106 protein-coding genes (2 of these 106 running past the window's edge) are annotated in these 115,343 nt (G+C 51.3%); 88 read left to right on the plus strand and 18 right to left on the minus strand.

The features are described from left to right. The 4 genes from I2H39_RS21605 to I2H39_RS28940 all read left to right on the plus strand — a co-directional run. Window positions 1-136, plus strand: partial view of an alpha-galactosidase gene (locus tag I2H39_RS21605; RefSeq protein ID WP_195627501.1) — the final stretch only. 2,087 nt of this gene lie to the left of the window's left edge; the window shows 136 of its 2,223 coding nt (coding positions 2,088-2,223); the start codon falls outside the window, past its left edge; it ends in the stop codon at window positions 134-136. A gap of 252 nt (window positions 137-388) precedes the next feature. After that, window positions 389-1,837, plus strand: coding sequence for an extracellular solute-binding protein (locus I2H39_RS21610; RefSeq protein WP_195627502.1), 1,449 nt, complete (start codon window positions 389-391; stop codon window positions 1,835-1,837). An 8-nt stretch (window positions 1,838-1,845) separates the two neighbouring features. Further along, a complete protein-coding gene (locus tag I2H39_RS21615) occupies window positions 1,846-4,035 on the plus strand; it encodes a diguanylate cyclase (protein ID WP_195627503.1) in 2,190 nt (729 codons plus the stop codon). Window positions 4,036-4,226: 191 nt separating this feature from the next. Then, the gene (locus I2H39_RS28940) at window positions 4,227-4,427 is read left to right on the plus strand and encodes a hypothetical protein (protein WP_207746921.1); all 201 of its coding nucleotides are present in this window, start codon (window positions 4,227-4,229) and stop codon (window positions 4,425-4,427) included. Here the strand turns inward: I2H39_RS28940 and I2H39_RS21625 are convergent. Next, window positions 4,396-5,271, minus strand: a complete 876-nt coding sequence (locus I2H39_RS21625) for a LysR family transcriptional regulator (protein ID WP_195627505.1) — start codon at window positions 5,269-5,271, stop codon at window positions 4,396-4,398. The genes I2H39_RS28940 and I2H39_RS21625 overlap by 32 nt on opposite strands. A 233-nt stretch (window positions 5,272-5,504) precedes the next feature. On the opposite strand from I2H39_RS21625, the gene I2H39_RS21630 reads away from it, so the two are divergent. The 12 genes from I2H39_RS21630 to I2H39_RS21685 all read left to right on the plus strand — a co-directional run bounded on the left by I2H39_RS21630 (window position 5,505) and on the right by I2H39_RS21685 (window position 18,161). Continuing rightward, on the plus strand, window positions 5,505-5,954 hold the full coding sequence (locus tag I2H39_RS21630) for a MarR family transcriptional regulator (protein ID WP_195627506.1): 450 nt from the start codon (window positions 5,505-5,507) through the stop codon (window positions 5,952-5,954). A 58-nt stretch (window positions 5,955-6,012) separates the two neighbouring features. Continuing rightward, window positions 6,013-7,851: an ABC transporter ATP-binding protein gene (locus I2H39_RS21635; RefSeq protein WP_195627507.1), complete on the plus strand. Its 1,839-nt coding sequence runs from the start codon at window positions 6,013-6,015 to the stop codon at window positions 7,849-7,851. A gap of 137 nt (window positions 7,852-7,988) precedes the next feature. Then, entirely contained in the window at window positions 7,989-9,827 is a 1,839-nt protein-coding gene (locus I2H39_RS21640) for an ABC transporter ATP-binding protein (RefSeq protein ID WP_347708602.1), read from the plus strand. A gap of 50 nt (window positions 9,828-9,877) precedes the next feature. Then, window positions 9,878-10,069 carry a hypothetical protein gene (locus I2H39_RS21645; RefSeq protein ID WP_195627543.1) on the plus strand — a complete coding sequence of 64 codons (192 nt, stop codon included), beginning with the start codon at window positions 9,878-9,880 and terminating at the stop codon, window positions 10,067-10,069. Window positions 10,070-10,184: 115 nt separating this feature from the next. Continuing rightward, window positions 10,185-11,525, plus strand: a complete 1,341-nt coding sequence (locus tag I2H39_RS21650; RefSeq protein ID WP_195627509.1) for a serpin family protein — start codon at window positions 10,185-10,187, stop codon at window positions 11,523-11,525. A gap of 92 nt (window positions 11,526-11,617) precedes the next feature. Next, complete coding sequence (locus I2H39_RS21655; RefSeq protein WP_138309178.1) at window positions 11,618-11,950, plus strand: cupin domain-containing protein; 333 nt, start codon at window positions 11,618-11,620, stop codon at window positions 11,948-11,950. A 51-nt stretch (window positions 11,951-12,001) separates the two neighbouring features. Further along, a complete protein-coding gene (locus I2H39_RS21660; RefSeq protein WP_138309179.1) occupies window positions 12,002-12,334 on the plus strand; it encodes a cupin domain-containing protein in 333 nt (110 codons plus the stop codon). A gap of 157 nt (window positions 12,335-12,491) precedes the next feature. Beyond that, window positions 12,492-13,598 (plus strand): VCBS repeat-containing protein, encoded by a 1,107-nt coding sequence (locus I2H39_RS21665; protein WP_195627510.1) that lies wholly within the window; start codon window positions 12,492-12,494, stop codon window positions 13,596-13,598. Then, complete coding sequence (locus tag I2H39_RS21670; RefSeq protein ID WP_195627511.1) at window positions 13,595-14,254, plus strand: response regulator transcription factor; 660 nt, start codon at window positions 13,595-13,597, stop codon at window positions 14,252-14,254. Before I2H39_RS21665 ends, I2H39_RS21670 begins: the two co-directional genes overlap by 4 nt. Further along, window positions 14,251-15,663 carry a HAMP domain-containing sensor histidine kinase gene (locus tag I2H39_RS21675; RefSeq protein ID WP_138309182.1) on the plus strand — a complete coding sequence of 471 codons (1,413 nt, stop codon included), beginning with the start codon at window positions 14,251-14,253 and terminating at the stop codon, window positions 15,661-15,663. Before I2H39_RS21670 ends, I2H39_RS21675 begins: the two co-directional genes overlap by 4 nt. Continuing rightward, entirely contained in the window at window positions 15,660-16,487 is an 828-nt protein-coding gene (locus I2H39_RS21680; RefSeq protein ID WP_138309183.1) for a hypothetical protein, read from the plus strand. Before I2H39_RS21675 ends, I2H39_RS21680 begins: the two co-directional genes overlap by 4 nt. Before the next feature lie 96 nt (window positions 16,488-16,583). Continuing rightward, a complete protein-coding gene (locus I2H39_RS21685) occupies window positions 16,584-18,161 on the plus strand; it encodes an N-acetylmuramoyl-L-alanine amidase (RefSeq protein WP_195627512.1) in 1,578 nt (525 codons plus the stop codon). A gap of 21 nt (window positions 18,162-18,182) precedes the next feature. On the opposite strand, the gene I2H39_RS21690 is transcribed toward I2H39_RS21685, so the two are convergent. Next, window positions 18,183-18,743, minus strand: a complete 561-nt coding sequence (locus tag I2H39_RS21690) for a sugar O-acetyltransferase (protein WP_138309185.1) — start codon at window positions 18,741-18,743, stop codon at window positions 18,183-18,185. A gap of 167 nt (window positions 18,744-18,910) precedes the next feature. Between I2H39_RS21690 and I2H39_RS21695 the strand changes: the two genes are divergently transcribed. The 18 genes from I2H39_RS21695 (at window position 18,911) to I2H39_RS21780 (ending at window position 36,170) form a co-directional block, all read left to right on the plus strand. After that, the gene (locus I2H39_RS21695; RefSeq protein WP_138309186.1) at window positions 18,911-19,909 is read left to right on the plus strand and encodes a LacI family DNA-binding transcriptional regulator; all 999 of its coding nucleotides are present in this window, start codon (window positions 18,911-18,913) and stop codon (window positions 19,907-19,909) included. A gap of 89 nt (window positions 19,910-19,998) precedes the next feature. After that, entirely contained in the window at window positions 19,999-21,000 is a 1,002-nt protein-coding gene (locus tag I2H39_RS21700) for a sugar ABC transporter substrate-binding protein (protein WP_138309187.1), read from the plus strand. 39 nt (window positions 21,001-21,039) lie between these two features. Next, window positions 21,040-22,554 (plus strand): sugar ABC transporter ATP-binding protein, encoded by a 1,515-nt coding sequence (locus I2H39_RS21705; protein WP_195627513.1) that lies wholly within the window; start codon window positions 21,040-21,042, stop codon window positions 22,552-22,554. A 13-nt stretch (window positions 22,555-22,567) separates the two neighbouring features. Further along, window positions 22,568-23,524, plus strand: a complete 957-nt coding sequence (locus I2H39_RS21710) for an ABC transporter permease (RefSeq protein ID WP_138309189.1) — start codon at window positions 22,568-22,570, stop codon at window positions 23,522-23,524. Window positions 23,525-23,588: 64 nt separating this feature from the next. Further along, window positions 23,589-24,971: a hypothetical protein gene (locus I2H39_RS21715; protein ID WP_195627514.1), complete on the plus strand. Its 1,383-nt coding sequence runs from the start codon at window positions 23,589-23,591 to the stop codon at window positions 24,969-24,971. Window positions 24,972-25,024: 53 nt separating this feature from the next. Next, window positions 25,025-25,918 carry a hypothetical protein gene (locus I2H39_RS21720; RefSeq protein ID WP_195627515.1) on the plus strand — a complete coding sequence of 298 codons (894 nt, stop codon included), beginning with the start codon at window positions 25,025-25,027 and terminating at the stop codon, window positions 25,916-25,918. Next, window positions 25,915-26,952: a PfkB family carbohydrate kinase gene (locus tag I2H39_RS21725; protein ID WP_138309192.1), complete on the plus strand. Its 1,038-nt coding sequence runs from the start codon at window positions 25,915-25,917 to the stop codon at window positions 26,950-26,952. Before I2H39_RS21720 ends, I2H39_RS21725 begins: the two co-directional genes overlap by 4 nt. 132 nt (window positions 26,953-27,084) lie before the next feature. After that, entirely contained in the window at window positions 27,085-27,495 is a 411-nt protein-coding gene (locus I2H39_RS21730; RefSeq protein WP_138309193.1) for a hypothetical protein, read from the plus strand. 70 nt (window positions 27,496-27,565) lie between these two features. After that, the gene (locus I2H39_RS21735) at window positions 27,566-27,835 is read left to right on the plus strand and encodes a phosphoglycerate mutase (protein WP_243281832.1); all 270 of its coding nucleotides are present in this window, start codon (window positions 27,566-27,568) and stop codon (window positions 27,833-27,835) included. Further along, the gene (locus tag I2H39_RS21740) at window positions 27,819-28,664 is read left to right on the plus strand and encodes a protein-glutamate O-methyltransferase CheR (protein WP_195627516.1); all 846 of its coding nucleotides are present in this window, start codon (window positions 27,819-27,821) and stop codon (window positions 28,662-28,664) included. The genes I2H39_RS21735 and I2H39_RS21740 overlap by 17 nt, the downstream gene beginning before the upstream one ends. Continuing rightward, a complete protein-coding gene (locus tag I2H39_RS21745) occupies window positions 28,657-29,022 on the plus strand; it encodes a response regulator (RefSeq protein ID WP_195627517.1) in 366 nt (121 codons plus the stop codon). Before I2H39_RS21740 ends, I2H39_RS21745 begins: the two co-directional genes overlap by 8 nt. A gap of 20 nt (window positions 29,023-29,042) precedes the next feature. After that, window positions 29,043-30,719 (plus strand): methyl-accepting chemotaxis protein, encoded by a 1,677-nt coding sequence (locus tag I2H39_RS21750; protein ID WP_195627518.1) that lies wholly within the window; start codon window positions 29,043-29,045, stop codon window positions 30,717-30,719. Between the two features lie 18 nt (window positions 30,720-30,737). Then, on the plus strand, window positions 30,738-31,349 hold the full coding sequence (locus I2H39_RS21755; RefSeq protein WP_138309197.1) for a chemotaxis protein CheC: 612 nt from the start codon (window positions 30,738-30,740) through the stop codon (window positions 31,347-31,349). A gap of 4 nt (window positions 31,350-31,353) precedes the next feature. Then, a complete protein-coding gene (locus I2H39_RS21760; protein ID WP_138309198.1) occupies window positions 31,354-31,830 on the plus strand; it encodes a chemotaxis protein CheD in 477 nt (158 codons plus the stop codon). 23 nt (window positions 31,831-31,853) lie between these two features. Then, window positions 31,854-32,786: a diguanylate cyclase gene (locus I2H39_RS21765; protein ID WP_330641021.1), complete on the plus strand. Its 933-nt coding sequence runs from the start codon at window positions 31,854-31,856 to the stop codon at window positions 32,784-32,786. Between the two features lie 15 nt (window positions 32,787-32,801). Continuing rightward, window positions 32,802-34,829: a chemotaxis protein CheA gene (locus tag I2H39_RS21770; protein WP_195627519.1), complete on the plus strand. Its 2,028-nt coding sequence runs from the start codon at window positions 32,802-32,804 to the stop codon at window positions 34,827-34,829. Then, window positions 34,819-35,259 (plus strand): chemotaxis protein CheW, encoded by a 441-nt coding sequence (locus I2H39_RS21775; protein WP_138309200.1) that lies wholly within the window; start codon window positions 34,819-34,821, stop codon window positions 35,257-35,259. Before I2H39_RS21770 ends, I2H39_RS21775 begins: the two co-directional genes overlap by 11 nt. 23 nt (window positions 35,260-35,282) lie before the next feature. Further along, window positions 35,283-36,170: a VIT1/CCC1 transporter family protein gene (locus I2H39_RS21780; protein WP_138309201.1), complete on the plus strand. Its 888-nt coding sequence runs from the start codon at window positions 35,283-35,285 to the stop codon at window positions 36,168-36,170. 53 nt (window positions 36,171-36,223) lie between these two features. Here I2H39_RS21780 and I2H39_RS21785 read toward each other — a convergent pair whose 3' ends face one another. Further along, window positions 36,224-36,562, minus strand: a complete 339-nt coding sequence (locus I2H39_RS21785) for a hypothetical protein (RefSeq protein ID WP_138309202.1) — start codon at window positions 36,560-36,562, stop codon at window positions 36,224-36,226. 20 nt (window positions 36,563-36,582) lie between these two features. Beyond that, window positions 36,583-37,356 (minus strand): SDR family oxidoreductase, encoded by a 774-nt coding sequence (locus I2H39_RS21790; RefSeq protein ID WP_138309203.1) that lies wholly within the window; start codon window positions 37,354-37,356, stop codon window positions 36,583-36,585. Between the two features lie 273 nt (window positions 37,357-37,629). On the opposite strand from I2H39_RS21790, the gene I2H39_RS21795 reads away from it, so the two are divergent. Beyond that, a complete protein-coding gene (locus I2H39_RS21795; RefSeq protein ID WP_138309204.1) occupies window positions 37,630-38,340 on the plus strand; it encodes a response regulator transcription factor in 711 nt (236 codons plus the stop codon). Next, entirely contained in the window at window positions 38,312-40,807 is a 2,496-nt protein-coding gene (locus I2H39_RS21800) for a HAMP domain-containing sensor histidine kinase (protein WP_195627520.1), read from the plus strand. The genes I2H39_RS21795 and I2H39_RS21800 overlap by 29 nt, the downstream gene beginning before the upstream one ends. Window positions 40,808-40,931: 124 nt before the next feature. Here the strand turns inward: I2H39_RS21800 and I2H39_RS21805 are convergent, their stop codons facing one another. Continuing rightward, entirely contained in the window at window positions 40,932-42,527 is a 1,596-nt protein-coding gene (locus I2H39_RS21805; RefSeq protein WP_195627521.1) for an SPFH domain-containing protein, read from the minus strand. 658 nt (window positions 42,528-43,185) lie between these two features. Here I2H39_RS21805 and nuoE point away from each other — a divergent pair. The 4 genes from nuoE to I2H39_RS21825 all read left to right on the plus strand — a co-directional run bounded on the left by nuoE (window position 43,186) and on the right by I2H39_RS21825 (window position 49,567). After that, window positions 43,186-43,701, plus strand: a complete 516-nt coding sequence (gene nuoE, locus I2H39_RS21810) for an NADH-quinone oxidoreductase subunit NuoE (protein ID WP_138309207.1) — start codon at window positions 43,186-43,188, stop codon at window positions 43,699-43,701. Then, window positions 43,701-46,802, plus strand: a complete 3,102-nt coding sequence (locus I2H39_RS21815; RefSeq protein WP_138309208.1) for an NADH-ubiquinone oxidoreductase-F iron-sulfur binding region domain-containing protein — start codon at window positions 43,701-43,703, stop codon at window positions 46,800-46,802. The genes nuoE and I2H39_RS21815 overlap by 1 nt, the downstream gene beginning before the upstream one ends. A 10-nt stretch (window positions 46,803-46,812) precedes the next feature. After that, window positions 46,813-48,606 carry an NADH-dependent [FeFe] hydrogenase, group A6 gene (locus I2H39_RS21820; RefSeq protein WP_195627522.1) on the plus strand — a complete coding sequence of 598 codons (1,794 nt, stop codon included), beginning with the start codon at window positions 46,813-46,815 and terminating at the stop codon, window positions 48,604-48,606. Window positions 48,607-49,195: 589 nt separating this feature from the next. Beyond that, window positions 49,196-49,567, plus strand: a complete 372-nt coding sequence (locus I2H39_RS21825; RefSeq protein WP_195627523.1) for a hypothetical protein — start codon at window positions 49,196-49,198, stop codon at window positions 49,565-49,567. Between the two features lie 259 nt (window positions 49,568-49,826). Here I2H39_RS21825 and argH read toward each other — a convergent pair whose 3' ends face one another. Beyond that, a complete protein-coding gene (argH, locus tag I2H39_RS21830; protein ID WP_138309211.1) occupies window positions 49,827-51,572 on the minus strand; it encodes an argininosuccinate lyase in 1,746 nt (581 codons plus the stop codon). A 343-nt stretch (window positions 51,573-51,915) separates the two neighbouring features. Here argH and I2H39_RS21835 point away from each other — a divergent pair, with 343 nt between their 5' ends. From I2H39_RS21835 to I2H39_RS21890, 12 genes are all read left to right on the plus strand, one after another. Further along, a complete protein-coding gene (locus I2H39_RS21835; protein WP_138309212.1) occupies window positions 51,916-52,440 on the plus strand; it encodes a TRAP transporter small permease subunit in 525 nt (174 codons plus the stop codon). Further along, on the plus strand, window positions 52,437-53,747 hold the full coding sequence (locus tag I2H39_RS21840; RefSeq protein ID WP_195627524.1) for a TRAP transporter large permease: 1,311 nt from the start codon (window positions 52,437-52,439) through the stop codon (window positions 53,745-53,747). The genes I2H39_RS21835 and I2H39_RS21840 overlap by 4 nt, the downstream gene beginning before the upstream one ends. 36 nt (window positions 53,748-53,783) lie before the next feature. Beyond that, the gene (gene dctP, locus I2H39_RS21845; protein WP_138309214.1) at window positions 53,784-54,830 is read left to right on the plus strand and encodes a TRAP transporter substrate-binding protein DctP; all 1,047 of its coding nucleotides are present in this window, start codon (window positions 53,784-53,786) and stop codon (window positions 54,828-54,830) included. A gap of 26 nt (window positions 54,831-54,856) precedes the next feature. Continuing rightward, window positions 54,857-55,252, plus strand: coding sequence for a GrdX family protein (locus I2H39_RS21850; protein WP_138309215.1), 396 nt, complete (start codon window positions 54,857-54,859; stop codon window positions 55,250-55,252). A gap of 21 nt (window positions 55,253-55,273) precedes the next feature. Beyond that, a complete protein-coding gene (locus tag I2H39_RS21855) occupies window positions 55,274-56,560 on the plus strand; it encodes a glycine/sarcosine/betaine reductase component B subunit (protein WP_195627525.1) in 1,287 nt (428 codons plus the stop codon). Window positions 56,561-56,572: 12 nt separating this feature from the next. Next, complete coding sequence (grdB, locus tag I2H39_RS21860; protein WP_138309217.1) at window positions 56,573-57,874, plus strand: glycine reductase complex selenoprotein B; 1,302 nt, start codon at window positions 56,573-56,575, stop codon at window positions 57,872-57,874. Then, a complete protein-coding gene (locus tag I2H39_RS21865) occupies window positions 57,871-58,113 on the plus strand; it encodes a hypothetical protein (RefSeq protein WP_227147044.1) in 243 nt (80 codons plus the stop codon). Before grdB ends, I2H39_RS21865 begins: the two co-directional genes overlap by 4 nt. 164 nt (window positions 58,114-58,277) lie before the next feature. Next, entirely contained in the window at window positions 58,278-59,666 is a 1,389-nt protein-coding gene (locus I2H39_RS21870; RefSeq protein WP_195627526.1) for a glycoside hydrolase family 1 protein, read from the plus strand. Between the two features lie 29 nt (window positions 59,667-59,695). Beyond that, window positions 59,696-60,979, plus strand: a complete 1,284-nt coding sequence (locus I2H39_RS21875) for a PTS transporter subunit EIIC (RefSeq protein ID WP_243129980.1) — start codon at window positions 59,696-59,698, stop codon at window positions 60,977-60,979. Between the two features lie 90 nt (window positions 60,980-61,069). After that, complete coding sequence (locus I2H39_RS21880) at window positions 61,070-61,372, plus strand: PTS sugar transporter subunit IIB (protein ID WP_138309220.1); 303 nt, start codon at window positions 61,070-61,072, stop codon at window positions 61,370-61,372. Then, complete coding sequence (locus tag I2H39_RS21885) at window positions 61,372-61,680, plus strand: PTS lactose/cellobiose transporter subunit IIA (protein WP_138309221.1); 309 nt, start codon at window positions 61,372-61,374, stop codon at window positions 61,678-61,680. Before I2H39_RS21880 ends, I2H39_RS21885 begins: the two co-directional genes overlap by 1 nt. A 50-nt stretch (window positions 61,681-61,730) precedes the next feature. Next, complete coding sequence (locus tag I2H39_RS21890; RefSeq protein ID WP_227147041.1) at window positions 61,731-62,567, plus strand: histidine phosphatase family protein; 837 nt, start codon at window positions 61,731-61,733, stop codon at window positions 62,565-62,567. Window positions 62,568-62,668: 101 nt separating this feature from the next. Here I2H39_RS21890 and I2H39_RS21895 read toward each other — a convergent pair whose 3' ends face one another. From I2H39_RS21895 to I2H39_RS21920, 6 genes are all read right to left on the minus strand, one after another. Next, entirely contained in the window at window positions 62,669-64,531 is a 1,863-nt protein-coding gene (locus I2H39_RS21895) for a PTS sugar transporter subunit IIA (RefSeq protein ID WP_138309222.1), read from the minus strand. Window positions 64,532-64,667: 136 nt separating this feature from the next. Next, window positions 64,668-66,413: an NADH-dependent [FeFe] hydrogenase, group A6 gene (locus I2H39_RS21900; RefSeq protein ID WP_138309223.1), complete on the minus strand. Its 1,746-nt coding sequence runs from the start codon at window positions 66,411-66,413 to the stop codon at window positions 64,668-64,670. An 18-nt stretch (window positions 66,414-66,431) separates the two neighbouring features. Beyond that, window positions 66,432-68,222: an NADH-quinone oxidoreductase subunit NuoF gene (gene nuoF / locus I2H39_RS21905; protein WP_138309224.1), complete on the minus strand. Its 1,791-nt coding sequence runs from the start codon at window positions 68,220-68,222 to the stop codon at window positions 66,432-66,434. Between the two features lie 14 nt (window positions 68,223-68,236). Further along, entirely contained in the window at window positions 68,237-68,614 is a 378-nt protein-coding gene (locus I2H39_RS21910) for a (2Fe-2S) ferredoxin domain-containing protein (protein ID WP_002568573.1), read from the minus strand. 181 nt (window positions 68,615-68,795) lie between these two features. Beyond that, complete coding sequence (locus I2H39_RS21915; RefSeq protein WP_002575933.1) at window positions 68,796-69,353, minus strand: ATP-binding protein; 558 nt, start codon at window positions 69,351-69,353, stop codon at window positions 68,796-68,798. Between the two features lie 4 nt (window positions 69,354-69,357). Beyond that, complete coding sequence (locus tag I2H39_RS21920; protein ID WP_138309225.1) at window positions 69,358-69,852, minus strand: NAD(P)H-dependent oxidoreductase subunit E; 495 nt, start codon at window positions 69,850-69,852, stop codon at window positions 69,358-69,360. A gap of 214 nt (window positions 69,853-70,066) precedes the next feature. Here I2H39_RS21920 and I2H39_RS21925 point away from each other — a divergent pair, with 214 nt between their 5' ends. The 11 genes from I2H39_RS21925 (at window position 70,067) to I2H39_RS21975 (ending at window position 78,588) form a co-directional block, all read left to right on the plus strand. Continuing rightward, window positions 70,067-70,414, plus strand: a complete 348-nt coding sequence (locus I2H39_RS21925; protein ID WP_138309226.1) for a DRTGG domain-containing protein — start codon at window positions 70,067-70,069, stop codon at window positions 70,412-70,414. 81 nt (window positions 70,415-70,495) lie between these two features. After that, a complete protein-coding gene (locus I2H39_RS21930) occupies window positions 70,496-70,918 on the plus strand; it encodes an ATP-binding protein (protein ID WP_138309227.1) in 423 nt (140 codons plus the stop codon). A 35-nt stretch (window positions 70,919-70,953) separates the two neighbouring features. Further along, window positions 70,954-72,348: a [Fe-Fe] hydrogenase large subunit C-terminal domain-containing protein gene (locus I2H39_RS21935; protein WP_138309228.1), complete on the plus strand. Its 1,395-nt coding sequence runs from the start codon at window positions 70,954-70,956 to the stop codon at window positions 72,346-72,348. Window positions 72,349-72,438: 90 nt separating this feature from the next. Next, window positions 72,439-72,771 (plus strand): hypothetical protein, encoded by a 333-nt coding sequence (locus tag I2H39_RS21940; protein ID WP_138309229.1) that lies wholly within the window; start codon window positions 72,439-72,441, stop codon window positions 72,769-72,771. Next, entirely contained in the window at window positions 72,768-73,478 is a 711-nt protein-coding gene (locus I2H39_RS21945; RefSeq protein WP_138309230.1) for a PHP domain-containing protein, read from the plus strand. Before I2H39_RS21940 ends, I2H39_RS21945 begins: the two co-directional genes overlap by 4 nt. 175 nt (window positions 73,479-73,653) lie before the next feature. Beyond that, window positions 73,654-74,673 carry a phosphate ABC transporter substrate-binding protein gene (locus I2H39_RS21950; protein ID WP_195627527.1) on the plus strand — a complete coding sequence of 340 codons (1,020 nt, stop codon included), beginning with the start codon at window positions 73,654-73,656 and terminating at the stop codon, window positions 74,671-74,673. Between the two features lie 53 nt (window positions 74,674-74,726). Further along, complete coding sequence (gene pstC, locus I2H39_RS21955; RefSeq protein WP_138309232.1) at window positions 74,727-75,596, plus strand: phosphate ABC transporter permease subunit PstC; 870 nt, start codon at window positions 74,727-74,729, stop codon at window positions 75,594-75,596. A gap of 13 nt (window positions 75,597-75,609) precedes the next feature. Continuing rightward, the gene (gene pstA / locus I2H39_RS21960; protein ID WP_138309233.1) at window positions 75,610-76,452 is read left to right on the plus strand and encodes a phosphate ABC transporter permease PstA; all 843 of its coding nucleotides are present in this window, start codon (window positions 75,610-75,612) and stop codon (window positions 76,450-76,452) included. Continuing rightward, the gene (locus I2H39_RS21965; protein ID WP_138309234.1) at window positions 76,437-77,186 is read left to right on the plus strand and encodes a phosphate ABC transporter ATP-binding protein; all 750 of its coding nucleotides are present in this window, start codon (window positions 76,437-76,439) and stop codon (window positions 77,184-77,186) included. The genes pstA and I2H39_RS21965 overlap by 16 nt, the downstream gene beginning before the upstream one ends. 31 nt (window positions 77,187-77,217) lie before the next feature. Next, window positions 77,218-77,685 carry an HAD family hydrolase gene (locus I2H39_RS21970; RefSeq protein ID WP_138309235.1) on the plus strand — a complete coding sequence of 156 codons (468 nt, stop codon included), beginning with the start codon at window positions 77,218-77,220 and terminating at the stop codon, window positions 77,683-77,685. A 309-nt stretch (window positions 77,686-77,994) separates the two neighbouring features. Continuing rightward, the gene (locus I2H39_RS21975) at window positions 77,995-78,588 is read left to right on the plus strand and encodes a hypothetical protein (RefSeq protein WP_195627528.1); all 594 of its coding nucleotides are present in this window, start codon (window positions 77,995-77,997) and stop codon (window positions 78,586-78,588) included. 130 nt (window positions 78,589-78,718) lie between these two features. On the opposite strand, the gene I2H39_RS21980 is transcribed toward I2H39_RS21975, so the two are convergent. Continuing rightward, window positions 78,719-78,952 carry a hypothetical protein gene (locus I2H39_RS21980; RefSeq protein ID WP_138309237.1) on the minus strand — a complete coding sequence of 78 codons (234 nt, stop codon included), beginning with the start codon at window positions 78,950-78,952 and terminating at the stop codon, window positions 78,719-78,721. 287 nt (window positions 78,953-79,239) lie between these two features. Here I2H39_RS21980 and I2H39_RS21985 point away from each other — a divergent pair, with 287 nt between their 5' ends. The 10 genes from I2H39_RS21985 (at window position 79,240) to I2H39_RS22030 (ending at window position 88,945) form a co-directional block, all read left to right on the plus strand. Then, window positions 79,240-80,382 (plus strand): exonuclease SbcCD subunit D C-terminal domain-containing protein, encoded by a 1,143-nt coding sequence (locus I2H39_RS21985; RefSeq protein ID WP_138309238.1) that lies wholly within the window; start codon window positions 79,240-79,242, stop codon window positions 80,380-80,382. Next, window positions 80,379-83,315, plus strand: a complete 2,937-nt coding sequence (locus tag I2H39_RS21990; RefSeq protein ID WP_195627529.1) for an SMC family ATPase — start codon at window positions 80,379-80,381, stop codon at window positions 83,313-83,315. The genes I2H39_RS21985 and I2H39_RS21990 overlap by 4 nt, the downstream gene beginning before the upstream one ends. A gap of 93 nt (window positions 83,316-83,408) precedes the next feature. Continuing rightward, on the plus strand, window positions 83,409-83,873 hold the full coding sequence (locus tag I2H39_RS21995) for a pyridoxamine 5'-phosphate oxidase family protein (RefSeq protein ID WP_138309240.1): 465 nt from the start codon (window positions 83,409-83,411) through the stop codon (window positions 83,871-83,873). Between the two features lie 25 nt (window positions 83,874-83,898). After that, window positions 83,899-84,153: a DUF3795 domain-containing protein gene (locus I2H39_RS22000; RefSeq protein ID WP_195627530.1), complete on the plus strand. Its 255-nt coding sequence runs from the start codon at window positions 83,899-83,901 to the stop codon at window positions 84,151-84,153. 18 nt (window positions 84,154-84,171) lie between these two features. Beyond that, the gene (locus I2H39_RS22005; protein ID WP_138309242.1) at window positions 84,172-84,774 is read left to right on the plus strand and encodes a pentapeptide repeat-containing protein; all 603 of its coding nucleotides are present in this window, start codon (window positions 84,172-84,174) and stop codon (window positions 84,772-84,774) included. A gap of 60 nt (window positions 84,775-84,834) precedes the next feature. Continuing rightward, on the plus strand, window positions 84,835-85,461 hold the full coding sequence (locus tag I2H39_RS22010; protein ID WP_138309243.1) for a cyclodeaminase/cyclohydrolase family protein: 627 nt from the start codon (window positions 84,835-84,837) through the stop codon (window positions 85,459-85,461). A 29-nt stretch (window positions 85,462-85,490) separates the two neighbouring features. After that, entirely contained in the window at window positions 85,491-86,336 is an 846-nt protein-coding gene (locus tag I2H39_RS22015; protein WP_138309244.1) for a bifunctional 5,10-methylenetetrahydrofolate dehydrogenase/5,10-methenyltetrahydrofolate cyclohydrolase, read from the plus strand. 137 nt (window positions 86,337-86,473) lie between these two features. Then, the gene (locus I2H39_RS22020) at window positions 86,474-87,343 is read left to right on the plus strand and encodes a basic amino acid ABC transporter substrate-binding protein (RefSeq protein ID WP_138309245.1); all 870 of its coding nucleotides are present in this window, start codon (window positions 86,474-86,476) and stop codon (window positions 87,341-87,343) included. Window positions 87,344-87,504: 161 nt separating this feature from the next. Then, window positions 87,505-88,197: an amino acid ABC transporter permease gene (locus I2H39_RS22025; protein WP_138309246.1), complete on the plus strand. Its 693-nt coding sequence runs from the start codon at window positions 87,505-87,507 to the stop codon at window positions 88,195-88,197. Further along, a complete protein-coding gene (locus I2H39_RS22030) occupies window positions 88,187-88,945 on the plus strand; it encodes an amino acid ABC transporter ATP-binding protein (RefSeq protein WP_138309247.1) in 759 nt (252 codons plus the stop codon). Before I2H39_RS22025 ends, I2H39_RS22030 begins: the two co-directional genes overlap by 11 nt. A gap of 98 nt (window positions 88,946-89,043) precedes the next feature. Here I2H39_RS22030 and I2H39_RS22035 read toward each other — a convergent pair whose 3' ends face one another. Continuing rightward, window positions 89,044-89,550: a MarR family transcriptional regulator gene (locus I2H39_RS22035; RefSeq protein ID WP_195627531.1), complete on the minus strand. Its 507-nt coding sequence runs from the start codon at window positions 89,548-89,550 to the stop codon at window positions 89,044-89,046. A gap of 215 nt (window positions 89,551-89,765) precedes the next feature. Here I2H39_RS22035 and ftsH point away from each other — a divergent pair, with 215 nt between their 5' ends. The 6 genes from ftsH to I2H39_RS22065 all read left to right on the plus strand — a co-directional run bounded on the left by ftsH (window position 89,766) and on the right by I2H39_RS22065 (window position 97,448). Next, a complete protein-coding gene (gene ftsH / locus I2H39_RS22040) occupies window positions 89,766-91,646 on the plus strand; it encodes an ATP-dependent zinc metalloprotease FtsH (RefSeq protein ID WP_195627532.1) in 1,881 nt (626 codons plus the stop codon). Between the two features lie 201 nt (window positions 91,647-91,847). Then, window positions 91,848-92,132, plus strand: a complete 285-nt coding sequence (locus I2H39_RS22045) for a DUF6809 family protein (protein ID WP_138309250.1) — start codon at window positions 91,848-91,850, stop codon at window positions 92,130-92,132. Between the two features lie 251 nt (window positions 92,133-92,383). Then, a complete protein-coding gene (locus tag I2H39_RS22050) occupies window positions 92,384-93,667 on the plus strand; it encodes a BMP family ABC transporter substrate-binding protein (protein ID WP_195627533.1) in 1,284 nt (427 codons plus the stop codon). A 135-nt stretch (window positions 93,668-93,802) separates the two neighbouring features. Continuing rightward, complete coding sequence (locus I2H39_RS22055; RefSeq protein WP_195627534.1) at window positions 93,803-95,335, plus strand: ABC transporter ATP-binding protein; 1,533 nt, start codon at window positions 93,803-93,805, stop codon at window positions 95,333-95,335. After that, complete coding sequence (locus tag I2H39_RS22060; protein WP_138309253.1) at window positions 95,328-96,455, plus strand: ABC transporter permease; 1,128 nt, start codon at window positions 95,328-95,330, stop codon at window positions 96,453-96,455. The genes I2H39_RS22055 and I2H39_RS22060 overlap by 8 nt, the downstream gene beginning before the upstream one ends. 12 nt (window positions 96,456-96,467) lie before the next feature. Further along, a complete protein-coding gene (locus I2H39_RS22065) occupies window positions 96,468-97,448 on the plus strand; it encodes an ABC transporter permease (RefSeq protein WP_195627535.1) in 981 nt (326 codons plus the stop codon). A 105-nt stretch (window positions 97,449-97,553) separates the two neighbouring features. On the opposite strand, the gene I2H39_RS22070 is transcribed toward I2H39_RS22065, so the two are convergent. From I2H39_RS22070 to I2H39_RS22080, 3 genes are all read right to left on the minus strand, one after another. Continuing rightward, on the minus strand, window positions 97,554-99,029 hold the full coding sequence (locus I2H39_RS22070) for a glycoside hydrolase family 1 protein (RefSeq protein ID WP_195627536.1): 1,476 nt from the start codon (window positions 99,027-99,029) through the stop codon (window positions 97,554-97,556). Window positions 99,030-99,151: 122 nt separating this feature from the next. Further along, the gene (locus tag I2H39_RS22075; protein ID WP_138309256.1) at window positions 99,152-101,059 is read right to left on the minus strand and encodes a beta-glucoside-specific PTS transporter subunit IIABC; all 1,908 of its coding nucleotides are present in this window, start codon (window positions 101,057-101,059) and stop codon (window positions 99,152-99,154) included. A gap of 136 nt (window positions 101,060-101,195) precedes the next feature. Further along, the gene (locus I2H39_RS22080) at window positions 101,196-102,041 is read right to left on the minus strand and encodes a PRD domain-containing protein (protein ID WP_240305573.1); all 846 of its coding nucleotides are present in this window, start codon (window positions 102,039-102,041) and stop codon (window positions 101,196-101,198) included. A gap of 521 nt (window positions 102,042-102,562) precedes the next feature. Here I2H39_RS22080 and uvrA point away from each other — a divergent pair. Together uvrA and I2H39_RS22090 are read left to right on the plus strand one after the other, a co-directional pair. Next, a complete protein-coding gene (gene uvrA, locus I2H39_RS22085) occupies window positions 102,563-105,388 on the plus strand; it encodes an excinuclease ABC subunit UvrA (protein WP_138309258.1) in 2,826 nt (941 codons plus the stop codon). A gap of 132 nt (window positions 105,389-105,520) precedes the next feature. After that, entirely contained in the window at window positions 105,521-106,258 is a 738-nt protein-coding gene (locus I2H39_RS22090; RefSeq protein ID WP_138309259.1) for a GntR family transcriptional regulator, read from the plus strand. Window positions 106,259-106,358: 100 nt separating this feature from the next. Here I2H39_RS22090 and I2H39_RS22095 read toward each other — a convergent pair whose 3' ends face one another. Next, window positions 106,359-107,432: a DegT/DnrJ/EryC1/StrS aminotransferase gene (locus I2H39_RS22095; RefSeq protein ID WP_195627537.1), complete on the minus strand. Its 1,074-nt coding sequence runs from the start codon at window positions 107,430-107,432 to the stop codon at window positions 106,359-106,361. 355 nt (window positions 107,433-107,787) lie between these two features. Between I2H39_RS22095 and I2H39_RS22100 the strand changes: the two genes are divergently transcribed. The 7 genes from I2H39_RS22100 to I2H39_RS22130 all read left to right on the plus strand — a co-directional run. Further along, window positions 107,788-108,735, plus strand: a complete 948-nt coding sequence (locus I2H39_RS22100) for an ABC transporter permease (protein ID WP_002568537.1) — start codon at window positions 107,788-107,790, stop codon at window positions 108,733-108,735. Between the two features lie 9 nt (window positions 108,736-108,744). Further along, complete coding sequence (locus I2H39_RS22105; RefSeq protein ID WP_138309261.1) at window positions 108,745-109,653, plus strand: ABC transporter permease; 909 nt, start codon at window positions 108,745-108,747, stop codon at window positions 109,651-109,653. 48 nt (window positions 109,654-109,701) lie between these two features. After that, window positions 109,702-110,670 carry an ABC transporter ATP-binding protein gene (locus I2H39_RS22110; protein ID WP_138309262.1) on the plus strand — a complete coding sequence of 323 codons (969 nt, stop codon included), beginning with the start codon at window positions 109,702-109,704 and terminating at the stop codon, window positions 110,668-110,670. Window positions 110,671-110,687: 17 nt separating this feature from the next. Continuing rightward, window positions 110,688-111,662 carry an oligopeptide/dipeptide ABC transporter ATP-binding protein gene (locus tag I2H39_RS22115; protein ID WP_138309263.1) on the plus strand — a complete coding sequence of 325 codons (975 nt, stop codon included), beginning with the start codon at window positions 110,688-110,690 and terminating at the stop codon, window positions 111,660-111,662. Window positions 111,663-111,741: 79 nt separating this feature from the next. Then, window positions 111,742-113,346 (plus strand): ABC transporter substrate-binding protein, encoded by a 1,605-nt coding sequence (locus I2H39_RS22120; protein ID WP_138309264.1) that lies wholly within the window; start codon window positions 111,742-111,744, stop codon window positions 113,344-113,346. Between the two features lie 24 nt (window positions 113,347-113,370). Then, entirely contained in the window at window positions 113,371-114,132 is a 762-nt protein-coding gene (locus tag I2H39_RS22125) for a creatininase family protein (protein WP_138309265.1), read from the plus strand. Between the two features lie 350 nt (window positions 114,133-114,482). Then, window positions 114,483-115,343, plus strand: the 5' portion of a protein-coding gene (locus tag I2H39_RS22130; protein WP_195627538.1) for a M20/M25/M40 family metallo-hydrolase. 231 nt of this gene lie beyond the right edge of the window; the window shows 861 of its 1,092 coding nt (coding positions 1-861); its start codon is at window positions 114,483-114,485; its stop codon lies beyond the right edge, outside the window.

A 115,343-nucleotide genomic window follows, 5' to 3' on the forward strand; every position in this document is an offset into this window, starting at 1 on the left:
GGAGGAGGCGGGTACGCCCGGCATCAGGGATGTCTGCCTGCTCCGCGGCAGCTCCCTTATGAACATCGGTCTGGGTCTTAACAGGCCCAGCGGTGATTTTCAGGCCCAGCAGTGGGTGATGTACAGGGAAGGCTGAGGGACAGGCCGTGTTCTGGGTTATTGTAAGAATTATAAATCCTTTTGGTTGAGGCGGAAGCTGGAGCGTCAATCAGAAGGATTTTTGTGTTTTGAACACCACATTGCCTCCCAAAATAACTGCAGTTATATTTCTTTGCATTTGAACCGGTATGCTGTATAATGGAAAAAAACAGCAGATGTGCAGGATAAATACAATCTCAGCACACAGGGAACCGTAAATGCCCTGCATGCCTGAAACGGGAGGTTTCATATGAAAAAAAGGAAGAGAGTCATGCTTGCATGGGCGGCAGCGGCGGTCCTGATGCTGGTTATGACGGGCGGCTGTTCCCGCAGCGAGGATGCCAGGTACCAGCTGGACCCCAGGCAGCCTGTGATGATAACGGTGTGGAATTATTATAACGGGCAGACAAAGCAGGCCTTTGACAGCCTGGTGTCCAGGTTCAATGAAACAGTGGGCATGGAAAAGGGAATCATTGTGGACAGTGTCAGCCACGGGGATGTGAACCAGCTGGCAGAGGAGACATATAATTCAGCCAGCGGAAGGCTGGGAGCTGACTCCATGCCCAATCTGTTTGCCGCGTATCCGGAAAATGCCTACCGCATTGATGTATTGGGCAAGCTTGTGGATTTGAACCAATATTTTACAGAGGATGAGCTGAAGGTATACCGGGAGGATTTTCTCCAGGATTGCAGCTTTGGCGGAAATCAGGGACTTAAGATTCTTCCTGTTGTGCGGTCCACGGAAAATCTGTACTTAAATAAGACGGACTGGGATAAGTTTGCAGGGGAGACAGGAGCGGATTTGGAGGGACTGTCCACCTGGGAGGGCGTGGCTGAGACAGCCGGTACCTATTATGAGTGGTCAGGAGGCAAGGCATTTCTGGGAATCGACAGCCTGGCAAACTATATCATTGTTGCGTCCGTGCAGACGGGAAATGATATTTATGAGTTTCACGACGGCCGGGTAACCTTTTCATTTGACCAGGACCTGGCCAGGCTTTTATGGGATGAATTGTATGTGCCCTATGTAAAAGGTTATTATGCAAATCTGGGTAAATTCCGTTCTGATGACGAAAAGACAGGGGATATACTGGCTTATATAGGCTCCAGCGCAGGCGCGGTCTATTTTCCGAAGGAAGTGACCCTGAATCAAAATGAAATATACCGGATTGAGAGCAGTGTTCTTCCATATCCCTGTTTCAGGGGCGGGGAATTATGCGCCATGGTCCAGGGGGCGGGATTTTCCGTTGCACAGAGCGACAGCACCCACGAATATGCGTCGGCCGTCTTTTTGAAATGGCTTGCCCAGGAGGAACAGAATCTGGATTTTGCCGTAAACAGCGGCTATCTGCCGGTGGAGAACAGCTCCCTGAATCAGGGGTATGCCAAGGCCATGGAAGCTTATTCCGGTTCGCCGGAGTATAATTCCACGGTAAGCCAGTCCGCTGAAGCCACAATGCAAATGCTGTCAGAGTACCGCTTTTATTCCAACCCTCCGTTTGAGGGGAGCTATGAGATGAGGCAGTTTTACGGTGAATATATGGAGACAACCGTGAACAATGCCCGTCTGGAAGCTGAGGATAAGATGAAGGAAGGTCTGACAAAGGAAGAGGCCCTGGACCAGGTCACGAATGAGGCCCATTTCCAGACATGGTATAAGGGCTGGCAGGAACATGCCGCCAAACTATTAGGGAGCTGATGAGGAATATGAATAAAAAGCAGTCCATTGCATTCAAATGCTCTGCCTTTACTGCGGGGCTGGTGATTCTCCAGTCCCTGCTGGTACTGGGGATGCTCATAGCAGGCGGTATATTGAAGCAGGCCAGGGACACGGCATACCAGTCCTTTGCTTCTACCGTGACACTCAGAGCCAGTTCCATCCAGGACCAGATTGACAACCGGTGGACCAACATTCATCCCTATGTCCAGGAATTGTCCGACCAGCTGTCCGATGCCGGTTATGGGGAGGGGAGAACGGATGCAGAAGCATTTTTAACCGGTTCCGCAGATACCTTAATATCCATGCTGCATGTCAGCGGTACCACGGGCACGTTTCTGATTCTGAATGGACCGGGACAGGGCAAAAGCCTGCCGGCGCTCTATTTCAGGGACTATGACCCGGAAACATACAGCGCGGACAACAGTGATTTGTTCCAGGTCATGGGACCGGCGGAGGTTTCCAGGAAGTACCGGATTCCTCTGGACAGCGTGTGGCATTACGGGCTGTCGCTGAATGACGGGAACAGGAAGTTTTTTGAGATGCCGTATCAGGCAGCCGGCCAGTCCCAGGATTATAAGAAGCTGGGATATTGGAGCCAGCCTTTCTGCATGACGCCGGAGGATGTGCCTGTCATAACTTACACCGTGCCTCTTTTTGACCGCAGCGGCCAGGTCCACGGCGTGGTGGGAGTGGAGATATCCCTGGAATATATCAGGAAACTGCTGCCTGCCAATGAGCTGTCTGCCCAGGATTCTCCGGGGTACATGATTGCCGCGAAACAGGAAAACCCGCAGGAGCTGCTGCCGCTGGTTAAGAAGGGAGAATACCAGAACCGGCTTTTTGGGAATGAGCCGTTGCTCAGGATAAAAGCAGAGGATGACAAGTATTCCGTCTGTCAGGTGTCAAATCTTACAGGGGAAAAGATATATGGCTGCATTAAGAGCCTGGACCTGTACGGAACAAAGAATGTTCCCTATGACAGCGGAAACTGGGTGGTTCTGGGGTTGATGAGAGGGGACGCCCTGTTTGGTTTCCTCCACAGAATCATAAAGATATTTGCAGTTACCCTGATGGCATCCCTGCTGCTGGGAGCAGGGGCCGCCGGATTCATCAGCCGTAAAATCACGGACCCTGTTGCAAAGCTGGCAGCCAAGGTAAGGGATTTTGACTATACCAGAAAGATAAGACTGGAGAGGACCGGGATTGAGGAGTTGGACCTGCTGTCCAGTGCCGTGGAGATATCCAATCAGAACCTGCTGGATAACACTCTTAAGATGTCTGAAATCATGGACCTTCTGGGCCTTCCCATAGGAGCCTTTGAGTACAGTCCGGGCGGATATGGGGTCCAGGTCACTAAACAGATATTTTCCCTTATGGAGCTTCCCCATGAGGACGAGGACCATCTGTATGTGGATGAGGAGGTATTTCTCTCCAGGCTGAGGGATATGCAGAAACGTCCGGTGCCCGAGGAAAACGGAATCTACAGAATCAGCGGGAAAACAGAGCGCTGGGTGCGGATTACCCTGTCCCTGCGCCACGGCCATTCTCTGGGAATCATTGAGGATGTGACCGGGGATATGATGAAAAAACAGCGGATGCAATATGAGAGGGACCATGACAGCCTGACCCGGATTTACAGCCGGGCAGCTTTCCAGCGGGAGGCAGAAGCCATGCTGGCCCAGGCCGGGGCCATGTCCGGCCGTGCCGGGGAGATGTCCGGCCGTACCGGGGAGAGGACAGACCATGCTGGCCCCGGGAGACTGGGGACTGCAGCCATGGTCATGCTGGATTTAGACGGCCTTAAGTCAGTCAACGACACACACGGCCATGAGAGCGGCGATATCTATATCAGGGAGACCGCGGTGTGTATGAAACAGATACCGGAGGAACATGCCATTGTAGGCAGGCGTTCCGGGGATGAGTTTTTCATGCTTTTGTTCGGTTATGAGAACAGGGATGCGGTCAGAAAACAATTAAAGGATTTCTACGATATCCTGGATAACCATCCGGCCGTGCTGCCTGACGGAGTACAGCTGGAGATTCATATCTCGTCAGGCATTGCCTGGTATGGGGAGGAACTTTGTACGTTTGAGGAACTGGTAAGGTGCGCGGACATTGCCCTGTATGAGGCCAAGGAGAACAGGAAAGGACGGACCGTGGAGTATGGGACGGTGTGAAACCGCTCCGGTTCGTATCCGTCTTACCATTCCAGACCATATTTCTTTATTTTCCGCCATAAGGTAGAACGGCTCATGTTTAAGAGCTGTGCTGCCTTTGTTTTATTTCTGCGGCGTTGATTAAGGAGTCCTGCAATCTGTTCCGCCTCTGTGCAGGAGGAAGCATCCATACATATCCGGGAAAGGACTGGATGCAGATGTATAAGAACTGGATGTATGACAACTGCACCAATCAGGAAATCAAGGATTTGGGCAGGGAGTCCTTTGACGTGTTCCAGGATTTGTGCCAGTCCTTCCTGCTGTTTTACGTCCAGGCGTATCTGACCGGCACCCAGGACCGGGAAGACATTACGGATACATTTAAACAAAAGCTTCATCCAGTAGCCGGATGAATTCTTTCAGTATTACATTTCCATGTATTCCCTTGTGATACAGCCCGAACACAAGGGGAGGTATGTCTGTTACCGGGATATAGCAGAGTCCCTTTTTATCGCTGCCCGGATAGAAGGGAAGAAGGGTGTATCCAAGGCCTGCCCTTACCATAGCCAGTATGCTTTCATAGGTATCCACGAAGAAAAGCTCTGAAGGATGGCAGGAGGATGATGACACGCGGATTTGGGACTGGAGCACGGACTGAGGCAGCCTGTGGGGCTCCCCCAGGACCATGGGGCCTTTGAGCTCCTTCACGTTCAGGGAGGCGCGTCCGGCGTAAGGATGTGCGGTACTGCACACACAGGCCATCGGTGTCCGGGCCAGTTCATGGAATATGCCGATGGATTTCTTCTGGTCGTCCTGCCGGAAACCGAACATGACATGGATGCGTTCTTCCTCCAGAAGGTTGGCCATGGACTTAAAAGGAATCAGCTTCACAGAAGGATGAAGAGTGGGAAACTGTCCCGCCAGCCTGTGTATGACAGGAGGCAGAAGGTCCAGCTCTGACTGGTTATGGCATCCCACGGTCAGGGACAGAAAATCACCGATTCCCATGCCCAGCCGTTTCTTGGCGCCGGAAGCAATCTTAAGAATGCTGGATGCGTCCTCCATGAACATGAGCCCGGCTTCGGTCAGGCTTACATTTTTGCTGGTACGGACAAAGAGCCTGATGCCCAGCTCTTCCTCCAGGGATGTAATCTGATGGCTCACAGCAGGCTGTGTAATTTTTAAAAAATCAGCTGCCCTGGAAAAATTCAGATATTCCGCTACGGCCAGAAAACATTCTAACTGCACTGTATTCATAAGAATCTCCTTCCGAATGTCCTTATAATTTCTTGTGAATCCCCTTAAACCTGGTGTTGGCCTGTTTGCGTTAAAAAGAATACTAATAGTAAACAATAAAAGAATTTTATAGATTATAACATATTTGAATTTCACATTCAACAAAAAATGATGTATAAATATAGGAAGCTAATTATTAGCTAGTTAACTATTCTTGTGTACGGCCGTACCGGCAGACAGAATGGGGTGATATCATGTGGGAACCGGATGAACAACTGCTCTGGGTTTTGAAAAAGCTGAATATGGATGCGGAACTCCTGATGAACCGCGTGTATGAGGATATGGGGCTCACTGCCGCCCAGGGAGCCGTCCTTTTGTTTATCCTGGAGTACCCTGACGGCACACTCTGTTCCACCAATATCCACAGGATACTGGGAGTGGCAAGACCCACGGTTTCCGGTCTTTTAAAAAGGCTCAGGGAAAAGGGATACATTGAATTCAGGCCGGGACCAAAGGATGACAGGCAGAAAATCATCCTTGTCACCCCCAGGGCAAGACTTCTGAAGGAGGCTCTGGATTTGAGAATGCTGGAAATGGAGCACAGGGTGCTTAATGGAATCACGCCCCGGGATGAACAGACCCTTAGGTCCTGTTTCAGGCAGATGGACAGAAATCTGAGAGCATGCAGGAACATTTCCGGCTGATGGCACAGATAGTTGCAGAACCTGAAAAATAAGGAAACAGAATACAAGGAGACAGAATATGAGGACTATTTTAGCGCAGCTTAAACAGTATAAAAAGGATTCCATTCTGACCCCTCTCTTTACCGCGCTGGAGGTAATCATGGAGGTTATGCTTCCCTTTATCACCGCGCTGATTATTGATGAGGGAATCCAGGAAGGAAACATGAAAAAAGTATATACCTATGGAGGAATTATGATTGTCATGGCCTTTATCAGCCTGATATCCGGGGCAATGGCGGGAAAGTACGCGGCCAGCGCATCTTCCGGTCTGGCCTGTAATCTGAGAAAGGGAATTTATGACAAGGTACAGACATTTTCCTTTGCAAACATTGATAAGTTCAGCACGGCAGGTCTGGTGACCCGTATGACCACGGATGTAACCAATATCCAGAATGCGTACCAGATGGTTATCCGGGTGGCTGTCAGGGCGCCCCTTATGCTGGTATGCAGCATGGCAATGTCTTTCATGATCAGCCCCCGGTTAAGCATGACTTTCCTGGGAGCCATCCTGTTTCTGGCCTGTATCCTGGGAGTCATCATGATGGCGGCCAGAAAGATATTTGACGTTGTTTTCACTAAATATGACGACCTGAATGCAGGGGTACAGGAAAATGTATCTGGCATCCGCGTGGTAAAGGCTTATGTGCGGGAGGATTACGAGAACCGGAAATTCACCGGGGCAGCAGAGCACCTCTGCTCTTTGTTTGTAAAGGCAGAGGGTACCTTGGCATTTAACAATCCTGCCATGATGCTGGTGGTTTACGCCTGTATCCTGGCCGTATCCTGGTTTGGGGCCCAGTTCATCGTGAGCGGAACCATGAGCAGCGGCGAACTGACCTCCCTGTTCAGCTATATCATGTCAATCATGATGTCCCTCATGATGCTGTCCATGATATTTGTCATGATTACCATGAGCGCTGCCAGCATAAGGAGGATTGAGGAAGTATTTAAGGAGGAGCCCGGCATCCGAAACCCGGAGCGTCCTGTCATGGATGTGACGGGCGGAAGCGTTGATTTTAACAATGTATGCTTTTCTTACGGGAAGGGCAGTACGGAAGTTGAATGCACGGATAAGGACGGCAGTGGGAAAGACAGAGATACATGGGGTGATAAAGGCAGTGGCAGGCAGGCTCTGTCAAATATTGACCTCCATATCCGGTCCGGCGAGACAGTGGGCGTCATAGGAGGCACAGGAAGCGGCAAGTCCAGCCTGGTGAATCTGATTAGCCGCCTCTATGACGTGGACAGTGGCAGTGTGTGTGTGGGAGGCAGGGATGTGCGGGAATATGATTTGGATGCGCTCAGGGACTCCGTGGCAGTGGTGCTGCAGAAAAATGTCCTGTTTTCCGGTACGATTTTGGAGAACCTGCGGTGGGGAAATCCGGATGCCACGGAGGAAGAATGCCGTGCAGCCTGCCGTGCGGCCTGTGCTGACGAATTCATAGAATGTATTCCCGACGGGTACGGCACCTTTCTTGAACGGGGCGGTACCAATGTGTCAGGAGGCCAGAAGCAGAGACTGTGTATTGCCAGGGCGCTGTTAAAGAAACCAAGGATACTTATTCTGGACGATTCCACCAGCGCAGTGGATACGGCTACAGATGCCAGAATCAGGGATGCCTTTGCAGCGGCAATACCGGGAACCACAAAAATCATCATTGCCCAGCGCATATCCAGCGTGCAGCATGCGGACCACATACTGGTGATGGAAGATGGGCGTATAAACGGATACGGAACCCACGACCAGCTGGTCAGGTCCAATGAGATATACCGCGAGATTTACGAGTCACAGAGCAGGGGCGGCGGAGACTTTGACCAGGCCCGGACAGAAAAGGCAGGAAGGGAGAGTGTTGCATGATGGGAAAAAGACAGAGCAGCAGGCATGAGCAGCCCGGCAGGCAGGTACAGAGCGGCAGGCAAAAGCAGCCCGGGAAACAGGAGCAAGACAGGGAAACCAGGGAATCCATCCGGGTTCTGGGCCGTGTCATCCGGTACATGGCTGCCAACTATAAATTTGCAGTAACTGGGGTGCTGGCATGCATCATACTGTCCGCGGCAGCCACCCTGAAGGGTATGGTGTTCATACAATCCCTGGTGGATGATTATATCCAGCCCCTGCTGGGGCAGGTGTCAATGGGAAATCCGTCACCTGATTTTTCATCTCTGGCAGGGGCGCTGTGCAAGCTGGCAGCCCTATATCTCATAGGTATCCTGGCAGCCTATGCATATAACAGAATTATGGTTACGGTAAGCCAGGGTACTATGAAGCGGCTGAGAGTGGAATTGTTTACCAGGATGGAATCCCTGCCCATCAGATATTTTGACACCCATGCCCACGGCGACATCATGTCGGTGTATACCAATGATGTGGATACCCTGCGGCAGCTTATGAGCCAGAGTGTTCCCCAGGTGGCCAATTCAGCGGTCACCCTGGTGGCCACCGCTGTCTCCATGCTGGTTTTAAATGTACCCCTGTCCATACTTACCTTTGCCATGGCCTGTGTCATGCTGTTTGCCACCAAATGTCTGTCAGGCAGGTCTGCCTCCCATTTCGGGAAACAGCAGAGCGCCCTGGGAGAGGTGGACGGATATATAGAGGAAATGATGGACGGACAGAAGGTGGTGAAGGTATTCTGTCATGAGGAACAGGCAAAACAGGATTTTGAAGTGCTGAATGAACGGCTCCGGGACAATGCGGATAAAGCCAACCGGTATGCCAATCTTCTTATGCCGGTCAATGCCAATATCGGCAACCTGAGCTATGTACTGTGCGCGGTAGCAGGCGGAATCCTGGCATTAAACGGTATAGGCGGAATTACCATTGGCACCATTATTGCATTTGTGGGACTCAATAAGAATTTCACCCAGCCCATTACCCAAATCAGCCAGCAGATGAATTCCGTGGTCATGGCTGCGGCAGGCGCCGCAAGAGTGTTTGAGCTTCTGGACGAGAAGCCGGAGGAGGACCAGGGCTATGTGGAATTCGTGAATGTCCGGGAACAGGAGGACGGCACCCTGGAAGAGACAAAAGAGCGCACCGGTGTCTGGGCCTGGAAGCATCCCCATAAGGCGGAGGGGACCGTCACCTATAAGAAAATGGAAGGCGGCATTGTCTTTGACGGCGTGGATTTTGGCTATGACCAATCCAAGATGGTGCTCCACGACATTAAGATGTTTGCCGAACCCGGCCAGAAGATTGCTTTTGTAGGTTCCACCGGAGCGGGCAAGACCACCATCACCAACCTGATTAACCGTTTTTATGATATACAGGACGGCAAAATCCGCTATGACGGAATCAATATCAATAAAATAAAGAAACCAGCCCTCCGGCGTTCCCTTGGTATCGTGCTCCAGGACACACATCTGTTCACAGGGACTGTCATGGACAATATCCGCTACGGAAAACTGGATGCCACAGATGAGGAATGCATCAATGCGGCCAAACTGGCCAATGCAGACAGCTTCATAAACCGTCTGCCGGATGGCTATGAAACTGTCCTTACAGGGGATGGAGGCAGTCTGAGCCAGGGACAGAGACAGCTTCTGGCCATAGCCAGGGCAGCTGTGGCAGACCCGCCTGTACTGATTCTCGACGAGGCCACCTCATCCATAGATACCAGGACGGAATCCCTGGTGCAGGCCGGTATGGATGCCCTGATGAAAGGACGGACCACCTTCGTCATTGCCCACAGGCTGTCTACTATACGCAATTCAGACTGTATCATGGTCATGGAACAGGGAAGAATCATTGAGCGGGGGTCCCATGATGAGCTCATTGGAAGGAGGGGGAAATATTATCAGCTGTATACAGGGAATTTTGAGGAAGCAGGTTAAGGATTAGGAAGAAACTTTAAGATTTGTTCCGGGACAGGAGGCGGAATCAGATGAAAATAAGACACAGATTAGCTGCTTTTGCAGCCATGGCATCTATACTGGGCTGTACATTTCCGGCCTGGGCAGGGAAGTGGATTCAGGAGGAAAACGGACAGTGGGTCTATGAAGAAAATGAGGAGCTCTTAAAAGGCTGGAACCGGATTGACGGAACCTGGGGCCATAAGGAGTTTTCACTGTGGTAGCGGAGAACGACCATATAAAGTAAGAAAATAGAAACATCTTCCTGGCAATAATCTGGTACAATAAAATCAGATGCAAATGGTTCTGGTTTTCCAGTCATTACAGGGGGAATGAATTATGAAACGGACTATAATATCCATTGCCGCCGCAGGCGTCCTGGCCACTGCCGTATCCGTATTGGCAGCAGGAAGTCCTGTGGCCTTTGCTGCGCCTTTTAACGGTGTATCCGGGGAAGGCTGCCAGTGTGAATCCGGTTCCAGGGACCCGGACCCCATAGCTTACAACGATTTAGGCAGTATGCGCGCCGTGGCGCAGAATAACACGGTGAATCCGGACTTTACAGATGGTATATCCGGGTTTTCTTATAAGGTGTTCCTGCCGCTGCTGCGGGACAGCCGGGAAAACATGAATTTTTCACCGGTAAGCCTGTACTATGCTCTGGCGCAGGCATCGGAAGGAGCCGGGGGAAACACCAGGTCGCAGATGCTGGCGCTTATGGGCAGCGGCAGCCGGACGCCGGACACAGCCCTCCCTCCGGCAGACCTGGCAGCTTCCTGCGGACGCCTGTACCGCCAGATGTTCCGGAACAATGAAAAGACAAAACTGAAGCTGGTGAACTCCATGTGGCTGAAGGAGGGGGCGCCGCTGAACGGCTCTTTTAAGAGAACATCGGAAAGCCAGTATTATGCATCTGTTTTCCGGGTGGACTTTGGAAACCAGGACCTGCCTGCCATTGTGAGGCAGTGGATTGGATGGCAGACAGACCAGGCCATATCCATGGACATGTCATCTGCGTCCGGCGAAACCATGAAGCTTGTGAACGCAGTGAACTACCATGCCCAGTGGACAGGCGGGTTCAGGGCTGAGGACAATATAACGGATGTGTTCCATCTTGCCGGCGGACAGGATATGTCCTGCCGGTATATGACAGGACGGTGGAACGGCACATATTACCGGGGACAGGGTTTTCTTCGCGCCTCCCTCTCCCTTACGGATAACGCCTCCATGATATTTGTCCTGCCGGACCAGGGAGTGACAATCCAGGAGCTGCTGTCTGAGGAAACGTCTGCCAGGGAAATGTTTGGCCGTATAGATGAGCTTGAATCCTATGGCGGTATTGAGTGGAAGCTGCCTGTATTCCAGACATCCACCACAGCGGACCTGGGACCTGTACTGGCCGGTCTGGGGCTGACCGATGCATTTGATGCAGGCCGGGCGGATTTTACAGGTCTTACAGGTGACCCATTTTTCCTTTCCGGTGTGCTCCAATCCACCAGGTTCAGCGTCAATGAAAAAGGCGTGGGTCTGTTTTCAGAGAACGGAGAAGCCGGATTCGCCGGATTGTATTCAGGAGAGACAGCGGTACAGATGAACCTGGACAGGCCTTTTTTATATGCGGTGACAGTGTACCAGGGAGCGCCGCTGTATATTGGAGTGTGTAATCAGCCTGGGGGATGAAAGGATTAAAAAATAAAAATGTTGGCACAACAACTGCAAGATTCATAAAAAAGGTTTATACTGACGCTATCACCGGAAGAAAGGAGTCTTATATGGAATTTTTAAGACATTTACCCACGGAAAGCCCGGAAAACCTGGCAGAGCTGATTCAGTGCCGTCCGGGCCAGGTGGTCAGCATGAGCCTGTACCAGAGCGGGGATGTGCAGATGACCCTGCTGGCATTTGACGGCGGGGAAGGCGTCAGCGAGGAACATTATCCAGGAGACACCATGTATCTGCTGGCAGAGGGGAAGATGACCCTGAAGATAGGTTCTGCAAAACACCGGATGGAACAGGGACAGGTCTTTATGGTTCCCGCAGGGGCGCTCCATTCCCTGAGAGGGGAGATTCCCTTCAAGCTCCTGCAAATCACGGCAAAGCAGTAACGTATCAGGAGGCTGATTACGAAGTATATCATTAAACCTGGAGGAACCAAGATGGAAAAACGGATTAAGAATCTGGAACATGCAGTACCCTTTGAAGTGGCGCGGAAGGTGGAATATGACCCCGGAAAGGTAGTAAGCCTGACCCTGGCACAGGAGTCCGGCGTGGGTATCACCCTGTTTGCCTTTGACGCGGGAGAAGGAATCAGCACCCATGCAGCGCCAGGAGATGCAATGGCCTTTGTACTGGAAGGGGAAGCACTGATTACCATAGACGGAAAGCCCCATCATGTGATGGGAGGACAGGCTGTTGTGATGCCGGCAGGAGTCCCTCATGCGGTTAAGGCGGTAACACGTTTTAAGATGATGCTGACCGTGGTTAAATAGTGAGGATGATAAGAACAGCGGTAAGAGAGGACATGGTACCGAAAGATATTGCCGGACCGAAAATATTTTATCAGGCAGGCCCTGAATATATTTGAATTCCCCCCTTTATTTGGTATAATCGGAATAGTACATTAAGAAAAGCTGGTGCATGCCATTGATGAATCAAATGTATCCTGCCCTGTCTTTCCGGGCTTTCCTGTTCCTGACCATCACAGTTTCCTTATGCCTGGGTTTTCCCGGGGCGTCCTGGGGCGCCCGGGATTCCCAGGCTGTTTCCCGTTCATACAGCGAGTACAGGCAGCGGCTGGACCGGGTTGGCCGGACAGGGGATATTGCATCAGAAGGGTTTGAGGTGGCGGACGGCCAGGTATTCCCTATGACCATGAGAGGCGAGGGGGAGGTGTCCTTCATACCCGCCTTTGACCGGGAGTCCAACCGGCTGGCGCTTTTCTTTGCCAGGGCGGACGGGAGCGTGGCGTATAAGACAGACCAGCTGGAGACCAACAACCAGATAAGGGGGCAGCTCAGACAGCCTGACAGCCGGGTGGCAGCCGTGTCCTTTCAGGATATGGACGGGGACGGATGGGCGGATATTGTGCTTATAACCGCCTGCGTCAATGAGAGCGCCGGTGCACAGGCAAAGCCCTACAAGGTGGGGGATGTGCTGTTTCAGAAAGACGGCGGTTTTTACAGGGATTACAGACTCTCTGAAAAGATGAACCGTTTCGGCATGAACAAGAGCATCCATTTCATTACATCCTTTATCCGGGACGGATATTCCACGGAGTTTCTTTATACAGCCACGACCAATGAGGAGCTTCTGTCCCATGGGATGACGGTTATTGCGGAGCAGAGCCGTTCCATCCGGTTTGAAAAGTTTGGCCGTCTCTCTGTTACCCCGGGCACCTACCGGATGGCGGAGTACACGGTATTCATGCTGTACCTGGTAAATGAACAGGGCTATATCGTGTGGAGCTTCCAGCCCATGGGAGAATATGAACATCTCTATGCCTTAAAGGGCATTACCTGTCAGGACATAGACGGGGACGGACTGAAGGACATTGTCATACTGGCTGATTACAGCTACGAGGGAAGCAGCGGTGAGCCGGTGGTGGAGGGAAACTATTCCATTTACTATCAGCGGACCGGCGGATTTTTTGAAGATACGGACATTAAGCAGGCACTTAAGCTGGAGGAAGGCGGTACCCTGGAGGATTTGACAGCCAGGGCCCGCGCATATTGGGGGTGGAGGTCAAAACCATGATAAAGGTACTGATTGTAGATGATGAAAAACCGATTTGTGATTTGATTGATTTAAACCTGTCGGCCAGCGGTTACCAGTGCACGGCTGTCCAGGACGGGGTGGAGGCCCTCCAGCTCATAGAGACTCAGTTCTTTGACCTGATTCTGCTGGACATCATGCTGCCGGGGGTGGATGGGTACGATATCATGGGCTACATCCGTCCCATGGATATACCGGTGATTTTTATCACTGCCAGGCATGAGGTGAAGGACCGGGTAAAGGGACTGCGTCTGGGCGCGGACGACTATCTGGTAAAGCCCTTTGACGTGGTGGAGCTGGTGGCCAGGGTGGAGGCGGTGCTCCGCAGGTACAATAAGACGGAACGTCTGCTTACGGCCGGCGATGTGACCGTGGACGTGGAGGCACGCAGGGTCACCAGGGCAGGCCGGAACGTGGAACTGACCAACAAGGAGTTCGGTCTTCTGGTGCTTTTTATACAGAATAAAAATGTAGCCCTTTTCAGGGAAACCCTGTATGAAAAGGTCTGGGAAGGGGAGTATTCCGGGGACAGCCGCACCCTGGACCTGCATGTACAGCGCCTGAGAAGGAAGCTGGGATGGGAAAATAATCTGGTGGCAGTATACAAGGTGGGATACCGCCTAGAGGTAGCTCAATGAAATTTTCGTTCAAACTCCTGCTGTGGACCATGATTGTCATGGCCCTGGGATTTGGGTTCAGCGGATTTTATTTTGTCAATTACGTGTTTCAGACCTCCATGGACCGGGAAGTAAGCCAGGCCCTGGATGAGAGCAGCATACTGCGCTTTGCGTTTGAGACAGCTGCCCTCAATGTGCCTGCCAAATACGATGTGCTTCAGGATACCACGGTGAGCCAGATAGCCTCCAACCTGGAGTCAGGAGGCAAAAGCTCCAGCCGGCTGCTGCGGCTTTGCGATGAGCAGAAGCAGGTGCTCTATGCCAGCCCCGGGTTTGACGGGGGGGATGGGCTGCTGGACCAGACTGGCCAGCAAACCAGGACATACAGGGTCATAGAACAGGAGGGAGCATATTACATACAGACAGGCACGGCTGTCAATGCCCTGGACCGTGTGCTGTATCTGGAGACGATGAAGGACGTGTCCGAGGTGTTTCGGGACAGGTCCCTGGGTTTTTCTGTTTACCGAAGGGTGACGGTTGCCATGCTGCTGTGCGGTACGGCTGTCATGTATCTCATTGCCTCCTTTCTGACCAGGCCAATCCGCCTTCTGACCAGGGCTACCAAACGTATGGCATCCGGGGATTACCACCACAGGGCAAGAAAAGTCAGCAGCGATGAGCTGGGACAGCTCACAACGGATTTTAACCGGATGGCCAATGCCCTGGAGGACAATATCAACCAGCTGGAGGATGAGATTCAGGCCAGAGAGGATTTTGTGGCGGCATTTGCCCATGAACTTAAGACGCCGCTGACTTCCATTATCGGTTATGCGGATGCCCTGCGCTCCCGCAGGCTGGATGAAGAAAAACAGTTCATGTCGGCCAATTATATTTACACGGAAGGCAAACGCCTGGAAGCCATGTCCTTCCGCCTGCTGGACATCATGGTTACCAGGAGGGGAGAAGTGGAATTTACCATGGTATCCGCTGAATCCCTGTTCCTGTACCTGTATGACATGTATGTGATTAACAAGAGCATGAAGATATACTTCAACTATGACGACGGCATAATGAAGGCAGAAGCCAATCTGATTAAATCCGTTCTTATGAACCTTCTGGACAATGCATGCAAGGCTTCCGATGAGGACGGCCTTATTGAGGTCTACGGCCATCTGCTGAAGGACGGGTACTGTTTTGAAGTAAAGGACCACGGAGTGGGCATACCGGAAGCGGAACAGCACAAGATTACCAAAGCATTTTACATGGTTGACAAGTCCAGGTCCAGAAGCCGCAACGGGGCAGGACTGGGGCTGGCGTTGTGCGCGGAGATACTGGAGCTTCATGGGAGCCGTCTGAATGTCAGGAGCGCGCTGGGGAAGGGAACCACCATGAGTTTTACCCTGCCCCTCTGGAAGGAGGACCAATCATGAGAAGAATGGCAGCCAACCTGTTATTCCTGTTGTTTGCAGGCTTGATTATGGCCCTGTCCATCTGCGGTCCTGAGATGCTGACCAGATACAAGGACCGGACCATGCTTGGGCAGATACATGCCATGACAGCAGATACGGAAGGGGAGGGATACCGCTATACATTAAGCGCAGCTGAAAAGCTCCATATATTGTCGGAGGGCCTGGGCAGCCAGACCATTCCTGAAACAGGACAGGCTGTAAGGCCCGGAAAAAGCGGTGAGGCGGAGTATGAGGATTTGGAGGGAGCCTATGCATTTGTGATGAATCACAGAGGGCCTTCCGGCCAGGAAATCACGGATTCACAGATTTATGCGACCTGCAATCAGGGGCTGGAGGAACTGAAGGCATTGGGAATTCTGCCTGAATCCGTAAGGCCTGTGGCCGAAGAGGAGTATGACGCTGTCCTGTATTCAGCCATCGACGTGCTGGAGCCCAGGAATAATGTGGCGGTCTGGAAACTGAGCCTTCTGAACAGCCAGAAGAATACAGACAAGGAAAACCGCCTTATGGATGCCTATATTGATGGGGATAACGGTAAGATATATGAATTTTATGCCAGAACGCACAGGCTGTGGGAGGACATGGACCCTGAGCAGATAGTGGATGCATGGAGCTCTTATATGGGCCTGGAAAAACCGGTGCCCTACCAGGACCAGAACCCATTGATGGAGGCAACCCCCTGTTTCAAAAAGTACGTATTCAGCGAAGGGAAGGAGGAAGAAACCATTGTGACGGTTGGCTTTTATGAGGGAATCAATGAATTGTTTCTGAAAATTTCCAGATGATGCAACTTTGATGCAAAAATGATGATAATTTGATGCCGCTCTTGTGTAAGCTTATTGCAGTACACAAGAGCTTTTTACGTGAAAAGGACAGGCATCATGGACAGAAGAGGGATAAGACCGCTGGATTACGGCGGGCAGATGGAGGCTGAAGAACGGGCAGTGTCTGGAAGACGGAGCGTGTCCGTGAGGCAGACGGAGCGCAGAAAACAGGCCAGGAGAAGGGCCAGGAGAAGGGCGTTTTTCCTGGCGGCAGCAGAGTTGGCGGCAGGTGTATGCATGACCATGGCAGTGATGGCCATGGTCATACCGGAAAATCGGGAGTCAGGGAATGGACAGTTTCTGCCAGGCGTCCATACTGAGAAAACTGCCTTTTACCGCATATTGGACGAGACAGCCAGGCTGCAGACGTCAATCAAAGGAGAGGGGGAAGCACTGTGTTCTATTTTGTATCGTGGGAATACAGAATATGCAGGTCCGCCTGTCATTGCCGTGGATGCAGGACACGGCGGAGAGGATGAAGGGGCCAGCCAGGAAGGCGTAATGGAAAAGGATATCAACCTGGCAATTGCAAAACGGCTGAAGACAAAGCTGGAGGATATGGGATATACGGTGATGATGGTGAGGGAGGATGATACGTATCATTCAAAAGAACAGCGGGTGGAGGCGGCCCATAAAGTCCGGGCCGGCGCTTATGTAAGCATTCATCAGAATACCTGGGAGGACACGGATATCAGGGGAATTGAAACCTGGTATTCAGAGGCGGGCGGTGCCGGGGACGAAACCCAAGGCAGTGTAAGTTCCGGAGACGGAGCCCGGGCCAGTGCCGGAGACAGCAGGCGTTTAGCCGCACTAATCCATAAGGAAGCAGTGGGCAGTACAGGGGCCGAGGCGCGGGAACTGAGAGGGGATGCGGAATTTACAGTTACCAGCCAGACATCCATTCCCTCCTGCCTCATTGAGACGGGTTTCCTGTCCAATGCCCGGGAGAGGCAGTGCCTGACAGACCCGGAGTACCAGGAAAAACTGGCCGGGGGAATTGCCAAAGGCATTGATTTGTATTTTAAACCCAGGATTATGTACCTCACCTTTGACGACGGCCCTTCCGCTGAAAATACCAGTGCGGTGCTGGATGTGCTGAAAGCCAGGAACATAAAGGCAACCTTTTTTGTGGTGGGACAAAATGTCAGGAAACATCCGGATGTGGCAAGGAGAATCGTGGCAGAAGGACATACCATTGGAATCCACTGCAACCGCCATGATTACAAGGCGCTTTATGAGAGCAGGGACAGCTATCTGGCGGATTTTGAGGAAGCTTACAGGGCTGTCCTGGAAGTGACCGGAGTAAGGCCGGTCCTTTACCGGTTCCCGGGAGGCAGCATCAACGGCTATAACCGGAAGGTATACAAAGAAATCATAGCAGAGATGGATGCACGGGGATTTATCTATTTTGACTGGAACGCCAGTCTGGATGACGCCCTTAAAAAATCACAGCCCCAGGAACTGGTTGACAATGCCAAAAAGACCATTCTGGGGAGGCGGCAGGTGGTATTGCTGGCCCACGATATGGTCCACAGCACATCCCTTTGCCTGGACGGTCTGATTGACCAGCTCCCGGAATACCGGATGGAACCGCTGACTCCGGATGTGGTGCCGGTGCAGTTTAAGGAACAGTAGGGCATCACGGTCCCTTGTCTTTTATTCAAGGGACCGGATGACTCTGGCGGGATTTCCTACTGCCAGGGAATTGGATGGTATATCCTTTGTCACAATGCTGCCAGAACCTATGATTACATTATCTCCGATGGAAACACCGGGATTGATGATGGCGCCGCATCCAATCCACACATCATTGCCGATGCTTACGGGTTTGGCATATTCCAAAGACCTGGAACGCAGCTTCCGATCCTGGGGATGGTTCACGGTAATGATGCTGACATTAGGGCCAATCAGGCAATGATGTCCAATGGTAACCGTATTGCAGTCCAGTATGGTCAGATTATAATTGGAATAAAAATGGCTGCCAATGCGGATGTTATAGCCAAAGTCACAGTGAAATGGCTGTTCTATGCAGGCATCCTTTGGCGGATGGTCCAGGATTTGTTTCAGGAGTTTCCTGCGTTTTTTGCGTTTGTCCGGAGACAGATGATTATATTGATGAAGGAGCATCTGGACATTCAGATGCTCTTCCAATAATAAAGGGTCCTGGTTATAATAGAGCTGTCCGTCTAAACGTTTCGATTTTTCTGCATTTATCATGGCTTGTTCCCCCTTCTGTAATATATAATTATTGATTTTAACATGATTGGACCAATATAACAAGGAAAAATTTTGTGTAAAATGTACAATATTATCCGTTGACAAGTAAAAAGATTGTGATATAATTGAATTATCGAAACGTTTTTATGCAACTAGGAGGAAAATGAATGGAAAAAAGAGCTACAATCAAAGATGTAGCCAGACTAGCAGGTGTTTCCATATCAACAGCATCCCTGGCCATTAATGGGAAAGAGGGGGTTACAGACAAGACCAGGAAGATGGTATTGGATGCAGTGGAGGAGCTGTCATACCAGCCCAACAATGCTGCGCGAAATCTGAGAACATCCGGGACAAAGGTGATTGGCCTGCTTATACCGGATGTTAGGAACTGCTTTTACAGTGAGATTACAGAATACATCCGGAGAGAAGTGGAAGGTTACGGCTTTTTCCTGATATTGGGAATTACCGGAAACAGCAGCAACAATGAGAAAAAGTATATTTCTGAATTTATTTCAAGAAAGGTTGACGGAGTTATATGGGTTCCGCAGCTGACCTATGTCAATGATGTTGAACATATGAAGAAGCTGGACGAATATGGAATACCGTATCTGTTCCTGGCAGCCTACTATGAACAAAGCAGTGCGCCCTTTGTTATGTGCAATCTGAAAAAGGGGTCCTATCTGATGACGCAGTACCTGATTGAGCGGGATATCCATAATATCATGATGCTGGTTGGCGACAGACGGGTTGACGAGACATATATCAGCGGTTATAAGATGGCATTGGAAGAGGCCGGTCTGGTGTATACCGAGTCCAATGTTTATGAAAGTACATATCATTTTGATGATGTGCAGAAGCTGGCCATGGAGATATTAAAGGAAAGACCGGAAGCAATCATGACGAACAGTGATTTTACGGCCTGCGCAGTCCTGCAGGCGGCCAGAATCAAAGGATTATCAATTCCAAGGGATTTGTCCGTATGCGGTTATGATGATGTCATATACGCTACAATCAACCAGATTCCATTGACAACCGTGCGTCAGCCTATTGAGCGTATGTGCAAGCTGGCAGTCAATAATCTGATGAATCTTTTGCAGTATGGCATTGTTCCGGACTCAGTCATTCTGGAGCCATCACTGATTATCAGAGATACTGTCAAACGATAAAGAGTTAAGGTGTTTATAAAACACCTTAATGTTTACCTGAAAATCGAAACGTTTCGAATCATTTTCCTGCCGAAGAAGGAGGTATATTCATGAAAAAAACAATGGTAGCAACGTTATTGGTTCTTTCACTTATGGGGACACTGGCTGGGTGCTCTGCTTCCGGAACAGATGCAGGCGGAAAGACAGACCAGAAAAGTACGGATACAGCCGCTGCATCCGGCGGGGATGAGAAGGCGGACTCCGGCATGGAATTTGTATACGTGACGCAGGACAGTGCCAATCCATATTTTATTCAGGTTTATGACGGATTCCAGTCAAAATGCGCAGAGCTGGGAATCAAGACACAGATACTGGATTCCAAGTATGATGTGGCCACACAGGTTTCCTATGTAGAGGATGCGGTGCAGCGTGACGTGGACGGGATTATGATATCGCCTTTGGATGAGAATGCCCTGAAGACAGTGGTGGACCAGGCCAAGGAAAAGGGAATCGTGGTATCCGCAGAGGCGCAGCCTGTCAGCAATGCGCAGATTGACGGTTCCCTGGATGAATATAATATTGGATATGCAATTGGCAATGCAGCGGCTGAGTGGATTAAAGCGGAACAGGACGGAAAAGGAAAAGCGCTGATACTTGCCCAGGATGACGTGGAGGCAGTTATACGTCGTGGAGACGGCATAAATGACGGTATTCTGGAAAATGCCCCGGAGGCAGAGGTGGTGGCCAGGCAGAACGCCAGTAATACGGACCTGGGAATGAAGGTAACGGAGTCTGTCCTTCTGGCAAAGCCGGAGGTAAATGTAATTTGTGCCTGCGATGACTTTACGGCAATCGGCGCATATGAGGCAGTTTCAGCCATGCAGAACATACCGGAACATTTTTATATTGGCGGCTGCGATGCCACGGATGAGGGAAAAGAAAAAATGAAGTCTGAGAACAGCGTTTACAGGTCATCCTGCAACCTGTTTCCGTATGAGGCGGGAGAGGACCTGGCTGAGGCGATGTATAAATATTTAACGGAAAAACAGGAGGATGCAGTGGTCCAGAGAAGGTACGAGCCTGTCTGGCAAAAAGATGTGGTTGGAAATTAGCCCTGATGAAGTGCGTGGAATGATGGAGGAAGTGGATGAATGAACAATCGGTTAGGGGATAAGCCTCAAATTGATGATACGGATATAATTCTGGAAGTCCATAAGATTTCCAAGCGGTTCGGGGGAATCAAGGCTCTTAATAACATTGAATTTTCTGTCAGGAGGGGAGAGGTGCATGCGCTGGTGGGAGAAAACGGGGCAGGTAAGAGTACTTTTATCAAGATTCTTACCGGCGCCCATGCTCCCAGCGAAGGTATTATCCTGTTTGACGGAAAAGAATACAGCGCCCTGACTCCTGCCCTGGCACTGGACGCGGGTATAACGGCTATCTATCAGGAATTCAATCTGATACCGTTCCTGTCTGTAAGTGAGAATATTTATTTTGGCTGCGAGCTCATGAAACAGGGGCTTCTGGATTATGAACAGATGAATAAAAATACAAAGAAGATGTTTGAAGAGATTGGTATGGCCATTAATCCTAAAATTCGTGTACAGAGACTGGGAATTGCACAGCAGCAGCTGGTGGAAATCGTGAAGGCTATCTCGAAAAATGCTAAATTGATTATCATGGACGAGCCGTCGGCACCGCTGACAGAACAGGAGACAGAGACACTCCATACAATTGTAAGGCAGTTAAAGGAAAAAGGAATTACCATCATCTATATTTCCCACAGAATGGAGGAAATCTTTGAAATATGCGACCGGGTATCTGTTTTTCGGGATGGGGAATATATATCCACACATCCGGTTTCTGAGACCAGCCGCGAGTCGCTGATTGCCGATATGGTAGGCAGGGAGATGGGAGAGACATTTCCTGATTTGGGCGACATCGGCGGTGAGAAGATTCTGGAGGTGAGCCATGTCAGCAGCAGAAGGCTGAAGGACGTGTCGCTGGTTTTGAGAAAGGGGGAGATACTTGGAATCGGAGGCTTAGTAGGCGCCGGAAGGACGGAACTGCTCAGGGCAATTTATGGGGCGGATGAAATTTCGGAAGGCGAAATCCTGCTGAAGGGAAAGCGGATTCATATTACCTCGCCTGCAGTGGCCCTGAAAAACAGCATTGCACTTTTGCCGGAGGACAGAAAACAGCAGGGAGTAATCATGGGAATGAGCATAGAGCACAACATATCCTTTGCCATTCTGGACCGGTTATCCCACTTTGCTGTAATTAAGAAGAAGCAGGAAAAGGATGTCTGCAATAAACTGGTTGCCGGCCTTTCCATAAAAATCAGCTCGCTTATGCAGCCTGTAAAGAATCTGTCAGGCGGAAATCAGCAGAAGGTTGTGCTTGCCAAATGCCTTGCAACGGAATGCGATGTATTATTCATTGATGAACCCACAAGAGGGATTGATGTAGGGGCCAAGCAGGAAATTTATAAAATCATGCGCCAGCTGGCTGACAACGGTACCAGCATCATAATGGTATCATCGGAGATGTCAGAACTGATTGGAATGTCAGACCGGATTATCGTGATGAGGGAGGGGCAGGTTGTAAAGGAATTGATGCCGGAAGAATATTCCCAGGAATTAATTCTGAATTATGCAGCTTTATAGAAGGGGTATTCATATGAAGAATAAAATGAATATTAATACGTTTATTGCGGAATATGCCATTATCATTATTTTTATTGTACTTTTTGTGGCTATGAGCATATTTGCGCCTAATTTTTTAACGGGCAGCAACATTGCCAATGTATTAAGGCAGGTATCCATCAATGGAATCTGCGCCATTGGCATGACCTTTGTCATCCTCACCGGAGGCATAGACCTGTCAGTGGGAGCAATCATAGGGGTAAGCGGCGTACTGACAGCAATGATGATGATAAACAATGTTAATCCAATCATTGCGTCCCTGATATCCCTGGCTTTATGTACCTTTATAGGGTTTGCAACCGGTCTTGTTATCAGCCACATAGGAATACCGCCCATGGTCGCAACCATGGGAACCATGACGTCCCTGCGCGGTGTGGCGTACCTGATTACCGGGGGGACTCCGGTATTCGGATTTGATTCGCGGTACGCTGTTATTGGACAGGGTTATGTGGGAGCAGTTCCCATACCAGTTATCATACTTGTTCTGTCGTTTGCGGCAGGTATATTCTTCCTGTCAAAGACAAGACACAGCAGATACATATATGGCGTGGGGGGAAATGAGGAGGTGGCCAGGCTGTCGGGAATCAGCGTCCACAGAATCAAGGCGTTTGTGTACGCGGTAAGCGGATTCTGCAGCGCGCTGGCCGGGTTGGTTATGCTGGGAAGGCTTAACAGCGGGCAGCCCAGGGCAGGCGAGAGCTATGAGATGGATGTTATCACAGCGGTCGTACTGGGCGGCGTCAGCCTTACAGGCGGTGTGGGAAAAATCAGCCATGTGGTGTTTGGCGTCCTGATAATAGGTGTCCTTACCAACGGTATGACAATGATGGCAGTGGACGATTACTGGCAGAGGGTGGTAAAAGGACTTGTGCTGCTTTTGGCAGTAGGATTTGACCGCTTTATACAGAAACGGCAGCAGAAATCCGAGTAGATATTATCATAGAAGTTTTAAAAATCAGAAGACATTAATTTGAAAAGTCAGGAGGGACTGAATTATGATGATAAGGCCAAAAATGGGATTCATCGTGTTTGGGGTACATAAGGACGGATTGAAGGACCCCTTAGGCGTACCGTTCATTAACCAGAAAATCATAGATGAATCCAAGGCTGCCATTGAGGCCAAAGGAGTGGAACTGGTAGAAAATGAAATCGTGGTGGCTTATAAGCAGGAAGCCAGGGAGGCCCTTGCAAAATTAAAACATGACGACAGCGTGGACGGAGTGATACTGTTTTCAGGAACCTGGGTATGGGCTTCGGAAATCGTGGCAGCGGTAAGGGATTTTGAACGCGCAGGCAAGGGCGTCATTATCTGGACTGTACCGGGCTCCCAGGGATGGAGGCTGGTGGGAACCCTGGCATTGGGGGCGTCCTTTAAGGAAATCGGTATGAAGTACCGCTCTGTGTATGGAAATGACAATGATACAGTGGAAAAGGTGGCATGCTTTTCAAGGGCCTGCGCACTGCGGAATAAGCTGAATATGACTACTATCGGCTCTTTCGGCGGCAGGGGAATGGGACTGACCTGCGGATGCGCAGACCCATCCCAGTTTATGAGGGAATTCGGCGTGGATATTGATTCCAGGGATTCCATGGATATACTTAAGGCTGCCCGGGAAGTGACCCCGGAAGAAATACAGGATGTAAAGGAGAATCTCATTAAGCCGTATTTTCAGGAGCTTCCCCCGGATGACGATTGCACGGAACGTTCCATCCGGCTGTATCTGGCGGTTAAGAAGGTGATTGAAAAAGAAAAGTTTGATATGTATGTCATTCAGTCCTTCCCGGGTCTGGCAGAGGAATATGCTGCCAGCTGCTTTACACAGAGTATGATGCTCCAGCAGGGAATTCCCACAGCGACCCTGTGTGATTATAATAATGTGCTTACCGTGTTCCTGCTGAGCAATCTGACGCCGGACCCGGTCTATTACGGCGATTTCCAATGCATTGATAAGGACAGGAAAGTGGTCAAGGTAATCGGGGACGGTGCCTGTGCGCCATCTCTGGCCGGGCCGGAAAAGGCGAAGTTTGCACACCACGGTTTGCCGACAGAGGGTTCGGCCGGAGGCCTGTCCGTAGAGGCGGTGCTAAAACCGGGAAAGGTAGTAATGGGACGCATAGGACGGGATAACGGAGTGTTTGAGATGATTCTTCACCGGGGCCAGGTTTATACGCCGGCGCCTGACGATTTGAAGGCCCAGCGGACAGAGTCGGGCATGTGGTTCTGGCCCCATGCATTTATCAAAATGGATGTGGACTATGATTATGGCGTCCAGGTATGGGACAGCGAATATATAACCCTGGCCTATGGGGACGAAGAAATCTACGGAACACTGAAAGAATTCTGTTACTTAACGAATATAAAACTGATTGAGATGTAAAAAGGCCCGGTCCGTGCCGGAAGGCATGGACCGGAAAGTCAGGAGTCTAAGCCATGGTAAGAAAAGAAGATTTATATAAATGGTGCAGTGTACCTGCAAAAGATTTGGAAAACCATCCTGATTTGGTCATAAGGTTCAGAATGGTGAAGGATTCCTGTGAAATGGGGCGTATGATGGCAAAAGAGCTTGCCGACGAAATCGCCCTGGCGGGCAGGGAAGGACGGGAGTTCCGTGCAATTATCCCCTGCGGGCCAAAATGCTGGTATGAACCCTTTGCAGAGTATGTAAACAGGAACCGTATAGACATGAAGCATGTTACTGTATTCCATATGGATGAATGCCTGGACTGGCAGGGTAATTTATTGGCAGAGGACGACCCTTACAATTTCAGGACATTTATGCTCAGGGAATTTTATGGTCCCATTCATCCTGATTTAAACATACCGGCAGCCAACAGGAACTTCTTAAATCCTCAAAATATGTATGAGATAAAAGAAAAGATTGCAGAGGCGCCTGTGGACTACACCCTTGGGGGATGGGGACAGGATGGGCATATAGCCTATAACCAGAGCAGAAGGCATCCGTTTTCCCAAATTACCATAGAGGAATTGAGGGAATCCGGAATCCGTATACAGGAGAATAACCTGGACACCATCATCACCCTGGGACACAGGTCCTATGGGGCGGCATATCAGTTTGTCCCTCCCATGTCCATTACGCTTGGAATCAGGGAATGCCTGTCGGCAAAAAAGGTCAGGATTTACAGCGATACAGGTTCCTGGAAGCAGACAGCCTTACGGGTTGCCCTGTTTTCAGGAGAGGATTCGGAATATCCAATGACGCTTCTGCAGGGACATAAGGATGCGCTTATTACCGCCACCTATGAGACAGCCGACCATCCCATATCCAGACATCCCGAATGGAAATTTGCAGGAGTAAATATATGAGAAAACTGAAATACGATTACGTAGTGGGAACCGGAGGAATAGGCACAGGAATCCTGTTCCGTTTTTCAGATAACATTACTTTGGGAAGAAATGAATCCAGACTGGCGGAGCTTATGGAAGTACGGGACTTTTGCAAGCTCCATATTATCCTTCATTATATCACGGCCTATCTGGATAAAAGCATACCGGTCTATGCAATCGGCAGGGTCGGGGACGACGCCAGCGGCAGGGAGGTCCTGGGACTGATGGAACAGTATGGGATAAACTGCAGGTATGTAAAGGTGGATTCCCGTGAAAAGACCATGTATTCAGTCTGCTTTGTATATCCGGACAGCGACGGGGGAAATATCACAGCCAGCAATAGTGCCAGCGGCAATATGAATGAAGGAGATATAGCTGCCTTCTTTGAACAGGAAGACTTAAGGGGAAGGGGGCTTGTGCTGGCGGCGCCGGAGGTTCCTCTGGGTGTGCGGCTGTATCTGTTAAAAAGGGGGAGGGAGCATTCCTGCTTTAATGTTGCCTCCTTTACTTCCGACGAGATGGAGGAATGCATAAGAACCGGCGCTTTCAGATATGTGGACCTGCTGGCCATCAATAAGCATGAGATGGAAACCCTTGTGACTGCAAGCGGTGTGGAAGCTGAAAACGGTGCGCCGGAATGCTATGGATTTCTGCGGAGCCAGAATCCCGGAATCCAGTTGATTGTAACGCAGGGAGGAGAGGGAGCCCGGTTTTTCTCCAACGGATACAGCGAACGGATACCGGCCATATGGAAACCGGTCAACAGTACGGCGGGCGCAGGAGACTGTTTTCTTGCCACAGTCATCAGCGGATTGATATGCGGGGTTCCGTTTTATGAGCATGATTCCTGTGTGGGACTGGGCGGATTGGCAGCTTTGGCATCCTCGTTAAAGGTTACCTGCAAGGATACCATTGATTTTACATTAGGCAGGGAGCGCCTGAAAGAAGAGTCTGGTAAGCTGGGAATTGAATTTTCAGATAAAATAAACAGGCTGTTTTTCAACATGGATTAAAAGAGGCTCCGGGAAACCATCCCGGGCCTCTTTTTTCGAATTTTCCAATAGTAAATAACTCCCATATATGATAGAATATAAATAAAATATTTAGAGATTTAAAATAACTCAAATCATGGGGAGGAGAAAGGGATGGATGCCGGTGAGAATTCATACCTGCTCTTTTTTTCGGCGGGTTATCATTTCCTTCTTCCGCTCTCCTGTGTAAAACGGGTGACGGACATGAAGGAGCGGGACCCGGATATGCCCCTGGCAGATTGTTTGGAACTGCAGGAGGCAGGGGAACTGTCCGGCCAGGCATACCTGATTATCGCGGACTGCGCGGGCAGGGAGCTGGGGATAGGTGCGGAGGATGTGACAGGTCTTGTACAGGTGAAGGAAGAACAGATATATGCCCTTCCTGAGGCGGTGAGAAGCAGCCGGAACCGGTATGTGGATTGTATGGCAGCAGTGGGTACGGATGAGGGAGAAGGGGAACAGGCGCATATGAAGCTGGCATTTATCATTACCCCGGGTCTGCTCATGCCGGGACCGGTGCAGTGAAGGAGACAGGATGATGGAACTGGTAACCGTAAGGGACGGTAGCCGAACCGTGTACTTGGAGAAAAATCGAATGAAAGAAGTGGTGATACATCCGCAGATACAGCAGGTGCCCGGTGCGCCTGCACATATCTGCGGAATCATGCTGTATGAGAGGACTCCGGTTGTGTTCTGCCGGGTGGGAGACAGCGGCAGATGCACCTGCGGATTTATTCTGGGATTTGAGGACGGTACCATGATGGGCGTCACCGGGGAACTGGGCGGCGAAGCTGCGGGTGAACCTCAGGAGATGACCGGGCTAATGCCGGGAATATGGGAGAAAAAATGTGATACGACTGAATGACAGGGAATTCTGCGGGATAGTGGCATATATTCGGGATAATTACGGCATTAACCTGGAGAAAAAACAGGTGCTGATAGAGTGCAGGATGGCCAGGGAGCTGGAAAAAAGAGGGCTGACCTCCTTCGCCCAGTATATGGAACAGATGAGAAGTGACAGGACCGGTGAGATGGCCGGCGAGATGGTGAACCGACTGACTACCAACTATACATATTTTATGAGGGAACCGGCTCATTTTTCTATACTGAACGACAAGATACTGCCGGAACTGTTTGAGAGCCGGAACATGGGAATCTGCAATATATGGAGCGCCGGCTGCGCAACAGGGGAAGAAGTTTACTCCATGGCCATGCTGATTCAGGAGTACAGGGAGAAATGTGAACGCATGCCGGGAATCCGTATACTTGCCACAGACATTTCCGGGGAGGTATTGCGTAAGGCGGAAAGGGGGGTATATCCGCTGAAGGAAATGGATGACCTTCCGGAACTTTGGAAGAGAAAGTACTGTACCATGAAAGGCAGCCACACCTTTCAGGTGGATGAGAAGCTGAAATACAATATTCGTTTCAAGAGGCATAATCTGATGGAGGCGCCTCCGGGGCCGGAGAAATTTGATTTGATATTATGCCGGAATGTGATGATTTACTTTGACCGGATGTCCAGGGAGAAGCTCATAAGGCAGCTGGAGTACTGCCTGAATCCAGGCGGTTACCTGCTGGTAGGCCATGCAGAGCTGCTTTCCAGGGAAGAGACCAGGCTGGAAACCGTTTTTCCGGCTGTATATAAAAAGCCTGCCAAACAGGATGGGGATAGAGGGGGACTATATGGATAAGAAGATTTTGATAGTAGACGATGCCATGTTCATGAGGAACATCATCCGCAAGATACTTAAGGAGGATGGGTATACGCAGGTATGGGAGGCCCAGGATGGAGAACATGCCATGGAGCTGTTTCGGGAAATCAGCCCGGACCTGGTGCTTCTGGATATCACTATGCCGGGACGTTCCGGTCTGGAGGTCCTGGAGGAGATTTTGGGACTGGATCCGGAGGCAAAGGTCATCATGTGCTCAGCCGTGGGACAGGAGATGATGATTCAGAAAGCCCTGACCGCAGGTGCTCTGGACTTTATTGTGAAGCCCTTTAAGCCGGATGAGTTTTGCAGGATAGTCAACCGCTACCTGGAACAGTAGAAAAAGTGGGGAAACAAAGGATGAGAGAACGGTTCAGGAACTATAAGACAGGCAGGAAGATGGTCATGGCTTTTTTGTCCATCATCGTTTTGTATGTGGTGACGGTGACAGCGGCTATTATCAATGTAGAGACCATTTCGTCACGCATGGAGGACATCTATGCCGGGCAGTTCGCCAACGTACAGTCCTCCCTGAGGATGATAGCCAGCCTGCGGGCAGTTGGAAGAAACATCGCTATTCTGGCGGCCACGGAAGGGCTGGTGGATGAGGATGAGTACCTTCAGAATACCAGGGAACTGATTCTGGATGAGGAAAAAGCACTGTCCGAGCTGTCCACAGGCTATATTACTGCGCCTGAAAAGGTGCAGGAGCTGAATGAAAAGTTCCAGGCCCTGGCATCGGCAAGGACGAAGATAACGACACTTTTGGAGGCAGGCCAGGACGAAAAGGTGCTGGCTGTGTTTGCTGATGAATACCTGCCCCGTTCAAATGAAGTAAGGGTAGTGCTCACGGAAGTGGTGGACCGGGCATCAGAGGAAACCGAGGCAAGCATAGCCGCGGAGCACCGGAGTAACCATCGGATTATAACCATGCTGGTTCTATTGTCCGTGGTATGTATATCTGCTACAATTTTCATATGCATCATAATAACCAGAAATATTGTCCGCCCTATCAATGAGGTAAAGGAGGCGGCAAATACCATATCCAACGGGAAACTGAATATTTCCCTCAGGTACAGGTCCAGGGATGAACTGGGCCAGCTGGCGGATGATATCCGGCATACGGCGCAGGTCCTTTACAGCTATGTGTCTGAGATACAGAGCGGATTGACTGCTCTTGGGAATGGGCGGCTTAATTACCAATCTGACGTGGAATTCAAGGGTGATTTCGTGGCAGTAAGCAATGGGCTTAAGGAAATAAGCCGCCTGCTGCGCAGTTCACTGCAACAGATAAATAACAGTGCGGAACAGGTGTCTTTAGGAGCGGAGCAGGTGTCAAACAGTTCACAGGTTCTGGCTCAGGGGGCTTCTGAGCAGGCTGGCTCCATCGAGGAGCTGGCGGTCAGCATCAATGAGATTGCTGAGAGCGTAAAAAATAACGCTGACAGCGCAGTGGATTCCAGCCGGCAGGCAGCCCTGGTGGGACAGAAGCTGGAAGAATGCGATGGTCAGATGGAATCCCTGATGAAGACCATACATGAGGTCAAGAACAATTCAGGACAGATAACAGGCATAGTCAGACAGATTGAGGATATTGCCTTCCAGACTAATATACTGGCGCTCAATGCCGCCGTGGAAGCGGCCAGGGCAGGGGAGGCAGGAAGGGGATTTTCGGTTGTGGCAGAGGAGGTAAGACGGCTTGCCACCAAGACCACAGGTGCATCCAAGCTGACGGCTGAACTGGTTGAGAAGAATTCCGATGCTGTAAGCGACGGCATGGAGGCAGTGAACCTAACAGCCCAGACCCTGAAGGATTCCGTGGAAGGAGCCAGGCAGGTGAGCCGCAACATGGATAAGATTTCAGAGACATCCGTACAGCAGGCGGATGCTATTACACAGATAAGAAGGAGTGTGGAGCTGATTTCCGAGATTGTCCAGGGAAATTCAGCCACCTCGGAGGAGAGCGCGGCAGCCAGCGAGGAACTGTCTGCCCAGGCCCAGATATTGAAGGAACTGGTGGAAAAGTTTGAATTTTAATGGCAGGAGATACAGGGGATGGACGGTTATGCACAGATGGATGAAATATCCAGGGATATACTGAAGGAAATAGGGAATGTAGGGACGGGCAATGCGGTGACTTCGCTGTCGCAGATGATGGAACAGCCTATTGAGCTGGATATGCCCTCTCTTAAGGTGGTAAAGTACCATAAGGTACACGAACTTCTGGACAGGCCGGAGGAACTGCAGACGGGCATCCTCATTGAAGTCACGGGCCAGCTAAAGGGCATATTCCTTTTTATGCTGAGCGAGACTTTCACCAAAACTGTGCTGAATACCATATTGGGAGAGGCGGAGAGGAACCTGACATCCCTGGACGATATGGAGCGTTCCCTGATTAGTGAACTTGGCAATATTATGTGCGGTTCATATATACGCGCCCTGTCCCAGCTCATGGACATGGATATGGATGTGTCGGTTCCGGAGCTGTGTATTGATATGGGCGGGGCGATTCTCAGCTACCCCATGACCAGGTGGGTAATTGTAAGCGATGACATACTTCTCATAGAAAATATATTCCATATGTCTGGAGAAGCCTTTAAGGGACGAATCCTCTTCCTTCCGGAGCAGGAAGATTTGGGAACCATGCTCCACAGACTCAGGGAGTAGCGCCATGGATAAAATCATTGTTGGAATTGCGGAAGGAAAGATTGCCAGGGGGAATCAGGTCCTTGTATCCTATGCCCTTGGGTCCTGCGTGGGGGTTTGTCTGTACGACCGCCAGGAACATGTAGCAGGAATGGCTCATATCATACTTCCCGGGAGGGAATATTCGGCCCACTGGGATAATGCTTATAAATTTGCCGATGAGGGCATACATGAACTGATGAATCAGATGAAGAGCCAGGGGGCCCGGCCCGCCGGTCTGATTGCCAAGATTGCCGGAGGCGCCAGAATGTTCGGCGCTTCGGCCGGAAAGATGGATATAGGGCAGCAGAATGTGGCGGCTGTAAGGAAAAGCCTTGCCCGGGAAGGAATCCGTCTGGTAGCCCAGGATACGGGTCATGATTACGGCAGAACCATACTATTTTATGCAGAAAACGGAAGGCTGGAAGTGAATACGGTCAGGCATACAGCCGTCGTATTGTAAGGCCAGGAGGGGAAATGATGTCCATGGATGGAAAACAGACAATACTAATTGTGGATGACAGTCTTTTGATTTGTGAGCAAATCAAGGCAGCACTGAAAGAGGAGAATATCACGATTTGTGAGGCTCACAGCGGCCTGGAGGCCCAGGAACAGCTGAGGCAGTGCCAGCCGGATTTAATACTTTTAGATGTAGTCCTGCCGGATGCAGACGGTTATGAGCTGTATAACACATTACAGGATATGGACCGGAAAAATGCCGTCATTATTTTTCTCACGTCCAAGTCCAGCGATGAGGATGTGGTAAAGGGATTCTCCATGGGGGCATGCGATTACATCAAAAAACCCTTTGTGAAAAAGGAGCTTCAGTCCAGAATCCATGCGCATCTGATACAGAAACAGCAGAGGGATGAGCTGGACCGCCAGAACAGGGAGCTTCGCAACAATATGGAGAAGCTTAACTATATGGCATATCGGGACGGGCTTACAGGCCTGTATAACCGCCGGTATGTGGTGGGGGATTTGATGGAGGACATGCGCTCCTGCGGTCAGGAGGAGGTCAATACGGTATTCATCATGTCGGATATCGATGATTTCAAGCGGGTAAACGATACATACGGGCATGACGCAGGGGATATGGCGCTGGTATGCATTGCCAATATCCTGGAGGCTAACTGCCGCAGACACAGGGTGGTCCGGTGGGGCGGCGAGGAATTTCTGCTGATTTTGTTTAATGTTACCATGGACGAGGCATATGAACTCAGCGAAAAGGTGCGCCGGCAGGTGGAGCAGTTTGTGATACCTTATGGCGACAAGGGCTTTTCCTGTACCATGACACTGGGCCTTCATATCTTCCAGGACCAGGAAGGTCTGGAGGAAGGTATAAGCTGTGCTGACAAGGCATTGTATTACGGCAAACGGCATGGCAAGAACCAGAGTGTGTGGTATGAGGATTTATAATGGACGGAGCGGATTATGGGATATTTTGAGTCGGATGCCCTGGAGATGCTTGAGGTGTACCTGCTGGAGACCAGGCAGCTGAACGGTCAGCTGGCAGATATACTTTTAGAGGCGGAGAAAGAGGGCAGGTTTAGCGAAAGTGATATTCACAGTATTTTCAGGGTCATGCACACCATCAAGAGTTCCTCTGCCATGATGGGCATTAACGGCCTGTCCTCCCTGGCCCACAAGCTGGAGGATTTGTTTTCTTACTACAGGGAGCATACGGACAGGCTGGAAAAGCCGGAACCGGAACTGTTCGACCTTTTATTTGCTGCCTCTGATTTTATTACCCAGGAGCTGGAGCAGATGGACCGGGAAGAATATGCGCCCGGAGATACGTCTGAACTTGAACGGATGACAGATGATTATCTGGGGCATGTCAGCGGGCAGGGGGAGAAGAGTGATGGGAATACGGGTGGAGAGAAGACGGGAGGAGAGGACAAGGGCGGCAGGGAAACGCTGCCTGTCATTCCCGATATATTTGTCTCCAAAAGCGGAACCGTGGTCAATGTGACCTTGGAAGAAGGCTGCCGTATGGAGAACATCCGGGCCTTCATGCTGGTGCGTTCCATTACCGGTCTCTGCACCCTGGTGGAGACGTTTCCGGAAAATCTGGAGAAGCAGGGAGAAAGCGCGCAGTACATCGAACGTCACGGCGTGTTCATCCGTTTTGAGAGCAGTGATAAGGAAAAGGTACTGGAGACCCTGGGAAAGGGTCTTTTTGTGGCACAGTGCAGGATACTGGCCGATAACCAGCCTCAGGAGGCTGCTGCGAAAGCGTTGCCTGAGCGGGATAGTGCAGACTCCAGAGAAGGGGAGTTCATGGAAGTGCGGACAGAGCGTCTGGACCATCTGCAGAATCTGGCCTCAGAGCTTCTGCTTCAGATGCAGGTACTGGAAAGTGAGCTGAAACGGAAGGGAATGGAGGATATCGAAAGCGGCCTGGGACATCAAATCAGCCTGTTGGTGGGACAGATTGAGCGGTCTGTAATGGAGATGCGGCTTGTGCCTGTAAGCAGAATCGTGCCGAAGCTTAAGAGGGCGCTGAGAGATATCTGCCGGGACCAGAAAAAGGAGGCTGACCTCATAATCAGATGTTCGGATGTGGAGGCAGATAAGAGCGTGGTGGACTATGTGTCAGAAGCGCTTCTGCACATTCTGCGCAACGCAGTGGACCATGGAATTGAATCACCGGAGGAACGGCTGGACGCAGGGAAGGACAGAAGAGGGAAGATTATCTTTACAGCTGAGAATGTGGCAGGAGAGCTTCGGATGACCATCAGTGATGACGGAAGGGGAATCGATGAGGAAAAAGTCAGGGAGCGGGCCAGGGTAAAGGGACTTTTTGCCAGGGCTGAGGAGGAGTATGATTCCCAGAAAATCAGGGAGCTCATTCTTTACCCTGGTTTTTCCACCAACGAAACTGTTACCGAGTACTCCGGCAGGGGCGTTGGCCTGGATGTGGTAAAGAATATCATGGAGGATGTGGGAGGAAACCTATCTATCCACAGTACGGTTGGCCAGGGAAGCTCTTTTTCCGTTTCAGTGCCGTTAAACCTGGCGTCCATCGAATGTGTGCGTTTCCGGGTGGGGAGGTACCGTTTCTCCATACCGGCCCGGCATGTATATCATTTTCTGGAGTATGGGTCCTGCCGGGAACAGGTTCGGGAAATCAACGGACGGGATTATATCCTGTATGAGGACAGGATGGTGCCCCTTATCAATCTGCGCAGGTTTTATTGCCTGGAAGGCGAGATACCGGAGCGGGCCATTCTGGTGTATGTGAAAGGAGCGGAAAAGGAGGGCTGCTTTCTCATTGATTCCATCTATGAACAGAAGCGCATCGTGGTGAAGAATCTTCCTTCCCTGCTGGGAGCCGGGTTCCGTTCCAGGACCGGTATCTGCGGCTGCAGCATCATGGGCAGCGGCCGTATCTGCGCGGCCCTGGACACGGAAATCATTATAAGCAAATATGAGAAGGAGGGACGGTATGGGGGATGATGAGATAAGGTCAGTGCTCTGCGTTCCGGGGGAGCGCAGGAATTATGCAGTGGGTTTTTCCTGTGTGGAGGAAATCTGCAAGGATATGATGATTTCCCTGGTGCCCTGTCTTCCGGACTATTTTGCAGGGGTCTGCAATTATAAGGGAGCCATCGTACCTGTGGTTTGCCTGGATGACTCCGTGCCCGGCAGGGAAAAGGCGGGAGCCAGGCAGATGATACTGGTGCTCCGCCATCAGAAATATTATCTGGGCATTCTTCTGGAACAGGAGCCCTATCTGGCTGAAATTGGCGGGGATGAACAAATCAGGGGACCGCAGCAGCAGGACACCGGCCTATGGGCTGAAAAATCATATTTTATGTGGAATGACCGTCTGTTTTCCCTGATAGATGTGGAAAAAACGTTGGAGAAACTGGTTATTTTTGAATAGCGGGGAGACTGGGGGGACAGGCAATGAAGGAAATGGCATTGAGTCAGGAGACATACGATACAGTTAAAAAGGCGCAGATTGATGAGGAAACAGGGGCTGCCATATACGGGTATCTGGCCGGAAAGCAGAAGGATATGAAGAACCGCAGTGTATTCAGCCAGATGTCCTCGGATGAGGCCACCCATGCCGGCGTGTGGAAGAATATCACTGGCGAGGACCTTAAACCCAACCGCGGGAAGGTACTGCTGCTTAAGATACTCACGGTTATCATGGGCTTTACTTTTGTGGTAAAGCTGATGGAGAAGGATGAGACAGTGGGCCAGAAGCGGTATGAGAGGCTGCAGGCGGAGCTGCCGCAGGCAGCCAAGATGATGGAGGATGAACACGTCCATGAAAAGGAGCTGTGCGACATGCTGGATGAGGAGCGCCTTCACTATGTGGGCGCCATGGTGCTGGGATTAAACGACGCTCTGGTGGAGCTGACCGGAGCCATTGCAGGCGTGACCTTTGCCCTGGCCAATACCCGTCTGGTGGCCATGACAGGTATCATAACAGGCATATCAGCCACCCTTTCCATGGCTGCCTCCAACTATCTGGCGGAGCGGGCAGAGGGAAATTCCATGGCCCTTAAGTCCAGCGCCTACACAGGGGCTGCCTATCTGGTGACAGTGGCGCTGCTGGTGCTTCCCTACCTGCTGTTCCCAAGCAATATGTATGTGGCTGCATTTGCAGTGATGATTGTCACGGTGCTTCTGATTATCCTGTTTTTCAACTACTATATATCCGTTGCAAAGGAGGAGCCCTTTCTCCGGCGGTTTCTGGAGATGGCAGGCATCTCCCTGTCAGTGGCAGTGATATCTTTTGTGATTGGAATTGTGGCTAAGAATGTGCTGGGCATTGATACCCTGTAAAAACAGACCGGAGCCAGGAAGGCAGTGTTTTCTTCCGGCTCCGGTTGGTTTGTTTACAGCGGATAAATATTCAGCCGCAGAATCCTGCCGTCTTCGTCCGCCTGGGACAGAAAGGCGGTTACGGGAACCACATGCTCGTTGTAGGTAATGAAATACCATACCGTATTGCTGTCCACATATTTCACGCTGTGGATGGGAAAGGGTCCTCCGTTAAAGCCGAACTTGTGGTGGAACATCATTTCCACCGCCATTCTGCCCTCCAGGTGAAGGGTGTCCATCCCTGCTTTAATCAGGGATGAGTCATGGAGCACTCCGTATTCGTTGAACAAATCCGCCAGGGCGGCCTCGTCCCCTCTCTGCATACAGTCAATATAGTTTTCCAGAATTGTCATATCCATTTCCTCCATTCAGTCTAAAAACGTTCGGACCGCAGCAGCGCGTCAATGCCGCCGTCCACAAACAGTATGACTCCGTTGATGCCGCTGGCCATGGGCGATGCCAGAAACGTGATTCCGTTGGCAATTTCCTCCGCATCAAGGAATTCCTTGCGTCCGTATCGGGTGGGAATGGGAATCAGGAGCGCGGATTCCATCTGGGCATCGGTCATGTTCTGGGTCATGGGCGTCGTGGTATTGCCCGGCGCCACGGAATTAATGCGCAGTCCGTCCACTGCCCAGGAAGGAGAAACACGGCGCACCCACCGCGCCAGAGCGTGCTTGGAGGAGCTGTAACAGGATGCGGCCTGGGTGCGGGGAATGTCCTTTACAAATTCCAGAATACGTTCTTCATCCATGACATTGGACAGCATATCCACCCAGTCCATGCGCACGGTCATGTTGGTAATGGAGTTGGAGGAGGTAACCACACAGTTGCCTTTCTTTTTCTTTAACAGGGGACGCAGCGCCTCTGCAATCTTGACACTGGCAAAGAAATTCAGTGCAAATATCATCTGGGGCGGAGCTGTGGGCCCCACGCCGGCATTGCATATCAGTACGTCAATGCCGTCTGGATAGCGGCGGAATACTTCGTCAATGGCGCCACGCCGCCCCTGGGGAGTGGACAGGTCCGCCAGATAGTCGCCTCCCTTAAAATCAATGTTAAACACTTCATGGCCCTGGTCCAGGAGCAGCTTGCGGGTAGCGGCTCCGATGCCTGTGGTGCCGCCTGTAATCACGTATGTACTCAATGTAATTCCTCCCTTTTGATTGAAAATAATTTGTCAAATATTAATAATTACAAGTAAAAATTTACTACAACCATATCATGGGTAAATTGCTTTGTCAATTTAAATAAATAAATAACAATATCGCACAATTTTGGGGAGTATATGACGAGGCAATCACCCGTTGAACAATGTGTTTAGGAATGCTACAATAAGACTTTAGATATTCTTTTGTTTTTTATGAAGGTTAATTTTTGTTTTAATTGTTAGGATAAATAGCGTAAGGAGGAAATGAACATGAGCGGGGACCGGATTTTACTGGTAGAGGATGACAAAGAGATAAGGGAAGGCGTGGAAATATTTTTAAAGAGCCAGGGATACGTCGTATTCCAGGCGTCAGACGGAGCGGAGGGCCTTAGGGTGCTGGAGGAAAGAGAAGTTGACCTAGCCATCGTGGATGTGATGATGCCGCGTATGGACGGTATTACCATGACGGCAAAACTCCGTGAAAAATATGACTTTCCTGTTATTTTCCTGTCAGCCAAGTCGGAAGAAGTGGATAAGATACTGGGCCTGAATATGGGGGCAGACGATTATATCACAAAGCCCTTTACCCCAATGGAGCTTCTGGCCAGGGTTAATTCACAGCTGCGGCGTTACCACCGGTTCCTGGACCGTCTGAACGCAAAGCAGGCCGAGAATCCAAAGGTCCACAGGCTGGGCGGACTGGAGGTCAACGAAGAGACGGTGGAGGTGACTGTGGATGACAAACCGGTCAAGGTAACTCCCATTGAGTTCAAAATCCTTCTTTTGTTGATACAGAACCCGGGGCGTGTATTTCCGGCTGAGGAAATTTACGAACGGGTATGGAATGAGAGGGCGGTGAATACGGATACGGTCATGGTGCATATCCGTAACCTGAGGGAAAAGATTGAAATGAATCCCAGGGAGCCCAAATATGTAAAGGTGGTGTGGGGAGTTGGATACAAAATTGAAAAACAGCCATAGGCTGGGAGTATTAATTATTATATTGGCTCTGCTTTTGGCATCAGCCAGTACCATAGGGTTATACCCCTATATGAAGACAAGGGCGGAAAGCTACCACAACAGGAGTTCCGTCAAGCAGGTTGAGGAGAGCAGTAATTTCGGCAACCTGGCGACCCAGGTCATGAATTTCAGCTATGAAATCTGGCATCAGAAAATGCAGGAGGACACAGGGCGGCGCCTGACCTATGCCCAGACATTCCTGCCCGGGCTGGAGGAGAAACTCCGCCAGAAGGAATCCGAGGGCCAGATGACAGTACAGCAGGAGGATGGGGAGGACGCGGAACACGTCATAGTGTACGACAATGGGAATCCCTATGACGTTTACTATTACCAGTCCATGCAGCAGGTGATTGACAATGCGGGAAGCGAGTGGGAAAGCCTTTACAGGCAGTTTTATTCCAGTCTGTCCTACGGTGTCCTGGAACAGGACGGAACCTACGGACGCAGCAATGTGACGGACCCAAAGGCTTTTTTTGCAGAGCCGGTAAAGGATGATGTGATTCAGTTCACCGTAAACTTTAATTCCAGCGGCATACTGAAAATTCAGGATATAGAGGGAAAACACGACAAGGATATCACGCGTCTCAAGGAGTCGCTGACCCGGTTTGAATTCTATGACCCGCTGGAGGTAAGGCTGGATGAGAATTACCGCTACAGCGGCGTGGAATTTGAGGGACCAAGGGACATGACAGTGGTGTTCCGGTGCAGTCCGTCCCAGATGTTCGGTTATACGGATGCCAGGGATGAAAGCGCAGCGCAGCAGCTTACCCTCAGGGATTACCGCTACAGCGACGGTTATTTTGCCATAGGGGCGTCTGTAATGGGATTTCTCACCGTGCTGGCCCTGGCCCTGCCGGCTGTGAAGCGGTTTGAAATAGGCAGGAGCCCGCTGTGCAGACTTTCATTTGAACCGCTGAGCTGTATCGGAGTGGCATGGCTGAGCATCATGGGCGAGGGAAGCATACCCATGACGCTGATTGCCTCCACCATGGACGGCAGTTTAAAGAGTGAACTTTTAAGAGCTGAATTCCTGCCCTGGTCAGCCGACGTGATGGTAGTTGTCATCAACCTGGCTTTCTGGATGGCTGCTTATGGAATGTTTTACTGGGGAATCACCTGTTACAGGGCAATCTTTTCCCTGGGTCCCTGGCGGTATTTTAAAGAGCGCACATGGCTGGGACGCTTCCTGCGCTTCATCAAGCGCTGGGTGCTGAATGCCCTCAATGTCTTTAACGAGACTGACTGGGAGCGCCGTTCCACCAGGATTATAGGCAAGGCAATCCTTGCAAATTTTGTCATACTGACCATCATTTCCTGTCTGTGGTTCTGGGGAATCGGAGCCCTGGTGATTTACTCTCTGGTGCTGTTCTTCCTGCTGCAGAAGTACTGGGGACAGATGCAGGAAAAATATAACAGGCTCCTGGGAGGCATCAATGAGATGGCAGAGGGAAACCTGGATGTGGAGATTCAGGAGGACCTGGGAATCTTTAATCCCTTCAAGGAACAGCTGAGCCGGATTCAGGAAGGCTTTAAGAAGGCAGTGGCACAGGAGGTGAAAAGTGAGAGGACCAAATCAGAGCTGATTACCAATGTGTCCCACGACTTAAAGACGCCCCTGACAGCAATTATCACATATGTGAACCTGCTGAAGCAGGAGCATGTGACGGAGGAGGAGAGAAGGACCTATATCCAGGTACTGGACCAGAAATCCATGCGCCTGAAGGTGCTTATAGAGGATTTGTTTGAGGTCAGCAAGGCCAGCAGCGGTACGGTGAGCCTTCATCTGGAGGATGTGGATATTGTAAGCCTCTTAAAGCAGGTGCGGCTGGAGCTGGCGGATAAGATAGAGGCAAGCGGGATTGAATTCCGCTACAATCTGCCGGAGGAGAGGATTCTCATTCATCTGGACAGCCAGAAGACCTACCGGATATTTGAAAACCTGCTGGTGAATATAACAAAGTACGGAATGCCGGGCACCCGGGCTTATATCCAGGTCCTTAAGGAAGAGGACGGCCATGTGCTGATAACCATGCGCAATATCTCGGCCAGGGAACTGGAGGTATCCCCGGAGGAGCTGACGGAGCGGTTTGTACGCGGGGATGTTTCCCGCAATACAGAGGGTTCAGGACTGGGTCTTGCCATTGCCAGAAGCTTTGTGGAGGTCCAGGGCGGCGCCATGAAGCTGGAAGTGGAGGATGATTTGTTCCGCGTATCCATCCGGTGGAAGACGGAGGAACCGGACAGGGCCGGACAGGAGCCTGCGTCAGCACACCAGGCAGAGGAAACAGATGAGCCGGACAATGGCCTCAACATACCCGCAGCTGCATTTGACGCGGAAGGCGTCGTATGGGGCGGTAAGGAGGCAAAAGACAGCGGGGATGGCAGTAAGGAGGACGGTGAGGAAGAAAGTAAGGAAAGTAGCATGTAATATTTAATAATCAGGAAAAGAGAAACACCTCACAGGTTCCCGCGGATATTGCGGGCCGGCCTCTGAGGTGTTTCTGTTATGCTGTTATGTTATTGTAAAACAACTGTTATCCGGTTCTTTAAATTTATGGCTGGATATTATCCGTATCTGGATTAGGCTTAGCGGTATTCTGTCCGCTTCCAAGTATGATATCCGGTGCGCCGGTCAGATTCACATTCCGGTTGACCTTGGCATCGTATGTATCTGCCTTCATGATTTCGGCCAGGTCCACGCCTGTGGTTTCCTTCATGGATTCAAAAAGTTTTGCCATGACAACCGGAACATTTCCGGCAATGGCTCCCACCCCGTTATCCGAATCATGGCCGCTGCCGCCGATGATGGTAATCTTGTCAATCTGTGACAGAGGTTCCGCAATCTTTCCGGCAATGTCAGGAAGTACCTGAATCATCATTTCAGCCATGGCCGCCTTATTATACTTCTGGTAAGCCTCGGCCTTTTTCTCCATACCTTCCGCCTCGGCCAGGGCCTTGGCGCGGATGGCTGCAGCCTCGGCTTCGCCCTTGGCCCGGATACCTTCCGCCTCCTGGACCATGGAATACTTCTGGGCTTCGGCAATGGCTTTCTGCGCCTCGGCGTCCTTTTCACGCTCATACTGCTCTGCATCTGCCTGGGCCTTCTTAGCCAGTGCTTCCTGCTCCTGCTCATACTTCTTGGCTTCTGCCTCGCGCTGGCGCCTGGTCAGGCCGGCGGCCGCTGCCTGCTCAATGGCATATCGGTCTGCATCTGCCTTTTTGTTGACTTCGGCTTCCAGGGCCTGCTGCTGCACCAGTACTTCCTGTTTGCGCAGCTCAGCTTCACGTTCAGCCCTGGCAATCTGTGCATTGACCGTGGCGGTCTGGATGGTTTTCTGCTGCTCCTGTTTCTGGATTTCGTAGGCAGCGTCAGCCTCGGCTTTCTTGGTGTCGGACGCCTTTTGAAGTTCAGCCTTCTTGATGGCCAGCTCGTTGTTTTTCTGGGCAATCTCTGTTTCCGCAGCCACCCTTGCGTCGTTGGCCGCATTGTCAGCCGCTGCCTGGGCAATGGCGATGTCACGTTCCGCCTCCGCCTTTGCGATGGATGCATCCTTGCGGATTTTGGAGGTGTTATCCATACCAAGGTCCTGGATGAGTCCGTGTTCATCCGTCACATTCTGGATGTTGCAGGAAAGGATGTCGATACCCAGCTTCTCCATATCCTTGGAGGCCTTAATCATGACCTGGTCAGAGAAGGAATCGCGGTCCGTGTTAATGGCCCTGAGTGTAAGGGTGCCGATAATCTCACGCATGTTGCCCTGGAGGGAATCCTGCAGGTCTGCGGCAATGTTTGCCGGCTCCTTGTTCAGGAAGTTCCTCATGGCCAGCTTCATCCGTTCGTCATCATCAGCAACCCTTATCTTGGCAACAGCATCCACCATGACATTGATGAAATCGTTGGTGGGGATGTATTCATCGGTCTTGATATCCACTGTTATCTGCCCCAGATACAGTTTATCCAGCTGCTCAAAAAAGGGAATCTTGATGCCGGCCCGGCCTATGAGAACCCTTGGCTGCTTGCGCAGGCCGGAGATGATGTAGGCGTGGTCCGGCGGCGCCTTTACATAGCCCTGGGTGATGATGATGAGAACCAGGATGACCGGGAGAATGAATCCCAGAGAGGTGAGAATAAAGTCTAAATCAAACATAAGGACTCCTTTCTGCATGTAAAAATATTTTATTTTGCTAGGTATTATTGTATCATATGCTGGAAAATTAAGGAATAGTGATTCCGAAAATCGACAGAATTCGTAGGATATTATTAATAAATTTTCTGATACATAAAGATGGTATTAACAAGTGTTAGGCGGTTTTCGAGTTTGTTAAAAATTAAATTGTATATTGACAAGTACAATCCCCTTGTGATATTATGGAAAAAATACAAAAAAAGTTAGAATATACAAAAAAATTTAGGCATATTAATTTTTAGGTGTATACAGGCAGGGGGTGCAGTATGAGAATTGGAGATGGACGCGGTCATTTGCGATACCGCAAGCGAGATGATTTAAAAAAGTCAGTAAAAGTTATACAGGGTCTTTTTGGCGGGAGTAACCGGTAAGGTTGCTCCCGCCTTAACTTTGTATAATTTTTCACAATACAATCCTCCGAAGACAAAGGAGGAAACCTGCGGTGAGGGAGCCGACAGACAGACTGCAGCTGTCTGCCCGGCCAGCAGCGCAACGCTTTTTAGAGGTGAGCCACTGCGCAAAGCGGTCAAGGGACGGCCGTTTTCGTGCCAGTGGCATGTATTGCACACAAGCGCCGGATAACGGGCGGTAAGTGCTCATAACAAGGAGGAATGAAGTGATGGGTGAAAACACACATGCATGCTGCTGTGACCACAGTGAAGAAGCGCTGTTAAAGCGGATTGGCGAGTTGGCGGCGGAATACAGGGGGAAAGAGGGAAGTCTGATACAGGTCCTTCATATGGCGCAGGGAATATACGGTTATCTGCCTCTGGAGGTACAGAAGGTCATAGCGGATGCGCTGGAAATCAGTCTGGCAGAGGTATCGGGGGTGGTAACATTTTATTCATTTTTCTCTACCCAGCCCAGGGGAGAACACACCATACGTGTCTGTCTGGGGACAGCCTGCTATGTAAGGGGCGGCAAGAAAATCGTGGAGCGGTTAAAGGAACTGCTGGAGGTGGAGATTGGCGGGACAACGGCTGACAGGAAATTCACGTTTGAGGTGGCCAGATGCATCGGGGCCTGCGGCCTGGCTCCGGCCATGTCAATCGATGACCAGGTTTACAAGCAGGTGAATCCTGACAAACTGGAACAGATTCTGGAACGCTACTATGAAGAGGAGGGGCAGGAGTAATGGATGCAGTGAAAAACCGTGAAGATTTATTAAACATAAAAGAAGAATATCTGAGACGGCAGAAGTCCTACCGGCGTCAGGTGCTGGTGTGCGGCGGAGCAGGATGCATATCCTCCAACTGCGGGGAAGTAAGGGATGCGCTCATAAAATCAGTGAGTACATATAAGCTGGATGATGAAGTTAAGGTTATGGTTACCGGGTGTATGGGTACATGTGCCATGGGACCTGTTATCCTGATTGAGCCGGAGGGGATTTTTTACACAAAAATGAATCCGGAAAAAGCAGAGGATGTGGTGGCCAGACACCTTCTGAAGGATGAGGTGTGCGAGGAATACACTTATTTTGACGAGGAGGAGGGAGTCCATGTACCAAGGATGGAGGATATTCCCTTCTTCAAGGGCCAGGTCAGGGTGGCGCTCAGAAACTGCGGCCATATGGAGTACGCTTCCCTGGAAGCTTACATATCCAGGGACGGATACGGCGCCCTGGCAAGGGCCCTGTCGGAAATGACGCCGGCCCAGGTGGTGGAGGAAATAAAGGCATCGGGCCTGAGAGGGCGCGGAGGCGCCGGATTCCCCACCGGAGTGAAATGGGAAGCAGGATTAAAGGCTGTGTCTGAGGACGGACGCAAATTCATGGTCTGTAATGCGGACGAAGGGGACCCGGGCGCATTTATGGACAGAAGCATCCTGGAGGGCGACCCCCACAGCATTATCGAGGGAATGATGCTGGGAGGCTACGCCATAGGAGCATCCAGGGGGTATGTGTATGTAAGGGCAGAGTATCCCATCGCTGTAGAGCGTCTGGGCAATGCCATTGACCAGGCCAGGAAAGCGGGAATCCTGGGAGAAGACATCATGGGAAGCGGCTTTTCCTTTGACCTGGAAATCCGCATCGGTGCAGGTGCTTTTGTCTGCGGCGAGGAGACATCCCTTCTGGCTTCCATTGAGGGAAAGAGGGGCGAGCCAAGGCAGAAGCCCCCGTTCCCATTTGAAAAGGGGTTATTTGAAAGCCCCACCATCATCAATAATGTGGAAACCCTGGCAAATGCAGCTCCTATTATCCTGAACGGGTCCGGGTGGTACCGGGGATTCGGCACTAAGAAGAGCGCCGGCACAAAGGTATTTGCCCTGGCAGGAGATATTGTCAATGCAGGCATTATCGAAGTTCCCATGGGAACGGTTCTGGGGGATATCATATACAAGATTGGCGGCGGAATCATTGGCGGCAAGAAATTTAAGGCCATCCAGTCAGGCGGCCCCTCCGGCGGATGTCTGACCAAGGCCCATCTGAACACGCCTGTGGATTATGAATCCCTGTCAAGTCTGGGAGCCATCATGGGTTCCGGCGGACTTATTGTCATGAATGAGGACACCTGTATGGTGGATACGGCGCGGTATTTCATGGATTTCATCTGTGATGAATCCTGCGGTAAATGCCTGCCCTGCCGCAACGGTACCAGAAGAATGCTGGAAATACTGGAGCGCATCACCGAGGGCAAGGGACAGCCTGAGGACCTGGAGCTTCTGGAGGAACTGGCCAGAACCATCCAGCAGACAGCCATGTGCGGCCTGGGGCAGACCGCGCCCAATCCGGTCCTGTCTACCCTCAAATATTTCCGCAGCGAGTATGAGGCGCATATCTATGAGAAGCACTGCAGCGCAGGCGTCTGTGCCGAGCTTCAGACCGCCCCCTGCCGCAATGCATGTCCTGCCAATGTGTTCATACCCGGATATATGTCCCTGCTGGCGGCAGGCAGAACCGAGGATGCGTACCGCCTGATTCGCCAGGATAATCCGTTCCCGGCAGTGTGCGGACGCGTCTGTACCCATCCCTGCGAGGACCATTGCCGGCGCGCCCAGGTGGATGAGCCTTTGGCTATCTGCTCCGTGAAGCGCTTCATCGGCGACTATGCGCTGCGGGATGAGTACAATGTGCCTCTGGTTGAACCCAGACCCGCTACCGGCAAACACATATCCGTTATCGGGGCAGGTCCGTCGGGCCTTACCTGCGCTTACTATCTGGCTAATATGGGCCATGAGGTTCATGTGTATGAGGCGGAGTCCGTGGCCGGCGGCGTTCTGTACTGGGGCATTCCGGAATACCGCCTGCCCAAGGCTGTGTTGCAGAAGGAGATTCACGCCATAGAGAGGAGCGGCGTGCAGATTCATCTGAATACCAGGATAGGTTCCGACATTACCTTTGAGGATATGAAGAAGCAATCGGATGCAGTGTACATTGCCTCCGGAACCCAGGTTTCAAGGCTGCTTGATGTACCGGGTGAGGACCTTAAGGGCGTGGAAAGCGGACTTGGGTTCTTAAAGCGCATCGGCCTTAAGAAGGATATGTCCGTACCCAATAAGCTGGTTGTAATCGGCGGCGGCAGCACGGCCATGGATGTGGCCAGAACCGCTGTACGTCTGGGAACCTCCGAAGTGACTGTGATTTACCGCAGGTCTGAGAGGGAGATGCCTGCGGGAAAGGATGAAATAATTGAGGCCAGGGAAGAGGGCGTGAAGCTCATAGCCATGGCATCGCCGGTGGAATTCCTGGGCGCGGAAGGAAAGGTGACAGGAATTCACCTGGTACGCAGGAAGGAGACCGACTACGGAAGCGACGGGCGCAGGCGCACGGCCCATATTCCGGATTCCGACTTCTTCCTGGAGTGCGACGGCATTGTTACAGCCATCAACCAGGATGTGGACCATCAGGTTTACCGCACAACCCATGTGGAGGCTGCCAAGAACGGCAAGCTGGATATTGGCAGGTTTACCTCTGAGACAGGAGAGTCAGGCGTATTTGCAGGCGGCGATGTAAGCCCATGGGGCGCCAACGTTGTAATTCATGCCATTGCAGACGGCAAGAGGGCTGCTGTGAAGATAGACCAGTACCTTGGAGGCAGGGGCGAACTGAATATGGGCGAGTGGTTTGACATACCTGAGATAGCAGATATCGAGGTCAATGAACCTCATAAGCGCTTCCCGACCAGGTGTCTGTCCGTGGATGAGCGCAGGGACAATTTCAGGGAAGTAAACTGCGGATTCCACAAGCTGGATGCCATGGGCGAGGCTCTCAGATGCCTGCATTGTGACAGGAGATAGGAGGTAGATTATGATACATATAACGATAAACGGAAAACCGGTGGAGGTTTCAGAGGGCTCCACCATCATGGAAGCGGCTGAGACAGTGGGAATCAGGATTCCCAGTCTGTGCCATATGAAGAATGTGCATCAGTACGGCTCCTGCCGTATCTGCGTTGTGGAGGTGGAGGGCATGAAGAATCTTCAGGCCTCCTGTATGGCTAAGGTAAGGGAGGGAATAGTCATAAGGACACACTCCCCCAAGGTGCTGGCAGCCAGGAAGGTGCTCTATGAACTGCTGCTGTCCAACCATCCCAAGGATTGTCTGAACTGCAGCAGGAACACCAACTGCGAGCTTCAGGAGCTGGGCTATGAGCTGGGCGTGGGCGAGAGCCGGTTTGAGGGAGCCATGACCAAGCCGCTGGTGGATATTTCACCGTCCATCACAAGGGATACCAGCAAATGTATTCTCTGCCGCAGGTGCGTCACTGTGTGCAGCCAGATTCAGAAGGTGGGAGCGATTCAGGCCCAGAACCGCGGATTTGATACCGTGGTAAGTCCGGCTATGGGGCTGCCTCTTAACTCTACGGCCTGCGCCATGTGCGGCCAGTGTACCGTGGTCTGTCCAACCGGGGCCCTGAAGGAGACAGACGGCCTTGCGCCGGTGTGGCGCGCATTGGCTGACCCTGAGAAGCGGGTGGTGGTCCAGGTGGCCCCGGCAGTGAGGGCTGCCCTGGGCGAGGAATTCGGCCTGCCGGTAGGAACCCCTGTCACCGGGAAAATGGCCACGGCCCTTCACGAAATTGGCTTTGACGATGTGTTCGATACCCTGTTTTCCGCCGACCTTACCATATTGGAGGAGGGGACGGAGCTTCTGGGACGGCTCAATGCAGCCCTGAAAGGGGATGAATCACAGAAGGAGAAAGCCGTGCTCCCTATGATTACCAGCTGTTCCCCTGGCTGGATTAAGCATATCGAGCATCAGTTCCCGGAGGAGTTAGACCACCTGTCCACCTGTAAGAGCCCCCATACCATGCTGGGTGCCGTGGTGAAATCCTTCTATGCAGAGCGCACAGGCACTGCTCCGGAAAACATGTTTGTTGTATCGGTTATGCCCTGTACGGCCAAAAAGTATGAGATACAGCGTCCGGAAATGGAAGTGGACGGCCATCGGGATGTGGACGCAGTGCTGACCACCAGGGAGCTGGCCCGGATGATTAAGACAGCTGGCATTGATTTTGTAAACCTTCCGGAAGGTGAGTTTGACGCACCTCTGGGACTGGGAACAGGCGCAGCTGATATCTTTGGCGTAACAGGAGGCGTTATGGAGGCAGCCCTGCGCACGGTGTACGAGGTGGTGACCGGGAAGGAGCTTCCCTTTGACAAGCTGCATGTGACGCCTATCGTGGGCCTGGAGCAGGTAAAAACAGCTTCCATCACAATTGAGGATACCCTTCCTGCATATGAACATTTGAAGGGAGTGACTGTGAATGTAGCGGTCACCAGCGGACTGGAAGGCGCTTCCATGCTCATGGACGAGGTGGCGGCAGGCACTTCGCCCTATCATTTCATAGAGGTAATGGGATGCCCGGGCGGCTGTATCAACGGCGGCGGACAGCCCAGATGCACAGAGGAAAATTACCGCGAAAAACGTTCGAAAGCACTCTACAGCGAGGATGAGCGCAAGGTACTGCGCAAATCCCATGAAAACCCGGATTTAATGAAGCTTTACAGCGAGTATCTGGGAGAGCCGAATGGATATTTATCCCATCATCTGCTGCATACCCATTATGTGAAGAGAGGGAAATATAACCAGCTGGTTTAGCGGGATAAAGGGCAGGAAGGCTGATTGGGATTTCAGGTGTTTTTTTGGGGTTTTTAATCCTGGATGTTCAGTATGGGTAAAAATCAGCAGATAATAAATCAGGATGTCAGATAAAGGAGGATTTGCGGCCGGGAAGCCAGACAGGATTCGGTTCCCGGCCCCTGTCTTTTCGGATGTATCTTGCAATGAAGTTCCCGGTGTGTTATATTAAAAAAACCAGGCGTCATGGCGCAATATATATGAGGGATTGCGCCATAATCCAATGTGATTAAATAAATGAACGTTCTGAGATAACAGAATTCTATAAAAATCAAATTTTAAGTGTCTACGTAAAAATCTGCCCACAATATCGGGCAAGAAATCCAATGAATCAAGTGAAGAAACGAAACAGGAATAAGAAATATCAGGCAATGCGCCCTTGTCTGCCAAGGTGGGATTAAGTATAATGGAGGCAGGTTCCTGTATGGTTTGCCGTAACAGGAGGCTGTATGGGAGAAAGAAGCCTGGGAACAGAGGGCCTGAGAAATCAGCGGACAAGCAGCAGTAATTTTCGGACAGAGAGAAAAAGGGAATCGAGCAGGTGGAAGATATGAACAGAAAGATTATTATTTTTAAACAGATGGTGATTCCGTTTGCGGTTCTGTCTATTCTGATAGTAAGGGATTATGCAATAAAGGAATTGAGCAAAAAAACCTTTGGTATACTATTTCAGCTTAAGATAATTAATTTTATCATGTATTTAATATGCGGAATTTTAATTTCAGAGATAATAAGAATTAGCTTAAAGTACCGAGACAGGCTCTCTCTAACGGTTGTTGTTTTTAATATTATTGTACTGTTACTGATTTACAGATTTACACCTTTGGGATTTTTACATAATCAAAATTTTCAATATACCAATCTTTTGCTAATTGGGTGTCATATTTATATGGCTTTTATATTATTCAAAAAAGAAAGATAAGAACATGAAAAATGGCAAGAAGAAAGCTTTATGAGTCTTTGGGTCGGTGACATGATTGACTTGTGCGCTGGCGTTCACATAATATGCGAATGAAAACTATTGTCTAGTATGGAAAAAGGTGAGTCCGTAAAAGTATACTTTTGCGGACTGCCTTTTTTTGAGGGATAAGATGTCTAAAGTATCACAAAACAATGTCTCTTCCGCCGCGATAGGTTTCTGCACATATAAGATTTGTCAAAGCGGCCTGAAAGGGATTCTGTCACTGACTTTGCCCAAAATGTGTCCCGTTCTTCAGCACATCAATCTGTTCTTTCCGGAATTGCTCTGCCAACTGCAGGGAATTGATGATTTTATTGTACTGTTCATTGCAGCGGTCGGCAGCCATGCGCAGGGATAGCAGCATTTTCCGGCAGGAGCTTTGGGCAGGAGAGCCTTCGCTGCGTTTGTTTGCCACGGAGCTGCGGGGCGACTGCAGGGAAGCCCATTCCGACTCGGTCAGCGTGGTGTCATGGCCTAAATGCTGTTTACTGCTTTTGTTGAGCTGCTTAAGGGTGATTTTGCTGCTGGGATTATCTCCCTGGGCCCTGACGGCTGAAGCAATGATGTTGTGGGCGCTGCGGAACGGAATGCGGTCCTTCTGCACCAGAAAATCTGCCATATCCGTCAATATGGAATCATTTATGCTCGCCATGAACTCCATGCGGTCATAGTGAAAGGTGATGTCCTGCAGCGTGCCGATGGACAATTCCAGTATTCCGGTTACCTGTTCCACGGCATCCCAAAATGGAGGCATACATTCAAAAAGGTCCCGGCAATGGCCGTAGCTGGTTCCCTTCAGGCACATTGCAATATCCAGATAAGTGCTGGTAAGGTGGGAGGATTTACTCTTTATATGCTCGATTGACAGCGGATTCTTCTTCTGCGGCATGATGCTGCTGCAGCATGAGTAAGCATCGGAAAAACTTACATAATTAAATTCCGCTGTGGACCAGAGATACAAATCCTGGGCAAACCGGGACAGGGTGGAACCCATGGTGGAAAAATCAGCCGCAAGCTCCAAGAGATAATCCCTGGTTGCAACTGCATCCAGCGTGTTGGTTATGATACCGTCAAATCCCAAAAGCTGGGCCGTGTATTCCCGGTTGATGGGAAAGGACGTACCGGCCATGGCGCAGGCGCCAAGGGGGGAACGGTTCAGGTTCTGATAGGCGGACAGCAGCCTGTCCATATCCCGCACCAGCGCCTCTGCAATGGCCAGGAAATAATGGTCCAGGGTAATGGGCTGGGCCGGCATGCAGTGGGTGTATCCGGTGATGATGCGGCCCTGGTTTTCTTCGGCGAGAGCCAGCAGACGGCGTATCAGCGCCAGCAGCCGTTCATAAACCGCCAGCATGCTGTCCCGGATACCCATCCGCATCACTGTGGGAGTCATATCATTGCGGCTTCTGCCTGTATATATTTTTCCTGCCAGGTCTATTCCCAGATGGGAAATTAAATATTGTTCAAAGTTTAAAAAATAATCCTCGTTAAGGGGATTAAAGCCAATGGTCTGCGGATGCATGTCCATCAGGGGAACAATGAAATCCAGGGCCTTTTTTCCGTCCTCCTGGGATATCAGCTTTTGCTCGCACAGCATCAGGATATGGCTGATATGGGTCAGCAGAAGGTTCTGGTATGAATGCTCCATATCATCCTGGAGAATGGGCATATAGATGTATTTGCACACTGAATCACTGGGCTGCGTGGAGAGCCTGTTTCTGGAATAAGCGGGCTGAGTGACATAGGTGCCGGAACCCTGTTTGCGCACTAAAAGACCGCCTTCTACCATCTTGTTCACTGCCTGGCGTATGGTGGTGCGGCTAACCCCGAAAAATTGGCATAACTCTGTCTCTGTGGGAAGCTTAAATCCAGAAGGCCACTCACCTGATTCGATTTTTGTCCGGATATAAGTCTCTACCTGATAGTAAAGAGAAACTCCTTTTTGATTAAAAGAGGTATTGGACAAGAGGATAACCTCCCTTCATAGGTCATAATCTGAACTGTTCAATATTATATCATTGTTTTGAGCGTGTTTCAAGCAATACCAGACCTATGGACTGCATGTATCATCTTAAAGATATCTAAAAAGATATATATTACATAATGCTAAAAGAAAAATAATTAACTGGAAATTGCTGTTAAAAATAAAAATGGGAGGGGGATAATCCGGCAATTATCGGTATAACATGACAAATAATCAAAAAAGTATTGTTATATAGTTGACAATATTAGACATATCATATAGAATATAGGTATCGTAAATGAGATGTATTCATATCATTCAAAAAAACTATAAGAGGAGGAAATGTATGAAGAAGCTGGGAAAAACACTTATCCAAGTGCAGTATGGCGCATCGATAGTGGCTGCTCTCATGTTATTAGTCATGATTGGCTACGAGGTATTTGCGCGGTATGTACTGAAATCGTCGCTGATGGGCATCGAGGAATTGATGTTATTTCCTATTATATGGCTTTATATGCTGGGCGGTGCCAATGCATCCTATGAAAAAAGCCATATTGAGTGTGGAATCCTGACCCTTTACATTAAGAAGGAGCGCTCGAAACTGATTTTTGATGCAATCAAACGTACACTGTGTATCATTATTCTTGCCTGGATTTGTTACTGGGGTTTTTATTTCTTTTCCTATTCCCTTAAGACCTGGAAGTTAGCTGACATTACATACGCTCCTCTGTTTTTTGCAAACATAGCGCTTACCATTGGTTTTGTACTGATGTTCATTTATGCGGCAAGGGATGTATATCTGGCCTACCGGGCCTTGATTCGTCAAATAAAAAACAAGGATGAGGCAAAGGAAGGAGGTGAAAACGTATGACTTCCCTATCAGTTATTTTGATGGACGTAATACTGCTGGTTTTTCTTCTGATGATGAGTATTCCGCTTCCGGTCTGCTTTGCCGGAGCGCTGCTGTTCCTGAGCCTTTTTGGCGATGTATCCATGAAGACCATGCTGATTTGGGTATTTTCCCAGTCCACGGGAACCGTTCTCCTGGCCAGTCCCTTGTTTATTCTGGCAGGAACCTACATGGGGGGCAGCGGAATTGCAAAGCGGTTATTGGACTGTGTGGATGCATTTGTGGGCCACATTAAATCCGGTCTGGGCGTGGTGGCTGTTCTTGTGTGCGCCATCATGGGCGCCATATCGGGAAGCGGATTTACGGGGGTGGCGGCCACAGGCCCTATTATGATTCCAAAGATGGAAGAGCAGGGCTATCCCAGAGGGTATGCAACGGCGCTGGTAACCGTATCTTCTGTTCTGGGACTTCTGATTCCTCCCAGTGTGGTCATGATTATGTTTGGATGGGTGACGGAATGCTCGATTCTGGCCTGCTTTTTATCCACGCTTGGTCCGGGACTGATTATCACTGCATTGTTTTGCATCATCCATGTATTCTGGAGCCGTAAATTTGATTTAAAAGTCACGGAAAAGAAACCCTTTGGGGAATTTGCATCAAATGCCGGGAAGATGACCTTCAAGGCTGTGCCGGCCCTTATCATGCCCCTCATCATACTGGGCGGAATCTACGGGGGCGTGTTTACACCCACCGAGGCGGCTGCCATAGCAGCCATCTATTCCATCCCCATCGGATTGTGGGTATACAGGGCCTGTACCTTTAAGGGCTTCCTGGCAATGACAAAGGAGGCCACCAGCACGGTTGGTTCCATCATGGTTATGATTGTATGCTGTCTGATGCTGAGCCGCGTGTTTACGGTTTACCGTGTGCCGGAGCTGGTGCTGGAGCTTCTGATGAGCATCACCACCAATAAATATATACTGCTGTTCATCATTGATATCTTCCTGTTCATCGTGGGGATGATAGTCAATGACACCACAGGCGTTCTGATATGCGCACCCCTGCTTATGCCTGTTATGAATCAGCTGGGAATCAGCCCCATCCATTTTGCCTCCATCATGGGCGTGAATCTTGCCATGGGCGGAGTTACCCCGCCGTATGCCAGTATTCTTTATCTGGGAATGAGGATAGGCAAAGCGGAATTCCATGAGATTCTGAAACCCACCATGACGTTTTTGGTGCTTGGCTATGTTCCCATCGTATTTCTTGTCACCTATTGGCCGGATTTGGCCCTCGCTATTCCGAGAATGGCTGGTTTTGCTGTATAAGAGATTGGTTTCTTACCATTAGAAAAGGAGAACACTATGAAAAATTTAAAAAGAGGACTTTCGATAGCAATTGTTGCAGCAATGGTATTAGGCATGACGGCATGCGGCGGTTCCGGCAAAGCGGAAAGCGCAGGCAAGACCGCTGAGAAAAAGTCATTTTCGCTGAAACTCAGCCATTACCGGGCAGAGGGGTCACCGGCTGATATCAACGCCAAGGAATTTGCCGATAACGTGAAGGCGGGCGACGATTCCCTGGAGGTGGTGGTATATCCGGCCGCGCAGCTGGGAGATTATACGGCGGTTCAGGAACTGGTAAGCGTGGGTGATGTGGAAATGCAGATGGCCACCCTCAGCTCCACTGTGGATAAATACCTGGGAATCACAAGCGCACCTTATATCTGCGCTACCTGGGATGAAGCAAAGGCAATTTTCAGCCGTGACAGTGAGTTTACGGAAACCATCAGAAAACATCTGGAAGACCAGAACATTAAACTGCTGTCGGTTTATCCTCTGTACTTTGGCGGCGCCATCCTGAATGAGGAGCCGAAGGAACCGGCGAACCTGGATATCAGGGAAGGATATAAGGTCCGCTGCCAGACCATGAAGGGCGCGGAGCTGGTGACAAACATGCTGGGCTACAATGCAACGCCCATGGCTCTTAACGACTGCTTTACCGCCCTGCAGACCGGCGTCATTGACGGAATGATTGGTTCGGGAGCCGAAGGATATTACAGCAGCTACCGCGATGTGGCAACCTATTATCTGCCGTATAATGACCATTTTGAGGTATGGTACCTGTATATCAATCTGGACAAATGGAATGAGATGACAGCAGAACAGCAGAATGCCCTGCAGACAGCAGCCAATAAACTGGAAGACGACCGGTGGGAGGTAGCGCCCAAGGAAACAGCTGAGTATGAAAAAAAGCTGGAAGACTACGGAATCAAAATCATAGAGTTTACGGATGACGAGCTTCAGAATTTCTACAACAAATGCTGGGAGTCTGTATGGCCTGAGCTTACTGAATTATACGGGGAAGACGCCGTGGAATTAGTGAAGAATCTGAAGGCGCAGGCTAAATAAAATCATTTTGCAAGGAGGAACCAGACATGGGTCACCCATTCCGGTGTATTACCAATAATCCAATGCTGATAGACCGCGGCTTTACTGACCTGGAGTATTATGAAACAGATGTTTTGGAACTGTTCAGAGTGGTTTTTCAGAAGGTAACATGCGGGTACCGCCTTCTCACGCATCCGCTGACAGGAAGCATCCGGCCGGATATCACGCCTTATAAGACAGTACTGCTGTCAGGGACAGCAGGGACAGTGGATTTGGAATCAGTGACCCTGATTGAGAAGGCCATCCGCTATGCAGAGGATTTATACAGGCTGAGGGAAGTGCCTATTTACAGGAAATGGGGGAAGGCAGCCCTGGAAGACTTTCAGTGCATTGATTTATCCATTATTGAGCGGGCGCTGGAAGTGGAGGAAATGGGTAAATAAACTGATATTGGAGGAAACATAATGAAACTGACACTGAATAAATTTCATGTACAGGACATTCAATTTGCAGAGGCCAGCAGCTTTTGCCATGGTGTCTTATACATAAATAAAGCAGAATTGGCTGAGTATCTCATGGAAGATACCAATATCCACAGCGTGGATTTTGACATAGCAAGGCCGGGGGAGTCTGTGAGAATCGTGCCCATTAAGGATGTGGTCCAGCCGCGTTACAAGCAGAGTGGCACAGGGCAGGTATTTCCGGGATTTGTGGGGGATGTGGAAACAGTTGGAAATGGTGAGACAAATGTGCTGGAGGACTGTGCGGTCGCCACATCCGGGAAAATCGTGGCCTTTCAGGAAGGCATTATCGATATGTCGGGTCCTGGGGCGGAGTTTAACAGTTTTTCAAACATGAACATCCTGGTTCCCCTGATTTTCCCGGTTGAAGGGCTGGATAAGCACACCCACGAAGCCACGGTCCGCATCGCAGGCCTTAAGACCGCTGCGTATATGGCTAAAACTACTCTGGGCCTGGAGCCGGATGAGAGGGAAGTGTTTGAACATGAAAGCATCCTGGAGATGGGGCGCAAATACCCTGATTTGCCAAAGGTGGTATATGTGGACATGGTTCAGTGCCAGGGATTGATGCACGATACATATGTATATGGCCTCAATGTGAAGGGAATCCTTTCCACCATGATTGGCCCCCTGGAGGTGCTGGACGGAGCTATTATCAGCGGAAACTGTGCGGCGCCCGGACATAAGAATGCCACCATTCACCATGAGAACAATCCCATTATTCTGGATTTGCTGCGCAGGCATGGGAAGGAGCTGTGCTTTGTGGGCGTCCTTCTGAGCAATGAAAGCGCCATGCTGAAGGAAAAGAAACGGGCGGCATATTATACCAGCAGCCTGTCTGAACTGTTGGGCGTGGACGGTGTGATTGTCAGCGAGGAAGGCGGAGGAAATCCGGAGACGGATTTGATGTTTAACTGCAGGCTCCATGAAAAAAAGGGAATCAAGACTGTACTGGTTACGGATGAGTACTGCGGGCGCGACGGGGCATCCCAGGGACTGGCGGATGTAACCCCGGAGGCAGATGCAGTGGTAACCAATGGAAACGGCAACCAGTTTGTGGTCCTTCCGAAGATGGAGAAGGTGATTGGAGACATAGAGACGGTCCGCATCATCACAGGGGGAAATGTGGACAGTATAGGCGAGGACGGGACTGTTTCCGTGGAGATTGCGGCAATCATGGGCTCATGCTGTGAAATGGGGTATGAGCATATGACAACACGTTTGCGGTAGAGGAGAAACCATATGAAGAGAATTGTACATTATCTGAATCAGTTTTACGGTCAGATTGGCGGGGAGGAGTTTGCCGACCAGGAGCCAATCCTGCGGGAGGGCATTGTGGGACCCGGAACAGGTCTGCAGGCTGTCCTGGGGGAAAAGGCCCGGATTGTGGCCACTGTAATCTGCGGAGATAACTATTTTGCAGACCACCAGGAGGAGGCGCTGGATAAAATATTATCCATGACAAAGGAGCTGGCGCCGGATATGTTCATTGCTGGTCCGGGGTTCAATGCAGGACGCTACGGACTGGCCTGTGCAACCATCTGCGATGCGGTTAAGAGGCAGTTTTCCATCCCGGTCCTGACGGCATTGTATCCGGAGAATCCGGGAGCCGAAATGTTCCGCAATAAGATATATATTGTGGAGACAGCCATCTCTGCCGCGGGTATGCGTCAGGCCCTGCCTGTTATGGGTAAGCTGGCGGAAAAACTGCTTGAAGGGGAAGAGATTGGATTCCCGGAGGAAGAGGGATATATTGCCCAGGGATTCCGCGTGAATGTGCACACGGAAAAGAACGGCGCAGAACGTGCAGTGGACATGATGATAAAGAAGCTGCGGGGAGAACCGTATGTCACAGAGCTTCCCATGCCTGTATTTGACCGTGTAAAGCCGGCTCCCGCTGTAAAGGACATAGCTCATGCCAAAATAGCATTGATTACATCCGGCGGCATTGTGCCTCAGGGGAATCCGGACCATATCCCGTCGGCCAATGCCAGTATATACGGCGTCTACGACATAGAGAATCTGGACCGTCTGACCAGCCAGGGGTTCATGACAGTCCATGGGGGATACGACCCCGTATACGCAACAGAGGACCCGAACCGTGTACTTCCCCTGGATGTGTGCAGGGAAATGGAACGGGAAGGGGAAATCGGGGAGCTGTACGGACGGTACTACAGTACGGTGGGCAACACCACTGCAGTGAGCAGCGCAAAGAGGTTTGCTGAGGAGATTGCCCAGGATATGATGCAAAGCGGAGTGCAGGCGGCTATCCTCACATCCAACTGAGGGACCTGTACCCGTTGCGGCGCAACGATGGCTAAGACAATAGAGAGTTTTGGAATTCCGGTTGTACATATCTGTTCCATTGTACCTATTTCCATGGCAGTAGGAGCCAACCGAATCATACCGGCAGTGGGGATTCCCTATCCTGTGGGAAATCCGGGCCTTCCAAAGGAGGAGGAGCTCCAGGTAAGAAGGCGCATTGTGAAAAAGGCGCTGGAAGCATTGTCCACGGACATTGAAGACCAGACTGTATTTGAATGATGATGAAGAATTGGCTGAAAAATGAGGCGCTGAGGCGCTGCCTTTTTCCTCTGGCATTTTTATGTATCTTTATCGTATGGAGACTGGCGGAACACGGTTTTCGGAATATATGGATATATTTGCTGCTGACGGCCGGCGTCATATGCCTGGCCCTGGACCGTGTCTTTAAACCCTGGGAGCATTACAGGATGAGAAAACGCCGGGAGAAGGAACAGCAAAAACAGGATAAGAAACTATAATATGAATCAGATATTCAGACGGAAGCGGATGCAGGCGTAACCTGTGCATCCGCTTCTTTCATTTCCGCCTGGTTGGTTTTTCCTTTGTGCAGCGGAAAAATCAAATTTTATCTTTTGGCCGCGGCTTGTTATAATAAGGCCATAAAAGACAGGAGGGATAGAACGTGAACGATTTTTTATGGGGAGGAGCAACTGCCTCCTACCAATGCGAGGGCGGCTGGCAGGAAGGCGGAAGGGTGGAATCCATGTGGGATGTGTATTTGCATGAGAACCATCTGGAGAACGGGGACGTGGCCAGCGACCATTACCACCGTTTCAGGGAGGACATCCGCATGATGAAGGAGGGAGGCCAGAACAGCTACCGTTTTTCACTGGCCTGGCCCAGAATCATCAGAAACAGGGAGGGGGAAGTGAACCAGGAGGGCGTTGATTTTTACAATCAGCTGATTGATGCCTGTCTGGAATATGGAATCACACCCATGGTAACCATTTTCCATTGGGACCTGCCCCAGTACCTGGAGGAACAAGGCGGATGGCTGAACCGTGAAACATGTGCGGCATACACCCATTATGCAAAGATATGCTTTGACCGGTTTGGGGACCGGGTAAAGCTGTGGGCAACCTTTAATGAGCCAAGGTATTATACCAACAGCGGTTATCTAATCGGCAACTATCCTCCGGGACACCAGGATATTCAGGAGACAGTTACTGCTTCCTACTATATGATGCTGGCGTCCGCCATGGCTGTGGAGGCATTCAGGGCAGGCGGATATGACGGGCAGATTGGAATTGTGCACAGCTTTTCTCCTGTCTATACCACGGACACAAGGGTGGAGTCAGCCATAGCCGAGAGATTTGCCGATAATTTCTACAATAACTGGATACTGGATACAGCGGCCCTGGGAGAAATTCCGGGAGATTTGCTGGGAGAGCTTAAAAAGACCTGCGACCTGTCCATGATGACTCCGGAAGACTTAGCCGTCATCCGCCGCAACAGGGTGGACTATCTTGGACTGAACTACTATGCCAGGGTCATGGTAAAGCCTTATGAGAGCGGGGAGACAACCCTGATAGTCAATAACCAGGGAAAGAAGGCAAAGGGGACTTCCCAGACCATCATTAAGGGCTGGTTTGAACAGGTAAGGCCGGAGAGCAGCCGTTACACGGAGTGGGATACGGAGATTTTCCCGGAGGGGTTGTATGAGGGGATACGAAGGGTATGGAATAAATACCATCTTCCCATCTATATCACGGAAAATGGAATCGGACTCTACGAGGATATATCTGTGAGCCAGGTGGAGGACGATGACAGGATTGAATTTATGGACATGCATATTGCAGCGGTGCTGAAAGCCAAGGAGGGAGGCTGTGATGTGCGGGGGTACTATGCCTGGTCGCCTTTTGATTTGTATTCCTGGAAAAATGGAACTGAGAAGCGCTATGGACTGGTTGCCATTGATTATGAAAACGGACTGGAACGCAGACCGAAAAAAAGCTATTACTGGTATAAGGATGTAATTGAAACGGAAGGAAAACATATTACAGGAAAATAATGGGGGAGTGTTATATGAATATACAGAGTATGAGCGTTTCAATGGAAAAATATGTTATGCCCATTGCCAACAAGCTGGGGAATGAGATACACCTGCGGGCAATCCGGGACGCCTTTATGTCCCTGCTGCCAATTACTTTTACAGGAGGTATTGCCGCCGTACTGAGCTCTGCTCCTTCTGCAGATGCCGCCGGAACGGGAATCACCCTGGCCTGGGCCAGGTTTGTGGAGAGCAACAGCATGATTTTCTCCTGGATTAACGCGCTGACATTGGGGGCCATGTCCCTTTATATCTGCATTGGAATCATCCATTTTCTGTGCAAGAGCCGGAAAATAGAGTCGTTTCTGCCGATTCTCCTGGGAGTCTGCGGATTTCTGATGCTGATTGCAGAGCCTGTGTCCCTTGGATGGGACGGAAAGATGGCGGAGCTGTCTTATATGGACGGCAAGGGGCTGATTCCGGCCATGTTTATATCCATACTGACTGCGGATTTGTATTGTTACATGAGGAAACGGGATTTTGGTAAGATTTCCCTGCCGGATACAGTGCCTGCATCTCTTTCGGATGTATTTGCCTCCATAGTGCCGGGGGCGGTACTGATGGTAATCTACATCGCGCTGTTTGCAATCATGAATAAAGTGGGAACCACGCTGCCGAAACTGATTTACAATGCCATTTCCCCGTCCCTGACAGCGGCGGACAGTGTTGGTTTCACCATTATCATTACACTGATGGTACATATTTTCTGGTTTTTCGGCATACATGACGCCGCCCTTTCAGGCGTGCTTGCGCCTATCCGTGACGGTAATTTATCCATCAATGCGGCTGCCCATGCAGCCGGGCAGGCCCTTCCGTCCATTTTCACCACGCCGTTCTGGGTATATTTTGTGGTGATTGGAGGATGCGGTTCCGTGCTGGCCTTGACAGCGCTGCTGTGCTTTTCAAAGTCAAAGCAGCTAAAGACCATTGGAAGGCTGGGAATTGTACCTGCGTTTTTCAATATCTCAGAACCTGTAATCTTCGGCCTGCCTCTTATGCTGAATCCTGTATTTTTCGTACCATTCCTGCTGACTTCGGTTATTAACGGCACTGCCGCGTATCTGACCATGCAGGTCGGCCTGATTGGAAAGAGCTTTGCCATGCTGTCCTGGCAGATGCCTTCTGTTATTGGAGCATTTTTTTCAACCATGGACTGGAAAGCGCCGCTGCTTATCCTGGTTTTGATTGTGGCAGACGGGCTGGTGTATTTCCCGTTCTACAAGATTTATGAGAAGAATATGGTCAAGCTGGAAAGCGGGGAAGAGGGAAACTAAATAGAAACAGCCATTTAAAATAGTAATCCAGGACAATGGTTCCAAAGGGGAATCCACAAAAACCAATCCAAAAAAGGAGGATATAAATATATGAAACGAATCGTATTATTATGCAATGGCGGTTTATCCACCGGAATTCTTGTAAAAAAAATGAAAGCAGCAGCAGAGGCCCAGGACTTTGCATGTGAGATTTCAGCTGCCCCTGTTTCCGATGCGGAGGCAGTGGGAGCAGAGGCAGACCTGATTCTCCTGGGCCCCCAGGTGCGGTTCCAGATGGAGACCGTGAAAAAGCAGGTGTCATGCCCCGTGACATCCATCGACCCTGTGTCATACGGCACAATGAATGGGGAGAAGGTATTAAATCAGGTAAAAAAAGAATTGGGGGAAGCGTAATGGAGGATATGGAACTGATTTGCCTGCAGATTATCAGCAATGCAGGCGAGGCCAGGAGCGAGTCCATGGCTGCCCTGGCTGCTGCCAGAAACAGCAGATTTGACGAGGCCGGGGAACATCTGGCTGCCGCCGGGGAGAAAATGAAAGAGGCGCACCATGTACATACCAGGCTGATAACCATGGATGCCAACGGGGAATTGGATAAAATCAGTCTTATCATGATTCACAGCGAGGATATTATGATGGGGGCGGAGATTACATTGGCTCTGGCAAAGGAAATTGTGGAGCTGTACAAAAGCAGAGCTTAGAAACGGGAAGGTGATAAGTTCCCGGGTGGAGCCGGGAGCTGTCCGGAATCATGATAAAGGGAAGGGATACAGAGATGGAGAAGCAGATGAGAATAAAAAAATGGTGTATATGTATGGTATTGATTACGGGGATAGCGGCATTGTCCGGCTGCCGGAAACAGGCTGATGGGGAACAGGCAGAGCCGCTGGCAGCAGAGCAGAAAGCCGTCACAATTTATCTGGTCCGGCACGGAAAGACCTTTCTGAACACCACAGGACAGGTGCAGGGCTGGGTGGATTCGCCTCTCACGGAGGAAGGGGAATCCCAGGCTGATGCGGCAGGAAGAGGGATGAAGGATATTCCGTTTGTCACTGCGTTTTCCAGCGATTTGGGCAGACAGCGTGCAACGGCAAAGCGTATTCTGGCCCAGAATCAAGGGGACATCCCTGAGCTGCAGGAAGTCATCGGGCTGAGGGAAGAGTTTTACGGCGGCTTTGAGGGCAAACCGGATGCGGAGCTGTGGCGTCCGATTTACGAAGCCAACGGGGTTTCCTATGATGAGAACCAGTCAACCTATCTGAATCTGTCAAAAAAGGAGAAGGTGGATACAATTGCTGCCATTGACCCGCTGCATATGGCGGAGAACTATGAGGATATCTCAAAACGTTCCATTGAGGTCATGGATACAATTGTAAAGACAACCCAGGAGGCAGGCGGAGGAAACGCACTGGCGGTATCCAGCGGCGATGAGATTGCAACCATTCTGGATTTGCTGGTGCCTGAGCAGTATCAGGGGGAGCATATATCAAACTGCAGCGTAACGGTCCTGACTTATGAGAATGGCGGGTATACGCTGGAAACGTGCGGGGATGTGAGCTATATGGAGGCAGGAGAAGAAACGGAATAAATCAGTTAAAAATACATTGCAGGGAAGCTGGCAGCCTGACAGGGGAAGATACATACCCGGTCAGGCTGTTTCTGCCATTTATACAGTTATAAAAGGTCAGTCTAAATCAATAAATCCATAAACTGCCGGCAATCCCTGACCTTTGCCAGCTTGTAAATGGTATTGGTTTTAAACAGGTTATCAATCATTACATTATAGACAGGAATAATGGTGTGGTTCCAGGTTGGGGCAAGGGCAAAGAGAAAGATGATTTTCACATTGTACTCGCCCCAGGGGAGCTTGTTTTTCAGCACGCAGACGCAGACAGCTGTCCGCCTTGCGTTGTTTTCCATGGCGTGGGCAAAGGCAAAGCCGGGTTCAAAGGCAGTAGGTGCAATGGATTCGCGCTGCATAACGCTTTCCAGGAACCCCGGTCCCACATATCCCTGCTCATAAAGCCTTTCGCACAGAAAGGCCACTGCATCCTGGCGGGAATCGAATTCCATGTCGGTAAAGAACAGGGAGGGTTTGAATAAGGTCCTGAAATAGGTCCTGATGCTGTTGACCTCGCTGTCCCTGACAACAGTGAGCAGCTTTTCCTTCTCATGATAGTTCAGAAAGTTCCGGCACAGGATTACCGGCACCTCCCCGGGCTGGAAGGGGAGGGGGACCGTGGTGAGGACGGCCAGGATGTCTTTGGGCATTTCCAGGGGACAGTCAAAGATGGACCAGGTATAGGCTATTTTAAAGCGGCACTCGCCCATGTCCTCCAGGCGCTTGACTATAAGCTCTTTGATTTGTTTTCCGTAGGGATTAACCAGCGCCACCTTTTGCTCTGTCTTTCCGAGATTTGTCTCCATGGCCCGTATGAAGTGTATGGCGAAAAGGCTGATTTCGTCTTCGCTCAGGGATGTGCCTGAGAGATTGTTGAACCGGTCAGCGAAAAAAATGGCAATGTCGTATTCCAGCGGATATTTGGATTTAATAGTAGCAAGCACCGGATTGATGACGTACTGTCTGTGCCGCCTCCGTTCCAGGGCGCCGTGGAGCTGCTCGGTCATTTCATGACAGAATTCCTTATCAATGGTAAAATCAAAACCATATTCCACGTTGATTTCAATCAGTATCTTTTCCAGGAGAGTTTGGGCCTGGCTGTCCGGTTTTTCGTTTACGTGATAGAAATCATTTTGAAAGAGTCTGGAGAAGTACCTGTGTTCCGAGGGTGGGAAGGTGATAAAAAGCCGTGAACCCAGTTCTTCTAAAAAATGCCTGCCCGTGCTTAAGGCATCTTCATCGGGTTCATTGTCAGGTGACATTTCTGGCATAAAAAAGCCGCATACAGCCCGCTCGGCCATGACAGCAGTGCCGATGAGCAGGCGTACAATGGTGGTGTCATAGAGGTGCCGCCGGAGAAGGTCCAGTTCCCGGAACATCAGTTCCTTCAGCTCCTTTAAATCTACAATGTCAAAAAAAGGCTGGAATTGTTCCATATCAAAATAATGGTTAACATTCCGGTTCATGATATAGAGGGTGTAGTAGGAACGTTTTTGTTCCTCTGAGGCGGACAGGGAGAGGACTCCGTTCTGTTTGATGATGGCCGGCTGGCCGTGGCGTCTGGTCATGTTCCGGTTCAGCTGGGCCACCATTTTAGTGAGCAGGGCATCGCTGATGAACAGCTCATCCGCCAGTTCCAGATAAGGTGTTTCCCGGCAGAACAAAACCTGCCGGATGATAACCCATTCCAGGTCGTCTTCCGGAAGTCCGTTTTCTGAAGTTCGGACCCGCTTTTCCCGATGTCCGGCGTCTATGAAGTAGCCCTGTCCTTTTTTTGAGCAGATAACCTCCTGCGCCTGGGACCCGTTGATTTCCTTGATATCGCTTCTTACGGTCCTGTCGCTGATATGCAGAAGGGCGGCAATCTGCTGGGATGTCAGGCAATCATGTTCTGCCAGTAAATCCCAAATCCGTTTCTGACGTGCAGTCATGGTATCCTCCTGGAATGTAGCAAAACAGCGGATGCAGGGGCAAGCCTGCGGTCCGCTGTTTTGCATATATGTACATTGCTTGCAAAAACCATTGAAAATCTGTCTTTACGGAATTTACGTGATTATGGTGTGGTGATTAGTGCTGGTTAATGCTCCTCTTTACATAAGTGGTGTGGAGCAGGTGATGTGCTTTCTCACTTCCTGGCTCGCCCAGGTAAGTGGCGTAGAGTTCCTTGATGGCAGGATTCTCATGGGACTTACGGATTGGGTTGCCTAAATCGATATCGTAGAGCACCTTTGCCCTCAGACTGCGGATGTCCGTTGTGTTGCGCACATGTCCTGGCTGCTGGGGCTGTCCGCCGCCGTTTACACAGCCGCCGGGGCATCCCATGATTTCGATGAAGTGATAGCTGGCTTCACCGGATTTAACCTTATTCAGCAGTTCTCTGGCATTGCCCAGGCCTGAAGCTACTGCAATCTTTACTTCCATGCCGGCTACATTGTAGGTGGCTTCCTTGATTCCCTTTGTGCCGCGGACTTCTGTGAAGTCCGGCTTGGGCAGCTCTTCGCCTGTCAGGGTTTCCACGGCAGTTCTGAGGGCGGCTTCCATAACTCCGCCTGTTGCGCCGAAGATAACGGCTGCGCCGGTTCCAAGGCCCAGAGGTGCGTCAAACTCCTCATCCGGCAGGTCTAAGAACCTGATGCCGGCCTTCTTAATCATGCGGGCCAGCTCCCTGGTGGTGATGGATATGTCCACATCCGGCATTCCGTTGGCATCCTCGTCCTCGCGGCCAATCTCAAACTTCTTGGCAGTACATGGCATTACGCTTACGCTTACAATGTCCTTCGGGTCAATTCCTGCCTTCTCGGCATAGTAGGACTTGGCAATGGCGCCAAACATCTGCTGAGGAGATTTACAGGAAGACAGGTTCTCTGTCATGTCCGGGAAATAGTGCTCGCAGTATTTTACCCATCCAGGTGAACAGGAAGTGATGAGCGGCAGTACGCCTCCGTTTTGTACACGGTCAATAAACTCATGCGCTTCCTCCATGATGGTAAGGTCTGCGGAGAAATTGGTATCAAATACCTTGTCAAAGCCCAGACGGCGCAGGGCTGCAGCCATCTTGCCTTCCACATCCGTGCCGATAGGCAGTCCGAATTCCTCGCCAAGTCCTGCGCGTACAGCAGGGGCAGTCTGGACAATCACATGCTTTTTGGGGTCTGCTATGGCTGCAAATACATCTGCGGTGTAATCCTTCTCAGTCAAGGCGCCGGTTGGACATACGGCGATACACTGACCGCAGGATACGCAGGAGGTCTCTCCCAGGCCCATCTCAAAGGCAGAGCCGATGGAAGTGGCAAATCCGCGGTTGTTGGCGCCGATAACGCCGATGCCCTGTATGTTTTCGCAGACAGCCACACAGCGGCGGCACAGGATACATTTGCTGTTGTCCCGAATCATATGGGCGGCAGAGGTGTCAATCTCAGACGGGGTAATCTCTCCGTCATAGTAACCCTCGTCGTCAACGCCCAGCTCATGGGCCAGCTCCTGAAGCTCGCAGTGTCCGCTGCGGACACAGGACAGACAGGAACGGTTGTGGTTGGATAACAGGAGCTGTAATGTCTTCTTCCTGGAATCCAGTACTTTAGGTGTATTGGTAAATACTTCCATGCCTTCCTCAGCAGGATAGACACAGGAAGTTACCAGTTTTCCATTCTTTAATTCTACTATACAGATACGGCAGGCACCGATTTCATTGATTTCCTTTAAGAAACACAGAGTAGGAATCTCGATATGTGCCAGTCTGGCTGCCTCCAGGATTGTGGAACCCTTGGGAGCGGTGACTGCAATGCCGTTGATTTTAAGATTAATTGTCTCCATCGTATATTCCCTCCCTCATTATTTCTTGTAGATAGCGCCGAATTTACATTTTTCCATACAAGCGCCGCACTTGATACACTTGTTCTGGTCAATGACATGGGGATTCTTTACAGAGCCCACGATTGCTCCGGCAGGACAGTTGCGGGCACACAGCGTACATCCGCGGCACTTGTCACGGTCAATGTTAAAGGAGAGAAGCGCCTTGCATACGCCCGCTGGACAGCGCTTTTCCTTGATGTGTGCTTCGTACTCGTCGCGGAAGAAATGAAGGGTGGAGAGTACTGGGTTGGGAGCTGTCTGGCCCAGGCCGCACAGTGAGTTGGCCTTTACATAGTGACAGAGCTCCTCCAGCTTATCCAGGTCTTCCATTACAGCCTGGCCTTTTGTAATCTTGGTCAGGATTTCCACCATACGTTTGGTGCCGATACGGCATGCAGTACATTTGCCGCAGGATTCCTCCACAGTAAATTCCAGGAAGAATTTGGCGATGTCCACCATACAGTCATCTTCGTCCATTACAATCAGACCGCCGGAACCCATCATGGAACCAATGGAAATCAGGTTGTCGTAGTCAATGGGGATATCAAAGTGCTCGGCAGGGATACATCCGCCGGAAGGTCCGCCGGTCTGTGCCGCCTTAAACTTCTTGCCGTTTGGAATGCCGCCGCCGATTTCTTCAATGACAGTGCGCAGGGTAGTGCCCATGGGAACCTCCACAAGGCCGGTGTTGTTAATCTTGCCGCCCAGTGCAAATACCTTGGTTCCTTTGGATTTCTCAGTACCCATGGAAGCAAACCACTCAGGACCATTCAGAATAATCTGAGGAATGTTTGCATAAGTCTCAACGTTATTTAAGATACTTGGCTTGCCGAACAGACCCTTCTGTGCAGGGAACGGAGGTCTGGGTCTTGGCTCGCCGCGCTTGCCCTCGATGGAGGTCATAAGAGCAGTTTCCTCGCCGCAGACAAATGCGCCGGCGCCCAGACGCAGGTCGATGTCAAAGTCAAATCCGGTTCCGAAAATGTTCTTGCCTAAGAGTTCCATCTCACGGGCCTGCTGGATTGCGATTTTCAGGCGTTCCACAGCAATGGGATACTCAGCACGGACATAAATAAAACCCTGGTTGGAGCCGATTGCATAACCGGCAATGGCCATGGCCTCCAGAAGAGCATGGGGGTCGCCTTCCAGCACGGAACGGTCCATGAATGCGCCGGGGTCGCCCTCGTCCGCATTACAGCATACATATTTCTGGTCGGCGTCATTCTGCTTACAGAGCTTCCACTTAAGACCGGTTGGGAAACCGGCGCCGCCGCGGCCCCTGAGTCCGGCATCCAGCAATGTCTGGATGACATCATCCGGAGTCATCTCCGTGAGCACCTTGCCCAGTGCCTGGTATCCGCCTGTACCTATGTATTCCTCAATGTTTTCAGGATTGATGACACCGCAGTTGCGCAGGGCGATGCGGTGCTGTTTTTTATAAAAGTCAGTGTCAATCAGCGCCTTGATGCCGCCGGTAGGGCTTACGGTCTCCTGGTACAGAAGACGTGTCACCACACGGCCCTTTAACAGGTGCTCGGAAACAATCTCAGGAATGTCGTTTACCTGCACCATGGAGTAGAAGGTGGCATCCGGGTATACAATCATGATAGGACCTAAGGCGCAGAGTCCGTGGCAGCCTGTCTCTACAACAGCCACTTCCTCCTCCAGTCCCTGATGTTTGATTTCATATTTTAAAGCTTCCATAATCTTCGGGCTTCCGGAAGAAGTACATCCGGTACCACCGCAGACTAATACGTGTGAACGATACATCGTACTTTCCTCCTTTATTTAAGACCTGCAGCGCCCATGGTGTATTTCTCCACAGGATGGCCGCCAACCAAGTGGCGCTCAACCACTTCCAGGGCTTTGTCGGCATTCATTTTCACATAAGTAATCTTATCCTTTCCAGGCTCCATGACTTCCACAATGGGTTCGTACTGGCATAAGCCGATACAGCCTGTCTGGGTAACGGAAATTTTATTGGTAAGTCCTCTTTTCTGGACTTCGTCTGCAAGCGTATTCAGAACCGGCCTGGCGCCGGCAGCGATACCGCAGGTAGCCATACCTACAACCACACGGATATGGTCATGGTCTTCGGCACGCATGTTTACCTGGCTCTGCATCTTTTCTCTGATTGCCTGTAATTCAGCAAGAGTTTTCATATGCGATTATCCTCCTCGTTATGAGCACTTAGTGACCGTACTTTGGTCACTTATGTGCGATACATGTCATCTCCACTTGGTGAGGTGTTTCACGAACCTAGTGGAGTGGCTCGTTATGAGCACTTAGTGACCGTACTTTGGTCACTTACGTGCGATACATGTCATGTTCGTCGATACCCCTTTAAATCAGGGCACCTCCGTCAGTTTCCTGTTGATTCTCTTTCAGATATTCCATTATGTAAGCAGACACTTCAGGGGTATTAAGCGGGATTCCGCCAAGAATCTCCCTCATCTCCCGGGTGTCCAGGGTGAATGATGCATCGTTGTATGTATAGGTATAAAGAAAATCCGTGTCAGGATGATATACGATTAAATTGTGTATGGTGGCGTTCATGTCGCCCAAAGGCATCCTGTCAATATGGGACAGTCCAAAGACTGCTGTCACGGTGGTTCCCTTACCTGGTTCCGATTCAATATGGAAGCTGCCGCCAGTGCTTTCCGCGGCATATTTGAAAAATGGAATCCCAAGCCCTACCTTTCGGGTGGTTCTGGTGGTAAAGAAAGGGTCCGTCACATGGGCTGCCTGTTCCGGCGTCATCCCGCATCCGTTGTCGGCTATGACAATGGTCAGCTTGTCAGCGCTTGTATCAGCGGTTACCAGGATGGTCACCAGCGAGGCGCCTGCCCGCGTGGAATTCTCCGATACATCTAATACATTCAGGGAAATCTCTGTCATCATAGGCTTAGTTGTACTTGGCTAAAATGCCTGGTATGTCATCAACAGTAAGCCTTCCGTATACCTCGCCGTTAATCATCATGACGGGCGCAAGTCCGCAGGCGCCAACGCATCGGCAGGAGTCCAGGGAGAATTTGCCATCTGCTGTGCACTCACCATTGGTGATGCCCAGCAATTCTTCCAGTTTCCTGAAGATTTCACCGGAGCCTTTAACGTAACATGCGGTACCGAGACAGACAGATATCTTATACTTACCCTTTGGCTGTAATGCGAACTGGGCATAAAATGTGGATACTCCGTAGACTTTTTCCAGCGGAATACCCATTTCGTCAGATATCATGGTCTGCACTTCGATAGGAAGATAACCATAAATTTCCTGGGCCTTCTGCATAACCGGCATCAGTGCGCCTGGCTGGTCACCCAGCTCGGCAATCACTGATTTCAGCGCTGCTTCCTGCTCAGGCGTCCCCATAAAGGGAACAGTTTGTTTTTTGCAAGCCATCTTTTTATTACCTCCTCACTAGTTGTACATTGTGCAATGTATCAATATTTTATCACGTATAGAAAAAAAAATCTACCATTAATGTGAAAATTCTAACGATAAAAAACATGTAAAAAAACGGAATTATATTGAAAACAGACAAAATGGATGGTATGCTATAATGTACGGAAATATGTACAATTGACAAGTAATGATAGCAAGGAGAGACAAGGGTATGACGGTTAGGGATGTAAAAGATGTATTAGGGGCCAGGGTTCTGGCAGGGGAAGAATTCCTGAATCGGGAGGTAAAGTCGGCCTGCGGTTCGGATATGATGAGCGATGTACTGGCATTTTCCAAAGACCACTCTGTACTTCTGACAGGTCTGTGCAATCCGCAGGTTATCCGGACAGCGGAGATGCTGGACATTGTCTGTATCATTTTTGTAAGGGGAAAGAAACCCGATGAATCCATGTTGGAAATGGCCAGGGACAGGGGGCTTGTAGTCATGGCCACGGGCCACCGCATGTTTTCTGCCTGCGGTATGCTGTACCAGGCAGGGCTGCACGGCGGGGCTGTCTGATGCTCCCGGCATCCGGGAATGCCGCAGGATGTCCCGGAAGGCACTGGGAGAGAATACATATAATAATGAAGGGAACCAATTATGGAGGAAGCAATTGTATTAACATATGACATATCGGCAGACGACTTCACAAGGGCAGGTGAAGCCAGCAGCGATGTGAAACGAAAATTGAAACAGATGGGTGTAAGTCCCGATGCCATCCGCAAGGTGGCCATAGCCATGTACGAAGGAGAAATCAACATGGTAATCCACGCCAAAGGGGGCGTCATTACTGTGGAGATTACAACGGAAAAAATCAGGATGATACTGGCTGACGTGGGTCCCGGCATACCGGATGTAAAGCTGGCCATGCAGGCAGGCTATTCCACTGCGCCGGATGAAATCCGTTCCCTGGGTTTCGGGGCAGGTATGGGCCTGCCGAATATGAAGAAGTATTCTGATTCCATGGATATTGACACCAGAATCGGAGAGGGGACCACCATTACCATGGTAGTGAACCTGTAGTATGCTTCGCAAGAATAAGAGAATGAGGTGGTAAAATGGATAAATTTTATCATTCTGTAAGGCTGGACGAATCACTGTGCAAGGGCTGCATCAACTGTATCAAGCGGTGTCCCACGGAGGCCATCCGGGTACGGGGCGGCAAGGCCAGTATCAATAACAAATTCTGCATTGACTGCGGGGAGTGTATCCGGGTTTGTCCCCATCATGCAAAGCTTGCGACCTATGATAAGCTGGATGTGATGAAGAAATATAAATACACGGTGGCCCTTCCGGCCCCGTCCCTGTACAGCCAGTTCAACAACCTGGATGATGTAAACATTGTGCTCAACGCATTGCTGCGCATGGGCTTTGACGATGTGTTTGAGGTCAGCGCTGCCGCCGAGCTGGTCAGCGAGGCTACCAGGCAGTATATATCGGAGCATGAGGGACAGCTGCCCTTAATCAGCACGGCATGTCCTTCTGTGGTGCGTCTGATTCGGGTGCGTTTTCCCAATCTGATTCCCCATCTCCTTCCTATCAATCCTCCGGTGGAGGTGGCGGCTGTTCTGGCTGTCAGAAAGGCCATGGAGGATACGGGACTGCCAAGGGAGCAGATTGGCATTATGTTCATTTCCCCCTGCCCCTCCAAGGTGACCTATGTAAAGTCACCCCTGGGAACTGAAAAGAGCGAAATCGACCAGGTGCTGGCCATCAAGGATGTATATCCCAAGCTGCTGGCCTGTATGAAAACCGTTGTGGGCGAGGATTATCCTGTCATCGGCACATCGGGTAAGATTGGAATCAGCTGGGGACACAGCGGCGGAGAGGCCAGCGGTCTATTTACGGAGAATTACCTGGCGGCGGACGGCATTGAAAATGTGATTCGCGTGCTGGAGGACATGGAGGACCAGAAATTCACCAATCTGCGGTTTGTGGAGCTGAACGCCTGCAACGGGGGATGCGTGGGCGGCGTCCTGACAGTGGAGAATCCATATGTTGCAGAGGTCAAGCTGAAACGCCTCCGCAAATACATGCCTGTGGCCAGGAGCCATATGCATGAGAGCGAGGAAAATGTAATCAAATGGACCACCGGCGTCCAGTACGAACCGGTTTTCCGCCTTGGCAACAATATGATGGAGAGCTTTTCCAGGCTGAACCAGGTGGAGCGCCTCATGAAGAAGTTTCCCGGACTGGACTGCGGTTCCTGCGGCGCTCCTACCTGCAAGGCCCTGGCAGAGGATATTGTCAGGGGGGATGCCAATGAGACGGACTGCGTTTACTACCTCAGGGAAAACCTCCACAAGCTGTCTGAGGAGGTGGCTGTGCTGGCGGACGATTTGCATAACGGCGACAGGGGAGGCCAGGAGACACTGCGCATCCTGAAGGAATACATACAGAGAATCTCGGACGAGATGTCCGTGCTTGATAAGAAGGACGAGGATGAAGAGTGAAAGCGCCGTCATCCGGAGTTTCGGAAATGATTGTGCTTTATGGGAAATTACCCTAAATGGGAAAATGCTCTGGGAGCAAAGGAGGTTTTTATGACAGTTCAGGAATTGATTGACAAACAGATATTCGGCGTGGTGAACCTGGGGGACAGCCTGGACCGGCAGATTACGGTCCCGTTTTGCTGCGACCTGCTGAGCATTGCCATGGGCCGCGCCCCGGCAGGATGTGCATGGGTGACGGTTATGGCCAACATGAACACCCTGGCAGTGGCGGCCCTGACCGATACGGCCTGTGTCATTCTGGCAGAAGGTGCGGTTCTGGACGACGCTGCCAGGAAAAAGGCCATTGACCAGGAGATAACAGTGCTGTCCACGGATATGCCCATCTTTGAGGCGGCCCTTGAGATTCATGGTATGCTGTCATGATGAACCTGGCTTATGACCTGCACATCCATTCCTGCCTGTCGCCCTGCGGGGATGATGACATGACGCCTGCCAATATTGCAGGCATGGCGGCATTAAAAGGATTGGATGTGGCGGCCCTTACAGACCATAATACATGCCGCAACTGTCCGGCCTTTATGGCCGCCGCTGCGGAGTACGGCGTGCTGGCAGTGCCTGGCATGGAAATTAATACGTCCGAGGAAGTCCATGCAGTGTGCCTTTTCCCTACCCTGGAGAAGGCACTTGATTTTGACGCCTATGTCTATGATAAGCTGATTAAATTTCCGAACAGGGAAGAAATATTCGGAAAACAGCAGATTTACAATACCCAGGACCAGGTGTGCGGCACAGAGCCCAGCCTGCTGATTAATGCAACGGAAATATCCTTTGACAGCCTGTGGAACCTGGTCCGCTCCTATGACGGCGTCATGTTTCCGGCCCATGTGGATAAGTCAGCCAACAGCCTGATTGCAAACCTGGGCTTTATACCTCCGGACAGCTGTTTTAAGACAGCGGAGGTCAAGGACCTGAAGAAGCTCCATCAGCTGAAGCGGGATAATCCGTATCTGGAGCAGTGCCGGATTATCAGCAATTCGGATGCCCATTATCTGGAGCATATCAATGAACCCAGCCTTACCATACAGGTGGAGGAACGGTCCGCAGAGGCAGTGGTAAGGGCTTTGCTGTAGGATTATCAGAATAGGATTGAACCGTCTGCTTGCCTGCAGCGGCAATATTATAGAAAAAAGCAATGAGTACATAAAACATATAGAAAAATTGAATTTGAGCCCTTTTGTCATATGTGCTATTCTTGATTTGCAAAAAATGTCCATTTATGGAATATATGACAATGGGAGGAATAAAATGAAAAAGTTTTTAGCAGTAGTTACATCCGCAGCCATGGCGCTCAGTCTACTGACTGCCTGCGGCTCAAATTCATCCACAACTGAAACAACCCAAGCTGCCACCGAAGCTGCATCTGAAACAACGTCCGCGGACAAAGGGGAAGAGACAACCGGGGCTGAAACGGTAGAAGTAACCGAGGCAGCCTCCCCGCAGTTCCAGTCATCCATTCTGTTCTGCGGCTCCACTTCCCTGTATCCGATTCTGTCATCCCTGGCATCGTCCTTTACTGAGAAGTATGTGACCTGGGATGCAGTGGATTCATCCTTCCCGGATTCCAATATCTCTGTTTACGTTGCACCGGGCGGTTCCGGCGTAGGTGTGAGCGCTGCCATTGACGGCACAGCTGATTTCGGTATGCTGGCCAGGGATATCAAGGATTCTGAGATTGAAGCATTGGGACAGCATTACCAGGAATTCGTGGTGGCAAAGGATGCCCTTACCGTGTCTGTCAATACGGAGAACCCAATCTGCGCCATCATGGACGATATGCCCGCTGATACCATCCGCCAGATTTTTGCAGGTGAGATTGCTGCCTGGGACCAGGTGGATTCCTCGCTGCCCCCAGAAACAATCAATGTCTATATCCGCGATTTATCCGGTGGCGCTTATGAGGTGTTCCAGAAGAGCGTTATGGGCGACAGTGAGGTGACTGCATCCGCAACCCAGTCTGCATCCATGACAGAGCTGGCTACCAATATTGCCGGTGACAAATGGGGAATCGGATATGCAGGATTCGGCGCTTACAATAAGGCCAATGCAGAGGGACAGGTACTGACTGCCATGAAGGTGGACGGAGTGGAGGCAACGGCCGAGAATATCATAAGCGGCGCATACACCATCCAGAGACCGGTTATGTTTGTTACCGGAGCAGAGGTTACCCCGTCTGAGCAGGCATTCATTGACTACATCTTCTCACAGACAGGATATGACGTGGTGGAAGCCAACGGATACATACCTGCATTCACCCCTGAGGCTTAACCGGCATCAGGGAAAACGTCAGGGAAATACTCCCTTGAAATGGAGTTAAAATAATGAACAAACAGCTGAATGCAGTATTCTCAGTTCTGATAAAGGCCCTGACCGCCCTGACCGTGATGGTCCTGGCCTTTGTCATATACTTTATTGTCAAGGAGGCACTGCCCACATTTGATGAAGTGGCAGTGCCTGATTTCCTGTTAGGCCAGAGATGGATGCCCATCGCCTATACAGGGGAGCCGTCCTTCGGCATTTTTAATTTCATAGCGGCTACGCTTTATGTATCCCTGGTGGCAATGGTCCTGGCAGTGACGGTGGGACTGGGAGCCGCCATTTATCTTTCCTGCGTTGCAACGGAACGGATGCGCGGGATTCTCTATCCCTTTGTAGACCTTTTAGCCGGTATCCCATCGGTGATATACGGTTTTATGGGCCTGACCCTTCTGGTTAAGTTCTTCATCAAGGCGGGAGTCCACACCGGGTCCTGTGTCCTTGCAGCCGGAATCCTTCTGGCCGTTATGCTGCTTCCGTTTCTGATATCCTCCTGCAGTGAGACTATGTTAAAGGTGAGGGAACGGTATCAGCCCGCCGCAGATGCCCTGGGCATCTCCAGGTGGCATATGGTGGCCACCATTGTTCTGCCCGGGTCATGGAAGAACATACTGCTGTCCATGATACTGGCCATTGGCCGGGCCATGGGGGAGACCATGGCAGTGATGATGGTCATTGGAAATGCAAACCTGTTTCCCTCCCTTCTTGGCAAGAGCGAGAGCATTGCGGCAGTGATTGCGCTGGAGATGGGAACAGCTGTGGCGGGAAGCACCCATTACCATGCGCTGTACGCGGCCGGGCTGGTATTGATGCTCTTATTGTTCCTCATTAATTCCGGCATTACCCTGCTGCGCAGCAAGCTGGAGCAGGTTTAAAGGAGGGAGAGCCATGCATCTGCGGGCATCAATTACAAAATTCTGGGCGTATTCCAGTATGATTTTAGTGGCAGGCGTCATATTGTTCCTGTTCGGATATGTTTTTTACCGGGGAGCAGGCACCATCAGCTGGGAATTTCTGTCCCAGTCCCCCAGGGGAGCTGTCCTGGGAGAGGAAGGCGGTATCTGGCCAGCCATTGTGGGAAGCCTGTGTTTTACGGCGGCCGCCATTGTCCTGGGAAGCATTCCGGCTGTTGCCACAGCGCTTTTCATGGTATTTTACTGCAGGGGACGCAGGACGGCGGGATTCATCCGCATGGTTATCCAGTGCATTTCAGGAATCCCTTCCATTGTCCTGGGCCTGTTTGCTTACAGCTTCCTGGTGCGGGACCTGGCCTGGGGGCGCTGCATCCTGTCCTCGGGCGTGGCTCTTGCCGTGATGATTCTTCCCTTTATAGAGGTCAGGGCGGAGAAAACATTCCGGGAGCTGCCAAAACAGCTGGTACAGTCCTCCTATGCCCTGGGCTGTTCCCGGTTTTATACCATATGGAAGATTGTGCTGCCGGCCTGCAAAGGGGAAATCGTGTCAGGCGTAATACTGGGAGGGTGCTATGCCATGGGAGCCACTGCCCCCCTTATTTTCACGGGAGCAGTGGCCTATTCCAGCCTGCCGGCCCGGCTTACTGCCCCGGCCATGGCCCTGCCCATGCATCTCTACCTGCTGGTGGCCCAGGGAGCCACTTCCATGGATGCAGCTTACGGGACAGCCTTTGTCATGATGGCTCTGATTTTAATCAGCAACCTGTTGGCAACCATTTACGCAAGGAGGAGCCAGAAAAAATGGAACATATCATGACGCTTCACAATGTCAGCGCATCCTATGACGGCAGGGAGGTGCTCTCTGATTTGTCCTTAGACATACCGTCCAACCAGATTACAGCCATCATCGGCCCGTCGGGGTGCGGGAAAACCACTCTTTTGCGGTGTATGAACGGATTGCTGGCGGAGGAAAAGGGCGTGTCTGTATCGGGAAGAATTTTACTGGACGGCCAGGAGATAAAATCCATGCAGAAGGATATGCTGCGCCGCAGGGTGGGTCTGGTATTCCAGACACCGGCCCCTTTTCCGTTTTCCATCTATAAGAACATGGCGTATGCGCCCAGATATTACGGCATCCGGGATAAGGCGTCCCTGGAGGCCCTGGTGAAGGAAAAACTTGAGATGGCCGGACTTTATGATGAGGTCAGGGACGATTTGGGCAGGAATGCCCTTAAGCTCTCAGGAGGACAGCAGCAAAGGCTTTGTATTGCCAGAGCCCTGACCGTGGACCCGGAAGTGCTGCTGCTGGACGAACCATGTTCTGCCCTGGATGTTAAGTCTTCTGCCGTGATTGAGGAAATGCTGACAGAGCTTAAGAAACAGTACACCATTGTCATTGTCACCCATAACATTGCCCAGGCCCGCAGGATATCAGATTATGCAGCCTTCCTCTTCGGAGGCCGTCTGGTGGAGTGGGGGAAATCGGAAGATTTGTTCGGGTGTCCGAAGGAAGAGGAGACAAGGGCATTTCTGGCGGGAATTTACGGATAGATGGATATGGGATACAGGGAGGAGTCAGACTGTGATTGTAATAGAGATACCTGGGCGGGAGCCCTTGAGAATTGACCATGTGGTTCTGGATTATAACGGGACAGTGGCAGCGGACGGCATGCTGCTGGAGGGAGTGGGAGAACGTATCAACCGGCTCAAGGAGCAGGTATGCGTGTATGTTCTCACCGCCGATACCTACGGCACGGTGACGCGCCAGTGTGAACCGCTGGGCGTGACGGTAAGAACCTTTCCAAGGGAGGGGGCTGCCGGCTGCAAGGAAGAAATCGTAAAAGGACTGGAGGGCGGCGTGGCCTGCCTTGGAAATGGCTTCAACGATATACAGATGTTTGACGCGGCCCAGCTGTCCATAGCGGTGCTGGAACAGGAGGGGATGTGCGCCGCCCTGTTGGGCCATGCATCTGTGCTGGTGAACTCCATTCAGGACGGTCTGGACCTTCTGCTGAAACCGGACCGGCTGCGGGCAACCCTGAGAAGCTGAGACATTCCGGGAAACATATAATCAGCGGAAGATTGGGTTAAACTGAAAGAAATCCAAAAAGTTGCATGGTAAATTATGAAATTTTAGGAAAAGGATAGAAACAGTTTTTTAAGTTTCATTACGGAACCATTAATGTTGGCCTGGCTGCCTTGACAAAAGGAGCCAGGCTCTTTATGTTAGAGTGTATCACCGGACGCGGTGGGGAAATGCTTGTTTCCCGGGGATGCATGCACATACCGGACCCTGGAAATCCAGCTTATACATAAAGAAAACCATACCGAAAAATCAAATAGATGAGGAGATGCAATTATGAAAAGAAGATTAGCAGTTTTAGGAACAGCCATCATGGCGGCGGCAGCCATCACAGCCTGCGGCGGCAAGGACACCAAGACCACTGCAGCGGCGGAGGTTGTCACCGGCGCGGATACGGCCGGGGAAACGGCGGAACCGGGGACAGAGGATGCAGGCGCTGCCTCAGACGCTGAAGCCCCCAAGGATTCCCTTGCAGCTGATTCCGGCTCCCAGGAGGCCGCGCTGCTGGAGGAGGCCGAGGATGTGTCCCATGCAGGGGCGGAACTGGAGCAAAGCGAGATTAAGCCGTTTGCGGAGAAGGTGCAGAAGGCGGTGGCGGATAAGGATATGGAAGCATTGGCAGGTCTGTGCGCTTATCCGGTCTATGTCTCCCTTGGAGAAGGACAGGGTGAGGAGATTGCTGACGAGGCAGCCTTTATGAAGATGGATGCAGACAGGATTTTTACAGAGAGCCTGTTAAAGGAAATCGCGGACACGGATACGGACACGCTGGAACAGTTTGGCGCCGGAGTCATCATGGGCGGGGAAAACAGCATTATTTTCAACAATGTGGACGGACAGGCAGCCATTACCGGCATTAATCTGAATTAAAATGACACAAGGCAGAATGAAGCATGGCAAAATGAAGCCAAGCAGAATGAAGCAAAGTGAAACAGAACAAAATATGAGATGAATTAACAGGGCGTCCTCCTGCCGCAAGGCAGGGCGGCGCCCTTTGCATCTAATCTTCCAGGGCATCCTTAAGCGCTCCCAGGAATTCCAGGTCGGATTGTTTGACCCGGATGTTGGAAGCAATGGTCTGGCCAGCGCTGGAAGTGACGGTGATTTCAATCAGGGTTCCTTCATCCATGACCCCATCCCTGGATGCGGCTTTTACAAATGAAAGCATCTTGGGGTGATTGGCCTTGAATTGGTTCCAGGCTGGTTTTAATTGAAGAAGATTCATTGGATTCATATGTTTACCTCCTGATACATGTAACGCAGTTACTAGTTTACCACATTTTAAAGGCGGCAGTCCAGTCTGATATTTCTCAGTGAATCCCTATTGGGGAATCCGCTTAAAAGGTATCTGCCGGCCGGATGGTCTTGTAAAGGATGTCTGGCTCTGGTATTATGGTAAAAGATGCGTATCTGTTCGCCCATGGGATTTTTGCCTGCAAGCCTGGATTTTCGTACGGTCAGCGCAGCAAGTGCGCAGACCTGCTGAACAGTTACAAAGATGCACCTGAAAGAGGAAGAAATATGAAGTTCATTCATTTATCAGACCTTCACATCGGAAAACGGGTCAATGGCTTTTCCATGCTGGAGGACCAGAAATATATATTGGACCGGATACTTGCCATTGCAGAGGAGGAAAAGCCTGACGGAGTGCTCATAGCCGGGGATGTATATGATAAACCGGTGCCTCCGGCTGAGGCCGTGCAGGTCTTTGATGCTTTCCTGACCGGATTGGCGGACCGGAGCCTGCCTGTGTTCGTCATCAGCGGCAACCATGACAGCCCGGAGCGTCTGGCCTTCGGAGGGCAGCTCATGAAGGACAGGAAAGTCTATATGGCGCCTGTGTATGACGGCCATGTGGAGCCGGTCCGCATGGAGGACCAATACGGAAGCCTGTGGGTGTATATGCTGCCCTTTGTAAAGCCTGCCGCTGTAAGGAAATGCTACCCGGAGGAAGAGATTGAAACCTTTGACCAGGGGGTCCGCTGCGCGGTGGGTCATATGACAGAGAACAGGGAAGGGGAAAATGACCGCAATATCCTGATTGCCCACCAGTTTGTCACTGGTGCGTCCTGCTGCGACTCAGAGGAGCTGTCCATCGGCGGCCTGGACCAGGTGAGCGCTGATTTGTTCGATTATTTTGATTATGTTGCCATGGGACACATCCATGGGCCGCAGAAGGTGGGAAGAGATACCCTGCGCTATTGCGGGACACCCCTCAAATATTCATTTTCAGAGGTGAACCACAGGAAATCCGTGACCGTGGTGGAGCTGCTGGAGAAGGGGAATGTGACGGTGGACACCCGGCCTCTTAAGCCCCTCCATGATATGCGGGAGCTGAAGGGAAGCTATGAGGAACTGACCAGCCGTGATTTTTATCAGGGCACGGCTGTGGACGATTACCTGCGCATAACCCTTACGGACGAGGAGGATATACTGGATGCCATAGGAAAGCTGCGCTCCATTTATCCCAATGTGATGAAGCTGGATTACGATAATAAGCGTACCAGGCAGGGGCAGGTGGTGGAGGCTGCTGCCAAAGCGGACAAGCCGCCCCTTGTGCTGCTGGAGGAGCTGTACCGGCTTCAAAACAACCAGCCCATGACAGAGCAGCAGGCTGACTTTGCCGGGAAACTGATGGAAGAGATATGGGAGGGGAGCAAATGAGGCCGACAGAGTTGATAATATCCGCATTTGGACCATATGCAGGTGAAGTCACCCTGGACATGGCTTCACTGGGGGACCGGGGCCTTTATCTTATTACAGGGGACACGGGCGCTGGAAAGACTACCCTGTTTGACGCCATTGCATTTGCCCTTTACGGCAATGCCAGCGGGGACAGCCGCAAGCCCAGGATGCTGCGGAGCAAATATGCCAGGCCGGATGCCAGGACCTATGTGGAGATGGCTTTTTTCTACAATGAAAAGGAATACAGGGTGAGGCGCAACCCGGAATACATGAGGGCAAAGCAAAGGGGCGAAGGGGAGACAAGGGAGAAGCCTGACGCACAGCTTTATATGCCGGACGGCCGGATGGTTACAGGTGATAAGGCGGTAACTGTGGAGGTGGAAGGGCTGCTGGGCCTTAACCGGGAGCAGTTTTCCCAGATTGCCATGCTGGCCCAGGGCAGTTTTTCCAGGCTTCTGTCAGGACGGACCGAGGACAGGGGCGTCATTTTCCGGGAAATATTTAAGACCAGGCCCTATCAGCTGTTCCAGGAAAAGTTAAAGGACCGGGCCAGGAGCCTGTATGGCCGGTACGCGGACAGCAGGAAGAGCATGGAACAGTATGCCGGGGGAGTGATTGCGGATGGACAGGATGAGGAACTTAAGCTTCGGTGGAATGAGGTGCCCCAGGGGAGCCTGGAAGCCCTTTTGGAGGTGCTGGACCAGCTGATTGCGGCAGATGAAGCGCGGCAGCAGGAGGAAGACAAGGGACTGGCCCTTGTCCGGGATGAGATGGCTGCCCTGGGAATGGACCTGGGAAAGCTTAAGGGTGATGCGGCGGTCTGCCGGGATATGGCTGCGGCCGCGGATATCCTCAGGGAAAATACTCCGGTTCTGGAACAGGCAAAGGTCCGGTATGAGCTGGAGAAAGAATGCCAGGCTGACAGGGACGGGCTTATTGGCTCTGTTACCAGGATGGAAGAAAATCTGAAAGCCTATGACCGTTATGATGCATTGCAGGAGAGCCTGAAGGCATGCAGGATGGAATCAGGGAAGCTTGTCAGCAGGCTGGAACAGGCAGCCCTGGAGGAAAGGCAGTGGAAGGAGCGGATTGACAGCGACGAGAAGACCCTGGAAACCCTTCGCCAGGCAGGAGAAGCGTATCAGGCAGCCCTGACAGCAGGAGAGAGGCTGCAGGAATACGGTGCGCGCATTGGGCTGCTGGCAGGAGAACTGGAGGAATACGGGCAGGAGAGAGAAAAGCTTGAGGCAGCCAGGGAGCGTTACAGGGCAGCGGATGAGGAGCGCCGGAAGGCGGATGATGCCTACCGGGACATGTATCAAAGGTTCCTGGATAATCAGGCGGGAATCCTGGCTTCACGGCTCATACAGGGCGAGCCCTGTCCTGTATGCGGCTCCGTCTCCCACCCGTCGCCTGCCCGGTATCTGGAGGACGGAACAGAGGCGTCCAAGGACAAGGTAGACCGGCTTAAGGCCATTGCAGTGGAAAAGGACCAGGCAGCTGCCGGGCTCAGCCTGGAGGCTGGCAGGCTGGCAGGAAGTCTGGATGCCCGCTATGAAAGGATGAAGCAGCAGATTGATGTTGAGGTAGCTGCCTGGAAGGAGGATTGGCAGCAGAGGATTCGCCAGGCGGAAACCCGGGCAGAGGCATTGGCCCTGGAGACAGGGGATGTTCGCCGGGGGCGAAGGGTTTTTCTGGAGCAGTGGGAACAGATGATGGGGCGGCTGAAGGACCAGCTGGAGCGCCAGGCTGCTGCCCAGAAGGATAAAATTCAGGAGCTGAAGAAGAAAAAGGAATATAAGGAGGCCATTGAGGGCAGAAGGGCTTCAGGCCGCCAGTCCCTGGAAGCTGCCTCGGAAAGGAAACACCAGGTCCAGAGAATGCTGGCGGAGAACCAGGCAAAGGAGAGGGAGCTGGTAAGCCGCCTTAAGGAGACGGAATCCGCCCTGCCCTATGAGGACAGGAAGGCTGCTCAGGCAGAGCTGGCGGAGAAGAAGGCTCTTCTGTCCGCACTGGAACGGGCGTTTAAGGAGGCGGAGGAATCCTTCAACCGTGTAAGCCGCAGGGTGTCGGACGCACAGGCCCGGATGGAGGCGCTGCGGGGACAGACAGCGGAGGCGGAAAAGGCGGACGGCTTGGATTTCCGGACAGCCATGGACCGACTGGAAGCCCGGATGCAGGAAAACCGGCAGCGCCAGTCAGAGGCAAGGGAAAGGCTGACGTGCCTGGAACAGGAAATGAGCAGGCTCCACCACAGGCTGGAAACCAACCGGATGGCCAGGGAACGCATTGCAGAACAGAAGGCGTCCATGGAAGAAATACAAAAGGAGTGGACATGGGTCAAGGCGCTTTCTGATACAGCGGCAGGAGAAGTGGGGGGCAAGGAGAAAATCACCCTGGAGACCTACGCGCAGATGGCATATTTTGAACGTATCATTGCCAGGGCAAACACCCGGTTTATGGTTATGAGCGGAGGACAGTACGAGCTGAAGCGGTGTACGGAGGAGGACAACCGGGGAAAGAACGGGCTGGGGTTAAATGTCATCGACCACTACAATGGAACGGAGCGCAGCGTCAAAACGCTGTCGGGCGGGGAATCCTTCCAGGCGTCCCTGTCCCTGGCACTGGGCCTGTCGGATGAGATACAGTCAGCAGCAGGGGGAATCCGCCTGGATACCCTTTTTGTGGACGAGGGATTCGGATCCCTGGATGAGGACACCCTGAACCTGGCCATGAAGTCCCTGGGGGACCTGGCGGAGGGAAGGCGTCTGGTAGGTATTATCTCCCACGTGGGGGAGCTGAAGGAACGGATTGAACGGCAGATTATTGTGGTTAAGGACAAGACCGGCGGAAGCAGGGCATATATTGAACCGGCTGCATTGACTGAAACAGCTGCTGCCGGAATAGAATAGGGATAAAAGTACGGATAAAAAATGGATAAAAAACAGATAGACGCAGACGGACGCGGATAAAAAACCAATAAGGACAGGGGTAAGGAGGACCAGATGAGAAGAAAGGACAGGGAAATCAGGGATACATACGGTGTAAGGGAAATCATAGGGGAGTGCGACTGCTGCAGGCTGGCTTTTTCCGATGGAAAAGGCGCCTATATTGTTCCTCTCAGCTTTGGTTACGATGAGGAGGAAAACGCGCTCTATTTTCACGGGGCGGCAGAGGGAAAGAAGATAGACCTGGTCAGGCGGAATGGGTATGCAGGGTTTGAGATGGACACGGCCCATGGCCTGACGGAGGCGGAACAGGCCTGCGGATATTCCTTCCGGTACAGAAGCGTGGTGGGGGAAGGGAGCATACGGGTGGTGGAAGGGGCGGATGAAAAGAAAAAGGGCCTGAACTGCATCATGGGCCACATGTCGGGAAAGGACAGCTGGGAGTACCCGGAAGCCATGCTGGAGAGAACCGCGGTGCTGCGCCTGGATGTGGAGCAGATGTGTGGAAAAGAGCATATTTAAAAGGTTGTGACAAAGGAGGAAGGATATGTTTGAGTCAAGATGCGGGGTCCGCTGTAATCAGTGTGAAAGAAAGGAAGCAGTCCGCTGCACGGGCTGCGTGACCATGGAAAAAACCTTCTGGGGCGGTGAGTGCGGGGTGAAATCCTGCTGTGAGGCCAGGGGGCTGGACCACTGCGGGAAATGTCCGGATTTCCCCTGTGAGATGGAGGCGGCCATGGGAACGGATATGGGCTTTGACCCGGAGCCAAGGTTAAACCAGTGCAGGGAATGGGCAAAATAAAATCACCATGGAGGGCATATGCTGTCAGAAGATATGGCGGAAGCAGCCGAACAGGAATATCCGGTTATGGATAAGGTCTATGAAGACCAGGAAGTTGTAAGGGTTTCAGGGAAAAAGGTGGAGTTTGATACGGTGAAGTTCGTCAGGTGCAGGCTGGAGGAATGTAATCTAAACGGCGCATCCTTCTGCAATGTGATATTTGACAAATGTGATTTCTCCAACTGCTCCTTCCGGGATTCTTATTGGAAAAATGTAACGGTGACAGACTCAAAGGGGGATGGGAGCCAGTTCTGCAATTCCACATTTAAGTGGGTGAAGCTTCTGGACAGCCAGTTCCACTATGGGAATTTCTCCAATGCCTTCTGGGAATTCGGAGAAATAAGAGGCTGTAATTTCCGGGAATCCTTTCTGTCTGAGGTAAAACTGAAAAAAACGGTTTTTTCATCCACGGACCTGACGGGAACAGATTTTTTCCGCACGCCGTTAAAAGGACTGGATTTATCGGAATGTGTCATTGACGGCATCATGGTTTCGGACCGGTATACGGAGCTGGCAGGCCTGAAGGTGAGCCTGCTGCAGGCCGCGGAGCTGGCCAGGCTGATGGGAGTTAAAATCGTGTAAAAAAGGTGTATAATAGAAACTATATATAAAAACTATATATAAAAACAGGAGGATATTATAATGGTAGAGAATATGACGATTCAGGGGTTTCTGGATGTATTGTCTTCAAAGGAGCCGGTGCCGGGCGGCGGAGGCGCTTCCGCCCTGGCCGGCGCCCTGGGCAATGCCCTGGGACAGATGGTGGCCAACCTGACCATGGGCAAGAAAAAGTACGCAGAGGTGGAGGATGAGATTAAGGAACTGACAGAACGGATGGTGAAAATCCAGGGACAGTTTACGGTCCTGGCAGACCGGGATGCAGAGGTATTTGCCCCTCTGGCCAGGTGCTACAGCCTTCCCTCAGGCACAGAGGAGGAAAAGGCATACAAGGCAGAGGTTATGGAAACCCGTTTGCTGGATGCCAGCTTCGTACCCATGGAAATCATGGAGAGGGCGGTGGAGATGCTGGACATCATGGATATCCTTGCTGATAAGGGAAGCAGGATGGCTGTCAGCGACGTGGGTGTGGGAGTCCAGTTCATCCGCACCGCATTGCTGGGAGCTGTGATGAATGTGTACATCAATACCAAGTCTATGAAAAACAGGGAAAAGGCAGAGGAACTGAATGAAAAGGCGGAGCGCATGATTAAGGAAGGTACAGAGGCGGCGGACCGCATATACCAGAAGGTGTTGGAGCAGCTCAGGTAAAGAACCGGCAGACAGGAAGGAGAAGGAAGATGAAAGTATTAAAAGGCGCCGAGGTTTCGGCAAAAATCAAGGAGCAGGTATCACAGATGATGGAAGGCCTGGAAGGCCCGGCTCCGAAGCTGGCTATTGTGCGGGTGGGGGAAAAACCGGATGACATGTCATATGAACGGGGGGCTGTAAAGAAGATGGAGAACTTCGGCCTGCGGGTCCGGTCCTATGTGTTCCCGGAACAGATAAGCGACAGGGATTTTAAGGCTGAATTTGATAAGATAAACAATGACCCGGATGTGGCGGGAATCCTGCTGCTGCGTCCTCTGCCAAAGCAGATTGCGGAAACAGACATTGAGAAGATGATTGACCCGGAAAAGGATTTGGACGGGATTTCCCCGGCCAATATTGCCAAGGTGTTTGCCGGGGACAAAACAGGCTTTGCACCCTGTACGGCCGAGGCAGTCATAGAGGTGTTAAAGGCCAACGGGATAGACATGACAGGCAAGAACGTGACCATAGTGGGCCGCAGCATGGTGGTGGGCCGTCCGCTGTCCATGCTGATGCTGAAGGAAAATGCAACGGTAACCATCTGCCATACCAGGACCAGGGACCTGGAGGCAGAGTGCCGCAGAGCTGATATCCTGGTGGCGGCGGCAGGAAAGGCCAGAATGCTGGACGGCCGCCACACAGGGCAGGATGCCATTGTCATCGATGTGGGCATCAATGTGGATGAAAATGGAAAATTATGCGGGGATGTGGATTTCCAGTCAATCGAGCCCCTTGCATCCATGGCAACGCCTGTGCCGGGCGGCGTGGGGGCGGTGACTACGGCCGTGCTGGCAAAGCATCTGGTGCTTGCAGGCCAAAGACAGAGAAGGGATTAGACGGAATCTTTGCTGATTCTTTGTTGATTCCCGCATTTTCCTCTTGCTAAACTAAAAAAATGCATTATAATATAAAATGTTGAATGTATTTATAGTTATGCAATTTGATGCATAAAAGAAAAGAGGAGAATATTATTATGAAGAAGAAGGTTTTAGCAATCACTATGGCAGCACTGATGGCTGCTTCCCTGACAGCCTGCGGCGGCGGTGCAAAAGAGACAACAGCAGCTGACACCACAGCAGCAACAGCAGAGGAGAAGACAGAAGACACCACAGCAGCCGGGAGCAAGGATGAGACCAGCGCAGAGGCAGCTGAGACTGAGGCAGCTAAGGAAGCCGCAGGCGGCAAGCTGGTCATGGCAACCAATGCAGAGTTCCCTCCTTATGAGTTTCATGACGGAGATTCCATTGTAGGTATTGATGCGGAAATCGCAAAGGCCATTGCCGATGAGCTGGGCATGGAGCTGGAGATTGAGGATATTGCTTTTGATTCTATTATTCCTGAGATTGTATCCGGTAAGGCTGATATGGGTCTGGCCGGTATGACTGTTACGGAAGACCGTATGCAGTCCGTAGATTTTTCCGATACCTATGCAAAGGCATCCCAGAAGATTATCGTGACAGAGGACAGCGAGATTGCATCTCCTGATGACTTAAAGGGCGTAATCGTAGGCGTGCAGCTGGGAACCACAGGCGATATCTATGTATCCGACCTGGAGGCTGACGGAACCACGGTTGAGCGTTACAACAAGGGCTTTGAGGCTGTTCAGGCACTGAGCCAGGGCAAGATTGACGCGGTTGTAATCGACGGGGAGCCTGCCAAGACCTTTGTTGCCGAGACAGCAGGATTAAAGATTCTGGAAGAGTCCTTTACCGACGAGGAGTATGCCATTGCTGTTAAGAAGGGGAACACAGAGCTGCTGGAGAAAATCAACGGCGCCCTTAAGACCCTGAAGGACAACGGGACACTGGACGAAATCGTGGCTAAGTATATCAAGGCTGAGTAAGCGTACAGAGTATAAGACTGCCGCAGGCTGCAGAAAGGGAGGTGCATTGACGCACCGCATCCCCGTTCCTGCAGGGCGGCAGTTTTTGACTGTATGGCAAAGGAGAACAGGGCGTCTGCCCTGGCTTACGAATCATAAAGAAAGAGCAGAGGATGATGAGCATGTGGAAGACATTTACAGATGCGTTTTACCTGAACTTTGTGGCGGACAACCGGTGGAAATATCTGACCGAGGGCCTCAAGACAACGTTGATAATTACCTTTTTTGCCTGTCTTATGGGAATTGTGCTGGGATTCCTGGTGGGAATGATACGTTCCACCTATGAAAAGACCCATAAGCTTAAGGTGCTCAATGCTATCTGTAAAGTGTACCTGACCGTAATCCGCGGTACGCCAGTGGTGGTGCAGCTGTTAATCATCTACTTCGTGGTATTCGGAAGCGTCAGGGTAGACAAGGTCATTGTGGCCATCCTGGCCTTTGGCGTCAACTCCGGAGCCTATGTGGCGGAGATATTCAGAAGCGGCATCATGTCCGTTGATGCGGGGCAGATGGAGGCCGGCCGCAGCCTGGGCTTCAACTATGCCCAGACCATGTGGTACATTATCATGCCCCAGGCGTTTAAGACAGTGCTGCCCACCCTGTGCAACGAGTTCATTTCCCTGTTAAAGGAAACCTCGGTATCCGGCTACATTGCCATCCAGGATTTGACCAAGGGCGGGGATATTATCCGGAGCAGGACCTACAGCGCCTTTATGCCTTTGATTGCGGTGGCCGTCATTTACCTTATTATTGTTATGATATTTACAAAGCTGATTCAGATACTGGAAAGGAGGCTGAGACAGAATGAGCGGTAATTCAGGAGTGTTTAACGGACAGTCTTTAATCCGGGTGGAGAACCTGGGAAAGAGTTTTGGCTCCATTGATGTCTTAAAGGGAATCACTGTGGATATCCACAAGGGGGATGTGGTCTTTGTGGTCGGGCCTTCCGGTTCCGGCAAAAGCACCTTCCTCCGGTGTCTGAACCTGCTGGAGGAACCCACAAGCGGACATATTTTCTTTGAGGGCACTGACATCACGGACCCCAGGACGGATATTGACAAGCACCGCCAGAAGATGGGGATGGTGTTCCAGCAGTTTAATCTCTTCCCCCACATGGATATCATGAAGAACCTGACCATTGCCCCCATGAAGCTTCAGGGAAAGGGACAGAAGGAAGCTGAGGATGAGGCCATGGAGCTTCTGGAACGAGTGGGACTGGCGGACAGGGCCCATGCATATCCCAGCCAGCTTTCAGGCGGTCAGAAGCAGCGTATTGCCATTGTACGCGCCCTGTGCATGAAGCCGGATGTGATGCTGTTTGACGAGCCCACCTCCGCCCTGGACCCTGAGATGGTGGGAGAGGTTCTCAGCGTTATGCGCGATTTGGCCAGGGAAAAGATGACCATGGTGGTGGTGACGCATGAGATGGGCTTTGCCAGGGAGGTGGCCACCAGGGTCATGTTTATGGACGAAGGACATTTCATGGAGGAAGCCGGACCGGAGGAATTTTTCTCCAACCCTAAAAATGAGCGTTTGAAATCTTTCCTGAGCAAGGTGCTGTAGGCATATCTGTATCCTGTGCCTGTATGGGAAAAGCCGCTGCTGTCAGCCGTAACATGCATTGCCTGCATGACGCGGCTGACGGCAGCGGCTTTTGTTTGTTACAATTCAGGAAAATCCCCGCAGGATGTATCATCCGAGGCGGCGAATTTTTCCAGCAGTACGCCCAGGCGCATCAGGCAGTGGTCCAGCTCCGCCAGTTCTTCCTGATTATAGGAGGAAAGGCGGGATACTGTGCACTCCAGCATGGCCTCCTTCAGCTGCTTCATAATGGAGGAGCCCTCCGGCGTAATCGTCAGGTATACATGGCGCCGGTTCCTGGAATCGTGCTGTCTGAGCACCAGGTTTTTTTCCTCCAAGTCATTGACCAGCTTGGTAAGCTGCTGCTTGGTTATGCCCAGATGCAGGGCCATCTCCGACATGGTCGGCGCCGGTCTGCCCGGCTGGTTTAACTGCATCAGAACCTGGAAAGCAGCGGAATTGGCCCGTATCTGGTTCTGCTGATGGTAGCTGTTCTTTGCCAGGTTAAAGAATTCAATGGCAAAATCCATGAAATGTTCCCCTACATGTCTGCTGTCATGTCTACTGTCTGCCGGTTCACGGTTCATGCCCATTACCTCCTCGCTATGTTCTGTAACCGTTTTATCACACCTGTGGAGAAAAGTCAATAAATATTAAAAGTAAATAAAAACTTACAATTAACCATTGACAAAAGTTGCAAATGGTATTATCTTACATGGTGTACAGCGGGATATGGACGAGGCGGCAATGAAGCCGGGAATATCCCGGTCCATGAGTATGAAGTAAGAAAAGGAGACCTGGTATGGGTGCGAATGAAGAGAACGGAAAGAGAAACCTAAAAAGCGGCACGCCTAAAAAGCCGTTCATCTATTATTATTTTCTGGTGATATTGGTGGTGATGGTGCTAAATGCCCTGGTATTTCCCATGATGGAGCATTCGGTGGAGGTGCCGTACAGCGAGTTCCTGAAGGAACTGGACGCCGGGAATGTGAAGGATGTGTATGTCAGCAACGGGGAATCACAGATTCAGTTCACGAAAAAGGACCAGAAGCAGTGGAATGTCAGCTATAAGACAGGGCCGATTCCGGGGGACGACCTGGTCGGACGGCTGCAGAATGCGGATGTGGAGAACTTTACAGGGGAAATCCAGACCAAGGCTTCACCGCTCTTAAGCTTCCTGATGTCCTGGGTGGCGCCCATTCTGATGTTTATTGTCATTGGAAACATCATGGGCCGTATGCTTTCCAAGCGGATGGGCGGCAGCAACGCCATGACCTTCGGAAAGTCCAATGCAAAGATATATGCTGAGAACGAGACAGGAATTACCTTTGCCGACGTGGCAGGGGAGGAGGAAGCCAAGGATGCCCTGAAGGAGATTGTGGACTTCCTGCACAATCCCCAGAAGTATGCGGATATCGGAGCCAATCTTCCCAAGGGAGCCCTGCTGGTGGGCCCTCCCGGAACCGGCAAGACGCTCCTTGCAAGAGCCGTGGCAGGGGAGGCCCATGTGCCCTTCTTCTCCATCTCAGGTTCAGAATTCGTGGAAATGTTCGTGGGCATGGGCGCTGCCAAGGTCAGGGACCTGTTTAAGCAGGCCAATGACAAGGCGCCGTGTATTGTATTTATTGATGAAATCGACACCATCGGCAAGAAGCGGGACGGCGGCGGCATGAGCGGAAACGATGAGCGCGAGCAGACCCTGAACCAGCTGCTGACCGAGATGGATGGCTTTGACGGAAAGAAGGGCGTGGTCATCCTGGCCGCCACCAACCGTCCGGAATCCCTGGACAAGGCCCTTCTGCGTCCCGGCCGTTTTGACCGCAGGGTGCCGGTGGAGCTGCCTGACTTAAAGGGCCGTGAGGCCATCTTAAAGGTCCACGGGCAGAACGTGAAGATGTCGGATGATGTGGATTACAACGCCATTGCCAGGGCCACGGCAGGGGCCAGCGGCGCGGAGCTGGCCAATATCATCAATGAGGCTGCCCTGAGGGCGGTGCGCATGGGCCGCAGCGCCGTTGTGCAGGCCGACCTGGAGGAAAGCGTGGAAACGGTTATCGCAGGTTACCAGAAAAAGAATGCGGTCATTTCCCAGAAGGAACGCAGAATCGTGGCGTATCATGAGGTGGGCCATGCTCTGGTGGCTGCCTGCCAGAGCCACAGCGCCCCGGTCCAGAAGATTACCATTATACCCAGGACATCGGGAGCATTGGGATATACCATGCAGGTGGACCAGGGAGAACGCTACCTTATGAGCAAGGAGGAGGCTCTGGATAAGATTGCCACCTTTACAGGCGGCCGTGCGGCGGAGGAGCTGATTTTCCACTCGGTCACCACTGGAGCTTCCAACGATATTGAGCAGGCCACCAAGATTGCCCGTTCCATGGTGACACGGTTTGGCATGACCGATGAATTTGATATGGTGGCCATGGAAACCGTGAACAACCAGTATCTGGGAGGGGACACATCCCTGATTTGCGCTCCCGACACGGCAAAACGCATCGACGAGCAGGTGGTGTCCATTGTGAAGGAGCAGCACCGCAAGGCCCTTTCCATACTGAAGGAAAATGAAGGAAAGCTCCATGAGATAGCAGTCTATCTCCTGGAAAAGGAAACCATCACGGGAGACGAATTCATGGAAATCTTCAGCCGTGCAGGTGAGGAGCAGGTCCGGGGAGAAGTTTAGTTGCATTTGGCCCCGGGCTGTGCTATCCTGGATATATAGACAGGTGGGGGAGCCATAGCCCTGCGCTGCGTATATCCTTTACAGATGATGAGAGAAGATGATTGGTTGATGAGAGAATGAGTTGAGAGCGGATGGAGCATGCGGCGTGACGCCCCGCCTTTCTGTGAAACTAATACGACAGAAGAAAGGCAGGAAAAAGGTATGGGAAAGATTTTGCAGCAGTTGTACAGAGGGGATTTATGCCCGGCGGAAAACGCCATATGCGGTAATGCGGAATACGATGGGCTGTCCAGGCAGTCCATGGATGATTTCAACCGGTTCACCGATAAGCTGGACCGGGCTATGAAGGAAGAATTCGACCTTCTGATGGAACATTACCTGGAGCTTACCTTCATTGAGAAGACCCAGAGTTTTACGGACGGGTTCCGTATCGGCGCAGGTGTCATGTGTGAAGTATTTTATGAAAATGCAGGGGAAAGAAACTGAATTATAAGCATAGCTTAAGAATCAAAGGCAGGATTGCTGATAAATAAAAGCAATCCTGTCTTATTGTGTAAAAATGGGTCGAAATCCCTGGTTAATATTGACAATAGAAGAAAAAATAGATATACTTAACTGGTATTTGTGTTACTTTTTAATGGGTAGGACAACGATGGAACGTCAGGTGTAATGGAGCAGCCAGTACCTGACGTATTTTAATCGGGTCCTGCAAACTACACTTCATGGAGGAGAGTAATATGAAATTAAAAAAGTTAGCAAGCGTAGCCATGGCGGGCGTGATGACCGTGTCACTTGCGGCCTGCGGCGGCTCTAACACGGCAGAGTCCACCACGGCAGCCGCATCCACAGCAGCAGAGGCGGAAACTAGCGCAGCAGCAGAGGGAGCGGAGACAGAGGCGTCCGAAGCACCGGCAGCAGGCGGCATCGCCAAGGAAGATTTAAAGATTGGTTTTGTCTACATAGGCGATGAGAACGAGGGCTATACGGCCGCTCATTATAACGGCGCCATGGAGATGAAGGAAGCCCTGGGACTGTCCGACGACCAGATTATCGTTAAGTGGAATATCCCTGAGGATGAGACTGCAAAGGATGCAGCCATGGACCTTGCAGACCAGGGATGCCAGATTGTATTTGCAAACAGCTTTGGACATGAGTCCTATGTGATTGAGGCGGCAAAGGAATACCCGGACGTCCAGTTCTGCCATGCAACCGGCTTCCAGGCAGCTTCCAGCGGCCTGAGCAACATGCACAATTATTTCACATCTATCTTTGAGGCACGCTACGTATCCGGTGTTGTGGCCGGACTGAAGCTGAACCAGATGATAGAGGACGGCACCGTGAAGGCAGATGCCTGCAAGATTGGTTATGTAGGCGCTTATCCCTATGCTGAGGTTATCAGCGGATATACATCCTTCTTCTTAGGCGTGCGTTCCGTATGCCCGGACGCCACCATGGAAGTTAAGTACACCAACAGCTGGGCAAGCTTTGACCTGGAGAAGGAAGCGGCAGATGCCCTGATTTCCGACGGATGCGTCCTGATCAGCCAGCACGCAGATACCACAGGCGCTCCTACTGCATGTGAGGCAGCAGGCGTTCCCTGTGTGGGCTACAACATTTCCATGATTGCAACCGCGCCAAACCAGGCTCTTACATCTGCTTCCAATAACTGGGGCGCATATGTGACCGAGGCTGTACAGCATGTTGTTGACGGAACCGAGATTCCGGTTGACTGGTGCAAGGGCTTCTCTGACGGCGCAGTTCTGATTACAGAGCTGAACGAGGCTGCTGTTGCTCCCGGAACAAAGGAAAAGGTGGAAGAGGTAGAGGCTAAGCTGGCATCCGGCGAGCTTCATGTATTTGATACCTCCACATGGACTGTTGGCGGCGAGACACTGGATACATATAAGAAAGACGGCAGCGATATCGAGTATATCTCCGACGGATATTTCCATGAGTCAGAGTTCGGTTCCGCGCCATCCTTTGATATCCTGATTGACGGCATCACCACAATCGACAACTAAGATAGAAAATGCGATAATTTCCCGCTGGAAATTAAAGGCTGTAAAAGCGGAGCCATCCATATCTGGCTCCGCTTTTTTCCAGCCGGCTATGAGCCAACAGCACACAACCAATTACAAAGAACGGAGGTTTGCCGGGTGAGCGAAGAATATGCAATTGAACTGAAAAATATTACAAAACGGTTCGGCAAGGTAACTGCCAACGACAAGGTATGCCTGTCTGTGAAGAGGGGGGAAATCCTGTCTGTCCTGGGTGAGAACGGAAGTGGTAAGACCACCCTCATGAACATGATTTCCGGTATCTACTACCCGGATGAGGGACAGATATTCGTAAACGGAAAGGAGGTTACCATTCGTTCGCCCAAGGACTCCTTTGCCCTGGGCATCGGCATGATTCACCAGCATTTTAAACTGGTGGACGTGCTGACAGCGGCTGAAAACATTATCCTGGGACTGTCCGGCAGGGAAGTGCTGGACATGAAGGCCGTCTCCGCCAGAATCAACGAGCTGACATCCAAATACGGATTTGAGCTGGACCCGGACCAGAAGATATACACCATGTCCGTATCCCAGAAGCAGACCGTGGAAATTGTCAAGCTTTTGTACCGCGGGGTGGATATCCTGATTCTGGACGAGCCCACGGCTGTTCTGACGCCCCAGGAAACGGACAAGCTGTTCGCCGTGCTGCGCAACATGCGCGAGGCAGGCCATTCCATCATCATCATCACCCATAAGCTTCATGAGGTGCTGGCTCTGTCAGACCGGGTGTCCGTACTGCGCAAGGGCCAGTATATCGGCACTGTATTTACGGCGGACGCCACCGAGGAATCCCTGACTGAGATGATGGTGGGCAAGAAGGTGAGCCTGAACATTGAACGGCCGGAGCCGGTGAACCCAGAACGCCGCCTGACGGCGGAAGGCGTCACCTGTGTGGACAAGGAAGGGGTGACGACCCTGGACCATGCTTCCTTTACTGCTTACAGCGGTGAGATACTGGGAATCGCGGGTATTGCAGGAAGCGGCCAGAGGGAGCTGCTGGAGTCCATTGCAGGACTTCAGCCAATGGCAGGCGGCACCATCACCTATTATCCGCCGGAGGGCGGTGAAAAGCAGCTGTCCGGCATGAGCGCCTCAGCCATCAATAAGCTGGGGGTCAGGCTCTCCTTTGTGCCTGAGGACCGCCTGGGCATGGGGCTGGTGGGCGCCATGGACATGACGGACAATATGATGCTCAGGGGCTACCGCAGGGGGCGTTCTTTCTTTACGGACAGGAAAACGCCAAAGAGCCTGGCTGAGCAGATTATAGAGGAGCTGGAAATCGTGACCCCGGGTGTCACCACACCGGTGCGCAAGCTGTCAGGAGGAAATGTACAGAAGGTGCTGGTGGGAAGGGAGATTTCCTCCAATCCAAAGGTGCTTATGGTGGCTTATCCGGTCCGGGGACTGGATATCAACTCATCCTACACCATTTACCATCTTCTGAACGAGCAGAAGAAACAGGGGGCGGCCGTTATCTGTGTGGGCGAGGACCTGGATGTGCTGCTGGAGCTGTGCGACCGCATTCTGGTGCTGTGCGGAGGACAGGTAAACGGAATTGTGGACGCTAGGACAGCGACCAAGGAACAGGTGGGACTGATGATGACCAGGACAGGAGGTGGCTTAAGTGAGTAAGGAGATGACGGCAGTATCCAACAAGGAGCCTCTGATGCATATATCCAAGAGGGACGAGATTGACATGTGGAAGGCCTGGGCCATCCGGCTGGGAGCGGTCCTGCTATCACTGGTGGTCTGTGCAGGGGTCATCTATGCCCTTACAGGGCTTAATCCCCTGGAGGTATACAAAGGAATCTTTGACGGGGCAGTGGGTACTAAAAGGCGTACCTGGATGACCATCCGGGACACCCTGGTGCTGCTCTGTATTGCAATCGGCATCACGCCTGCATTTAAGATGCGGTTCTGGAACATCGGCGCAGAGGGGCAGGTACTGATTGGCGGCGTCACATCCGCGGCCATGATGATTTACCTTGGCAATTCCCTGCCTCCCCTGGTCCTGTTTCCGCTGATGCTGCTGGGAAGCGCCCTGTCAGCCATGGTATGGGCGGCCATCCCTGCATTTTTCAAGGCATACTGGAACACCAACGAGACATTGTTTACATTGATGATGAACTATGTGGCCATGCAGGTCATCACATACTGCATTATTTTCTGGGAGAATCCCAAAGGCTCCAACTCCGTGGGAACCATCAATTCCTCCACAAAAGGAGGATGGCTTCCAAAGCTCTTTGGCCTGGAATACGGCTGGAACCTGGTAATCGTGCTGGCTCTGACCCTGGCTGTTTTCATTTATCTGAAGTACAGCAAGCAGGGGTATGAGATTGCGGTTGTGGGAGAGAGCGAGAACACGGCCAGATACGCGGGTATCAATGTGAAGAAGGTTATCATCCGGACCATGGCCCTGTCCGGCGCCATCTGCGGTATTGCGGGTTTTATCATTGTCAGCGGCGCCAGCCATACCATATCCACCAGCACGGCGGGCGGCAGGGGATTCACGGCCATCATCGTATCATGGCTCAGCAAGTTTAACGCCTTTGCCATGATACTGGTTTCATTTTTCCTGGTGTTTATGCAGAAGGGAGCAGGACAGATTGCCTCCCAGTTTAACCTGAATGAAAATGCCTCTGATGTAATAACAGGCATCATCCTCTTCTTTATCCTGGGCTGCGAATTCTTCATCAATTTCAAGGTGGGAGTCCGCGGCAAACGGAAAGAAGCAGGGGCAAAATTGTCATAAGGAGGCGAGATTATGGGTTTTTTGGTTATATTTATTCAGAAAGCAATCGGTCAGGGCATCGGCATTCTATACGGAGCCCTGGGAGAAATCATGACAGAGAAATCCGGCAACCTGAACCTGGGTATTCCCGGTATGATGTATATGGGCGGTATAGCCGGACTGATTGGGGCCTTCCTGTATGAGAACGGGACAGAGAATCCAAACGGTCTGGCGGGACTTTTGATTTCCTTTGTGTGCGCCTTTGCGTGCGCTGCCCTGGGAGGACTGGTATACAGCGTCCTGACCATTACGCTGCGGGCCAATCAGAACGTGACCGGTCTGGCCCTCACCACCTTCGGCGTTGGCTTCGGCAATTTCTTCGGCGGTTCCCTGGCAAAGCTGGCTGGCGGCGTGGGCCAGATTTCCGTGGCAGTGACAGGAGCAGCCTATAAGAAGCCCATACCCGGATTATCCGGGCTGGGCGTCATTGGACAGATTTTCTTTTCCTACGGGTTCCTGACTTATCTGGCAATTGTTCTGGCCCTGGCTCTGGCATTTTTCCTGGCTAAGACCAGGAAGGGACTGAACTTAAGGGCAGTGGGAGAGAGCCCGGCTACCGCGGATGCGGCAGGCATCAATGTAACGGCCTACAAGTACCTGGCCACCTGCCTCGGGGGCGGCATCAGCGGCCTGGGCGGACTCTATTTTGTCATGGAGTACTCCGGCGGCACCTGGACCAACAACGGATTCGGGGACAGAGGATGGCTGGCAATTGCCCTGGTTATTTTCGCCCTGTGGAAACCGGTCAATGCCATCTGGGGCTCCATCCTGTTCGGTGGCCTGTACATCCTTTACCTGTATATTCCGGGCCTGGACAGAGGCGCCCAGGAGATATTCAAGGCGCTGCCCTATGTGGTCACCATTGTGGTACTGGTTATAACCAGCCTGAGAAAGAAGAGGGAATACCAGCCGCCCCAGAGTCTGGGACTTCCGTATTTCAGGGAAGAGCGGTAGGGATTTGAAACGGCAGGGACTTGGAACGGCAGGAATTTAAAACGGTATTCATTCTCCGTCCGGTCCCTGTTATTCCGGTCCCTGTTATTCCTGCCCCTGATTGTCCTATCCCTGATTGTCCTGTCCGCGGTCTGACAGATTTGCGCCGTTTGTCCTTATGACTTCCTGATACCAGTAATAGCTGTCCTTTTTATAGCGGTTCATGGATGCCCCTTCTTCCTCGCCCCGGTCCACGTAGATGAAGCCGTAACGTTTCTGGTATCCGTTGAGCCAGCTCAGCAGGTCCGTAAAGGACCAGGTGCAGTAGGCCAGAACCTGACAGCCCTCATCCAGGGCTTCCGCCAGGGATTTCAGATGCTCTTTCAGGTATTTGATGCGGTAGGGGTCATGAATCCGGCCGTCCTCCTCCTTTTTGTCAAAGGCTCCAAGGCCGTTTTCGGAAATAATGACAGGAAGGGCATAACGGCTGGTGATTTCCCGGCAGCAGTACTTAAGACCTGCAGGGTCAATGCTCCAGTCCCAATCCGTGGTCATGAGATAGGGATTGGAGGGGTTTTTGTAAATGCCGGGAATTCCGGTTTCCTGGGAGGAGCCCTTTACCCCCGTGGTGTTCATGGAGCCGTAAGGGGCGGCGCCGTCCGGGGGATTGTACTCGCATACACAGCTCTGGTAGTAGTTTACGCCCATGAAGGATATTCCGGCTGCAGCCTCTTTGAGGATGTCCTCGTCGCCGTCCTCCATATGAGGGGCGGTTCCCTGCTTTTTCAGGTAAGCCATGGTGGCTTTGGGGTAGCGTCCGTATGCATATACATCCATCCACCAATAGTTTTTCATATCATCGTAATTGCATTTTGCCATTGCATTGGACGGCCGGCAGTCCAGGGCATAGGATGGGGTGTAGGCAAAGCTGGCGCCAATCATGCCTGTGCCGCCCATCCGGCGGTAGGCCAGAACAGCTTTTGCATGGGCCATGAATGCATGGTGGTTGACCTGATAAAACATTTTCCTGTCGTCGAATTTTCCCGGAGGATGCTGGGCAGTGAGCCAGCCCAGGGAGGTGAAGATATTCTGTTCATTCAGGGTAATCCAGTATTTTACCTTGCTTCCGAAGCGGGCAAAGAGGGTTTCGGCATAGGCTGTATAATCATCAATGATTCTGGGATTCTCCCATCCGCCGTAGGCTTCCACCAGCGCCTGGGGAAGGTCCCAGTGGAATATGGTCACCATAGGTTCAATATTATGTTTTAAACATTCGTCAATCAGGCTCTCATAGAAAGCCAGTCCGCTTTCGTTGGGAGTTCCTGTGCCTTTTGGGAAGATTCTGGCCCAGGATACGGAGAAACGGTAGGTTTTAAGGCCCATTTCCGCCATAAGGCCAATATCCTCCCTGTACCGGTGATAGTGGTCCACTGCGGTGTCTCCGGTGGTTCCTTTATATGTTTTCCCGGGAATCCGCACAAATGTATCCCAGTTTGTCAGTCCTTTTCCGTCTTCCAGATATCCGCCTTCCACCTGGTAGGCGGCGGAAGCGCTTCCCCACAGAAAGTCTTTTGGAAAAACAGGCAATTCTTTGCAGTTCATATGGTTCCTCCTTTTTTTATAAAATTGAATGTACTGTCTTATGCGGTAAAATAAAAGCTTACCGTGTATAAGGTATGAGTGTGCTGTGTTTGAAATAAGTATGCTGTGTTTGAAATAAGGGTCTAGCGTATGTTCAAAAGCGGCTCCAGGGGCTGGACCCTGCCGCTGCGGACAGGAACCACATCTGAATAATCTCCGGTATTGGATACGATAACCGGTGTGGTAATGTCGTATCCGGCCTTCTGTATTTCTTCCCGGTCAAAGGTCAGAAGGACTTCGCCCCTGCGGACGCTGTCTCCGGTCCTTTTGACCGGATGGAAGAACTGTCCGCCCAGGTTAACGGTGTCTATGCCCACATGGATTAAAAGCTCCACTCCGTCCCTGCTTATAAGACCCACTGCGTGGCCTGTCTCAAACATAACTGCGACCGTTCCGTCAAAGGGGGAGAGGATGGTATTTCCCTCAGGCAGGATGGCTGCGCCTTTTCCAAGGATTTCTTTTGCGAAGGTGGCATCCTTTACCTGGGATATGGGGATGCATCTGCCTTCCAGGGGGCTTGGAACGGTTATGTCAGCAAGGGTCTGAGATGCGTCAGATGAGGATGTCCCTGCGGGGACAGGCATGAGGTTATCATCTCCGTCTTCCTCTTCATCCGCCACATCCTCAAAACCAATGAGCAGGGTGGCGATAAAGGTGACCACCACGGTCAGAAGGATGGTAAGGGCTGCAATCATCAGGCTCATGGGGCGGCTTTCTTCCACATACTGTACAATGGTTACAATGGCAGGAGTGGCGATTCCGAAACACTTCATCTGGAAGAACCCGCCAAAGAGTCCTCCGGCCATGGCACCGATACATGCGCCCAGCATAGGGCGTTTTAAACGAAGGGTAACGCCGTAGAGGGCGGGCTCCGTGATTCCTGCTACCAGGGCGGAGAAGGCAGAGGAACCGGCTACCTGCTTGAAATCCTTGTTCCGGCTCTTTAAAGCCACTGCTGCGGAGGCAGCGCCCTGGGCCATGTTGGAACAGAGCTCTCCGATACAGATAAAGTTTTCATATCCCGTGGTGGCAAGCATTCCCAGTTTGATGGGTGTGAATGCATGGTGCATCCCTGCCATGACCACAAAGGGATAGATACCGGCGATGAGGCCGATGGCAATGAAGCCCAGCTTATCATGTACAAAATAAACCACGTCGGACAGTACATTTCCGAAAATCGCACCCAGGGGCCCAAGGATGATTAAAGCAATGGGAGCCTCTATGAGCACCACCAGCATTGGTTTCAAAAAGTTCTTTGTAATGACCGGGGTAATCCGGTCCGCCAGCTTTTCCACGTATTTAAGGGACCATACGGCCAGGATAATGGGTATGACGGAATAGGAGTAGGAGGCATAGGATACAGGCAGGAATCCCAGGAATTGTATGGTTTCCCCGGCATCATGGGCCGTGTTCATCATGGTGATAAAATTGGGATGGAGCATGATAAGGGCAATGCTTACGCTGTAATAAACATTGGTGCCGAATTTTCTGGATGCAGATACGGCAATCAGCACCGGCATAAAGAAGAATGCCCCGTCGCCCATCACGCTCAGCAGGCTGTAGGTGCTGCCGGTCGTGTCCAGGATGCCCAGCATGGGAAGGAGGGTCAGAAGGACCTTAATCATGGCAGCGCCTATGATGGCCGGAATGACCGGGGTCATAACGCCCGAGATGGTATCCATCAGCATGGACAGTATGTTCTGCTTTTCTTTTTTGGGAGCTGGTCCGGCAGGGGATTTATCTGAAAAACTGCCCAGCCTGCACAGTTCCTTATAGACAGTGCCCACATCGTTGCCGATGATGATTTGATACTGGCCTGCCTTCTTCATTATGCCCATGACTCCTTTTGTACTCCGCACAGCCTCATCGTCCACAATGGATTCATCCTTCAGCGTAAAGCGCAGCCGTGTCATGCAGTGTATCAGGCTGACCACATTTTCTTTTCCGCCCACCCGCTGTAATATCTTTTTTGCCACATTTTCGTAATCCATAAATTTCACCTCATCATAATATTTGGTTATTTGAAATATAAAAAGACCTGACTGCAAAAGGCACAACTTCCCGGGCTGTGCGCCTTCTGTAATCAAGTCTTGCTTAACTGAATAATAACAAACTTGGGTTTCCCTATTAAGTTTCCTGTTCCTCATCCAGGATGCGTTTCAGGTGAATCAGCAGATACAGCTGTTCATCCATGCTGAGGGTGTAGTCATACTGTCTCTTTATCAAATCAGCCACCTTTTTCACGCCGGAATATGCATGTTCATTCTGGGACACCAGGACCTGGTATATTTCCTGCATGGTATCCTGATAGGGAGTCCTGTCAAATATCCTGGCAGAGAAAAATTTCAGGTGCGTGATGAAGCGCTGGTATGAAACGGAGTCTTCGTGAAACTGTATCTTAAAATGAAGCCGTATAATTTGAAGGATGGAGCTGATTAAGTCCGTGATGTTCTGCAGCTGGGAACAGGCGCTGCCCTCTAATTCAGAGGCAGTGATATGCATGGCGATAAAGGCTGCCTCATCCTCCCCAAGGTCAATTCCGGTGTCCTCCTTTATCCAGGCCACGGCCTTCCGGGCCACGGCATACTCCCTGGGATAAAACTTGCGGATATCAATCTTCATCATGTTTTTCAGAAAGATGCCGGCCTGGTACCGTTCCAGGGCTGAGTTGATATGGTCCGTAAGGGTTACATACAGTATGTCGTTGACTTTCAACCCTTCCTGGTTTCTGGCTTCATCCACCACCTTTCCGGCGATTTCAAGGTATCGTTCCGACACAGAGCATACAATGTCCTGAAGCCGTCTGCTGGCCTCGCCGCTCTGCAGGCAGTAGGTTTTATCAACCAGCTTCTCATCCAGGCAGTCTCCCTTTTTCTTGCTGAATCCGATTCCGGGGCCTGTGAGGATAACCTCCCTGCCGCTTAAGTCCAGTGTCACTACTGCATTTGTATTCAGGACTCTGATGATTTTCAATGGTTTTCCCTCCGCTATATCTGAAACAAATGAATACAGGAATTTCATGATATAAAAAAACTGCTTATAATACCCCCTGTGAAAGTATTATAAACAGTCTTGCTTACCCTTACGTAATAACAAACTTGTTTTCTGTATTTACTATAACAATCAAGTTCTTTTTTGTAAATAGGGAATTTTATTTTCGGTAAAACAACTATTTTAATATATGGTTTTTTGTGCAGGTTATACAATGTGTGTTCATATCTGCCCATCTGCGGCCTGCCATGGACCGTTTGGAGCGGGGGGACTGGATGGAGCAGGTCCTGCCAGGAGCCTGCTGGAAGAAGTTCCAGTAATTTTGCAGTATTTTACCGAACAAATGTTTGCAAATAAACAGGGTATGTGCTATACTAAAGGCTGTCAGCGCTGTGCATCAGCGCATACTGGAAGATTAGACTGCCAGAAGCATTTCACTGCTCCGGGCAGCGGGATGAGTCGTATAAAGAAACAATCAAGATAAAAGACAAGGAGCATGTTCGATGGCAAAGCAGTACATTAAAATCCGCGGGGCGAATGAGCATAATCTGAAGGATATTTCCGTGGATATACCAAGGAATGAGCTGGTGGTCCTTACCGGACTGTCCGGTTCGGGAAAATCATCCCTGGCTTTTGATACTATTTATGCAGAAGGGCAGAGACGTTATATGGAGTCTCTGTCTTCTTACGCCAGGCAGTTCCTGGGACAGATGGAGAAACCGGATGTGGAGAGCATAGAGGGGCTTTCTCCGGCCATTTCCATTGACCAGAAATCCACCAACCGGAACCCACGTTCCACCGTTGGAACGGTTACAGAAATCTATGACTACATGAGGCTTTTATATGCCAGAATCGGTATACCCCACTGTCCGAAATGCGGTAAGGAGATACACAAACAGACCATTGACCAGATGGTGGACCAGATTATGTCCATGCCTGAACGGACCAAAATCCAGCTGCTGGCCCCGGTGGTCAGAGGACGCAAGGGCGAGCACGTGAAGGTGCTGGACCAGGCCAGGAAGAGCGGCTATGTGAGGGTGCGCATTGACGGCAGCCTCTATGAGCTGAGCGAGGAAATCAAGCTGGAGAAGAATATCAAGCACAACATCGAAATCGTGGTGGACCGCCTGATTGTGAAAGAAGGAATTGAGAAAAGGCTGACGGATTCCATAGAGACAGTCATGGCCCTGAGCGGCGGACTGATGATGGTGGATGTAAGCGGCGGGGAGCCGGTGAATTTCAGCCAGAGCTTTTCATGTCCGGACTGCGCGGTCAGCATTGACGAGGTGGAGCCCAGAAGCTTTTCCTTCAATAATCCCTTCGGAGCCTGTCCGGAGTGTTTTGGCCTTGGCTATAAGATGGAATTTGACGAGGACCTGATGATTCCGGATAAGTCGCTGTCCATTGACCAGGGGGCAATCGTGGTCATGGGATGGCAGTCCTGTACGGATAAGGGAAGCTTTACCAGGGCTATCCTGGAGGCGCTGTCGGAAGCCTATGATTTCAGACTGGATACGCCTTTCCAGGATTACCCCAGGGAAATCCACGACGTGCTTTTATACGGAACCGGAGGCCGGGAGGTAAAGGTCCATTATAAGAGCCAGAGAGGCGAGGGAGTTTATGACGTTGCCTTTGAGGGGCTGATTGAGAATGTAAACCGCCGCTATAAGGAAACCTTTTCCGAGGCGTCCAAGGCGGAGTACGAGACTTATATGCGGATTACGCCCTGCCCGGTTTGTAAGGGGCAGAGGCTTAAGAAGGAGTCGCTGGCTGTTACGGTGGGCGGGATGAACATATACGAAGCCACCAACATGTCCATTGTGCGGTTCAAGGAATTCATGGACGGGCTGACGCTGACTCCTATGCAGGAAACCATTGGCGCGTCCATCCTTAAGGAAATCAGGGCCAGGATATGTTTCCTCATTGACGTGGGCCTGGATTACCTTTCCCTGTCGCGGGCAACCGGCACCTTATCGGGGGGCGAGGCCCAGCGCATCCGTCTGGCTACCCAGATAGGCTCCGGCCTGGTGGGAGTGGCCTATATCCTGGACGAGCCCAGTATCGGACTCCATCAGAGGGATAATGACAAGCTCCTTAAGACGCTGACCCATCTGCGGGATTTGGGCAACAGCGTATTGGTGGTGGAGCACGATGAGGACACCATGCGGGCTGCCGACTGTATCGTGGATATCGGCCCCGGGGCAGGTGAGCACGGCGGAAAGGTCATTGCCATGGGCACGGCAGAGGAAATCATGAAAAACCCGGATTCCATTACCGGAGCTTACCTAAGCGGACGCTTACAGATTCCTGTTCCTTCCCAGCGAAGGAAGCCCACGGGCTGGATTACGGTAAAGGGCGCTGCGGAGAACAACCTGAAGAACATCAATGTGGACATACCTCTGGGAATCATGACCTGTGTAACCGGTGTATCCGGTTCCGGCAAAAGCTCCCTTGTCAATGAAATCGTCTATAAATCCCTGGCCAGGAAGCTGAACCGGGCCAGGACCATTCCGGGCAGGCACAAGTGCATTGAGGGCGTGGAGCAGCTGGACAAGATTATCGACATTGACCAGTCCCCCATCGGGCGCACCCCCAGGTCCAATCCTGCCACCTATACAGGCGTATTTGACCTTATAAGGGATTTGTTCGCCTCCACCACGGACGCCAAGGCAAAGGGGTATAATAAGGGAAGGTTCAGCTTCAATGTAAAGGGCGGACGGTGCGAAGCGTGCAGCGGAGACGGTATCATCAAGATTGAGATGCATTTCCTGCCGGATGTCTATGTACCCTGCGAGGTCTGCGGCGGCAAACGCTACAACCGTGAGACGCTGGATGTGAAGTACAAGGGAAAGAGCATCTATGACGTGCTGAACATGACCGTGGAGGAAGCCCTTAAATTTTTTGAGAACGTACCCTCTGTCACCAGAAAGATTCAGACCCTGTATGATGTGGGACTGGGGTACATCCGTCTGGGCCAGCCGTCCACGGAACTGTCCGGCGGTGAGGCGCAGAGAATCAAGCTGGCCACGGAGCTGTCCAAGAGAGGCACGGGCAAGACCATTTACATCCTGGACGAGCCCACCACAGGACTTCATTTTGCGGATGTCCATAAGCTGATTGACATCCTGCACAGGCTGTCGGAGGGCGGCAACACGGTGGTGGTCATTGAACACAACCTGGATGTAATCAAAACAGCGGATTACATCATTGATATCGGCCCGGAAGGCGGGGACAAGGGCGGTACGGTTATTGCCAAGGGCACCCCGGAGGAAGTGGCCCAGTGCCCGGTATCCTACACGGGAATGTATGTAAAGAAATATCTAAATTGACAACCGTTATAACTGAAGCACGGAGGCGGGGATGAGGCGAATCCCCGCCTTTTTGCAAAAGCCTTTGACATTTACGCGGGGCCTACGTTATAATGGACAGGTTAAAGAGCAGTGCTAGGAGCGGGGATTGTAATGGATAAGGAACGGAAACGCAGTCTTTCAGAGGTGGCGGCTGATTATGTGAGGGAGCAGATTCTTCAGGGTGAGCTGGCACAGAAAGAAAAGCTTGTTGAAAATGATATAGCCGTAAAGCTGGGAATGAGCCGGGGACCGGTGCGGGATGCGCTGAAGCAGCTTATGTACGAAGGATTCCTGGATTATGAGACGAATAAAGGGTACTCGGTTTCCATGCTTTCGCCCAGGGATGCCTATGAGATATTTTTCCTGAGAGGGAATCTGGAGAACCTGGCCCTGGAACGGTGCGGGGGACGCCTGCTGAGCGACAGCATTTTTCTCATGGAGGATGCGGTGCTGGCCATGAAGGCCGCGGTGGCGGAGGACGATATGGGAAAAATCATCAAGTATGATGAGATATTCCACAAACAGATTTTATTATCAGGCCAGATGGAACGCCTCACCAGTCTGTGGGAGACACTGAGCCCCTTAAACGGAGCCATGTTCTATACCATCAAACAGATTAATGGATATGTATCTGATAAGCAGATGGATTTGGACCTGGAAGATGTTGCTGCCCAGGCAGGACGGCGGGGAAATAACTATCTGGAGCATAAATGGCTTCTGGAAATCCTCCAGCGGGGGAATCTGGAACAGTCCAGAAACGCAATCAACACCCATTACATAGCCAACGGTGAGAGAATTTACCGGATTGGTATGAAGATGAAGAACCAGGAACTGTTTTATCATGTATGAGCGGGGATGCAGAGATAAAAAGATATAGGCGGAAATGCGAAAGCGGAAATGCAGGATGTGAAGACAATCATATCACGTTCCGGTCATTTCCGCTTTTTCTTTATTTTACAGGCATGTTTTCTATCTGTCTGCAGATATACTCCATATCCCGGGTTCCATATCTCTGGTCGCAGGTAAAGGACAGCACATGGCTGTAGATGTAAGCCGCGTCGCCATGGCCTTGCGTGTCAACCATGGGACCCTGGGGCCAGTAGGTGGTGGTCTTGACGCCGCGGCCGGCCAGATACTCCTGCACCATGGTCCTGTCCTCTGCATATACGGTAAAGTGACTGGGAACCGCTGCTTCCGGAAGAACCGGGAATATCACTGTAAGCTGGGGATGCTTCGGCATGTGTTCCAGAAGATACTGATAATTGATACGGCGCTGCTGTTTCATCCGTTCAAAGTCATAGTGACGGATAATGTACTCTGAATCCGGGTCGCTTCCATAGGAATCAAATATGCGGCGCAGCATTATCTCCGCCTCCCAGAACGTATCATTGAAATTCTTCATAGCCTCAGGGTCAGGATTCCCTGATTGGAGCAGCTGCTGTTTGCCCCTCATAGACATACTGCGCATGGAAAGATGGGTTTGGTCAGGCGCCAGAACAGGGAGGGAAAAGCTTCCCTTCCTCTTAATGGCGAATCCGCCTGACGGCACCCCAATCCACTTGCGCATGCTGCCCACCACGTAGTCGCAGCGTGGGTCAATGCCGTTGTCTGAAAAGATGGAGTGGGTCGTATCCTCGACTATGATGATGCCCCGCTCAGAACATTTCTGTATGAAATTCCGGTCGTAGCTGCAGAATCCGTAATAGCCGCAGAGATTGATTACGCTGATGCGGTCCAGAACCTTTTCATCGAATATGGGCGTTAAATCCTTTGATACATCATAGAATAAAAGTTCATAGCCCGCCTTGAGGAAAGGGGCCAGGACTGTCTCGCAGGTGTAGACAGGAACATAGGCCACCTTCCTGGTGTCGGTCAGGCAGATATCCTGAAGGGCGTAGTAGTTGGCGCACCTGCCGGACATGAAGAAACGCAGGCTGCCTCCTGGCGGGCACAGGTTTTCCAGGTAATGGTTCTCAGTTTCGGGCAGTGGTTCATATGTGAAAAATCCGCCGATTTGTTTCATGGTTTGTTACCTCCCGGGCATGTGTCCGGCCCTGCTGCGTGTGCGCGTCAGGGAGACACTTAGATTTAGTATACAGACAAGTATAGCACAGATATGAAAAAAAGCACAATAGAAATGTTGACAAAATATTTAAAGTGTAAATTTTACACAATGATTGTTGACAATTATGATATATTGTTTTATAATTTGAATGAAGCGAGGGAGTTTTGAATCCTAAGGCTTCTTTTTTGTTATTATGGTTTCTCACCCCTTTCCGGGGTTGTGAAATATGTATGCTGCTTCGCTGCAATTGAGCATATGGGAACATTCATTCCAGCTCTGACGCAGCAAATACAAGAGGATTGGAGAGAGAAAAATGTACAAGTATGTGTTAAAAAGACTGCTTATGCTGATTCCGGTTATCATCGGCGTGACGTTCATTGTGTTTTTCATTCTGAACCTGTCGCCAGGCGACCCGGCGGCAATCATCCTGGGCGACCAGGCATCAGCCGAGGCCCTGGCCATGAAGAGGGAGGAGCTGGGACTTAACGACCCTCTGCTGGTCCGTTACGGCCACTACATGATTAACATGCTGCACGGCGACCTGGGCACATCCTATAAGAATAACCTGAGTGTATGGTCGCAGGTCATGGAGCGGTTTCCTAACACAGCAGTTCTGGCAGTTGCCGGTATCCTGGTTGCCATCCTGATTGGAATTCCCACGGGAATTATTTCCGCCAAGAAACAGTATTCCATGATGGATAATACAGCCATGCTGCTCTCCCTGATTGGCGTTGCCATGCCGAACTTCTGGTTCGGCCTGCTGATGGTCATTCTGTTTGCGCTGACCCTGGGCTGGCTGCCTTCACAGGGTATGGGAGAGGGATTCATACCTCTCATCAAGAGTCTGGTCCTTCCGGCAGTGACACTGGGTACGGGGGCGGCTGCCATGATTACGCGTATGACCCGCTCGTCCATGCTGGAGGTCATCCGGCAGGATTACATAGACACGGCCAGGGCAAAGGGTGTTTCCGATAAGAAAATCACCACCCGCCACATGCTTAAGAATGCCATGATTCCAATCATCACAGCTGTGGGCCTTCAGTTCGGAACCCTTTTGGGAGGGGCCATGCTGACTGAGACCGTATTTTCCTGGCCCGGCCTGGGACGTCTCATGGTGGATTCCATCAAGTCAAAAGATATTCCCATGGTATTGGGGTCTGTTATCTTTCTGGCAATCATGTTTACCGTGGTTAACCTGGCGGTAGACATCATATACGCCTTTGTGGACCCGAGAATTAAATCACAATACAAGAGAAAGTAGGTGCAGTTCATGGGAAAGAAACATCTGATTGCCGCAGAAGCGGAAGGCGACCAGCGCTCCCTGTGGGGCGAGGCCTGGCGCAGATTTAAAAAGAACCGGCTGGCCATGATTGGCATGTATTTTATCCTGGCGCTGGTAATCATAGCAGTGGCAACTATCATCATTGACGCTGTCACAGGCAAATCCATCTACCTGAATTACGTGGTAAAGCAGAACCTGAGGGGACGTCTTCAGACTCCCAGCCTGGCGCATCCCTTTGGATTGGATGAGTTCGGCAGGGATATGCTGCTGCGCATGCTGTGGGCAGTCCGCTACTCCCTGTTCATGGGCACGGTGGCCATCATCATTTCATGTATATTCGGCGGCCTTCTGGGAGCCTTTGCAGGATATTACGGCAGGACGGCCGACAATATCATCATGAGAATCATGGATATCCTTCTGGCCATTCCCTCCATGCTTCTGGCCATCGCCATTGTGGCAGCCCTGGGAACCAGCATCACCAATGTGCTGATTGCCATTGCCATATCCTATGTTCCCACCTTTGCCAGGACGGTCCGGGCATCGGTGCTTACGGTAAAGGACCAGGAGTTCATTGAGGCAGCCCGCTCCATTGGCTGCAGCGACTGGCGTATCATCATCAAATATGTGATTCCCAATTCCATGGCGCCCATTATCGTGCAGGTGACCCTGGGAATCGCAGGAGCCATCCTTTCCATCGCAGGACTTTCCTTCCTGGGACTTGGCATCCAGCCGCCCACTCCTGAGTGGGGCGCAATGCTGTCCAACGCCCGAAGCTATATCCGCGACGCATGGCACGTCACCATCATCCCCGGCATGGGAATCATGCTCACCATCCTGGCCCTTAACCTGGTGGGAGACGGACTGAGGGATGCCCTTGACCCGCGCCTCAAGAGCTAATGGCGGGAATGAATGTTCAAACACGCTATAAGAAAGGATGAGTATGACATGGCAGATAAACCATTATTGGAAGTAAAAGACCTGGTTATCCACTATGAGACGGATGACGGAGTGGTAAAGGCGTTAAACGGCGTCAATATACATATCGGTGTGGGAGAAACCCTGGGACTGGTGGGGGAGACCGGTGCGGGAAAGACCACGCTGGCAAAAGGAATCATGAGACTGATTCCCCATCCTCCGGGCAGGATTCTGGGCGGAGAGGTGATATTTGAGGGACAGGACCTGCTGAAGCTTTCCACCAACGGCATGGAGGCCATTCGCGGCAGGGATATCTCCATGATATTCCAGGATCCCATGACCTCCTTAAATCCGGTGCTCACAGTGGGTGAGCAGATTATGGAGGTAATTGAGAACCATAACACAAACCTTTCCAAGCAGGAGGCCAGGAAATGGGCTGAAAACATGCTGGAGAGGGTAGGAATCCCGGCAGAGCGTTTTGGGGAGTATCCCCACCAGTTTTCCGGCGGCATGAAGCAGAGGGTGGTCATTGCAATTGCCCTGGCCTGCAATCCAAAGCTGCTTATAGCGGACGAGCCGACCACGGCCCTGGATGTTACCATACAGGCCCAGGTGCTGGAGATGATATACAAGCTCAAATCCGAGAATAACACATCCATGATTCTCATTACCCACGACCTGGGAGTGGTTGCCCAGAACTGTGACTATGTGGCAATCATCTATGCGGGGGAAGTGGTGGAATACGGAACCCTGCGTGAGATATACAAGGACACGAAGCATCCGTACACGGAAGGACTCTTTGGTTCCATTCCCAGCCTGACAAGCGATGTGAAGCGGCTCCAGGCCATTGACGGCATGATGCCCGACCCCACCAGGCTGCCTGAGGGCTGTGTTTTCTGCGAGAGATGTAAGTATGCGGTTCCTGAATGTTCCAAGACCCATCCTGAGATGGTGACTGTAGGCGGAACCCACCAGGTCCGCTGCATCCGCTACCGCTAAGAAAAGGAGATTGACATATGCAGGAACAGAAAACAGAGATTTTACGTGTGGAACATCTGAAAAAATATTTTACAACGCCAAAGGGCACCCTCCACGCGGTGGATGATGTTAACTTTTCCATCCGTACAGGGGAAACCCTGGGCGTGGTAGGGGAGTCCGGATGCGGGAAATCCACCATGGGAAGAGCCATCCTGAGACTTCATGAGCCCACAGGCGGCAAGGTTTATTTTGAAGGCAGGGATATCCTGGGCTGCAACAAGAAGCAGCTCAAGGATTTAAGAAAGGATATGCAGATTATATTCCAGGACCCCTTTGCTTCCCTGAATCCCAGGATGACAGTCAGCGAGGCAATTATAGAGCCGCTGCTGGTGCAGGGCATTTACAAGGCCAATGAAAGGGCGGCCATCACCGGGCAGGTGGAGAAAATCATGAACCTGGTGGGGCTGGCCAAGCGTCTGGTCAATACATATCCCCATGAGCTGGACGGGGGAAGGCGTCAGAGAATCGGAATCGCCAGGGCATTGGCAGTCAATCCCAAGTTTATTGTGTGCGATGAGCCTGTGTCCGCCCTGGACGTATCCATCCAGGCCCAGATTCTCAACCTGATGCAGGATTTGCAGGAGGAGCTGAACCTTACCTATATGTTCATCACCCATGACCTGTCGGTGGTAAGGCATTTTTCCAATGATATTGTGGTTATGTACCTGGGACAGATGGTGGAGTCAGCACCGGCCAAGGCGCTGTTTAAGAATCCCATGCATCCCTACACAAAGGCGCTGCTGTCAGCCATACCGGTTCCGGACCCTGACTTTAAGATGGAGCGCATTCCGTTAAAGGGCGAGCTCACATCGCCAATCAACCCGGAGCCGGGATGCAGGTTTGCAAAACGCTGTCCGTATGCCACAGAGGCATGTACCAGCAGTGAGATGACCTTAAAGGAAATGGAGCCAGGGCACTTTGTGAGCTGCCGTATGGTGCAGGAACAGAAATAAATTCCGGGCGGGCATCCGGAGAGGGCGCCTGAAATCCGGCATTTATAGAGAGTATTTTAATGAAGAGAGGAGCACTAGTATGAGAAAAACATGGAAAAAAGTCATTGCATTATCCTTAGTGGCAGCAATGGCAGTAAGTGCAGCCGGTTGTTCCAAGTCGGGACAGACCTCAACAGAGGGAGGCAGCGCGCAGACAGAGGCTGGTTCCCAGGGAGCACAGGGAGGAGACAGCAGCAGCGGTTCCGGGGAATACAAAGACACACTGGTATGGGCACAGGGAGCTGACGTTACATCCTTAGACCCCCATCAGGGCAAGGAGACGCCGGCCGTGGAGGTTACAGACCAGATATTCGATACCCTGACCGTGGTAGACGCTGCCACCGGAGAGCTCCAGCCGCAGATTGCAGAGAGCTGGGACCAGAATTCCGACACTTCCTATACCTTCCACATCCGCAAGGGCGTGAAATTCCACGACGGTTCCGAGTTAAAGGCCGAGGACGTAAAGTTCTCCCTGGACAGGGCCATCAGTTCCGCTGCTGTTTCCTATATTGTTGACTTTATCGACAAGGTGGACGTGGTGGATGAGTATACGGTTAATGTGGAGCTGAAGGCTCCCTATGCGCCGGCCCTCAGAAACCTTTCCGTACCATTTGCAGCCATCGTGCCAAAGGCAGTGGTGGAAGCAGACGAGGAAGGCTTCAAGCTTCATCCCATCGGCACTGGCCCATATAAGTTCGTAGAGTGGAAACAGGGCGATTCCGTTACCCTGGAGCGCTTTGACGATTACTATGCAGGACCGGCGGAAACGCAGAAACTGGTTATGAAGGTTATTCCGGAGGCATCCCAGAGAACCATTGCCCTGGAGACAGGAGAGGTGGACCTGGCTTACGACCTGCTTCCAAACGATTTGGAGAAGGTAAGGAGCAATTCCGACCTGCAGCTGTTCGAGGCTCCGTCCCTGACCTGCTATTACATTTCCATGAACATGAACAAGGCGCCGTATGATGACCAGAAGGTAAGGGATGCCGTCAACTATGCCATTGACCGCCAGCTGATTATCGACACCATTGCCAGCGGCTCCGGAGAGCCGGCTGACGCCATCATTGCTCCGGCTGTGTTCGGATACTTCAGCCCCGGCGCTTACGAGTATGACCCTGAGAAGGCAAAATCCCTTCTGGCTGAGGCCGGATATCCAAATGGATTCGAGACCAGTATCTGGGTGAATGACAACCAGACCCGTGTGGAAGTATGCCAGGCTGTACAGGCCATGCTTCAGGACGTGGGCATCACCTGCAACATAGAGGTAATGGAATTCGGCAGCTTCATTTCCAGAACTTCCGCAGGCGAGCATGACATGGGATACTTCGGCTGGGTGACCTCCACCACAGACGCAGACTACACCTACTATTCACTGGAGCACTCCTCACAGCAGGGAGCAGCCGGAAACCGCAGCTTTATCGCAGACCCGGAGGTTGACAAGCTCATTGAGACAGGAAGGACCAGTGCTGACGAGTCCGTGAGACTGAAAGCATATGAGGACCTGGCTGTGAAGTTAAAAGAAGTGAACAATAACGCACCTATCTACTACAGCACCATCACCGCAGGCGCCAATGCCAAGGTGGAAGGTTTCGTCATGGACCCAATTGGCTACCACAAGCTGGAGCATGTAAAGGTTGCAAAATAAGAGAAGTCAAAGGAGATATGCATCATGAGATTATCAAAGATTACATGGCCAACAGCGGAACGGTATTTTAAGGAAAATGACATGGTTATCCTTCCAATCGGAAGCACGGAGTGTCATGGACGCCATATGCCGCTGGGAACCGACACCCTGATACCTGACAAAATCCTGGAACTGATTGAGGAGAAAAATGACAACATCCTCATTGCGCCCATGATTCCCTACGGAGCATGCCAGTCACTGGCTGATTATCCGGGTACCATCAACATTGATTCCGACGTACTGTACCAGTATGTATACCAGATTGTAGACGGGCTGTACAAGCACGGCGCACGCAAGATTCTGGTGCTGAACGGACATGGGGGGAATATCAAGACCATTGAGCGCATCGGCCTGGAATTTGACAAGAAGGGCGCCATGGTCGTGATGCTGAACTGGTGGCTGATGGCCTGGGATATGAAGCCTGAGTGGAAAGGCGGACATGGCGGCGGTGAGGAGACTGCAGGCATCATGGCAGTTGACCCCTCACTGGTGGACATGAGCCAGATTGACCTTCCTCTGGAGATGACCAATCTCACAGACAACCTGGTGGCAACCGGCTTCCGAACCGTGCGCTTCAAGGGCGTTGAGATTGAAATTCTCAGGAACACGCCAAAGGTAACGGACAACGGATGGATTGGACCGGACCATCCAAACACCGCTACCGTGGAGTGGGGACAGGAAATGGTGCAGACCACAGCCGACTATATCCTGGATTTGATTGAAGAGCTTAAGAAGGTAACGGTTTAGGGGAGTGTTTTATCCGCTGCTGACGGCAGGGAGATGCGGGCAGGTAACATGCGGCAGATAATATGCAGGCAGGTAATATGCGGCAGGTAATATGCGGCAGGTAATATGCGGCAGATAATATGCAGGCAGGTAAACTTGTGGGCAGGTAATATGCGGCAAAAGATAGATGAGTATGGAAGATTCGGATACGGCAGATATGAATACGGGAGTATAAGTAAAGAAGTATGAGTAAGGAAAGCCGGGTCCGGATGAAGCAGATATAAGTAAGGCAGATGCAGTGCCGCAGGCATGGTATGGCAGGAGCGGTACCATGTGATGCGGCACTTTGCGTCTCATACCTGGAGGAAATCATGGCAAATATAAAAGAAATTGAAGCATTGACCAATGCCTTTGGTCCAAGCGGATTTGAGGACGAGGTCATCCGGGAAGTAAAGAAATGGTGCGCGGATTTGGATGTGGCAAATGACGCCATGTACAATGTTTACGCCACCATGAAGAAGAAAAAGGCCGGGCGCCCGGTACTCATGCTGGACGCCCATCTGGATGAGTGCGGATTCATGGTGCAGTCCATTCTGGAAAATGGGCTTTTGAGCATCCTTATGCTGGGAGGGTTCCATCTCACCAGCCTGCCCGCCCACTCTGTCATTGTAAGGACGAGAGACGGGAAAAAGCACCGGGGTATCACCACATCCAAACCAGTTCATTTCCTGACAGCAGCCCAGAAGAGCGACAACTCCCTGGCAATCGAGGATATCCTGGTGGATGTGGGTGCCAGCAGCCGGGAGGAAGTGACGGAGGTCTATGGAATCCGTCCGGGCGACCCCATTATGCCGGATGTAAGCTTTGAGTATCATGAGGAAAATGGAATTCTGTACGGCAAGGCCTTTGACAACCGTCTGGGCTGTGTGAGCATCATTGACACCATGCAGGCCCTTAAGGATGAGGCGGACCAGCTGGCAGTGGAAGTGGTGGGCGCATTTGCAGCCCAGGAGGAAGTGGGCACCAGGGGGGCGACGGTGACTGCCCAGCAGGTACAGCCGGATTTGGCCATTGTGTTTGAGGGGTCACCGGCAGATGATTTTTATTTCCGGGCCGGTATTGCCCAGGGCTGCTTAAGAAGCGGGGTGCAAATCCGCCATATGGACAACAGCTATATATCCAATGTGGAATTTATCCGTTTTGCCCAGGAGACAGGAGACAGGCTGGGAATT

Source organism: Clostridium sp. 1001283B150225_161107_B6, assembly GCF_015556325.1.
Taxonomy (GTDB): domain Bacteria; phylum Bacillota; class Clostridia; order Lachnospirales; family Lachnospiraceae; genus Enterocloster.

Excerpts from the sequence above, each read along its gene's own strand:
- I2H39_RS21610 (WP_195627502.1), top strand. The coding sequence starts at position 389 with ATGAAAAAAAGGAAGAGAGTCATGCTTGCATGGGCGGCAGCGGCGGTC.
- I2H39_RS21615 (WP_195627503.1), top strand. The coding sequence starts at position 1,846 with ATGAATAAAAAGCAGTCCATTGCATTCAAATGCTCTGCCTTTACTGCG.
- I2H39_RS28940 (WP_207746921.1), top strand. The coding sequence starts at position 4,227 with ATGCAGATGTATAAGAACTGGATGTATGACAACTGCACCAATCAGGAA.
- I2H39_RS21625 (WP_195627505.1), bottom strand. The coding sequence starts at position 5,271 with ATGAATACAGTGCAGTTAGAATGTTTTCTGGCCGTAGCGGAATATCTG.
- I2H39_RS21630 (WP_195627506.1), top strand. The coding sequence starts at position 5,505 with ATGTGGGAACCGGATGAACAACTGCTCTGGGTTTTGAAAAAGCTGAAT.
- I2H39_RS21635 (WP_195627507.1), top strand. The coding sequence starts at position 6,013 with ATGAGGACTATTTTAGCGCAGCTTAAACAGTATAAAAAGGATTCCATT.
- I2H39_RS21640 (WP_347708602.1), top strand. The coding sequence starts at position 7,989 with ATGGCTGCCAACTATAAATTTGCAGTAACTGGGGTGCTGGCATGCATC.
- I2H39_RS21645 (WP_195627543.1), top strand. The coding sequence starts at position 9,878 with ATGAAAATAAGACACAGATTAGCTGCTTTTGCAGCCATGGCATCTATA.
- I2H39_RS21650 (WP_195627509.1), top strand. The coding sequence starts at position 10,185 with ATGAAACGGACTATAATATCCATTGCCGCCGCAGGCGTCCTGGCCACT.
- I2H39_RS21655 (WP_138309178.1), top strand. The coding sequence starts at position 11,618 with ATGGAATTTTTAAGACATTTACCCACGGAAAGCCCGGAAAACCTGGCA.
- I2H39_RS21660 (WP_138309179.1), top strand. The coding sequence starts at position 12,002 with ATGGAAAAACGGATTAAGAATCTGGAACATGCAGTACCCTTTGAAGTG.
- I2H39_RS21665 (WP_195627510.1), top strand. The coding sequence starts at position 12,492 with ATGAATCAAATGTATCCTGCCCTGTCTTTCCGGGCTTTCCTGTTCCTG.
- I2H39_RS21670 (WP_195627511.1), top strand. The coding sequence starts at position 13,595 with ATGATAAAGGTACTGATTGTAGATGATGAAAAACCGATTTGTGATTTG.
- I2H39_RS21675 (WP_138309182.1), top strand. The coding sequence starts at position 14,251 with ATGAAATTTTCGTTCAAACTCCTGCTGTGGACCATGATTGTCATGGCC.
- I2H39_RS21680 (WP_138309183.1), top strand. The coding sequence starts at position 15,660 with ATGAGAAGAATGGCAGCCAACCTGTTATTCCTGTTGTTTGCAGGCTTG.
- I2H39_RS21685 (WP_195627512.1), top strand. The coding sequence starts at position 16,584 with ATGGACAGAAGAGGGATAAGACCGCTGGATTACGGCGGGCAGATGGAG.
- I2H39_RS21690 (WP_138309185.1), bottom strand. The coding sequence starts at position 18,743 with ATGATAAATGCAGAAAAATCGAAACGTTTAGACGGACAGCTCTATTAT.
- I2H39_RS21695 (WP_138309186.1), top strand. The coding sequence starts at position 18,911 with ATGGAAAAAAGAGCTACAATCAAAGATGTAGCCAGACTAGCAGGTGTT.
- I2H39_RS21700 (WP_138309187.1), top strand. The coding sequence starts at position 19,999 with ATGAAAAAAACAATGGTAGCAACGTTATTGGTTCTTTCACTTATGGGG.
- I2H39_RS21705 (WP_195627513.1), top strand. The coding sequence starts at position 21,040 with ATGAACAATCGGTTAGGGGATAAGCCTCAAATTGATGATACGGATATA.
- I2H39_RS21710 (WP_138309189.1), top strand. The coding sequence starts at position 22,568 with ATGAAGAATAAAATGAATATTAATACGTTTATTGCGGAATATGCCATT.
- I2H39_RS21715 (WP_195627514.1), top strand. The coding sequence starts at position 23,589 with ATGATGATAAGGCCAAAAATGGGATTCATCGTGTTTGGGGTACATAAG.
- I2H39_RS21720 (WP_195627515.1), top strand. The coding sequence starts at position 25,025 with ATGGTAAGAAAAGAAGATTTATATAAATGGTGCAGTGTACCTGCAAAA.
- I2H39_RS21725 (WP_138309192.1), top strand. The coding sequence starts at position 25,915 with ATGAGAAAACTGAAATACGATTACGTAGTGGGAACCGGAGGAATAGGC.
- I2H39_RS21730 (WP_138309193.1), top strand. The coding sequence starts at position 27,085 with ATGGATGCCGGTGAGAATTCATACCTGCTCTTTTTTTCGGCGGGTTAT.
- I2H39_RS21735 (WP_243281832.1), top strand. The coding sequence starts at position 27,566 with ATGAAAGAAGTGGTGATACATCCGCAGATACAGCAGGTGCCCGGTGCG.
- I2H39_RS21745 (WP_195627517.1), top strand. The coding sequence starts at position 28,657 with ATGGATAAGAAGATTTTGATAGTAGACGATGCCATGTTCATGAGGAAC.
- I2H39_RS21750 (WP_195627518.1), top strand. The coding sequence starts at position 29,043 with ATGAGAGAACGGTTCAGGAACTATAAGACAGGCAGGAAGATGGTCATG.
- I2H39_RS21755 (WP_138309197.1), top strand. The coding sequence starts at position 30,738 with ATGGACGGTTATGCACAGATGGATGAAATATCCAGGGATATACTGAAG.
- I2H39_RS21760 (WP_138309198.1), top strand. The coding sequence starts at position 31,354 with ATGGATAAAATCATTGTTGGAATTGCGGAAGGAAAGATTGCCAGGGGG.
- I2H39_RS21765 (WP_330641021.1), top strand. The coding sequence starts at position 31,854 with ATGGATGGAAAACAGACAATACTAATTGTGGATGACAGTCTTTTGATT.
- I2H39_RS21770 (WP_195627519.1), top strand. The coding sequence starts at position 32,802 with ATGGGATATTTTGAGTCGGATGCCCTGGAGATGCTTGAGGTGTACCTG.
- I2H39_RS21775 (WP_138309200.1), top strand. The coding sequence starts at position 34,819 with ATGGGGGATGATGAGATAAGGTCAGTGCTCTGCGTTCCGGGGGAGCGC.
- I2H39_RS21780 (WP_138309201.1), top strand. The coding sequence starts at position 35,283 with ATGAAGGAAATGGCATTGAGTCAGGAGACATACGATACAGTTAAAAAG.
- I2H39_RS21785 (WP_138309202.1), bottom strand. The coding sequence starts at position 36,562 with ATGACAATTCTGGAAAACTATATTGACTGTATGCAGAGAGGGGACGAG.
- I2H39_RS21795 (WP_138309204.1), top strand. The coding sequence starts at position 37,630 with ATGAGCGGGGACCGGATTTTACTGGTAGAGGATGACAAAGAGATAAGG.
- I2H39_RS21805 (WP_195627521.1), bottom strand. The coding sequence starts at position 42,527 with ATGTTTGATTTAGACTTTATTCTCACCTCTCTGGGATTCATTCTCCCG.
- nuoE (WP_138309207.1), top strand. The coding sequence starts at position 43,186 with ATGGGTGAAAACACACATGCATGCTGCTGTGACCACAGTGAAGAAGCG.
- I2H39_RS21815 (WP_138309208.1), top strand. The coding sequence starts at position 43,701 with ATGGATGCAGTGAAAAACCGTGAAGATTTATTAAACATAAAAGAAGAA.
- I2H39_RS21820 (WP_195627522.1), top strand. The coding sequence starts at position 46,813 with ATGATACATATAACGATAAACGGAAAACCGGTGGAGGTTTCAGAGGGC.
- I2H39_RS21825 (WP_195627523.1), top strand. The coding sequence starts at position 49,196 with ATGAACAGAAAGATTATTATTTTTAAACAGATGGTGATTCCGTTTGCG.
- I2H39_RS21835 (WP_138309212.1), top strand. The coding sequence starts at position 51,916 with ATGAAGAAGCTGGGAAAAACACTTATCCAAGTGCAGTATGGCGCATCG.
- I2H39_RS21840 (WP_195627524.1), top strand. The coding sequence starts at position 52,437 with ATGACTTCCCTATCAGTTATTTTGATGGACGTAATACTGCTGGTTTTT.
- dctP (WP_138309214.1), top strand. The coding sequence starts at position 53,784 with ATGAAAAATTTAAAAAGAGGACTTTCGATAGCAATTGTTGCAGCAATG.
- I2H39_RS21850 (WP_138309215.1), top strand. The coding sequence starts at position 54,857 with ATGGGTCACCCATTCCGGTGTATTACCAATAATCCAATGCTGATAGAC.
- I2H39_RS21855 (WP_195627525.1), top strand. The coding sequence starts at position 55,274 with ATGAAACTGACACTGAATAAATTTCATGTACAGGACATTCAATTTGCA.
- I2H39_RS21865 (WP_227147044.1), top strand. The coding sequence starts at position 57,871 with ATGATGATGAAGAATTGGCTGAAAAATGAGGCGCTGAGGCGCTGCCTT.
- I2H39_RS21875 (WP_243129980.1), top strand. The coding sequence starts at position 59,696 with ATGAGCGTTTCAATGGAAAAATATGTTATGCCCATTGCCAACAAGCTG.
- I2H39_RS21880 (WP_138309220.1), top strand. The coding sequence starts at position 61,070 with ATGAAACGAATCGTATTATTATGCAATGGCGGTTTATCCACCGGAATT.
- I2H39_RS21885 (WP_138309221.1), top strand. The coding sequence starts at position 61,372 with ATGGAGGATATGGAACTGATTTGCCTGCAGATTATCAGCAATGCAGGC.
- I2H39_RS21890 (WP_227147041.1), top strand. The coding sequence starts at position 61,731 with ATGATAAAGGGAAGGGATACAGAGATGGAGAAGCAGATGAGAATAAAA.
- I2H39_RS21895 (WP_138309222.1), bottom strand. The coding sequence starts at position 64,531 with ATGACTGCACGTCAGAAACGGATTTGGGATTTACTGGCAGAACATGAT.
- I2H39_RS21900 (WP_138309223.1), bottom strand. The coding sequence starts at position 66,413 with ATGGAGACAATTAATCTTAAAATCAACGGCATTGCAGTCACCGCTCCC.
- nuoF (WP_138309224.1), bottom strand. The coding sequence starts at position 68,222 with ATGTATCGTTCACACGTATTAGTCTGCGGTGGTACCGGATGTACTTCT.
- I2H39_RS21910 (WP_002568573.1), bottom strand. The coding sequence starts at position 68,614 with ATGAAAACTCTTGCTGAATTACAGGCAATCAGAGAAAAGATGCAGAGC.
- I2H39_RS21915 (WP_002575933.1), bottom strand. The coding sequence starts at position 69,353 with ATGATGACAGAGATTTCCCTGAATGTATTAGATGTATCGGAGAATTCC.
- I2H39_RS21920 (WP_138309225.1), bottom strand. The coding sequence starts at position 69,852 with ATGGCTTGCAAAAAACAAACTGTTCCCTTTATGGGGACGCCTGAGCAG.
- I2H39_RS21925 (WP_138309226.1), top strand. The coding sequence starts at position 70,067 with ATGACGGTTAGGGATGTAAAAGATGTATTAGGGGCCAGGGTTCTGGCA.
- I2H39_RS21930 (WP_138309227.1), top strand. The coding sequence starts at position 70,496 with ATGGAGGAAGCAATTGTATTAACATATGACATATCGGCAGACGACTTC.
- I2H39_RS21935 (WP_138309228.1), top strand. The coding sequence starts at position 70,954 with ATGGATAAATTTTATCATTCTGTAAGGCTGGACGAATCACTGTGCAAG.
- I2H39_RS21940 (WP_138309229.1), top strand. The coding sequence starts at position 72,439 with ATGACAGTTCAGGAATTGATTGACAAACAGATATTCGGCGTGGTGAAC.
- I2H39_RS21945 (WP_138309230.1), top strand. The coding sequence starts at position 72,768 with ATGATGAACCTGGCTTATGACCTGCACATCCATTCCTGCCTGTCGCCC.
- I2H39_RS21950 (WP_195627527.1), top strand. The coding sequence starts at position 73,654 with ATGAAAAAGTTTTTAGCAGTAGTTACATCCGCAGCCATGGCGCTCAGT.
- pstC (WP_138309232.1), top strand. The coding sequence starts at position 74,727 with ATGAACAAACAGCTGAATGCAGTATTCTCAGTTCTGATAAAGGCCCTG.
- pstA (WP_138309233.1), top strand. The coding sequence starts at position 75,610 with ATGCATCTGCGGGCATCAATTACAAAATTCTGGGCGTATTCCAGTATG.
- I2H39_RS21965 (WP_138309234.1), top strand. The coding sequence starts at position 76,437 with ATGGAACATATCATGACGCTTCACAATGTCAGCGCATCCTATGACGGC.
- I2H39_RS21975 (WP_195627528.1), top strand. The coding sequence starts at position 77,995 with ATGAAAAGAAGATTAGCAGTTTTAGGAACAGCCATCATGGCGGCGGCA.
- I2H39_RS21980 (WP_138309237.1), bottom strand. The coding sequence starts at position 78,952 with ATGAATCCAATGAATCTTCTTCAATTAAAACCAGCCTGGAACCAATTC.
- I2H39_RS21985 (WP_138309238.1), top strand. The coding sequence starts at position 79,240 with ATGAAGTTCATTCATTTATCAGACCTTCACATCGGAAAACGGGTCAAT.
- I2H39_RS21990 (WP_195627529.1), top strand. The coding sequence starts at position 80,379 with ATGAGGCCGACAGAGTTGATAATATCCGCATTTGGACCATATGCAGGT.
- I2H39_RS21995 (WP_138309240.1), top strand. The coding sequence starts at position 83,409 with ATGAGAAGAAAGGACAGGGAAATCAGGGATACATACGGTGTAAGGGAA.
- I2H39_RS22000 (WP_195627530.1), top strand. The coding sequence starts at position 83,899 with ATGTTTGAGTCAAGATGCGGGGTCCGCTGTAATCAGTGTGAAAGAAAG.
- I2H39_RS22005 (WP_138309242.1), top strand. The coding sequence starts at position 84,172 with ATGCTGTCAGAAGATATGGCGGAAGCAGCCGAACAGGAATATCCGGTT.
- I2H39_RS22010 (WP_138309243.1), top strand. The coding sequence starts at position 84,835 with ATGGTAGAGAATATGACGATTCAGGGGTTTCTGGATGTATTGTCTTCA.
- I2H39_RS22015 (WP_138309244.1), top strand. The coding sequence starts at position 85,491 with ATGAAAGTATTAAAAGGCGCCGAGGTTTCGGCAAAAATCAAGGAGCAG.
- I2H39_RS22020 (WP_138309245.1), top strand. The coding sequence starts at position 86,474 with ATGAAGAAGAAGGTTTTAGCAATCACTATGGCAGCACTGATGGCTGCT.
- I2H39_RS22025 (WP_138309246.1), top strand. The coding sequence starts at position 87,505 with ATGTGGAAGACATTTACAGATGCGTTTTACCTGAACTTTGTGGCGGAC.
- I2H39_RS22030 (WP_138309247.1), top strand. The coding sequence starts at position 88,187 with ATGAGCGGTAATTCAGGAGTGTTTAACGGACAGTCTTTAATCCGGGTG.
- I2H39_RS22035 (WP_195627531.1), bottom strand. The coding sequence starts at position 89,550 with ATGAACCGTGAACCGGCAGACAGTAGACATGACAGCAGACATGTAGGG.
- ftsH (WP_195627532.1), top strand. The coding sequence starts at position 89,766 with ATGGGTGCGAATGAAGAGAACGGAAAGAGAAACCTAAAAAGCGGCACG.
- I2H39_RS22045 (WP_138309250.1), top strand. The coding sequence starts at position 91,848 with ATGGGAAAGATTTTGCAGCAGTTGTACAGAGGGGATTTATGCCCGGCG.
- I2H39_RS22050 (WP_195627533.1), top strand. The coding sequence starts at position 92,384 with ATGAAATTAAAAAAGTTAGCAAGCGTAGCCATGGCGGGCGTGATGACC.
- I2H39_RS22065 (WP_195627535.1), top strand. The coding sequence starts at position 96,468 with ATGGGTTTTTTGGTTATATTTATTCAGAAAGCAATCGGTCAGGGCATC.
- I2H39_RS22070 (WP_195627536.1), bottom strand. The coding sequence starts at position 99,029 with ATGAACTGCAAAGAATTGCCTGTTTTTCCAAAAGACTTTCTGTGGGGA.
- I2H39_RS22075 (WP_138309256.1), bottom strand. The coding sequence starts at position 101,059 with ATGGATTACGAAAATGTGGCAAAAAAGATATTACAGCGGGTGGGCGGA.
- uvrA (WP_138309258.1), top strand. The coding sequence starts at position 102,563 with ATGGCAAAGCAGTACATTAAAATCCGCGGGGCGAATGAGCATAATCTG.
- I2H39_RS22090 (WP_138309259.1), top strand. The coding sequence starts at position 105,521 with ATGGATAAGGAACGGAAACGCAGTCTTTCAGAGGTGGCGGCTGATTAT.
- I2H39_RS22095 (WP_195627537.1), bottom strand. The coding sequence starts at position 107,432 with ATGAAACAAATCGGCGGATTTTTCACATATGAACCACTGCCCGAAACT.
- I2H39_RS22100 (WP_002568537.1), top strand. The coding sequence starts at position 107,788 with ATGTACAAGTATGTGTTAAAAAGACTGCTTATGCTGATTCCGGTTATC.
- I2H39_RS22105 (WP_138309261.1), top strand. The coding sequence starts at position 108,745 with ATGGGAAAGAAACATCTGATTGCCGCAGAAGCGGAAGGCGACCAGCGC.
- I2H39_RS22110 (WP_138309262.1), top strand. The coding sequence starts at position 109,702 with ATGGCAGATAAACCATTATTGGAAGTAAAAGACCTGGTTATCCACTAT.
- I2H39_RS22115 (WP_138309263.1), top strand. The coding sequence starts at position 110,688 with ATGCAGGAACAGAAAACAGAGATTTTACGTGTGGAACATCTGAAAAAA.
- I2H39_RS22120 (WP_138309264.1), top strand. The coding sequence starts at position 111,742 with ATGAGAAAAACATGGAAAAAAGTCATTGCATTATCCTTAGTGGCAGCA.
- I2H39_RS22125 (WP_138309265.1), top strand. The coding sequence starts at position 113,371 with ATGAGATTATCAAAGATTACATGGCCAACAGCGGAACGGTATTTTAAG.